Consider the following 115343-nt stretch of genomic DNA (forward strand, 5'->3'; position numbering starts at 1 on the left):
GAGCTGGGGTGAAGGCGGCGGTGAATTTGACCGACTCGCTGCTTTGCTAAAAGCGGGGACAAATGCTGTCCGCTCTGTCGATTCAAACATCAAAGTCATGCTTCATCTTGCACATGGAGGGGACAATGGTGCATCTCGCTGGTGGTTTGATGAAATCACCAAACGAGGCGTTTCGTTCGATACGATCGGTTTATCTTACTACCCGTATTGGGACGGGGGATTTAGCGGTCTTACTAACAACATGAATGATATTAGCGCCCGCTATAACAAAGATGTCATCGTGGTAGAAACCGCCTACGGCTTTACGACAGCAAATGGTGACAACCTCGATAACTCATTTAACCAAGATTCAGTCAATACGGCCGGTTATCCAGCATCACCACAAGGGCAGGCATCTTTTATACGAGATCTATCAGAAAAAATTTCACAAGTAAAAAACAATCGCGGGAAAGGGTTCTTTTATTGGGAGCCGCTTTGGATTCCAGCAAAAGGTGCTCCGTGGTCTAGTCAATACGGGCTCGCTTATATTCAAACAACCGGCACAGTCGGGAATGCTTGGGAAAATCAGGCCATGTTTGATTTCAACGGAAAAGCCCTGCCTTCTCTTGATGTATTTAAACAAATGACACCGTAATTAAACAGATAGGACGTGACAAAATGGGAAAGCGTTACCCACTCGTTCACCCAAATGTGAAAGGCTTTTTGCATGGTGGCGACTATAATCCTGATCAATGGCTTCATATGCCGGAGATCATTGACGAAGATTTTCGATTAATGAAGCTTGCACACTGTCAAACATTCTCTATCAACATTTTCGCTTGGAGCAAGCTCGAGCCAAAAGAAGGGGAATATGATTTTGCCTGGCTGGATGATATCATGGACCGCTTGGCAGCGCAGGGAGCTCACGCCATTCTCGCCACGCCAAGCGGAGCAAGACCTGCTTGGCTCTCGCAAACATATCCAGAAGTCTTACGCGTTGAAGCAAACCGCCAGCGCAACTTACACGGACTTCGCCATAATCATTGCTTCACCTCACCGGTTTATCGAGAAAAAACGAATACACTCAATCGTTTGCTTGCTGAACGCTACAAGGACCATCCAGCGCTGATCATGTGGCACATTTCAAATGAATACGGCGGTGAATGTCATTGTGATCTTTGCCAAGAAGCATTTAGAGACTATTTGAAAGACAAATACAACCATGACCTTGAAGCTTTGAATCAAGCATGGTGGACGGGATTTTGGAGCCACACCTTTACCGATTGGTCGCAAATCGAGTCACCTGCACCGCACGGGGAGCACATGATTCATGGCATGAACCTAGACTGGAAGCGTTTTGTCACAGCACAAACGATCAATTTTTATCAAAATGAAATTGAACCACTACGAGAATTAACACCTCATGTGCCAGTAACCACCAATTTTATGGGCGACTATCCGCATATGCGTCCATTTCTTGGACTGGATTATCATCAATTTGCAAAAGAAGTCGACGTGATCTCATGGGATAGCTATCCAGCATGGCATAGCGGCAGAGAATCCACTGCAGAATTAGCGTCAAACGTCGCCTTCGTTCACGATTTGTATCGTTCATTAAAGGGCGGTCAGCCGTTTCTTGTGATGGAAAGCACACCAAGCCTCGTGAACTGGCATGAAGTGAATAAGGTGAAGCATAAAGGAATGGCACACCTCTCTGCCATGCAGGCGATTGCCCACGGGTCCGACTCCGTCCTTTATTTCCAGTGGAGACAAGGCCGGGGCGCCTCTGAAAAATTCCACGGCGCTGTTGTGGATCATTCAGGACATGAACACACGCGTGTGTTTCAAGAAGTCGCTGATTTAGGAAAACAGCTGGAGCAGCTTCAACCGATTGCGGGTACATCCGTTCAACCAGAGGTGGCCATCATATATGATTGGGAAAACCATTGGGCAATTGATGATGCGCAAGGCTTAAATAATACCAACAAACGCTATGTAGAGGCTTGCCAAACTCACTATCGTAGTTTCTGGAAAAAGGGTATCCCTGTTGATATTGTCGGGATGGAAAAGGATTTCTCATCCTATCGAGTGCTTGTGGGGCCAATGCTCTACATGATCAAACCAGGCGTGGTAGAAAAGATCGAAGCATTTGTCAAAGAGGGTGGCATTTTTGTAGCAACGTACTGGAGCGGCATGGTTGATGAAAACGACCTCTGTTTCCTCGGTGGTTTCCCTGGCCCTCTCCGCCATGTACTTGGTGTTTGGGCAGAGGAAATCAACACATTGATGCCAGATGAACACGTCTTAATGACCACAGGAAATGGACGCACCTACCATGTCGGGCAATATTGCGAATCCATTCACCCAGAATCAGCCTCTGTGTTAGGGCATTTTGAGAATGGCTGCTATGAAGGGCAGCCCGCCCTTACTGTCCGTCCATTTGGCAAAGGGAAAGCATACTATATGGCTTCTGAAAATGAGCAAGCGTTTTATGATGATTTTTACGAAGATCTCATCACAGGAATAGGGATAAAGCCGATCCTCTCCTCTTCAATTCCAGAGGGAGTCAGTGTACAGAAACGAACAGATGGATCGCGGGACTTTGTGTTTATGATGAATTTTACAGATAGTAAAAAGGTAATTTTGTTAGAAGATCAAATCACTTATGAAGATGCATTCCACTCTTCAAATTTAACAGGAAAAATAATACTAGATGCCTATGAATATTTTATATTAAAAAGAAAAAAAGAATGTCTTTAAAGACATTCTTTTTTTCTTTTTATGCAAGAACCAACCTTAAATTCAGCTTAAATTCAGCTTATAAACACAATTCTAACTTGAAATAATATGGCAAAACATGATACATTATTTGTGAGAATTAGCAAAAAAACACTTTTGAATCAAGGAGCATTTATGGATAATAAACACAACTTTATTACTCTAATACATCATTTCGTCTTTTCTCCTAAGAACTTTCTCTTAATCAAATACTCTAGTGAAAAAAATTATCGTCATTCTTGGTTTGTTTTCCTGGCTGTGTTAAGTCTGTTTTTAGGGTTTTATTTAGCTATTTTCCCCACAATCTCTACATTAATTAATCATTCTTTTAAAACAAATGGGATTGATTATACTGCTGATATGAGCATACTCATTATGATGATTACACTAGCACTAGGGATTGTTCAATTTACAGCAATGGTTCTTGTAAGCTTCTTTATAATACATATCATTGGGATATTATTTGGTGGTGTTGCTACTGCTAAAGAGTTTTTCCCAAGTTTTATTTATTCTATCATACCGGTTGCTATCAAATTTATAATTCTCATTATCTTTTCTTTCTTTTTAGGTAGTGATTTTGCATTTTCAGTTATTTATCCAAATTCTCAAAAGCCAATTGATATTATATTGAATATTATCATCGACCCCTTTTTTTGGTGGTCTACCATTCTAGGGTGTATTGCAATTAAAGAAATACACAAAATTTCCTATATAAAAACTGTCATAATCGTTTGTATAACAATGTCTTTAGGTATTATTTCTCTTTTTTCAACTAGCTTATTTTTGTAAACTGAAAGGAGGTGAATTCAAATATGAAAAATAGCAATCTTTTTAAAATTGCGAGTGTTACAAGTATAGTTTCTCTTTTTGCCATCGCTACTTTCCTTATGGGTTCTTCAGAAGGTATTGCAAGTTTAGCTTCTATTGATTTCAATTCAGGTAATCAATTTGCATTAGATCTTGCAACAAACTTAGGAATTAGTCGCAAGACCGCTTATGCTGCTATAGGTGTTATCATGACTACTGGCGATGTCCTAACAATACTTAGTCTATTAGCTGTTGTTTTGGGTGGAACTGGCCTTGTCACTGCTGCTATGGTAGCTACTGCGAAAAAATTGGCTACAAAACACGGCAAAAAATACGCTGCAGAATGGTAAAATCCAAAGTGAAGAAATTGAGGAGTATAATTATACTCCTCCTTCTTTTCGTCTAGGAGGAATATAATGCTCAACAAAAAAGTTTTTATGGCAAACTTTAAACTTACATATAGACGTACTTTAAACCGTTTGATTTACTTTTTCCCATCAAGCGAAAATTTACTAAAATCAAATAGACTTATTTTTGTTTTTACACCCTTTTTTTTAGTCTACCTTTTTATTCTATATAAGGCTTCAACTACTCTTTTGCCTAATGTACCAGTCCATATCTTATCATTAGGTACAAATTTTATTATTCTTTTTTTTGTTTTGAATATTTTAAAATCATCAACTGATATTTTACATCGATATGTATACCCTGAAGATTTCCTTCTTTTACATACTCTAAAGACAGATCCCAAAAAAGTTCTATTATCGAGATTTTTCACAACAATTTTTCTAAATGTTTTATTCAAATTAACAATAATAGTATTCCCTATACTTTTTTTCATAAATTTTTATACAAGTAATAAATTATACCTTTTTTTATCATTTGTACCACTATTTATATTTATCTTTGGCCTTACATGCATTTACTCATTACTCACATATATCACTTATTCTAAATTTTTATACAAAATCTTGAATTCTAGGTTAATTAGTCTGTTATCTTTTATAGGAATTGCACTCTTATCTGCTCTTTCAACTACTTTTTTTGGTTGGATCGGACTTAACTACTTTTATGAAAAAGATCTTCTTGAAGCTATTGAAAATTTCATATCTGTATTTAGATTAGAGACGATATTAACAAACACATGGCTTCCTACTAACTGGTACCTACTTTCAACAAAAAGTGATATCTATTTATTTATCATATATTCTTTAGGTTTAATTGCACTAGGATTTCTTTTACTCTCTATTTCCTATCTAATAGTTTTGAAAGTGTTGCTTATAAAGGAAGCAACACCTAATAATCTTTTGCCGAGAATAAAACCAATCAAATTACCTTTTTTAAATTATTTAATAAATTTCTTTCCCCGGCAAAATATCGCAATTTTAAAAAAGGATCTTACTGCTCTATTAAGAGCTAATTTTACTATCAAGAGACGCTTAGTGCTATCTGTAAATATGATTGCAATAGAATTAGGTGTATTGGTAGGAATTAGTTTAAATCAAAAGTGGTTTGACTTCTCGGAACTTTTTGTTATTTATCCAATTTTATTTGCCGTAACTTACAACACTTCTTTATTAGGAGAAGGCTTGCTTGGGATAACTTCAGCAGATGCAGAGCGTGAAAATCTATATATTTATAAGAATTCAGGCGCTTCTATCTTCAAGTTGATTGCAGGAAAATCAATACTGCATTTATCTATAATTCTTATTATAATGAATTCATTATTTTTAGTTATATTATTATTATTCAACTTAGATACTATGACTCAAATTATTTTGTATATCATGATTAATTCAATTAGTCTTATTATAGGTTCTGGCCAAGTGATAGGTACTTTCCTCTATCCTCGTTTAGACTGGGAAAATTTAGAGGATATTGGTTCGTCTGTTAAAGCCTCATTTTTTGAACATACTATTCTTGGGGTACTACTAGCATTTTACCTTCAATTGTATGGGGTCTCAGGTGCTCTCGTTACTTTTGAAATTATTGATAGGAGTATATTCTTTTTACTTATTGTGACTGGAACATGTCTATTTTTCATTGGAATTTCTCTATTTTATTATTTTTGGATTAAAAGAATAGGAACGAAACATTGGGAGATGAAAACATGAAAATTGAGAATCTATCTTTCAAATATAAAGATAAACAAATTTTAAAATCTATAAATTTAAAAATAGAGCAAGGTAAGGTATATGGATTACTAGGACCGAATGGTGCTGGAAAATCAACACTTTTAAAATGTATTCTCGGGATTATGAAACCATACGAAGGTAATATTACTATCAAGGAGAAAACTATATATTCTGAGAGATCTTCCTATCTTAAGTATATAGGTTATGTTCCTGATTCTCCTTTTATCTATCATTATTTAACCCCTAGAGAGTACCTGGAATTTATTGCCGACTTACAAGACGTACCCTCTGAAATGAAGGATAATAGAATTGAAGTTTTGTTAGATCAATTTAACTTAAAACAAAATGAGAATGATATGATTTCTACATTTTCATTTGGTATGAAACATAAATTATCTGTTGCTGGAGCCATAATTCATGAACCTGAAGTTTTAATATTAGACGAACCATTAGGTGCGTTCGATCCTCCCACTACAAAGATGATGAAAAACTTTCTTAAACGTTATGCTGAACAAGGTAATACTGTGATCATGTCTACACACCTTGTTAATATCGCTCAACAACTATGTGATAGAGTTGGTATTTTAATTAACGGTGCTCTTGTTAAAGAATATGATCACCTTACAAACATTCAGCACTTTGAAGATTTAATTATAAAAGATATGGATACTTTACTAAAATGACAGGAATAATAATCAGAAATAAACGTATACTTTATATAGCAAGTATTTTATACATAGCAGGTATAGTTCTTGGGGTTATTTTTAACAATATTCTACCTAGTCTTAGTCCAGAAACTGTTGATGAAGTTACAGTTCTGGGATATTTCAAACATAACTTTGCTGCAAATTTATTTCTCATTTTCTCAATGTTTACATTTGGTATTTTGACATCTATCTTATTATTATTAAATGGATTTTTAGTAGGCTTATCCTCTTTACAAAGTATTACTGATCATGGTAACAATTTGTTATATATATTAACTGCTTTAATTCCTCATGGTATCTTTGAAATTCCTGCCATGATATTATCAGGTTCACTTGGTTTCAAATTGTTAGACTTTGTCTACTTAAAAATAAGAGGGCTACATTCCCCCAAGAAACATTTCTTTTCGGATATTTTATTTTTTACTATGGTGATATGTCTGTTGACATTACTTGCTGCTTTAACAGAAGCATTATTAACGCCCTTTTTACTAAAAAAAATTCAATAGGAGGTCCTTATGTTTATTAATAAAAAAAAGATAGATAAATTACTAGATGATCATTTAGAGGAAAACAAGGGTGATTCTAAAAACACAATTAATAGTTCTTTTATAATTGTATTTTATTTTTCAATACTCTTATCAATCTGTACTTTCTTTTTTGATTATAGATTTTTTTTAATCACTTTGTTTGGTCCAACCATTTTAGTGACTTTTATATCTCCTCCCCTACAATTTAATAAAGGAATTTATAGAGGTTGCTCTGCATTATATTTATTACTATTAATTATAGTGACATTTTTCTGGATCAAGTAAATTATCAACTGTTAATAAAAAACGTCCGAAACAGACGTTTTTTATTTTACCATTTTAAGTGGATTTTTTTCTAAATTTTTTGACATGTTGAACACCGCGCCACAATTGGATTCACCATCCTTTTTTACCATTGTATAGGTATGAAAGCGGTTGCCTAATACTCATATTTTTGATACTCTTTTTTTCAATGCAAATGTGGGATTGCATTGGTAAAAAAACAAACAAATGTAAACGGTTTATTGTAGGGGGAGGGGCTTATGTTAACGTTTGTTGGATTGTTGATTATTTTAACGATTGTTGTTTTGCTGATTTGGGGGAAAGCAAGTCCAATTGTCGCAATGGTCATGGTGCCTTTAATAGGGGCGCTCATCGCAGGATTTGGTATCAATGACATTCAAACTTTCTTTGAACAAGGGATTATCAAAGTTTTGCCAGTGGCGACCATGTTTATCTTCGCCATTTTATTTTTTGGCATTTTACAAGATACAGGGTTCTTTGAACCTGTAATTAAAGCGTTAATCAAGCTGACAAAAGGGAATGTTGTCACAGTTGCGATGGGAACTGCCTTGATTGGAGTCATCGCACACTTAGACGGAGCAGGCGCTACAACCTTTTTATTAACTGTACCTGCACTGCTTCCGCTTTATAAAAAATTACATATGAGTCCTTATTTATTGCTATTGTTAATCGGGACGAGTGCTGGATTAACCAATATGATTCCATGGGCTGGCCCCACAGGACGGGCAGCTAGTGTCCTAAATATGGACCCATCTGAACTGTGGGTACCGCTTATTCCCATTCAGCTGATCGGGGTCGTGCTCGTATTAGGAATGGCATTCATTTTAGGAAAAAGAGAAGAAAAACGAATTCGGGTGAAAATCGCGGCAAATGAAATAGCTGCTGTCCAATTAGAAGGCGCTGATTGGGATCGTGCCATTCAATCGATCAGCGAAACAGGCGATGCGTCTTTAAAGCGTTATCACTTAATGTGGGTCAATCTCATTCTATTTTTAGCTGTTGTTGTCCTTCTCGTGCTGAACGTGATTCCTGCTAGTTATATGTTTATGATTGGTCTTTCACTAGCACTTCTGATTAACTTTCCAAATGTGAATGTACAAATGGAGCGAATTAAGGCGCATGCCCCGAGTGCACTAATGATGGCAGCTGTAATTTTCTCCGCAGGTTCTTTTTTAGGAATTCTTGAAGGAACGGGCATGCTGAAGGCGATTGCAGTGGACAGTATTCACATTTTGCCAGCTTTCTTACTGCCATTTTTACATATCATTGTGGGGATATTTGGGGTTCCGCTTGATATGCTGACAAGTACGGATGCCTATTATTATGCACTTCTGCCGATTGTCGAATCGATTACATCAGAGGTTGGCGTGTCAGGGACATCTGCGGCATACGCCATGATGATTGGAAATATCATCGGCACCTTTGTCAGCCCTCTTGCACCTGCTGTATGGCTTGCCATCGGTCTTGCAGGGGTCGATATGGGGAAACATATCCGCTACTCCTTCTTTTGGATGTGGGGGTTCAGTATTGTTTTACTCATCATCGCCAAACTGATTGGCATCATATAAAAAGAAAGACATGCGCAAACCAGCGCATGTCTTTTTCTTTTGAATTATGAAGGATATTCACTCGTGTGAATATCTGTTTTCGGTTTTCTAATGAGTGACATCAATCCAACGATCAGCAACAAGATCATCGGAACGAAAGCAAGACCAACAGTTCCAATTAAAAGAGTCACAGCCGAAACCAAGAAAAGAATACCAGAAAGCACGGCACGGCGGTCTGTTTTCAAAACAATCACACCAACAAGGGCTAAGACAGCCGCAATTGCGGAAACAACCATAAACTGAACGCCAAAGGCATGAACCGATGCCTCAAGTGTTTCAACTGGCAAGGCGCTGCCTTCCTCTTTTAACACTTCATTCAATTCTTCATAAACTGCTGGGTCCACAGAAAGCATCAATGCCCCAAAACCAACACCAATTACGTTGAGGACAATACTGATTATCCCCATAATTTTTTCACCTTTACGCTTAATCATTGATAGAAACCTCCTAAAAAGTTAAATTAACCTGTTTTTACTTCTCGCTTTTGGAAGAGTATTAAAGCAACCGCCAAGAAGATGGCCCAATAAATGACTAGGACCGTTAGTGAGAAACCTAGGGACATGCCTTCGATATAAGTAGGTGTTTCTGCGAAATACTGTACAGGATCGTTGGCAAACAATAAGTATTTCGCCCAATCAAAGAAGAACATCAAAATGCTTGTGATGGATGCTCCGACAACATAGGCTAATACACTAATTGCTATGGAAATGGCCTCACTTCTAAACACCGTTGAGATGGCAAAAGAAAGTGTCCCTAATACAACAAACATAGCACAATGCGCCAAATAATAAGAGACCATATTTGCAAACTGAGACCGTTCAATGACTTCACCATTTTGATAAGCTAAATACACATAATCATTGTTTAGTCCAAAGAATATCGCACCTAAGATAAAGGATAAGATAAATAGGACAGCGATCAGGAAAAGTGAATATAGTTGAACGGTAAAGTATTTAGACAAAAGAACCTTCAACCTGGATGGCGGACGAATCAGTAATAATTTAATTGTACCATGCTTATATTCAGCCGAGACAATTGTGGCTGCAATAATAATCACAAATACACCGACCAGCTGAAGCAAATTAGCATTTGTTTTCACATAAGTCCATGCATTTTTACCGAATTGATCGGCTGGAGGTAAATCATGTTTGATTCGATACTCATTGATCGCTATATCGGTTTCAAGGGATCTCTTATAAAATCCTATATTATCCTCTTTCAATTCTTGCTTATTTGCTTTATTGATTTCTTGCAACTCAGTTTTCCAATCACCGGATGCTTGATCTCCGTCATTTGTTTTAAGTGCAAAAATCAACGTCGCAATCATACCTAAAACAAGAAGCCCAACCATAATCCAAGTACCCACACGATAACTGATTTTCATCCACTCGTTTTGAATGAGGCGAATCATACGTCTGCCTCCTTTTTACCTGTTAAGCTTAAGAACTTATCTTCTAAGGTTTGTTTTTCTATTTTGATTTCGTACAAATGAATAGAAGCCTCGCTCAAATGACGAATCAATTGTGGCATTTTCTCTTCTAGGATGGAGAAGAATAAGTACTGCTCCTCTTCTCTAACTGCGATGCCTTCCTCAAATGCTTCAATGAGCTTTTGAGCTTCTTCAAGCTCACTTGATGCTACTTTCATTCGATAATTGACCAAATCATCATGCTTCGTCTCTGCACGCTGATCCTCAATCGCAATCAGCTTTCCTTTTTGGATAATGGCGAAACGATCACACATCAATTCCATTTCTGACATGAGATGACTTGAAACAATGACAGCAAGCCCTTCTTCCTTTGCCAGCCTTCTCAAGTAATCTCGTATCATACGAATTCCCTCTGGATCTAGTCCATTGGTCGGCTCATCTAAGATTAGCAGTTTCGGTTTATGTATCAATGCCTGAGCAATCCCCAAACGCTGCTTCATTCCTAATGAAAACGTACGGACACGCTTATGTTTCACATGCTGCAAACTAACTAGTTCTAGTAGTTCATCAATTCGACCTTCATCCACTTTTCCATTCATTCTGGCAAAATGAACAAGGTTTTGTCTTGCCGTTAAATGATTATACATTTCTGGATTTTCAATAATTGCACCGACATCTTGGATGGCATGCTGATATGAGGTTTGAATACTATGACCATTAATCAGAATGTCACCGGATGTAATGGGAGAAAGACCGACCATCATGCGAATGGTTGTCGTTTTTCCTGCGCCATTCGGCCCTAAGAAGCCAAAGACTTCGCCCGCTTGGACAGAGAAACTCAAGTCTTGAACAATCTTTTTCCCGCGAATATGCCTAGATACATTTTGCAGTTCTAAAACGTTCGTCACGTTACCTCTCCTTCTTTGTCTAAGTATCATCTATCATCTATTTCCTGATAAACACCATGATCCGTCAAAAATAGAAGAACACTTCCATATGGTACAGCAATGCCCAAAAGTTGTGAAGGGGATTAGGCAAAATTTAGAGAATCATCTGCCTTTTTTAAGGTAGAGTTAAGAAAAGCGTGAATTTTTATAAGAAAAGAGGCTTGATTTTTTAAAAAAAGAATGATTTTCAATAGGTACATATGTATGAAATGATGTTTAAGATTATACCTTTCACCTATAAATATCGAAATAAAAAAGAGGCTGATGATCGACAGCCTCTTTTCATATATTATACTTTCTTCACAAACTCCGATTTTAACTTCATCGCGCCAAAGCTAGGAATTTTACAATCAATATTATGATCGCCTTCGACTAAACGAATCCCTTTGACCTTCGTTCCTATTTTTAAAACCGAAGAAGAGCCTTTGACTTTTAAATCTTTAATCACAGTGACCGTGTCACCATCACTTAATAGATTTCCATTCGCATCTTTGACAACAAGCTGTTCCTCTTCCGCTTGTTCTAGCGACCATTCATGCGCACATTCTGGACAAATAAGCATGCTGCCATCCTCGTATGTATAAGTTGAACTGCACGATGGACAATTCGGTAGATTAGACATTTGTGTTTCCTCCAACTTTCTTTTTCATTTAGAACCATTTTACCACATTTCTATAGAAAGGAATGTGATAGAAAAGGAAACATTTTTCATCATTTACTTATCTCTTCCAAATGTCATGACAGCCGCAATATTCCTTGCTGTTCTCTCTACATGCACACTAGCATCATGCATGGCTTCAGCCAGAGTCGTGACGCCAGGGACAATACTAAAAAGTGCATCAATGCCATGATCATGTACGACTGCACTGTCTTTTGAGAGGGACCCAGCGATGCCAATGACAGGGAGTCCATATTGTTTCGCAGCTTTGGCTACACCGATTGGCGTTTTGCCGTAAATGGTTTGCTGATCAATCCGCCCTTCCCCTGTAATGACTAGGTCAGCGTCCTTTAGTACCTCAGCAAAATGTACGGCTTTCAGTACAATATCGATTCCCTTTTGCAGATCAGCCTGTAAAAAGCCTAATAAACTCGCGCCCAGTCCTCCTGCCGCTCCTGCACCTGCCGCATCACCAAAGGAGACATGAAGATGCTGCTTAGCCACTTGTGCAAAATGAGATAAATTCTTGTCCAACAGTTGAACCATTTCTGCATCTGCTCCCTTTTGAGGACCGAACACAGCAGACGCTCCTCTTTCACCCGTTAAAGGATTATCCACATCACACGCCACTTCCAGACGGACTGATCGCAATCTTGGATCCAGTCGAGATAGATCAATAGAAGCTAATTGATTCAGTGATCCACCGCCCGGCGTGAGGTCTTGGCCTGCTTTATCGAGAAAAGAAGCACCTAAACTTTGCATCATGCCAACGCCACCATCATTTGTTGCGCTTCCGCCAAGCCCAATGATTAAATGCTTCGCACCTTTATCCAGCGCTGCAAGCATTAATTCTCCTGTCCCTCTAGACGTCGTGAATAAGGGGTTCCGTTTTTCTGGCGGGACAAGATGTAATCCTGATGCTGCTGCCATCTCTATGACAGCTGTCTGCCCATCTCCCAACATACCAAAAAAGGCATCCACAGGTTTGCCAAGCGGGCCTGTGACCACTTGCTGGACAATGGTTCCGCCTGTCGCATCCACTAACGATTGAACTGTGCCTTCTCCTCCATCTGCCATTGGGATTTTCATATATTCTGCATCTGGCAAAATAGAGCGAAATCCTCGTTCAATGGCACATGCTGTCTCATAAGCAGATAAACTTTCTTTAAATGAATCTGGTGCGATCACAATTTTCATCCAAAAACCCCTCGTTTCTCATTAAGTCCTCAGCCGAACAGCTGGAAAATACCAAAGATAATGGTCGATACAACGGTTAATGTCAAACCAATTAACGATTCAAAGGGCATTAATTTCAACCGTTCTTTTATATCCATTTGAACACTTCCAGCCGTTGCATGGAAAAAGCTTCCGTGTGGCATATGGTCTAGCACAGTTGCGCCAGCGTGAATCATAGCTGCGCCTGAAAGGGCAGATACACCAAGACCAATAAGAGTTCCGCTAAATACACCACTTGCAACTGCCGTCCCTGCAGTTGTCGAAGCTGTGGCTGCCGACATAAAAATTCCAGACGTTGGTGCAAGCAAGTAAGGAGGTAATCCCGAAGCGTCAAGCGCCTGAATAAATACCTCTTTCATGGAAGAATTCGATACAATTCCAGCTAATGTACCTGTACCTAGTAACATGATCGCTACACCTGACATTTTATGCAGCCCTGACATCGCATAATCATTGAGAAACTTCCCTTTTTTCATGAAAAGAGCGCCAATAATTCCTCCTATTGGTAAGGCAATCATTGGATCAATATTTATTTGAAACAACGGCCTCAAGGCTAACAAGAGAATGGTCACAAGCGGGCCTACAAGCGCTTGTAGAAAACCAGGTACTTGAACCTCGCCTTGGTCAGCTCCCTCTTCCAAAACAGGTGTCCCTTTATTCGCAAGCTTTTTGGCTAAAACATACGTGACGGCTATCCCGAAAATAGCCGGTATGACACCTGCCGCCATCAGGGAAGTAAGCGGGACACCAAAAGCATCAGAGGCTGCAATGGCATTCGGATTCGGTGACATGATATTCCCAGCCTTCCCTCCTCCAATCATCGCAAGTAAAATACCCGTTTTAGAAAGTTTTGCACGCTTGGCAATGGCAAGTGCGATTGGTGCTACTGTAATGACTGCTACATCTACAAAAACACCCACCGTTGTTAAAATCATTGTTGCAAGTGCGAGTGCTAAAAGTGCCCTTGCCTCTCCAAGCTTTTTCACGATGGCCTCCGCAATAGATAACGCAGCACCCGACTCAATTAAAACACCTGCCAGTACACCTGCCGCCATGATTCGGAGAACAGCCGGAATCATGTCCTTTGCGCCTTCCATCATGACGTTCACGGTCTGCACAACATCTACACCGCCAACCAAACCGCCAATAAATGCGCCTGCCAGCATGCCATAAGCAGGTGATACTTTTCTTAAAATAAGAACAATAGCGATCACAAGCGCAGTCAATGCGCCCAATGTACTTACTGTCACATCTCCACCCATACTCCATCCCTCCTGATTGTCTTTTCTTAATTGTAAGCGTTTACCCATTGGGATCGAGTTGTGAATCCAGATGAACTTCTTTTATTTATTTCTTCATCCAGTTGTGCAAATGCACAATTAAGACAGTTGATTGTCCAATTGTGCTATGTACAGCTCCATCAACTGTTTCACATGACGAGGATCTTTTCCGGTCAATGCCTGGATTTTATCTAAACGATATCGCAGTGTATTACGGTGAATAAATAGACGATCAACGATTCTTTGTAAATCCCCGCCCTCTTCAATGTAAACCTTTAACGTTTGAACGAGTTCCGTTTCTTGTATCAGCGGATGATAAAAATCACTCCACCGTTTGCCCTCTTTGGCGGCTCTCGCTTTTATAAGCAAGCTTTCAAGCTGATAAGATTCAAAAACATATATACTTTCCTCTGGATGGAGCACCTTTCCTAACCGCAGGGCTTCTCTCGCATGCTGAAAGGACAACGGTAATTGACTCATGTCCTCAGCGACAGTTCCTACACCCACTAGCACTTGTCCATCAACTGCACCTGCCATTGTTTGTTGCAGCTGTTCGATCACATGCTTGAATTGATGGTCACATATCGGCTGTCTTAACAGGATCAATTCATGACGGAAGGTCATGCCTAGTAAATCATCCGCATTCTTATCGTATTGAATGGCATGCATCATTTTATGTACAGTGTCCTCAGACGATGGAATCGGCTGAAAAACAATAGCCATTCGCCGCTTGTCTAAATCCATTCCAAGCCAGTCAGCACGGTGCTTCAGCTGATGATCACCCATGTCAGATTCGGAGATGAGCTGATTCACAATTTCACTCTCTATTCGCTGCCGCCACTGGAAGCGTTCAAGTAGAAAAGACTGCTCTAATACGAGCTCAGCTGCCATTTTCACCAGCTCGGCATGATGACGAATGCCCTCTGGTTCACCCGTAATCCCAATGACACCAACAACTTGTTCCCGAAAGCAAATAGGCAGATTGATTCCAGGTCTCACGCCTTTTAAGCGGCGGGATGTCTCCTGATCAATCTCCACACTATCTCCGCTTGACAGCACTAGACGTGCTCCATCATGTTTTTGTCCAATCCTTTTTCGTTCACCAGACCCAATAATGACACCATCTGCATTCATGACATTGATGTTTTGATGTAAAATATGCATCGTACGTTCAACCATCTCTTGCGCCAATTCACTGGTTAAAAATTGCATTCAGCATCTCTCCTGAAGGGGTTTTCATTCAATGTATCATAGTGTCATTGCACAATAAATGCAAAGCTTCAAAAAACAGCCGTTGACAAAGATACGCCAAAAAGTGTTTAATCAAATCAAGGGACCGACCGACAGTCTAGTCAAAAGAAAGGATGGCTTTATGAGAACCGTTAAACATCCTGAGGAACGCAAAAATGACATCTTAAATGCAGCAGAGAAGCTTTTTTCAACCAAAGGCTATCAGCAAACCACGATTATTGATATCCTCAAAGCCGTTGGCATTGCAAAAGGCACATTCTATTATTACTTTACTTCCAAAGAAGAAGTGATGGATGCAATCATTGATCGGATCATAAAGGCAGATATCATCGAGGCAAAGCGTATTGCCGCTGATCCAGATATCTCAGTGGTTGATAAATTATTTCGCATCATCATGGCACAATCTCCTAAACAGGGCAGCCATAAAGAAGGCATGATCGAACAATTTCATCAGCCTGCTAATGCAGAGATGCATCAAAAAAGCTTGATCAAAGCCATTACAGAGCTATCACCCGTTTTAGCAGAAGTCATTCAGCAAGGGGTAGAAGAAGGGATATTTCAAACGGATTACCCGCAAGAAACTGTCGAATTTCTCCTCGCTTCTGCACAGGTTATCTTTGATGAGGGACTTTTCCAATGGACCACAGCGGAAAGCATACAACGAGCTCTAGCATTTATCGCAATCCTTGAAGCCTCATTACATGCAGAAAAGGGGAGTTTCTCCTTCCTTCTCCAACGTTTAACTGGAGAACCGGAAGACAATAATCAGTGATTGGTCACTTCAATACCAATCCTGCATACATTATAGACTGACGGTCGGTCTAAAAGGAGAGTGATTTTCATGTCGTTATCAGCCAAAAATGGTTCCACCCACTTTATCTACCTCGTGCTCGGGCAAATTATTTCCGTTTTCGGGTCTTCCTTGATTCGTTTTGTTCTATCTTTACACGTCTTGGATATGACACATCGTGTTGATTTATATGCTCTGCTTTTCGCTTTATCCAATATCCCGCTCCTCCTTTCGCCATTAGCTGGAGCAATTGCTGACCGGTTTAACAGAAGAAATTTGATGATTTTATTTGATGTTCTTACTGGCATTATGATTCTGTCTTTTTATTTCTGGTTATTTTCAGGTCATGATTCACTTTATATGATTGGAGCCGTCATGATTCTCCTTGGTGTCATGAGTACGTTTTATGCTCCTGCTGTGATGTCCAGTATTCCTCAGCTAGTGAAAGAAGAAAAATTAGAACAAGCGAATGGCATCGTGAATGGCGTACAGGCCCTTTCAGGTGTTGTCGCTCCTATCATTGGCGGCGTTTTATACGGACTCATTGGGAGCCAGGTCATCATAGGCGTTAGCAGCATTGTATTTTTTCTATCAGCATGCATGCTTTTACGGTTAAATATCTCTTTCTCACCTAGCCCACTCGCAGAACCGATGACCAAAGTACTCTTGAAAGATATGAAACAAGGCTTTTCCTATATCGGAAGCCAGTCATTTTTAAAAAGAGCCATGCTGCTTGCAGCGCTACTAAATTTCATCCTCACACCATTTTTTATCGTTGGAGGTCCCATTATTTTAAGGGTCACAATGAAAAGCAGTGACATCATGTATGGAATAGGAATGGGTATCATTGAGTTTGCCGTCATCGCAGGCGCCCTGCTAGTTGGTCTTGTAGCGAAACATTGGCGGATTCCTACTTTGTATCGCTGGCTGCTCGTCATCGCAGTCATTTTGCTGCCTGTTGCTTTTTCAACATCCAAGATGGCTCTTCAATTTGGTACATTTCCAGCCTATTTTCTCTTTTTAGCAGGGTGTCTCCCAATTGCCATGCTGCTCACCATGATTTCGATCGTTGTCATCTCACATGTGCAAAAGAAAACACCCAATGCTCAATTAGGAAAAGTCATGGCCAATCTAACAATGGTCTCTCAATGTGCTGCACCGCTCGGTCAAATGATGTATGGGTTCTTGTTCAACACTTTTTCCGCTAGCATGTATGTGACCGTGTTAATCGTGAGTGCCTTGATGTTTGCACTTGCCTTCCTTACAAAAAATATGCTTCGACATGAAGGAGAATCAGCCTCATGAGATTGACGTTTATCAAGAAAGACCTAACCCGCCACCGTCTCATTTCAATCGGCTTAACCCTTTGCATCATGATGACATCATTTTTAGCAACAAGCGCTGCGCAAATGACGGCCCAGCTGAATGGTTCCATTTCTGATCTACTCCAATCAGCCAAAGCACCAGACTTTGTCCAAATGCACGATGGCAGCTTAGATGAAAAAGCGGTCGATATATTTTCAAGTAAACAGTCGATGGTGAAGGCACATCAAATTGTTCCAATGATTCCGATCGAACACGTCAGCATCAAGTTCGGGCAGGAGCCTGCTCAAGCGGGTGTGATGGATCATTTATTTGTAAAGCAAAATCGCTATTTTGATTTCCTTTTAAACGAACGAAATGAAAAGCTCACTGTCAATAAAGGAGAAGTAGCAGTCCCTATTTATTTTCAACAAAAATACCATTTAAAGATTGGCGAAAGGTTACTCATTTCAAAAGGCTCTCATCAATTCTCTTTTCAAATCAAAACGTTCTTACGAGATGCCCAAATGAATCCAAGTCTTGTCAGTTCAAAGAGGTTTCTTCTGCATGATGCGGACTGGGTAGCACTGAATCAAGTGTTTCAAAAAAAGGAGTACTTAATTGAATTTTTATTGCATGATGCTAGTCAAGCAGATGCTTTTCAATCACTCTATCAATCATCTGAGCTGCCACAACAGGGGCCTGCTGTCACATTACCCCTGCTTCGCATGCTGAATGCCCTAACAGATGGTATGGTGATCGCCATTCTCCTTCTTGTTTGCTTTCTGCTCATTAGCATTTCCCTCCTCTCTCTTCGTCTCGCTATGACCGCCGCTATAGAAGAGGATGAACGTGAAATTGGAATCTTAAAAGTACTAGGAATCCCTTTATCAAAAATCAAACAATTATACGTTGGGAAGTATGCTGTGCTTGCCTGTATAGGGTGTATAGCAGGATATTTGATGACACTCATGTTTGGTGATTTGTTTACAGCCAATATTCAGCAATATATGGGGAATCGCTTCTCTTTTATTCATCAGGTGATTCCGCTTTTGGTGTCAATTTTGACGGCAATGATCGTCATCTCATTCAGCTATACTGTCCTAAGGAGATTTGGTCAAATATCAGCCGCTCAAGCTATTCAAGGCGGCATAAGCTCACCAAGCCGTAAAAAACAAATTCCTATGTACCTCCAGAAAAACAGATTCCTCCCAGTCAATTTTTGGTTTGGATTGAAAGATCTGTTCTCGCGAATAAAGATGTATTCAACAATTACCTGTATTATTGCGCTTTGTACATTTTTAATGTTAATGCCGATTCAGTTATGGTACACATTACAATCACCCGATTTCGTCACATATCTTGGCTCAGGAAAAAGTGACCTTCGAATTGATATTCGGCAGGGAAATCATTTAGAGAAAAGTACAAATAAAATAGCGTCTATGATTAGCGAAGACCAAGACATTCAAACATCTGCCGTCTATGAAACAACTTCTCTACAAGCCAAAACAATGGAGAATACATTAGAAACGCTCTATTTAGAAACAGGTGATCTATCAGCATTCCCTCTCACCTATTTACAAGGACGGGAACCGTTGAAGGAGGAAGAGATTGCTTTATCGGTGTTGAGTGCTGACTCACTTCAGAAAAAGATAGGCGAAAAAGTCACTCTCGCCACAAATGGACAGCAAGTTCAAAAAATGGTTACCGGCATTTATCAAGACGTCACCAACGGAGGGAAAACAGCTAAAGCATTATCTCAGCCTTTTCCTCATTCATCCCTTTGGAAAACCATTCAAATACAATTAAAACAAGGAATAGATATGGCAGAGAAAAAAGCAGCACTTGAAACAAATATGTCTCCTGCAAAAGTGACAGATATGAAAGAATATGTGCATCAAACAATAGGAAGCACCGCATCTCTAGTAAAAGTGATTGCATTATTTTCAACCATCGCAGCTTTTGGAACAGCCAGCCTAATGTTAATGATGTTTCTGCACATGTTAAGAGCGAAAGATTTAAATCGTACTCACTTGTTAAGGACGATTGGTTTTTCTCAAAAAGATTTAACCTATCAATACTTAACAAGTTTTATCGTCGTTCTCTCTATCGGCGCCTTCATTGGAGCAATCGCTGTTCATACTATTGGTCCGGCGTTGATGAGTGCAGGCGGAGCATCATTAGGAGCATCCAGCCTTCAGTGGTTAGCCCCGAAATGGGTTTGGATCGTGTATCCTCTCCTGATGTTTATGGTGAATTTAACTGTCATCTCGTGGTTATTGAAGTCCTTTTTTTCTAGTAAAATCAGTCGTCATACTCTTTCATAAGGAGATGTTTCACATGGAACAATTAATTGAAGCGAAGCAATTGTCTTTACAAATTGATTCATTAAAAGGACAAAAACAGACCATTCTTAGAAATATTCACTTAACCATTAAACGTGGAGAATTTGTCACCATTATGGGACCTTCAGGGTGCGGTAAAACCTCTTTGCTTTATCAACTTAGCGGTATAGAGACATCCTCCAGAGGGGAAATCAAATATAACGGTCAACTGCTATCAGAAATGACAGACAAACAGTTAGCAGCTTTGCGCTTATCAGAGATGGGATTCGTCTTTCAACACAGCCACTTACTAAAAAACCTCAATCTATTTGATAACATCATTGCTGCAGCTTACTTAGCGAAGAAAATGCCGAGAAAAGAAATCAATGAACGAGCGAAATATTTAATGGAGAAACTTGATATTGATCATTTAGCTGATAGATATTTATCAGAAGTATCAGGAGGACAGCTCCAAAGAGCCTCTATCTGTCGAGCTCTTATGAATGAACCAAACATTCTTTTTGCCGATGAGCCCACAGGTGCTCTTAATTCAAGCACCACAAAGGAAGTCATGGATATTTTTTCACAAATCAATTCTGAAGGAACAACTCTGCTTCTCGTCACCCATGATCCAAAAGTGGCCCTTTGCTCTGAAAGAATTTTGTTTATGAATGACGGTGAAATTTCAGCCCATTTAAATTTAGGAAAATACGATCGCTTTACCGCTGAGAAACGAGAGGCCTTGTTAAACAAGTGGTTACAAAACTTAGGGTTTTAATTGGTGTCAAACAGGCAGAAAGCTGCCTGTTTTATTTTTTCTTACACTCAAAGGAGTAATCCATAGTCAAACCATTTGTTTCTAGTATGATTTTGCCGTCTTCTTGTTGACAAGATTCTGTCAGCAACTCAATTTCTTTGCTATAAAAGTATCTCTTTGAGATATAAAGAGTGACTAAAACAAGTAAAAGCGTCGTCATCACAATTGTCATTTGCCAGTTTAACATTTGAAATCTTTTTTTCATTTCAACATCCTTTCTGAAAGGTCAACACTTGTCTCGGATATTCGCCTTTCTCAGTAACTACCAGTTTCTTTTCCAAAATCATCTAGCAACATCATAACTGATTTTCCCTTCTAGATCGACCTTTCATTATTCTTCTCTCATAGCTAAAAAAGCTTTATTTCATATATTCGGATGGTATTTTCGACCATAAACTTAAAACTAATAGTATCTATCACGTTTTTAGACTTCCAAAAAAAGATTTTACTCATTTGAATAAACAATCAATCATCAATACAATAACGTACATCTCATGACATAAGGTCCTTTTTATTACCTCCTGTCAATCACCTCCCAGAAACGATTATATTTTACCAAAAATTGTGATATCGTTTTTTATTGAAACAGGCGAAAGGATGTTAAAGAGGTGAAATTTCCATGAAAATCATTTCAGCTGAACAGGTGGGGAACCGTTTAAATGATTGGCGAATTGCCATTCGTAAGCATGATGTGCACAATGCAAAGACAATCTACACAGAATTAAAGGAATTACTTCAAGAGATGGAAGAGAATCAGGAGGTCTTGACCTACTATTCATTGCTAGAAGGCAAGTTTAAGCTCATGTTATATGAACGAAGAGGTAAAAAACTGAATGAACCGACAGTGCTAGAATACCCTTCTAAAACAAACGACTTGATTGAATATTATTTTTACCTATATAAAGCCCTTTACGCTTCATATAACAGAGACTATGCATCAGCCATCGGACTGTTTAAAATTGCTGAGAAAAAACTACAAAACATTCCTGATGAAATAGAAGTAGCAGAATTCCATACGAAGGTCGCAAACCTATATATGATGCTTCGCCAAAGCCTGATTTCACTTCATTATATTCAGAATGCCATCGATATTTTCAAAGGTCATGATGGCTATGAAAGAAGACTGGCAGCAGCTTTTGTGATCGCAGCCACCAACTTCATGGATATTGGCGATTTCAAAAGAGCTGAGAATTACTACACAAAAGCATTACACATCTCAAATCAATTAAACGATCATTTTTTAGCATCACAGCTTTATCACAATATCAGTATTCTATATGCCGAAGTTGGAGAATCAAAAAAATGTATTGATGCCCTAGAAAAGGCTCTTAGTGATGATGACTACCTTTCATCTTGTTATTTCGAACACTCCATGTTTATGTTACTAAAAGAGCTACTCTCCATTGATGAAAAGTCGCAAGCTCTCTATTATTTTGAATTGGTCAAACAAAAACAAGAAATAGACAGAAACCCCATCTATACAGCAAAAATGAATTTTCTCTATCACCTATATTTCACTGAAGACATATCCAAAAAAGCTCAAACCTGTTTCGATGACATCAGTATTCTGAAAGAATTAAAGGATGTTGAAGGTGCCCGTGAATTAAGTGCACTAGCTGCCAAACACTTTGAAGAGCTAGGTTCAATTCACCAAGCATACCTCTTTTTGAAGGATGCCTATCAATTAGAACACACTACACTTAATTGGAGGAATTATGATGAAAAAAGTGAGTTTACTCATTTTCGCTTTAGCCATCGTTGTTTTCGGACAAACGGTGTCTTACAATTCGTTAAATGATACAAATCTTGGCCCAACAGAACGACCTATCGGAACATAAACCGATACAATACAAATAACCACTTGCCTCATTACAAGGCAAGTGGTCCACATTTATTTTAGTTCTTGATAAGAAATGAGGCGGTGAATATGTACCGCCAGATACGTAAGTTCGTCATTTGGAATAACAATACTATGCACCTGTTTAATATAATCTTTGATTTTGAAAGCTACATCCATCGCTTGAGGATACAAGTGTGCAATTTGTTCAAACAACTCATTTTCTTGATCTGATAATAATTTATTTGCGTAAAATCTTTCAACAAAGAATTTCACATGTGTAATAAATCGGCTGTAATGAATATTCTCTTGATCCATTTTCATATTCAACGTATAGCGGACGAGATTCACAATACTTCCAATCATCTTGGCATACTTCATGCCATCTTTAGAATCGGACTCTTCACCTAACGCATTAATTAAATGGAAGGCGATATTGGCCGCTTCTTCCTTTGGTAATTGTATGCCCAATGTATTGTTGACTAACTCAAGCGCATAATTACCTACTTCAAATTCTTCGGTATAGTAGTTTTTGATTTCCCAGTATACTCGATTTGTAATATTAATATTCTTCTTGTGCCGTTCTACTGCAAAATTCAAGTGGTCCATCAAGGTAAAATAGACACCAGAATTCAGACTTGAGTTTAAGCGTTTTTCAGCATATTGAACAATATGCTGAGTTAAATCGATAAACTCTTGTGGCATTGAATCTAATAGTTGGAGAAATTCCTTCGCTCTCATGTTATCGACAGACATAAACACTTGATCTGCCTTCTTTTCTTCAATCATTTGACCTGGTTTTTGTCCATAACCAATCCCCCGGCCGAATAGAACCATCTCCTGTTGGTTCTGATCTTCAGCCAGAACCACACTCGAGTTTAAAACTTTTTTGATTTTAAACATCGTCATCACCTGTTTTCATGATTGTGGTTTTTCAATCAAGCGATTCACCATTTGTTTCAATGACCTTTTTGTACCAATAAAATGAGTCCTTACGAGAACGTTTTAATGTACCGTTTCCATCGTCATCTTGATCTACATGAATGAACCCGTATCGTTTTGACATCTGTGATGTACCTGCACTAATAATATCAATTGAGCCCCAGCTCGTATATCCGAAGAGGTCAACGCCTTCTTCCACCGCTTCTCTCATTTGGCGGAAATGCTCTTTGAAATAGTTAATACGATAATCATCGTGAATTGATCCATCACTTTCAACAACATCTTTTGCACCCATGCCGTTTTCTACAATGATCAGTGGTTTTTGATAACGATCATATAATTCTATTAAAGAAATTTTCAGACCAACCGGATCAATTTGCCATCCCCAATCAGTAGATGGAAGGTAAGGATTTTTGACCCCACGGATGGTATTTCCATCCGTTTTTTCTAATCCTTCATCAGCTGATTCAGTTAAAGACATATAGTAGCTGAACGAGATAAAATCTACTGTATTTTCTTTTAAAATAGAAAGATCATCTGATTCCATTTGGATATGAATGTTTTTTCTCTCAAGCATGCGCTTGATAAGCGGCGGGTATTCACCAAATACCTGAACATCTGCATAGAAATAGTTTTCTAAGTTTTGTTTCAATGCCCGCTCCACATCATTCGGATGACAAGTGTGCGGATACGTTGTTAATTTTGTCAGCATACACCCTACTTGACTGCCTGGTATGATGCGATGACAATCTGCTGTTACGAGTGCAGAGGCAATGAATTGATGATGGAGTGCTTGATAAACCGTCTCTTCCTCTTTCCCTTCTGGGCAGCGATCAGGAATAATTCCTGCTGTAATAAAAGAGTGGCGGTGAATACTATCTATTTCATTAAAGGTAAGCCAATATTTCACATCATGTTTATAGCGTTCAAAACATACATTGGCAAACTTAACAAAGAGATCAACGACTTTTCTTTCAACCCAGCCATTATATTTCACGCTCAGTGCTAACGGCATTTCATAATGTGACAGCGTCACAATCGGTTCTATGTTGTGTTTTTTCATTTCTGCAAATAAACGATCGTAAAATTGGAGTCCTTTTTCATTTGGTTCGTTCTCTTCTCCAGTTGGGAAGATACGGCTCCATGCAATAGAAATGCGAAGAGTTTTAAAACCCATTTCAGCAAATAGAGCCAAATCCTCTTTATAGTGATGATAGAAATCAACACCTCTGCGTTTTGGATACTTTTTATCATCTGGGTCTTTCATCGCTCGATCTATATTTTCAGAAGTAACAGCTAGATGCCCTTCATAATCTTCTACACTCAAATTAGACCGGTACATCGCAATATCAGCAACAGATGGGCCCTTTCCATCTACATTCCAAGCGCCTTCTGCTTGGTTGGCGGCAATGGCGCCGCCCCATAAAAATCCTTTTGGAAAACCTTTTATTGTCGTCATATGTTTAGCCTCCTAATTGGGTGATAACCATCAATGTATCTTGGCGATTGACCTCTTGTAATGGCTGTACCTTAATATCATATTGATCTGTATTCGTGATGACAGCAAGCGTAACTGGATCGTATCCTGCTTCCATGATTTTTTCTACATCAAATTCAATGAGTAAATCCCCTGCTTGTACACGATCTCCTGCCTGCACTTTTGGATAAAAATACTGTCCTTCCAACTGTACAGTATCAATGCCAATGTGGAATAATACTTCCACCCCTTTGTCCGTTTTCATACCAAGTGCATGGTTTGTTTCGAACAGCAAGGTGACCTCACCATCTACTGGTGCATATAACGCTCCTTCTGAAGGAACAATGGCAATTCCGTCTCCCATGACCTTTGAAGAGAAAATATCATCTTTTACTTCAGATAGTGAGATCATTTGACCAATCACAGGGCTTTTGAAAGTTTCCCCTGCTCCAATTTGTTCAGCAAATGCTTCTTGATCATTTGTCTTTTCTTCTACTTTTTTATCCTTACCTAATACAAAAGCAGCGATAAAAGCAACAACGAAGGAAATGACAGCTCCAATGACAGCAAACATTAGATTTCGTGGAAGCTCATCTGATATAAACATCGACATACTTGCTAATCCCGGACCAACAAGTACAAAGGCCTGTATACCAACTAATCCAATGAAGATCCCGCCAACAAACGAACCAATCATGACACTTCCAAGTACGCGTTTATTTTGAAGTGTCACACCATACAAAGCAGGCTCTGTGATGCCAAAAAATGCTGAAATTCCTGCCGAAATGGCTGTTGATCTGAGTACCTTGTCTTTCGTGCGTAGTGCCACTGCGAAACATGCTCCACTTTCCGCAATATTATGCGCAAGTGATGCTGGTAAATAAAGCGCTTCTTTCCCGAGGTTCCCCATCGTTGTCACTGCATAAGGGACCATTGCTTTGTGCATGCCTGATGCAACCATAAACGGGAGTACCGCTGCTAAAATTGCGACAGCTACCCAGCCTACTGTATTAAACATCGCAAGAATAACGGATGAAAACCCTTGTCCTGCTGTAAAACCAAGTGGTCCTAATAACAGTAACGTAACTGGTACAGTAATGACTAATGACATCATTGGGACAAAGAAAATCCGAATTGGTTTTGGTGAAAATCGTGTGAAGAATTTTTCCATTTGAGCGTAAAGCAATACAGAAAGGATTGCTGGAAACACTTGATACGCATAAGCTATATTTTTTACGTCGAATGACATTAATTGCGCACCTTCAGTAAGCATGGCTGTCATGTTCGGAAGAAGGAGTGCACCGACTGCTGATAATGCGACCAGTGGGTTTACCTTTAGTTTATTTGCCGTTGTGACAGCGACTAGTAATGGCAGGAAGTATAGTGGTGCGTCACCCACCATATTCAGTATTTGATAGGTTTGGCCTTTTGCATCCACCCAGCCTAATAAAGAGAAAAGGAGAAGAAATGATTTTAAAATTCCTCCGCCTGCGATAGCCGGAACAAGCGGCTGGAAGACACCCACAATGAAATCTAATAGAACTGTGCCTGCTTTTCTTTTTTCTTTTGGCTGATTGGATGGCATGCTTTGCCCAGACGAGCTGCCGCCCATTAAATTTGTTACCTGTTGATACACTTCAATCACGTCATTCCCAATGACCACTTGGCATTGTCCTGACATTCTGACAGCTATGACACCTGGTGTTTTTTCTAATGCTGGTACATCTGCTTTTTTCTGATCAATTAGTGTGAAGCGAAGTCTTGTTGAGCAGTGTTCAAGGTGCGCAATGTTTTCTTTACCACCTACATGCTGTAAAACATCTTTGGCGACTTGTGTGTAATCCATTTTTTCTCCTCCTTTTCTCATACATGAGACCTATATTTCGGCAATAAAAAAAGGACCTAAAACGACAAATTAAAGAAATTCATCGTTTTTAGATCCTGCCTGCATGACCAGTCACATGTCTAATTTATTTATATTGGATTTGTTTTTAGTATATATTGATTATATGAAAGCGTCAACATTTATTTTTCTGAAATTTATTAAGGTCTATATACCTAAAATACTTTTCTTTATTTACTTAAAGCAACTCTTTTGTTCTTTCTATCATCAATCAACAAAATGTTTCTCCATAAAAAACCAGATAAGTTGATTCACTCATCTGGTTTAAGCTGCCTATTTTCTCTTTTCTTCTGCTTTCTTTTTAAATGCTTTCGCTTGTTTTTCATATTCCTTTTTCGTGACAGCTTTTAACTCTACCGAATCGCCTGTCATGATATATGGTTTAGGGAGTTTTTTATATTCCTGACGCGTGAAAGCTCTTAACTCTATTGTACCGTTGGTCTTTTTAATTGGCAGTTTGATTGATTTTGCATCTCGATCAGTCGAACCTATAAGTACACCTTGTTCAATTATAGGATCATAGCTCATGTCTAAAAATCCTCCACCATCCGTAAAGCCTCCGACTTCTAATTTCATTTCTTTATATGGCTTACAACCATCTTCAGAAACAGTTGTTATTAGAAAAGAGCCGAGCCATCCATTCTCAATATGCATGCTTTCCACTTGTAAAAATAGTTGTTTGTCCTCTGCCGTATATAGAAAACCATATACCTTCGCTACTTTATCCCTGAAGTGTCTCATATTGTCATAAAATCTAGTTTCTGATGTATCAACTAGATGTTGATGTCGATCTTGAATTTTTTTGTGATACGAATCTAGCTTTTTTCGATTGGTTGCTTTATATATCCTGCTTTTCTTATCACCTTGTTTTTTTACAGATAGGTCTTTCCCAGACATTTGAACTTCGTATATGATTGTTTCTTTGCCTTGTTTGACTCGAAATTCATAACCGTTTTCCTTTGAACTCCCGGACACTACATATTGTTTTTTATATATTTTGGGGTCCCACCATATTTCTTCTATATACTTTTCATTCAAATGCCCCGTTACTTTGCCTTTATTCTCAGATATCTCAAACCAGCTCATTCTATCCTTCGTTTTATACGCAAATGCATAGGCATGATTCAATGAATTCTTTTGTGCGATTGCTTGATATGCTGTCCAGCCGCCTCCACCTAAGATGAGTACTGCCAGGATAGACACGACCCACATTTTCAGTTTACTCATACGTACCTCCACTCAAATATGTTTTGAAAAACCTTCATGATCCCTATTTATTCTGATCGCCCTGAAATCCCATTCACAACATTCATCTGTTCCAACACGATCTACTTTTGCCATTCTTTCGCCTGCTTTTTGAATGCTTCTGTTTGTTCTTGATATTCCTCTTTCGTGACCGCTTTAAATTCTATTGTCCCGCCTGCCATTTTAAAAGGAAATTTAATGTATGTTGCGTCTCGGTCAGTTTCACCTAAAATAAAACCCTTTTCAATTGCAGGATAAGTACTCAAATCAAACATCATCCCATCTGAAACTCCACCAGCTGTATGTTTCGTTTCTTTATAAGGTTCACCACCATCTCCTGGGGCCTTTCTCATTAGAAAAGAACCTGCCCATTCAGACTGCATATACATTCGTTTTACTTTTAGAAATAGTTGGTACGAACCATCCTCTGCCGTATACAGATAACCATAAGCGCCTGTTACTTTCTTAATGAAGTTTCGTACATAATCATGAAATCTATTTTCCGTGTCATCCATCAGTTTCTCATATCGAGTATGAATGTCCTGTTGAACAGCACGTAGGTTTATTTGATCAACTGCTTTGTATGTGATGCTGTGCTTTTCACCTTGTTTTTTCACAGAAAGATCCTTTTCGGCAAGGTGAACTTCATATGTGACCGTTTCTTTCCCTTGCTTCACATAAAATTCGTAACCGTTTTCAATTGATTTCCCAGTTAATTGATATTTGTTGATAAATAGATTGGGGTCATAATGCCTTTTCGGATTTTCCTCTAAAATGGTTTCATTCAGATGACCTGTTACTTTTCCGTTTCTTTCCGTTACCTTGAACCAGTTCACACGATCATGAGTCTTATATGCAAAGGCGTAGGGATGATTCAAACCACTCTTTTTTGCGATTGCTTGATAGGCTATCCAACCGCCTCCACCAATCAGTAGTACCGCCAGAATAGTCATGATCCAGATTTTTGATTTACTCATATGTCCCCTCCAAACTATGATCGTTCACTCTATATGAAGGATTCATCTTATTGATTAACCAATCAGTGATCTCTTCACCTCCTTTCTAGCATTTATTTTTTTCTCATACCTCTTGTATCTGCAGTTATACATCGTTTATTATATATCTAAATGATATATCTTTTAGATAGGTGTGTTAATCAATGAAAAAATACAATGATACGACGTATGCGATTTTGGGGATTTTAACGACAGATTGTAAGTCTGGGTATGAAGTGAAGCAATTAATTGATAGGAGCTTGCATCACTTTTGGAAAATTAGTTATGGACAAATTTATCCAGCTTTAAAGTTAATAGTCGAGGAAGGGCTTGCGAAGGTTTCACCCGCTTCTACAACTGGGCGCTCAGACAAGCGGGAGTATCATCTGACTGAAAAAGGGCTGGACACGTTGAGGCAATGGCTGGCGCAGCCGCTCGATCAAGTACCATCAGAACGAAATGAAGTGTTATTAAAGTTATTCTTTGGTCAATATCTTTCGTTTGAGAAAAAATTGGTGCTTTTACAAGATTATGAGAGGCAGCTCCGTATCCGTTATGAGACATATGTTGCGATTGAACAAAACATTCAAGAGCTGTATCCAGATGAAGCTGATGCGAAGTATTGGCTATATACATTAGATTACGGAAAGAAAGTGGCGCAGGCTGGAATTGATTGGTGCGTGGAGACCTGTGAATCGATGAAGAAAGAAGGATGAACAAGTGAAAAAAAATATACGTGCTGGCAGGTATACAACAGACAATTCTGAACCGATTGTTGTGTTCATTATCGGAATGAGAATCAATAAACGCTGGGCTGTCCATCAATGGCTGCCAGTATTTAAGGCGATGCCGGGGATGATCAAAGAACTTTATACACATCAAGAAGAACTTGGTTTTCTCGGGACAGAAAATTACTTCGGTTTACGCACCACCACCATGATCCAATATTGGAAATCAACAGAGGATCTCCTTGCCTACGCCAAGATGGAGAAGCATTTGGCTGCTTGGAAAGGATTTAACCAAAGAGCACGAAATAATGACGCGGTCGGAATTTATCATGAAACGTATCAAATTCAAGCCGGCTCATATGAATCTATCTACGTGAACATGCCTTCATATGGATTGAGCCAAGCTAAAGCACCCATCCTAATTGGAAAAGGGAAAGGAAAAGAAACCGCAAAAGAACGCCTTTCTACAACAAATTCCTAGAGCTGATTCTCTAGGAATTTCTTTTTGCAACCATCACAAAATGTTTTAATATACGGGCAGTTAATCCCCAAATGGTGTAACGATCGTAATCATAAAACCACTCCTCAATCGAACGACTCCCCCAGCTGTATTTTTCACCATTCATGATTTTTTCATAAGGAAAGTCCTCTCCTGGTGTTGGCTGCACCGATACATGGTGTAAGTATGGTTCGTATTGGATGAGCCATGATAGAGGCACAGTAAAGGTCTCCTCTACTTCTTCTTGATTAAAGGAATGTTTGACCTGCTGTTCATCAATGATTCCGACAAATGGATATACCACAAAGGATGGAGAGGCAATATAAGGACTGAGCTGTCCTAACACCTTGACGGATTCGGGCGGAATCCCTAGTTCTTCATATGTTTCCCGCAGTGCGGCTTCTTGTGCGGTTTCGCCGCCGTCGAGTTTGCCTCCTGGGAAGCTAATATCGCCAGGCTGTTTTCTCATCGTCAGTGATCGCACTTCAAATAAAACATGCCATTCCCCGTTTACTTGCACCAAAGGGACAAGGACTGCCGCTTTGAACGCTGTCTCTTCTCCGATAAATAGCGGCTGTGATTGATGTAAGTCACTTTTTAATTGATCAATGAACATGGGCATCACCTATTTTCCGTTTCTCTTTTCTTTAGCGTATCATTGATTTCCTTTTGAATAAAGGCGATCTTTCTGACAATTATTTTTATCATTTTGACAACTATACTTGTCAAAATGAATATAATACTTTACAATCAAGATAACATTTTGATCAGAGTTGAGGTGACAGAATGAAAAATCGGCTAAAAGAGCTGCGGGCACGTGATGGTTTAAACCAAACGGAGCTTGCGAAACGGGCAAAGGTTTCCCGCCAGACGATCAGCTTAATGGAACGAGATGAATTAATGCCGTCTCTCTTACTTGCTATGAGGCTTTCACGTATTTTTCAAGAACCCATTGAACAAATTTTTCTATTCGAGGAGGATGAACTCACATGAAAACTGTATACAAAATGCTCTTAGGTGCTCTCCTTGGTTTTCTCGGTGCTTACTGTTTACTGGCAGCCGAATTTGAGCTGACACTTCTGCAAGCTGCATTTGAAGCGACTCTTGTCATCACTGGCTTGACAGTTCTATTCATCATTTATTGTTTTTCAGGCATTTCGCGCATGAAGAAAAGAGTCTCTCTTTCAGTATCTGGTGATGAGGAGGATGAACTCGAGGTAAAACAGTACCGAACCTTTACTGATGTAACGTTAGCTAATACGGTGAGTACCATTTTATCGATTATTGCAATTGGTATTTCCATCGTAACCGAGCAACCACTCTGGCTGATTCTCGCAAATGCTGCCTTATTTTTGATCACCGTCATTCTTTCTTATGCATCGATCTCTGTCCTAAAGCTCGTCTATCCTAATCGTCATCTACCTAGTCCATCCGATAAAGATTATGGCAAAAAACTGCTCGCCATTTCTGATGAAGGCGAAAAGCATGTGATGCTCGATGGGCTTTTTCACACTTTTCAAATGATGAATATTTTATTGACCGGTGCCATGTTTATTTTGATTGTCTATTCTCTTGGCGCCAATCACTCTCAGCTCTTCTCCATCATCGTCATTGGACTTGTTCTGATCATTCTTAATGCATACTATATGTTGAAGATTCGAAATCGTTAAATAAGCAAAAGCACAGCCCTTTAAAAAGGCTGTGCTTTTTTCGTTCATTATGCTGAACGTCGTTTCTGTCGTGCATAAATCAAAAATAGGAACCCAAACCATACGGGTGTCAATAACAGGGCTGGACGTGTAGCATCAGCGAAAAGCATGATGACAAGAATGGCAGCAAAGAGCACAAGAACCGCTATATTCACAAAAGGTGTAAATGGCGCTTTAAAGGTAGACGCCTTATGCAGTTCAGGACGTGTCTTCTTATATTTCAAATGACATATTAAAATAATACTCCATACCCAAATGAAACAAATGGCACTAATCGTAGTCACAATACCGAAGGCTTGTTCAGGAATTAGCTTGCTTAAAAGAGCCCCTACTGACACCACAATTGTCGACACAAACAGGGCATTACTTGGAACAGCATGTTTATTTAGACGACCAAAGGATGCCGGTCCTTGTTTTTGATGACTGAGATTATACAAAATTCGGCTCGTTGAGAACATACCGCTATTACAAGCAGACGCCGCAGATGTCAGGACGACAAAGTTGATGAGTCCCGCCGCTACTGGTATCCCAATGAGCCCAAAGGTTTTCACAAAAGGACTTTCTGATGCACTGAGTTCTGTCCATGAGTTGATGCATAGTAATACAAAAATCGCACCTACATAGAAAAATAGAATTCTTAATGGAATTTTATTAATCGCAGACGGGATATTTTTTTGCGGATTCGCTGTTTCTGCTGCTGACACACCGACAAGTTCCACGCCCACATACGCAAAAATCACCATCTGGAATGACAATAAGAAGCCTGTCACACCATTTGGAAATAACCCTCCGTGTGACCACAGATTCGTTACCGTCACGGGCCCTGCATCTGTTTGGAAACCAATGATTAACAGGACAATTCCAACGCCAATCAACAGTAATATCGTAATCACTTTAATCAGTGCAAACCAAAATTCCATTTCTCCAAAAAGCTTCACCGTTAATAAATTAAATCCTAGCAAAATCAATAAACAAATAATAGCAGGAATCCACTGCGGAATATCAAACCAGTACTGCACATACACCCCGACCGCAATAACATCCGCCATCGCTGTCATAATCCAGCAAAACCAATACGTCCATCCTGTCACAAAGGAAGCCCATGGTCCAAGATAATCCTCTGCTATATCCGTTAAAGACTGATAGCCCGCCTTAGATAAGAGCAATTCTCCAAGTGCCCTCATGACAAAAAAGATGGCCATTCCGACAATTAAGTACGCAAAAATGATCGATGGTCCTGCCAATTGAATGGCTTTTCCAGACCCTAAAAACAGCCCAGTTCCAATCGTTCCGCCAATGGCAATTAATTGAACATGACGGTTTGATAAATCTCGCTTTAACTCTTGTTGTGCCAATTTCAACACCCTCCTACGACACGATCCTATACTGAAATAATGAACTATCAAAAAGTCCATAAAAAAAGAGATTGGATGCGCTCCAATCTCACGGTCATAAAAGAATAGCAAAATAGAGAAAAGCAATACACAGTATGACCCATGCATCACAAATACAATATTTCGTACTCTTCTGTCCTTTTGCCTGAGATTGTGAACCCTTCGGCGCCGCACATACATGCGGTCTCTCCAGAAGCTGCTCCTGCCATAGTGTGACCCACAGCAATCATAGCCTTCGATATTTACTTTAAATGTTGCTATTTCTGAATAATTTTATATTTTACGCCTCTAAAAGAAAGCTGTCAATGGTAATCTTTCAAGATGTTGTTTCCTCCTTATCTGAAGCTGATATGACATCACTTCATCAACACCCCTTGATTAAGGTATAATGAAACAAAGAATGTTCGGCTCGTTTGGTGGAGACATCCATCTTGATGATGAACCATAGTTAGGCAATCCAATGAAGTTGGTGAAGACAAATGAAAAAAATGAACAAACAGCGTGTGACATTACAAGAAGTCGCTCGGCATGCCGGTGTATCGACTTCAACGGCCTCACTCGTTGTTCGCAACAACCCTAGGATCTCTGAAGCCACCCGGAAAAAAGTGCTGCAATCCATGGAGGATTTGGGATACGTGTACGATCGCGTCGCTGCCAACATGCGGTCGAAAAGTTCAAATATTGTAGGTGTGATCGTCACGGATATTTCAAACACCTTCATTTCTGAATTTTTAATCGGTGTGCAAACCACCCTTGAGTCACTTGGCTATACCGTTTTACTTGGGACAACCTTTGATAGTGTGGATAAGCAGGAGCGGCTCATCTCCACAATGGTAGAGCACCGAGTGGGTGGAATCATCTTAAATCCAGCATCGAAAAGTTCGACACGAACGGTGAAACAGTTAAACAACATTCGCACACCAAAAGTATTGGCAAACCGTGAATTAGCAGATGTCCATTGTGATTATGTCGGCGTTGATTATGAACAAGGCACATGGATGGCGGTCCGTCATCTTCTTCAAAAAGGGCATCGCCGCATCGCCTTCTTAGGTGGAATCAAATCCTCCTCGACTTGGATTGAACGGATGAAAGGGTTCAAAAGAGCCCATGATGATGAGGACCTGACGATGGATGAATCTCTTATTATCGATATGGTGCCTACCCGTGAAGGCGGGAAAGAAGCCCTTGCCCAAGTGATTGACCTTCCCGAACCACCTACTGCTATTTTTTGCTTCAGTGATTTAGTGGCGTTTGGGGTGATTCAAGAATTGGCAGCGCGTGACATCAAGCCTGGAGAAGACATTGATGTAGTTGGGTTCGATAACATCCCTGAAGCGGAGATGTATCACCCGCCGCTCACCACAGTCTCATCATTTCCACGATCCATTGGAGTCAAAGCAGCCAACCTTTTGTATCATAAAATGAACGAGCAGGATGAAGAACTGCAGCGATTGATATTAAAGCCTCAACTTCATATTCGAGAAACCTCGACATGATCATGAAAAGGAGAATTGCAAAGCGATTCTCCTTTTTTTATTGAGCAAGTCAACTATTTCTTTATTACATTTTTCTTTTTTTAAATCGCAAAGTCATAAACTTGACACATTTTATACACAGGAGTATATTTATCTCGTTGCTTCTTTTAGTATATCGTTATACCTTTTGTGAACATATCGTTATTTATGATATCAACTACAGTTAAAGATGGATCTTTTGATTCTGATCAAATCGAGGAAGTCCATCAACTTATGATAACTGTTATTATTTTTAATTATTTAGTAGAACGATGTACTTATTTGAAGAACAGATGAATATTCATTATTTTTTCATCAATCACACAAGGGGTGTTGTGATGGACTTAATATTATTTACGTTTAAGGAAATAACAAAGGGTAACAAGAATTTGGCCCGAACAGGGTTTCAAATATAGGAGTGGGAACATGAAAAATCCATACATTAAATCATCACTTGGCATGTACTTAAACTATTTCATGCTAGGCATGATCAATATTATTGTGGCATCAAACATGGAAAGCTTATCTGAACGCTACCATGTAGATATTCCAAAAATCAGCTTGCTTGTATCAGCAATCGGGATCGGTAAATTAATTGCTCTCTTTTTCTCTGGCCGGCTGGCAGACAGCTGGGGGCGAAAACCTGTCATTATTACAGGTAACTTTCTCTACTTATTATTCTTAATTGGAATTCCAACAACGACCAATTATACATTGGCTTTCATTTTCGCCATTTCCGCAGGGATTGCAAACTCATTGCTTGATTCAGGAACATATCCTGCTTTGACAGAATCATTTCCTAAAAAAGCAAGTTCAGCTTCTGTATTAGTGAAGGCGTCTGTATCAATTGGTGCGACTGTTCTTCCATTTATCTTGGCATTCCTTATTGCACATGACATCTTCTGGGGCTGGGCATTCTTTGGTCTAGGACTTCTTTATTTACTTGTAGGCATTTACTTGATCTTTATGCCGTTCCCAAATCATAAGCAAACGGCTTCTCAAAACGATCTTCCCGTTCAAGAGCAAATGAAGGAAGAACCGAAAATGTTTGGTGAAGGTTTAGCTGTTGTACTTATGGGATTCACGTCTACTGCATTATTTGTCGTATGGCAAACTTGGCTTCCACAGCTCGGGTTGAAATTGATTGGGCTTGGCTCAGGACAAGCGACACAGCTTCTTTCTTATTTTAGTATTGGTGCACTCGTATCTGTTCTATTGCTTTCAATCGTATTAGATAAATTCATTTCACCGATTATGGTCGCCATTATTTACCCAATCGGGGCATTCCTTGCCATGCTTTCACTATTTCAAATTGAAACGTACGGCATTGTCATTGTTAGTACCTTTTTCTTAGGATTATTTACAGCCGGCATTTTCCAGTTGGCGATGAGTATTATGATGAAATTATTCCCTACAAACAAAGCAACGGCTTCATCATATGTCAACATTGCGGCAAGCTCAGCGTTTATCCTTGTTCCGCTGATTACAAGCGGACTCGTCAGCACGTACGATATTAAAATGACTTTATTTTTCGATATGATCATTGCGGTCATCAGCGTATTGTTAGCAGTCTTTGTTTTACGACGCATGAAAAAATTGTTTAGATAATTAAAGGAGATGTCAATCATGACAAACATACACGAACGTAATATTGATGGAAAAACAAAATTAGTCGGTCTTCTTGCAACACCAATCGGGCACAGCCTGTCACCACGGATGCACAACCTTGGCTATACACTAACAGGAATCAACTATGCTTACCTTGCTTTTGAGGTAGGAAATGATGAACTAGAAGCAGCAGTAAACGGGATGAAAGCAATGGGTGCAGCTGGATTTAACGTATCCATGCCGAACAAAATGAAAGTACTCGATTACTTAGATGAACTAGATGATTCTGCAAAATATACTCGCGCAAGCAACACAGTTGTGAACAAAGATGGCAAGCTGGTTGGTTACAACACAGATGGTCTTGGTTACGTAAGAAACTTAATTGAACACGGCGTTGAATTAGCTGGACAAAAGGTTACACTCGTTGGATCTGGCGGCGCTGCAACACCGATCGCCATTCAGCTTGCACAATCAGGTATTCGTGAAATTAGTATTTTTGCTCGTAATGATCAATACTTTGTTCAAGCAGAGGAAAATGTAAATTACATCAACAACGAAATGAAATCATTCGGTGTCAAAGCGAATATCTTCCCACTTGAAGACAAAGACGCTTTCCGTCGTGAAGTAGCTGAAAGTGCGATCTTAGCAAACGGGACAAGCCTTGGCATGAAACCATTAGATGAGCTCAGCATTATTGACGATACCCTTGATGTATTACGCAAAGACTTAATCGTGACAGATGTCGTCTACAACCCGCAAAAAACAAAACTTCTTGCTCAAGCACAAGAAGCTGGTGCCAAAACGATTAACGGTCTTGGCATGATGCTATGGCAAGGTGCCCTTGCGTACAAACTCTTTACTGGCGAGGATATGCCTGTTGAACAAGTGAAACAAATTCTGTTTGAAAATGACCGTTTCTAAACGAAACACAGAAAAAAGACGACCTCCGCTTTGGAAGTCGTCTTTTTTTATTCGTGTATCATCACACGGCGATATCGATAAAGGATATACACCGCGCCGATGATCGCCACAACAGCCACACCCGCATCAAATATAAAGATTTGCAAAATGGTCGAGTGGGTTTCGATCAAACCAGTGACGACTGGAATCACAATGGCGGACACTCCGCCTGCTGTTGAGATAATTCCTGTCATCGTCCCTTTGTTTTTCCAGAAGAACTCAGCCATTACGGTTAACGTCAGCTGAAAGACACCCGCTGTTGAAAAGCCCAATACAAATGCATTGACGGTCCCGATGACTGGAGACTTTACGACCAATAGCACACAGATAGAGGCTAATGTAATAATCGGATAGAGTAGCAGCACGGTGACCGGACGAACAATGCGGCGCAAAAGAAATGCGAGTAATAAGACAGACAGCAAACCGCCCATGCTATAGTAACTAAGCAGCTTCACAGCACTGCCAGAAGCCATTCCCAATATTTCCTCACCGTACGTAGGCAGCCAAATTTGCGGCAAGGCGTACAGACCATTTGATGTAAAACTGATCACAATCAGTGCGACCCCTTCTCTCCAAAACGTAGGCTCTGATGAGAAGCGCGGAAGTCCATCATGCTCCGTCACCTGAACTTGCTCCACCTTGCGATGATTTGGAAATGGCAATGTCCACAGCATCATCACATTCACTAAATAGATAAAAGCAGGTACAAAAAACGCAAATCCATAAAACAGATCATGCTCTGCTAAAAAGAAAATAGCGAGCGGCAGAATGGTCGCCCCAATCGAAATAAACGCCTTCACCATCACATTTGCAGATCCCGAGTTTTGAGGAAAAGCTTCCATTAAAGCCGGATACGTCCCTGCATCCATCGCCGAATTCGCCACCCCTGCCAAAATCGCAAACGCAAACGCGATTTGATAATTCGGAGACAATGGGATTCCGATGAGGAACACCGCCATCAGCACCCCGGAAACCAAAATGACCGGCTTTCGTCCAAAACGATCTGACAGTACGCCCGATAGACCATACGTGAGCACCCTGCCAATACCGAGTGCAGATATCATATAACTTATCCCCGCACTATTTGTATCTAATTGTTTGATCAAAAATGGCATATTAGAAGCCAAAATAATATTGACCATACCTAATAAAAAATAATTGATATAAAGACTAGAAGCCGTTCTCAAATACGGATTCCTCATGCTGACACACCCCTCAACACATTGCAATGAAGTGACAAATAATGGTTACGCTTACAAGATTCATGCGTGAGGAGAAACAGCTTTGCAACCTTCACGTACTTGAAACAACTCATCATTTCATACAGCTTACATGCCCTTCATTTATCAAGCATCTCTTCAAATTTTCACTAGCTCTTATTTTATATGAATGTGAAAGGTAATGATAGTGAATTGCTTAAATTTGAGGGAAATGGTGATAGAAAAAATCCCTCTAAACTCACATCCCCCAAAGACTAAACTCATAAAAATATTCTTGACGCTCTATGCATCATCCAAAATGAAAATCCTCGGCTATTAATATGAAATCACCGTATCAACTTGAGCATTTGGTGTACTCAAGAAGTTTCGTTAAATGATGAAACACTTCATCTACATTCATCTAGAGCAATTCAATTTCATGATCTCAGAAAAACAGCAATCTCCCTTGTTTAGGAGTCGCTATCACCCTTAAGGCCATTTCCGTTAACAGTTGTGTAGGCTTTTCTATATGCTCTAGTTAGTTGTCTCCATGTATTTGACTTTTATGTTCTCTTGATTGCAGGAAAGTAAATCCCTTCTGACAAAACAAATGATTTTCTTTGATCTCTAAAAAAGGGGGAAATGAAACAACCAGTCACCGAAAGAGTTTCGACAACTGGCTGTTTCATACGGTGTTTTGCTCCCAGTCTCACAAAACGGGAGGGCAAGTCCCAAATGTGGGGATTGTTTAAAATATTACGGATTATTCTCTTTTAGAGATACTATGAATGGCTTTGTATTCGCTCCTGTATTTTCTGGGTATGATCTTGATTTAAAATCATTGCCAATTCGGCCTCATCTAGAACAGATCCCCATCTAAAGATAATTTCACCATTCAAACCATACTTCAAAAAAAGCGCTTGATAATCTACTTCATGACTATTCTGATCCAATCCTGTGAAAAACAAATCTTTTATAGGTTCCTCTGTGAGCATAGAATCTCTTCTACTGGCAATCATGAAACTAGATTGATACTGATCCATTATTCGCAATGCCTTATCTAAATCAGATTGAGGTACTTTGGCCATACTGACATAAAATTGATTTTCTTGTTCATCTAAAAGTAATTCTGGCCCCTTTTCAAAACCTGAAGTATTTATTTTCGAATCAATTGATTTCCATACTTTTTGGAATCTCTCTATTCGCGAATGTACATCATTTACTTTCTTACTTAGAAAGATATAAAAATGGTAATTAGTTAATTGCCCGCTAAAAATTTCGACTAATTCATTTTGACAATAACTTTGAAAAGCCTCTATTCCACCATCATTTAAAAAGTGATATCCGTTTATACTATATACACTTAACTGTTTACATTCATTTATTTTCTGATCTAACCACTTATAGTAGTTTGTCACACCTTGTTCGAATTCAAGTTTTATTTTCATTAGTCACCTTTTAATCAGTAATTAAAATTGCTCGAATTGGACAACTGCTTTTTCTTTTTGTAAAAACTCATCAAAAAGAGATACTAATCTATTTATATTCTCTTCTTTTGAATACAGTAACGGATTATAACCATCTGAAGGAGGCATATAATGAATAAATGGTTCCATATCCTCAGGGTAACCAAAATCAGCGTATACTTCACACAATTCATCCAATAACTCTTCAGCTGACTTCTTATTTTTTTCTTTTAAGTGAGACGTTATACCATATCTCCATTTCCTTTTTTCAATGTCCCATTGGCTAGATTCTTCTTCTACCAAATCATTGTATAATTCTACTAATATCATTTGGAGTTTTCTATAATCCTCATCTGGATCGCCAGCACCCCAAGCTAATTCTAGGATTAAAGAATTTTCACATTCAGTATGATTAGATAAGTATTCCACTGCATACTTGCTTATTTCTTTGTATGAGATCAAATCTAGCCTAATTCCTACATATATAGTTTTCCAATCATAGTGAATATTATATGTTTTTAAGACCTCTATAGAAAATTTCATTTCTCTTCATTCCTATCTCTTAGGATTTTGATTAGGCAATCCTGTAATTTCACCTTCTGGAATAAACCTTCTATGAGTAACTCCCTTATTTGGATCGACAATCCACTCAAAAATACCATTTTGATCTTTAACCGAAAACACTCTTTCAATTATTCGCAAATCTTTATTATAAACATCCTTATAGCTATAGTATTTCATACCACCCTCTATTTGATACAGCTTAACCTTTGTTTTATCACCACCGACCAAATCAAACTCTTTAGCCAATGGTGTGTAATTGTCAATTATATCATTGAAACCATGTTGACCATCTGGCTTTTTCAACGCACTCCCGACCCTTTTACTATCTATTACCGGATGTTCAATTTTATCTCCTTTAATCCCCATCTTCCCATGAAATCCTTTCGCCCCAAACGGCAAAAGCATCCCCAAAGCCGCATTCATACTCGCTTCCTGCTGTTCTTTCGAGACTTTATTTCCAAACATATCTCGACCCGTAATCGCTTCGCTGAAGCCGTTTGTTGCGGTGAGGCCATATAAGCCTTTTTGTGATGTTTTCAACGCATCGAAAGACTTCTGTGATGTCTTGTAAATGTCGACCGCTCTTACTGCGGCTGAGGTGGCTTGAGTCGTTTTATAAACGGCTTTACCGCCTTTGAAAATACGTCCTGCCCAGCCGACAATCGGGATGTAGCCTGCTGCTGCCATGCCGCCTGCGGCGACTCGCTGGCCTGCGGTGAGTTCTTCACCTGTGATCGGATCGACACCTGTTGCGGCACGTTTTGCATCGTTCACGCCTGTCAGCTCATTAACGATATTCCCACCGTAATCAAGGGCTTTTTCATACCAAGGACGGTTGGCGAGTGCTTCTTGTTCCTTTGCGATCTTGCGGGCTTCTTCTTGATCTTTTTTGATTTTTAGATATTCAGAAGTTTGCTTCTCAATATCGCTTTTTGCCTTGTAGATTTCGCTATTTTGATACGCTTTCTTGTCAAAATTCATAGGCGAAATGGATTTTCCGTCATTTGTGGCATTGATCATTTCTGCGTACAATGCCATTGTAGCCTTCTCCTCAGTCTCTGACAAAGCATATTCATCTTTTAGATTTTGATCAAGTTCTATTAAATCTTTAACCGTTTTCTTCCGTTCATCTTCCGCATCTGCAATCTTTTCGTCAAAGGTTTTACTATCAAATACCTCCAGAGAAATGAGGTCATCAATATCTTGAAAAATCGTTTTGAGTGCCTTTTTTTGATCCTTCACGATGCTTTTGGCATTCTTGATTCCCATATGTACAGCGTTGTCTAAAAAGTGTTCTTCTACAAAGGTGTCGCCGCCAAAATTTGTATCATCAAGCGTTCCAGAAACACCTTCATGAAAGGCTTTTTGTTTATCAATGAAGCTAATAAACATGTCCACATTTCCGGCGAGTTCTTTGTAGAAGCTTTTAATGTTATCGGCACCTTTTCCAGTGAAGTCGTCACCGAGGTTGGCAACACCTTGTAATGCCTTTTTTAAATCTATCATTTGTTCGCGGAGTTCCTGATAGTGTTTTGCCCTTGTATCCATGGCACTTGTTAGTGCTTTTGCATCAAGTATCTTGCCCAGATTAAGCCACTCCCTCCATTATTGATCATAAAGTCTATTTTACCGTGACCTCCAAAACGGAAAAATAGGCTAAATGACATAAAAAATGGAATGAACTCTCTATTCAATTTACCCTCTCATTTGGATAAACGAGTTTATCAATTGTAGGGATATAGAAAAGGCCAGACAGTTCATTATACTCTGTCTAGCCACATGTTCACGTTACTTATAGTCATTGATTGGTCCTTTATCCATCAAAACATCGATCTCATTTGAATATTTCATTTTTAACTTCGGTCTACGCTCAGAGTTTGGTTTACTGTAAAGCTCTAGTGGACGGATGATCACGCCATCATTTGTGTTTTGAAGAATACCTGGAACACAAGAATAAATTCGATCATTGTCATTTGCATGTTTCGCGTGAATCGTGACAGACGTTCCTTGATGATTATCGATACTCATAGACACTCTATATCTATAGAAAGAACCTGTTCCATTTGATTGAGCAGAGTAAACAACGGGTACCACCGCAAGGATATCATCATTTAACCTTAGTTTAATGACTTCTGTTTTCATTGATTCACGATCTCTACCGACATCTCCCATATGCTCAACAGCCCCGTTACCGTAACTTTTGAGCGCGGGAACACCTTTTGCGCCAAACATGGCCACATCTATTTGTTTTCCTGACTTCGTATAGACCAATGCGTAAATATCATAATCGGTGCCAGACTCCCAAGATACTGTAGCCGTAATCTCTGGTGTTTTTTCAATGATGATCGGTTTATGACCTTTGTCTAAACTAATTTTACCTTGAACTTTCTCTAAGCTAATAGGTGCAGCGGCTTTCTCTTTAGCGGCTGTTTTCATTGGAGCAGGCTCATTAATTTGTTTTTCAGAAACCATTTCAGGAGGTGTAGAAACATCCTGTTCATCAGGTTCAACCTCCACCCCATAAAGCTTGCATAGCCCTTCCAATCCAGAATCGAAGCCACGCCAGATGGATCGTGCTTTCGTTTCACTATTTCTTATGTATAACTCTACTACGACAATACCCTTTTCATTTGTAAAGCTTACTGGTGTTAGGTATAGCACCTCATCACCTGTTCGAATTTCTGCTTGCAGATTCTTCACATGAGAAAAGCCGATTCCTCGATCCTCTGTTAGTGTAATAGCCATCTTTGTGATTCCGACAGGCACTTTGCTCATATCAAAATTCAATTGATGTCTTTTCAACTGATCTGATATCTCTGCTGGTAAAAGTGTCGCAACACCCGTAGTACTCTCCGGCTGATTGTAAAAAATAATGCCATTATCTCCTTGAACTAGATTTGAATCTGTTAAGAGAAACGCCGTTAAAGAAATATCAATTGCAGATGAGACTTCATAACTGATGGATAATTGCCCCTTTGGAGAGTTTAGTACGGTATTGGCACCCATTTGCAGAGTTTGATTCATTTCAACAACTCCTATTCTTTATCTACCATTAATCGTTTTTATAGACCAATTATACCAAATAGTGCAATAGAACCTATTAATATCTTTCTCTCTTTTCATCTCTGCAATGATATGAGACAATGCCACCTAAAAACAAACTACTCTCGAAAGGAGAATCAATGTGTATAAAAAAATCATCCCAGCTGTTACAGTGATATTCGGTTTTTGGATTCTTCTTCAATTAGCATTTAGTATCAATGTCTTCCACAATCCAATGAATTATTTTATTGTGATCACTCTCTTTTTTCTTTGTATTCAGGCTACATTGAAGCATAGGAAATAAAAAAACCCGAACAAGCGAATCCCACGCTCATCCGGGCCAGTCATTTCTTTATTACACTTCTTCACCATTCGTTGCGATGACGTTTTGATACCAAGTAAACGAATCTTTTTTAAGACGATTCATTGAACCATTACCTTCGTTATCGCGGTCAACATAAATCATGCCGTAGCGTTTTTTCATTTCACCGGTTGTGAATGACACGATATCAATGATGCCCCAAGGTGTGTAGCCGATGAGGTCCACACCGTCATATTCAACCGCTTTTTTCAGTGCTTGAATATGAGAAGCGAGATATTGAATTCGCTCTGGGTCATGAATAGAGCCGTCTTCTTCCACTTGATCAATGGCACCAAAGCCATTTTCCACAATGAATAGCGGGATTTGATAGCGATCGTAAAAACGATTCAATGTATATCTTAAGCCTGTCGGATCAATGGACCAGCCCCAGTCGCTTGATTTGATATACGGATTTTCTACACCATGTGGCAGTGCTCCATTGACAATGTCTCCGTTGTGATCAGATACTGCATCGCTTTTGACCGTTGTTGACATGTAGTAGCTAAAGCCAAGGTAATCTACTTTTCCTTTTCTTAAACTTTCTTCATCGCCTTCTTCAAATGGAATGTGATAGCCTTCGCGTTCAAATTCTTTTAACGCGTAGCTTGGATAGTAGCCACGCACTTGGACATCTGGGAAGAAATAGCGCTGTCTCATATATTCTTCTGCCAGCATGACATCCTCTGGGTTTGAGGAATATGGATAAATTGGCACGTGGGACACCATCGCTCCAATTTGAAAGGACGGATTGATCTCTTTTCCTTTTGCCACTGCCCATGCACTTGCAAGCAATTCATGATGGCCCGCTTGATACATGACTTCTTTGGCATTTTCGCCTTCTTTGACAGATACCCCTGAATTTGTCCAAAGGAACAACGGGTTGTTGACGTCCATTTTGTTATTGATTTCATTAAATGTCATCCAGTACGTGACCTTGTTCTTGTAACGATTGAAGCATACTTCCGCGAATTTCGCGAAATATTCAGCGACTTTTCTGCTTCGGAATCCGCCGTATTCTCTTGCCAGATGAAGGGGCATTTCAAAGTGAGACAACGTAATGACAGGCTCGATTCCATGTTTAATCAGTTCATCAAACACATCATCATAAAACTGTAAGCCTGCTTCATTCGGCTCTTCTTCATCCCCTTTAGGGAAAATTCGGCTCCAGCCGATCGATGTTCGCAAGCATTTTAATCCCATTTCAGCAAACATGGCGATATCTTCTTTGTAACGATGGTAGAAATCAATGGCTTCATGGTTTGGATAAAAAGTTCCTTCTTCTATCGTTTCCGTGATCTGTCTTGGGACACCATGAGCACCTGCTGTCATCACATCTACAACACTCGGCCCTTTGCCAGCTGCATTCCATCCACCTTCGAATTGATGAGCGGCTAATGCCCCGCCCCATAAGAAATCTTTTGGTAAAGTCATTATCTATTCCTCCTATTTCACAATTGTCATCATCACGTCAGTTGGCTGACATGTCGAACGTTTCTCTACAATCACATCTTCGTATGCTTGGGTATTGGTAATGATAACAGGTGTGATTGTTTGTAATCCTTTGCTTTCAATTGCTTCCTGATCAAATGTCATCAACAAGTCACCCTTTTTCACCTTGTCGCCTTCTTTGATATTGAGTGTAAATGCCGATCCATCTAGAGAGACCGTATCAATTCCTACATGAACAAGTAACTCTACACCAAATTCAGAACGCAGACCAATCGCATGTTTTGTTGGTGCAAGCATGACGACACTGCCGTCAAACGGTGCAAACAGTTTGTTATCGGTCGGATGAATGGCAAAGCCTTTCCCCATCGCCCCAGAGCTAAATACGGCATCTGGCACTTTAGATAACGAAAGCATTTTTCCTGTAAGTGGAGCCGTGATCATTTCTTCATTGTTCATAGAAGTATTTGTCGTTTCCCCGTCTTGATCTTTAACAGGTGTTTCACCAGCTGACTGTTCTACCGTATCTTCTCCATATCCGAACATTTGAATAAGCACAACTGGTAAAATGAGCGCAATGGCCACACCAATCAAAATACCAATGATAGACGTTGGATAATCTGCACTGATTCCGTTCACAATGGTCAGCGGGCCAGGCAGTCCTGCATATGCAAAGTAATAAGGCGTAAAGAAGCTGGCCACAACGGCACCGACCGCTCCAGAAATACACCCGAAAATAAACGGCTTTTTAAAACGTAAGGTGACACCGTAAATCGCAGGCTCCGTAATACCGAAAAGTCCTGTGATTCCAGCTGAAACCCCAACTTTCCGTGTTTCCCGATTTCTTGCTTTTAAAATAACTCCCAGCACCGCACCGACTTGAGCGATAACAGCGATGGTTTGATATGCCTGAAAGGAGTCACGTCCATATTGTTCAAAGTTCGCAAGTACCATTGGCGTGATGCCCCAGTGAACACCGAAAATCACGAGTACTTGCCAGAAACCACCGATAATGGCACCTGCAAGAGCTGGTACATTTTCAGCTAAGACATTGTATCCGTTTGCAATTCCATTTGCACCTGCTGTCGAAAGAGGACCGATTAATAGAATGGTTAACGGAACCATGACGACCATACATAAAAATGGGACAAATAGCGGTTTGACGACCTCATGAATTCGTTTGTTTAAGAATTTTTCTACATAGGAAAGAATCCATACTAAGAAAAGCGATGGCAAGACGGATGATGTATAAACCGTTTCAGATAACGCAATCCCTAAAAAGGTCACACCTTCCCCTGATGCTACACGTCCGGCAATCTCTGTCCAAGAAGGACTGACAAGCGCTGCTGTACAAGCAACCGCGATATACATATTCGTTTTGAAATGCTTGGCTGCAGTTATCGCAATAAAAATGGGCAAGAACGTAAACGGTGCCCAAGAAATAAAGCTAAACACTTCATAAGTGCCTGTTTTCGAGAAGCTTGGAAATATCAAATTTATTAAGATAAGTGCACCTTGCAAAATACCAGCTGCGGCTAAAATATACACAAATGGCGCAAACACAGCGGACATGGTCGCAATAACCCGATTCAGTATCGTTCCTTTGTTTTCATTCGGCTGGTCATCATCCGACGTTTGGAGCTGAACCAGGTTGGAAAAATGCTCATATACCTCACCTACATGCTGACCAATCACAACCTGAAACTGACCACCGTTTTCCACCACTGTAATGACGCCAGGCATGGCGTTGACTGCTTCTTTTGCCTTTGGATTAGAACGCTTCAGCACCAAACGCAGCCTCGTGGCGCATCTTGCAGCACTCACCACATTTTCTTCTCCGCCAACTGCTTCTAAGATGTCTTCTGCAAGCTTTTGATAATCCCTCACTTTTGACATATAAACCCCCCCTTTATCACTACTAGTATATGTACATTATAATTATACCGGTACAATTTATCAATACATATATAATTTGAGTTTGCATATCAAAGAGAAATCGGGATGTGCTATAATACAAAGACAATAAATCGTGAAAACAAAGAGGAATGGCTATGTTAAAGTATCAACAAATTGCGAGCGATATTGAAAAATATATTGTCACACATGAGCTGCAGCAAGGAGACAAACTCCCTGTGCTTGAGACGCTCATGAATCAATTTGCTGTGAGCAAAAGTACAATTATCAAATCATTAGATTTACTCGAAAGAAAAGGGATTGTCTATCAGGTGAGGGGCAGCGGCATCTTTGTGAGAAGGCATAGACGCAAAGGCTATATTAGCCTATTATCCAACCAAGGGTTTAAAAAAGATTTAGAGGAATTTCAACTGACATCAGAAGTTCTCACGTTAGATACCGTCAAACCGCCAGAAGAAGCTGCGCTGAATTTAAACATTGAACTAGATGAGGATGTTTTCTACCTTAAACGCATTCGTTACATCAATGGACAAACTTTATGTTTAGAAGAGTCCTATTACCGGAAAACCATTATTCCTTACCTCAACACAGAAATTGCAGCCGATTCTGTATTTAAATTCATTAGTGAAGGCCTTGGTCTTAAAGTGGGCTTTTCTGACATGTACCTGCAAGTTGGCAAACTAAACGAAACTGAAGCGAAGCACCTCGGACTTAAGCAAAATGATCCTGCTCTTCGTGTCGAAACCGTCTTTCATCTCACAAACGGCCAGCCCTTCGACTTCTCGAAAATCACATATAACTACATGCAATCCCAATTTTTTATTCAGGCGAATAATTATTATGGGTGATGAAAGGAAAAAGCCCCTCATTTTGAGGAGCTTTTTTTAATGTTGGCATCATTTGTAGTAGTTATAGTCATTGAATGTTGCGATCATATCTTCTTGTGTCCCTTTTTTCCCACGATTCGTATTAAAATATAACGTTCCGTCATCGAAATCAACAGCTTCTATCTCAAAAAGAGTAAATGCACTGCTCGTTATTCGGAAAGATAGGTCATTTCTAGTAAACAACTCTTTTGAAAAATCTTTTGTTGTTGTTCCCTTTTGCTCTTTGATCATTTGGTTGATATTTAACGGATACGTGAGAATAACACTCACATTAGAAGCCCCTCCGTTGGTATCTGGCTTAGATAAAGGGACATATAATGTTCCTTGGTAAAAAGAAATTCCTTGAAGAATGTACTTCGAAACATCTACCACTGACTGATTGATCACTGCTTTTGTATAATTTAATGTAAATGTGGCCTCATACTCAAATTTTCCTGTTTGATCATTAAAATTTCCAATGAAGAAGCGATTGCCAGACCTCACAATAAATTTGTCTGCTCCAACAGAATACGTGATGCCGCTAATTGATAAATTCGTTCCTTGGTACTGAAGGACATAGGCTTTAGCCACTTTGTATGTACTTTTTTTCGTGTTCACTTGTAGCTTCACGATCTTTTTTACATACTTGACACCATCGGTCATAGGGGCTACATAAATACTAACTTGCTCATCTCCTTTTTGGGCTTTGACAGCTAAGTCATTGGCATGTCCTAAATCATAGCTAGTACTATTCGTATCAGAGTTTTTAAGAAGCTTCACTGTTCTGTTGCTTGACGAGCTGTTCATTTTAATAGAGTACAATTGTGTCAGCTGGGTTGAAGTATTTATTTTTGCAGCATAAATCATGTTATTGTTACGGTCGACACACATTCCTTGCATAGAGGTGTAGAATCCAGAGCCTGACATTCCAGTATACGTTGTATATGTGTTGAAATAACCGGATTGAGCTTGAACACTAGAAGACCACATACTGCAACAAAAGATAATAGCCGTTAGGACGACATATTTTATTTTTTTCAAGATTGGCACCATCCTATGATTAGAGTTATTTCAAAAATACGATCTGAACATAAAATCGTCACCCATAAAACGAATGACGATTGTTATAGAAATGAAGTGTTACAAATTATTGGGAAAATCTACTTCTCAGCCTTAAACGACTTTACCGTCTTACTACTCTCTGACATGCCTTTTCTTGTAACCGTGACGTATATCTTTCCGCCCTTAGCGCCTAGTTGTTTGATGGTCACCTTCACAACCTTACCTTTAGAAACCGTTGACTGACCAATTAATTTTCCTGATTGGTTATAGATTTTAACAAGATCCTGTTTCGCTAATTGACTAACGGTGATCACGTCATTTTTCTTCTTGTTGTTGACGATGTTAATTTGGTTGCCTTTTAATGCAGAGGTTGGCTCACCTTTAAAAGAAACAGCCTGTTTGCCACTTTCCAACATCTTGTCACTGCTTCGTGTAACAAATACTTTGCCGCTCTTAGCCCCAACTTGTTTGACGTACAATTTGATGGATGAACTGTTCGCCGGTTTTGATGTGGCAAGTAATTTACCGTTTGTTGAGTAGACTTTGATGACGTCTTTTTTCTTAATCTTACTCACTGTAGTGACGTCTTTTTTATTTTTAAGATTATTGATTTTGACCTGGTTGACTTTTAGAGCATCTGATTTTTCACCCTGATAGCGAATTGGTACTCGATTTCCCTCTTTTAGACCAGGCTCTTTCATGCTGATATAAAGCGTTCCACTTGTTTGACCCAATTGTTTCACGGAAATCGTCATGTTCGAGCTCGATGCAGTTTGCTGAGCAATCGCTGTTCCACCAGAAGCTTGTTTAAAGATTTTGATAACGGATTGTTTTTTGATTCCTTTTATCGTTACCGTATCGTTTTTCCCTTTATTGTTCGTCACCTTCACTTGAGATGCTGCAAGAGGAGATGTGACGATTTTTTTGACGGTTACGACTGGGAGGGAAACCTTCCTCTTCCCGCTTTGCAACGTGATCGTTACTTTAGAACCTTTTGTTAATTTTCCCGTTTTTAATTTAAAATTTTTCCCTGGGGTGATTGGAAATGGGCCATATTTCTTTTTTGTGGAACTTGTGCTGAGCTTGGACACGGCTTTTATTGTACTATTTGTAGAATCTGATTGTACTTCTACAACAGCATTAGACCCAAAGGTGCTGAAACCATTAATTGTATCACTCGAATCATCTATATCTTCTACATAAACTTTCTGTACATCTTCTTGAGATTGATCTGTTTCACTTGGGTTATCTGCCATGAAAGTCTTTACTGTAATTAAGTCACCACCGATTAATTTTGAAACAGTAACGTCATAGACACCATTAGAGTCTGTCTGACCTTCTCCAATGACTTGCCCCTCTCCATTTAATACCTTTATGATACTATCTGGAGTGGCGGTTCCACTCACTGATGTTGATAACTGCGTAAACGGGTTCAATGTTGGAGCTGTCGACTTAACATAAAAGAAATCCCTTATCAAAACGTTGTCATAAGCTGGTTCAATAATTTTTACCTTGTTTCGGTCTAAGGCCTTTAGGGTTGCTTTGTCTACATTAAACTCAAAATTACCCTCCTCATCTGCTATCATGGACTTAATAATGTCGTTTGTTTCATTGTTAGCAAAGATGATCTTTGCGTAAGGAATACCTGTCTGACCTTTTAATGATTTAGACCATTTTGTCGTAGGGCCAAGTGAAAATTTCTTAGGATTAATGATTTTTTTATATACGTCGATATTGTTGCCAGTTGTCATTTTGACTGTCAGGAATGTTCCAGCAGTTAATACAGGTGGCAGCTTTAAATGGATGGCATCATTGAATGTCCCTGACGCAATCACTTTACCATCTTGCATGACCTCAACTTTTGTGTTCTTCACTGTTTTCCCAGTTAATTCTTGAGAAGTATCATATATATCATCTAAAGAGCTAAAAGAGCCTTTGAATACATATACGTTATTTGATGCAAGTAAGGTACCGCTTTGATCATACGTATCTAAATTCAAAGTTTGACCAGCAGTCGCTTTACCAGAAAACAATTTAAAATTTCCTTTACTATCTGCTTTTGCGTAATCGTGATATCTAGATTTCCAGTCTCTAGGAAGACCCCAATCTCCGAATGCAACGATTGCGTTAGGAATTGTCTTACCTGTCAGATAATCATCACCATATTGATAACGATCAACTGTTGTTATTGTTCCACCCTCTGCGGCACTCACATTTTCTTGTATATGAAAACTCAACATCATCATACAAAGAATAGAAGCTACTACTTTCAGGACTATTTTCATAAATATATCCTCTCTTTTCCTATTAATGTGTTTATATACAAATATTATACATTTTAACCAATATAGGTACAAGGTTTAATGTTGAGCCTAAAGACTTATATAAAATCCATATTCATAGATATAGAGGGTGATGTCGATCGCTTTTTTATTTTGCATGAATCATACAAATTCATCACATCAAAAAGATTCATTTTACGAATGCATCCTACACACTTATGATGAACATAACAATATGTTTAGGAGGATTCGTCAGATGAAAGATATTAGGGTGTATCATGTCGATGCGTTTACAACTGAGAAATTTGGAGGTAATGCCGCTGGGGTGGTGTTGGATGGGGAATGGTTAACGGAGGATGAGATGCAGAATATCGCCAAGGAGTTGAACTTACCCGAGTCCGTTTTCTTGCTGCCGGCACATGATGAGAAAGCCGATTATCGAGTGAAATATTTCACTCCAACCGAAGAGGTCAATTTCTGCGGGCATGCGACGGTTGGGTTGACTTGGCTTTTAGCGACGGAGCTAGGGATGGCTAAAGAAAAATCAGGGGTGGTGTTAGAAACAAAGATCGGCCATGTTCCCGTTGTATGGCACGAAGAGAATGGCAAAGTTGTGGATGTCGAGATGACACAGGTCACGCCAAAGACGCGAGATTTTATCATCGATGTAGAAGAGCTTAGTGATATTCTCGGTATAAGCAGTGACAGGATTGATCCATCCTATCCTATAAAATTAGCAAACACCGGAAACTGGCATCTCCTGGTTCCGCTGAAACACCAGAATGACATTGATCAAGCAGCACCAAACTTAGCAGCTTTAGGAAAAATGAATAAAGAGCAGGATATCACAACGACTCATCTTTATACGTTTCAATCCACAAAAGACTGTGATCTTTATACAAGGGATTTTGCACCTGGCATTGGTATACCCGAAGATCCTGTAACGGGAGCAGCAAACGGGGCATTGGCCGGATATCTGTATTTGGAAGGGATCATTCCTCAGCAAGAAACCACTCATCTGCGCATTGCTCAAGGTGATGCAATCGGCAGACCAGGATTGCTTCGTATCACGGTCATTCCGAATGAAACAAAGCCGGTCATTAAAGTAGCAGGTGCAGCGGTTATTACCATTCGTGGGGTGATCACGCTATAAATTGATCAGCTTGAACAGAGACTCTCGTTCAAGCTGAATCTATTTAAAATGATCTTTGACTGCTTCAATCCATCTTTTAGTAGAGGGAGAGGCTGCGTTAAAAGATTTAAACGCCATATTGATTTCGCGATAAACACGGGTCTCAAGTGGAATTACGTTCGCATGAGGCACCTGAGGCGGCAAAATCAACTTCGGAATGATCGTGAGCCCAAGGCCTTCCTGAACCATAGAGATGAGCGTATTGTTGTCCCCAATCTCAAACAAAACATGGGGTTTTACGCCTCTTTCTTTTAATATTTTCTTAATGAGTTGATCACAGCCCGCTTTTGGCATAATAAATGGTTCATCTTGGAACGAAGCCACTTCCATCACCTTCTTTGTATGGAAACGATGACCCTCTTGCATGAGCACCACCAATTCATCTTGAAACAGTGGAACAGTTTCCAAATCTCTAGATGGCTGTGTTAAAAACCCAAGATCAACTGTGCCAGATGCGATCCACTCTTCAATCTCTTCATAGCCGCCTTCGTATAATTCCAATTGGATATTGGGATAACTTTTCGTAAAACGATGAATGAGCTGCGGAAGCATTTTTGAAGAAAAACTAGAGAACGTGCCGATCTTAATGCTCCCTACTTCCATCCCTTGAATCAACGCCGCCTCCTGCTCAAGCAATGACGCATGATGAATGATTTGGCGAATATGGGGCATCACCCGCTCACCTGCATCAGTCAGCGACAGCCCGTTTCGATTCCGATGAAGCAGCACAATCCCAAGCTCTGACTCAAGCTTCGCCATATTATGACTCACCCCAGACTGCGTCAGCCCAAGCTTCTCACCAGCTTTTGTAAAGCTACCGCATTCGACGACTGTTTGAAATACTTTGTATGGGAATGTCATTCGTTTGCTCACCTCGTATTTTCATATTGTAATTTGAAAAATAGATCAAAATGTCTGATTCATCTCGAAATTCAATTTTCACCTATAACCACTGAGATATTTTGCTAAATTTATGATACGATAATAGGCAAAAAGACTACAGGGGCTTGCTAAATGAGTGAACTTTTTATTGAAAAACGCGATTTTATGACAGATCAAATTCAATCTTTACGAACCACCGTATTTCATAATCAACCTATTGTCTATATTCTTTATGATGAAAAGAAGAGACCATCTGCTTATATAGGTCAGTCAGTCCAAGCTAGCAGGCGTTTGAAAGATCATTTGAATGACAAGAATAAGAATAAACTAACCAAAAAAATTCTGATCGGACATGAACGCTTTCATCAATCTGCCTCTTATAATATTGAGACAAATCTCATAAACTACTTTATTGCGGAAAATCGTTTTCAATTAAAAAATGTTAGCCAGACGCGATCCAGGGAGATGCACCATTATTATCAGAAAGACTTTTACAATGAATATGTCTTTAATGAGATATGGACGCAACTTCAAAAAGAGGAGATCGTTACTCATTCAATTGATGCATTAAAAAATAGAGATATTTATAAACTGTCTCCCTATAAAGAATTATCACCTCAACAAGTAGAAATTAAAAATGAAATCTTATTTTTTTGTAAAAAGCATATCAAACAGTCCGGTCACCATGTGATTTCGATAGAGGGTGATGCAGGAACTGGGAAAAGTGTTTTACTAAGTTCTCTCTTTAATACGATCCAAGACTTATCAAACGATATGGAATCTATCTTAAACAAAAAGAACAATTATTTACTTGTGAATCATGCTGAAATGCTTAAAACATATCAAAATATCGCAAAAAGTCTGCCAAATCTGAAGAAGAAACAAATTATGAGACCAACCTCGTTTATCAATCAGATGACAAAGTCAGGTGATATGGCTGACATCGTGTTAATTGATGAAGCCCACCTTTTATTAACAAAAGATGATAAGTACAATAACTTCCATTATCAAAACCAACTAGAGGAGATTATCAAACGAAGTAAAATCACCATTGTCATTTTTGATCCAAAACAGGTACTCAAAATTAAGAGCTACTGGAATGAAAAATTACTCGAGGAAATAACAAACAGATACCATGCCAAGACTGTGAAACTTACAGAACAGATGCGTATGCATGCCGATACTGATACGTTGAAATGGATTGACCAGTTTGTCTCAAAACGATTATTAACTCTGCCTAAAAAACAAGAATCTTTCGAACTCAAAATTTTTGAGAATCCTAATCAATTTAAAACGGCCATTCAAGAAAAAGATAATGAAGTAGGTTTGTCCCGCATTGTATCTACCTTTGACTTTTTACATAAAAAAGATGGAGCTGCCTATATTGTAGATGAAGACGGTATCAATATGCCATGGAATTTTACAAATGATAAATGGACATGGGCTGAACATGCAGATTCAGTTAGAGAAGTGGGCTCAATTTATACAGTTCAAGGATTTGATTTAAATTATGTCGGCGTCATACTTGGCCCTTCTATCAGCTACGATGAAGAAAAGGATGAACTTCTCATTGACACGTCAAATTATAAAGATACAGGTGCATTCACATCCAGAAGTGACATGTCAGAAGAGGAAATCAAACAGGCAAAAGAAAAGATTATACTAAACTCAATTAACGTTCTGATGAAGAGAGGCATTCACGGGCTTTATATTTATGCAACAGATGAAAAATTGAGGAGAAAACTACAAGAATTAAAAGGGGGAGGCATATATGACCGAGATCAAAGATTTAATACATTCGATTAATCAATTTCGAGATGATCGAAACTGGAGAAAATATCATAATCCAAAAGACTTGGCCATATCAATTTCGATAGAGGCAGCTGAGCTGCTTGAAGACTTCCAATGGAAAAATAATGAGGAAGCTCTTGAGGCAAACGAAGTTAATATTCAAGAGGAAATAGCAGATATCTTAATATATTCACTAATGCTTTGCTCAGACCTTAATCTAAATGTGAAAGAAATAATTAAAGACAAGTTAATAAAAAATGGACAGAAATATCCCATTGTGAAGTAAAGAAACCTGATTTGTTTTAATTATAATGAAGAAGAGGCTCATAACACTCTTCTTCATTTCGGCCTTTATTTTAAATTTATAATTTAATTCATCGTTGTCGTCGACGAAGACCTAGACGCCGCTTCATCCGCTTTCACACAATCAATCGCAACAACCAATGCAATCATCACAGGCTCCATCTCTTCTTTCAAAATATCCACCTTGTAACTATCCCCCCAAGTAAACCATTCCTTCTTTACCTGACCGATCACTTCGCCGCTTTGCAGCACTTGGAAATTCATATCCCACCAGTTCCCTTGTACTTCGATACCAGCGGCATCAATTGAATATTTTGCTTTGAAGAATGTAAACTCTTTTTTGATCGTCAATACCTCTTGTCCATTGACTTCTACTAAAAACTTCGGTAAAAAGCTGAACATTTTCTTCGTAATTAAAGCGATGACTTCTCGTTCTGTATTCAAAATGGTAAACGTCTTTGGCACCTTCATAAAGCTGCCTTCGACCACATATACATCATTCTCCTGTTGGTCCTTTACCGTAAACCTGCCGCTCAGACTAAATACCTTTTGCTTCATATATAGCTGCTTCATAAGTACCTCCGATTCAGTTCAAAAATTTATCCGTTCTTACCTTACCCCTGATTATACCAAATAATAGAATGTGCAAAAAACCACCTGATAGCAGGTGGTTTTCGATTACTGATCCATTTTCAGAGATTCTTTTTCATATGTTTGAAAAGCATCTTCCATTCCCATGATGACCTCTTTCATTTTGACATAACCACTTGTGTAAGGAATAGAATCTCTAATCTCTTCCCACATAAAATGATAGAACTTCAGGTCATCTGTCTCACACATCACAAAATCTGTGTAATCCTTACCTGGAAGAGCTTCAGCATCAAAAAAGCGCACCGTCACATGTTCCTCATATTTCTGCATCAACTCTTGCAGCGAAGCCGCATGGGTTCTGCGCTCCTCTCGTGGTAATGCAAGCCAAGATGGATAGAACTCTAATAAAACAACCATCATATATTTCATCATCAAGCCCCTCGATTCTTCTATGATGTGATGATTGTACGCCAGATCTAGAGAATGTGCATTAACATAGGTTAATGTTCAGCAGGATGCAGCAGCCTGCTCAGCGAAACTGGAGAAATACCGATATATGAGGCAATATGATATTGAGCGATACGCTGATGTAACCCAGGATATTTCAATAAAAACGCCTGATATCGCTCAATGGCTGGCAAATATAGCAGTTCCCTCTCACGCTCTTCCTTTCTCGTATACAGCCTTTCAACACTCACCCGAACAAACCGCTCCCACATATGACTTCTGTCCATCAACATTTGAAGTAGATCATACGGAATTTCAATCACGATAGAATCCTCCATCGCTTCAATCGAATAAGGAGAAGGCTGCCCGTTGATCATACTTGCATAAGAAGTAGCAAAATCATCTTCCAACGTAAAAGCCACGTTGTACTCCCTGCCATCCGGTAACAAATAGAAGAGACGGAAGAGACCTGTTATGCAGAAATAGGCATGCTTCACTGGATCGCCAGCCTTGATTATGCATGTACCCGCTTTTAATTGTTTAATCGTTGTTCCATCTTTAAAGGCTTGCCAATGATTTTGTTCAATTGGATATTTCGATATTTTGGTTTTGAACATGTCGTATGGGTTAGTTATTTTGTCCATCTGTAAGTTACCTCTCTAGTAATGAAAGACTTGATAAAAAATTGTATCAGGAAACACTCAAGTTATAATGGAAATATAAGCGATGATGAGAGGAGAAACAATGAAAAAAATCACTTTTTTTGACTGGACCGTCCATTTACAAGCGGACTTAACAGCGATTACAGATCATTATGAAAAGAAAATGGTCATTTTAGAGCCATCCATTGAACTAAATAGCATCATCTGGATGGATGACAACAACGAGCTACAAATCAAACCTACTTGGGATTGTGTCATTTCAATTGATCCAACCAATAAATCACTGACAATCCGGCAAACAAAAGAAGTATTCGGAGATGTGTACGAATGAAAATAGGAGGAACTATGAAGAAAACCGCTTTTTATGATTGGACGATTCACTATCCTGACCATTTAACAGCAGTCAAAGATGATACAGAAAAGAAAATGGTTTTTCTAGAACAAACGGTTGAATTTAAAGGAATGATCCGTATTGATGAAAATGATGAACTGCAAATAAAGCCGACATGGGATTGTGTCATTATTGTAAATGCAAAACAGATGTCTGTCACAGTTCGTGATGCAGAAGACTGTGTAGGTTTACCATAAACATTAAAAAGAAAAGTCTCATTTGACACACGCAAACGAGACTTTTCTCAAATGCTATTTCTTTGGAAAAACCGTCGTAAAAGTCGTTCCTTCTTTTTCATTGCTTTCTACTTCAATAGAAGCATTGTGATACGACAGGACTTCTTGCACAATGGATAATCCAAGACCCATTCCCTCTTTATTTCGTGCCTGATCTACCCGGTAAAAACGTTCAAATATTTTTTCTAATGTGTGCGGTTCTATGCCAATCCCCGTATCTCTAATTGTCACGACCGCTTCCGATTCATTTTCATTACAATGAATACTGATTTCCCCAAACTCTTTGTTGTACTTAATGGCATTGCCAATTAAATTCTCCCAAACATTGATCAGCAAGGTCCGATCCGCATATACCGAAACAGGCTGTAGATCCAACTTAATTTCTAGACCTTTCTCTTCTATTCGCCATAGCATCGAATGGACCACCTGATGAAGCTGCTCATCTACTCTGACGATTTGTTTATTCGTTGGATATGTCCCTTGATCAATAGAGGTTAAAATGAGAAGTTGTTTCGTTAAGTTAGATAATCGCTTTGCTTCTGTTTGAATAATGTGGTTGTATTTTTTCCCTTCGCTTGATGAAATCTCCTCATTTAGTAATTCAGAATACCCTCGTATATTTAATAGTGGTGACTGAAAATCGTGCGAGACGTTATTCACAAATTTCTTCCTTGCTTGATCGGTATTCTCTAATTTCTGCTGCATCATCCGAAAACGATCAGCAAGCTGACCAATTTCATCTTTTCGATTGATCATTAATGGATACTGAAAATTATGGTTTGCCATCTCTTGCGTCGCACTCGTCAATTCTGAAAGAGATTGGGTGACCTTTCGAGACATAAATAAAATGCCAATGATACTGCTCACAAAAACGGCGAAGATAAATCCAAAAATAATCAAATGAAACTCTGTAAAGAAACTGATATTATTCGGGCGTAAAAATAAGCCCCATTCTTCCCCGTCAATTTCTATTTTCGTCCCCACTGTATTTTGTATATCATTTGCGAAATGACTCATGATTAAGTATGAATTTTTAAAGGATTTGATCCCATTGTACGCTTTTCCGCCTTCAAATAAGGCGTGCATTTGGTCATTCCATTTTTTCGTTTTAAATGGTTCGCCAAACATCTTCATCTCCCCATCTTCTTTAACCAAAGCGATTTGGTACCCTAGATCGCTCATGGTTTGCAAAAAATCAGAAGAGGCCCGCAAGGTAATTTCATGTTCTTTGATTTGTTTAGATAACTGCTCGGCAATGGCTAAATATCGATCATTCATTTGCTCTTTGACAACATGATTGTAAATCAAGTTAGAACAAATAAATCCAATGAAGATACTAATCAAAACAATCAAACACGTATATAGCATAAAACGTTGTTGTAGTTTCATTCTTTTACCTCAAGTTGATAGCCGAAACCACGTATTGTGACAATTTCAATCGTCGCTTCCGCCCTTTTTAAACGTTCTCGTATGCGGTTAATATGCGTGTTTAATGTGAATTCGGGTTGATCTAACGTATCCCCCCAAATGTCATCAATTAAATCCCAGCGGCTTACATTGCGGTTTGCCCGCTGCAGCAGATAATACAGAATTTCTAATTCACGCATGGGCCAGATATATTGCTGATTCGCAATCGTTAATTCCCAACGGTTCGTATCAATTTGAACATTTCCCGCAGTCGTTAAAGCTTCTATGGATTTACGATATCGTCGTAAAATTGCATTTACACGGAATAGCAGTTCTTTCGTTTCAAATGGTTTGACGATATAATCATCAATCCCTTGTTCAAATCCTTGCTGCTTATCTTCAATCTGCCCTTTCGCTGTCAACATAATGACCGGCAGTTCATATTGTTTCGTCACAATGTTCGCCAGCTGAAAGCCATCCATCCCAGGCATCATCACATCAATAATCATGAGATCAAATGACTGATGTTGCAAAAAAGCAAGCGCTGCCTCAGCATTGCTTGCTTTTGTCACTTGGTACCCCGCCTGCTCTAAATGGATGGACACTAATTGCAAAATGGCTTCATCATCATCCACAACCAATACATGCAATTATCCTTCCTCCTTTATTTCCTTAGCTTTGTCTTTTTCAAAGAATAATATGAGTGCCGGCAGCAACATTCCTCGCACGAAAAATGTATCGATGATAATCCCAATAGCGACAATAAATCCAAAGATAAATAAATCCGTAATCGGCATGGTCATTAATGCGGCAAATGTTGCAGCAAGAATGATCCCCGCTGAAGAAATCACCCCGCCTGTATTTCGTATCGCTACTTCTAATGCAGCTTTGACGTGTAACGTTTGGCGTTCTTCTAAGAAACGGCTCACAAGGATGATGTTATAATCAATTCCTAATGCCACGAGAAAGATAAAGGCATACACAGGGGCGCGAGTTGAAATCGCATCATATCCAAATAACACATCGACTAAGAAAATACCTAAGCCTAATGCAGACACAAATGAGATTAAAATCGTCGCCATCATATAAATCGACATTTTCATGGAACGTGTCAAAACGAGTAACAAGATCAGAATGAGTAATGTTTCCAGTAATACGATCTTTTTAATATCGGATTGATTCACTTGTTGCTCATCCACTAATTTAGCTGTTGTGCCAGCAAAAGATAACTGAACCTTTTGACCATCTGATAATCGATAGGTGGCTTGATTTGTACGGAAATCTCCTAAAAATTCAATAGCCTCTATACTGTATGGATTCACTTTTAATGATATCGTCATTTTGCCGTGCTCTCCATCTTTGGTTACCCCCGAAGGACGAGCCGATCCTATCTCTTCATTTTCTGAGAATTGGGCGGAGATTTCTTGTAAATGTTCCTGAGTTAGCTTTTGACCAGTCACAAGTACTGTTGTCTGGGCTAGATCACCTTTATTAAATTTTTCCTCGACGATTTCAAATGCGACACGAGAAGGTAAATCCTTCGGGAAATTTTTCACCGAGTTAAATTCATAATGTAAATTGAAAATATTCGCACCTGTCACAAGTAAAAATAGTAAGACCGCACCACCAATTAATCCTGGTTTTCGAACCACGAATTTGGCAAGAGGTCCCCATATGCCATGTTTTGCTTCTTTTGCTCCACCATATGTCGGTACTTTCGGCCAAAATGCTTTGCGGCCAAATAATGCAAACAAGGCTGGAATCAGTGTGACAGAAGCCATCATAATGACCACCATCGCAGCACCAAAGATTGGCGCAAAGTTTTGATAATCACGGAAATCCGCCACAAATAAAATGATCATAGCCGCAAATACTGTACCGCCTGCAAATAAGACCGGTTTGGCTGTTGAACGCATCGCCACTTTCATCGCTTCAAATTGATTTTCATGATGTTGTAACTCCTCACGATAACGCGAGAAAACAAACAATGAATAATCAATCACAGCAGCAAATAACAAAATGCTCATAATCGAGGTGGTTGAGTTATTGATTTCAAGTCCACCCACGCCAAGTAAAGCCACAACTTGATTCACCACTTGATAGACAATGACCGTTGCGAACAATGGAATGATCGCTAATAGCGGAGAACGGTAAATGACGATCAATAAAACCAAAATGATTGCAACAGTAGCTAATAGCAGTTTCAAGTCGGCAGATTCAAACAGCTTCACCGTATCCCCCGCTATACCTGCTGGACCCGTAATATAAAAATCAGCATCTAGCCCTTTCGCTATGTTTGTACCGACATCCGTTGTCTCATCATTAATCTTTGCATAATCAGCATTGCCTAATCCCGCTTTCAAATTCATTGGCACAATCATGGTCGTTTCATCTTCTGATAAAAAAGCGGATAACGCTTGAGGAGGCAATGCGGACACATCGACAATTTCTTCAATTCCCTCAATCTTTGCCTCTTTGATTCCTTGAATGATCGTTTTTACATCTTGAATAACCAGCTTTCCATTAGGGTTATGGAACACATATAATCCCGGAGTCCCTTTATCATTTGGGAAATACTGATCTAACTTCTTTTGTGTCACGATGGACTGAGCATCACTAGGTAAAGATTGAAAATTGCTCACTTTATGATCGCCCAATTTAGGCCCAGCACTCAACCCGATCATGAAAACAAGCCAAATGATAACAGTCAGCCAAGCCCCTTTTTTTGTAGACATTTTATCAATAAATGATCTGAATACTTTCATTGATGGTTCTCCTCCTTTTCTCACCGGTTCGAGTATATCGCCTGTATATAAACTTGATATAAACTCTGGGAAAAGGACGAGCCGTGAAAATAAAAAAAGCAGAGGTTTATCCCTCTGCTAATCCTTCATAACCATTTACAAAATAAGCGATTGTCTCTAACTCATCTTCTTTTAGTTCTCTGTTCACATGTGTTTGATATTCACTCTTGATTCTCTCCTGATCTCCCCCATAAAGATCAGTGTATTTCGCCATCATTCGAAGCTTGTCTGTTTCCTGACGAAACTCCTCTTTTGTCCACGGCCTTTGGTGCGATGGAATATACGTCTCCGCATCAAAAGCATCTAACTCATCTAAAAGACGCAAGATTTCTTTTACCGTATAATGTACTTTTTCAGCATACATTTTCGGATAAATGCAATCACCAAGAAACAGGATTTTTTCCTCTTTCACATACACGATCACTGAATCTGCAGCATGATCGCCCCCAACATGCTGCACAACACAAGTGACCCCGCCAAGATCAATCTCCATCCGACGATCAAACGTGACATCCGGTAAAGCCACCTGAATGTCTCGATGATTCTTATATTCTTCTTTTATCGCCTTCGCACAAAACTCAATCTCCGTTCCTTCCCTCACCCGCTCATCAATCGCCTCATCTGACCAAGAAAACGGAAGAAGCTTCTCCATTTCCTTTCTGGTTTTTGCAGAAGCAATTGAAACCGCATGAGGCAGCGCCGGTAGACCAAAAATATGATCCCAATGCCAATGCGTGAGGACCACCATATCGGGCGTGGCGTTCTCGTGTTTTAAAGTTTTTTGGATAAAATAGTTCGCATGATCTTCTGAATTACCGGCATCGATCATTAATGTTTTGTTATTGCCTTCGACCATGCCTAGGATGGGGCGGTCAGTGAGTGATACTGGTGTGATGAAGGAGAAGGTTTTGCCTATTTTTTTGATTGTGTGCATGGTGTGCCTGCTTTCTAATATTCAGATTTTATTTTCGTAGTGCGAAGGTAAACCGAATCCTATTTCTTTAATAAGTATTTGGCTAACTTTCGATCTTCTTTATCCTTTGTCTTCACGGCAATATGTTCAATCAATTCCCTTGTGGCCGCTTTCTGCGCATACGAAGGAGGCCATTCCTTTAATACACTTAAAGCATGATACTGTAAATTTCCATCATTTGATCTAAGTGCAGCTTGAATCAATGGTAATCCTACACCGTCGTGTTCATATAAATCTTGCACAATATATTGTAGACAAGCCACTTCATCATCTGAGAGGTTTGATAACGATAAATGTGTTTCTGCAAATGTACAAAGCTCTCTAATATGCTGGTGATGATTTGTGTCCATCACAGCAAAGTATATTTCACTATTTGTCGGATCTTTCTCAAGTAAAGCAAATAGATGCTCAATCACATCTAAACGATAAAAGAGAGCGATTTCAAGTGCTTGGGAGCTAAAACCCTGTTGTAACGAATCGGTTGCAAGCTTTGGCCATCTACTGTCATTGATAAACGGTTGAACAGCTTCCTGGATAGCCTTATAATCGTCCTGTTTCCATGAAGCATTCAATCGGTCTTCCCAAATCTCTTGTTCATCATTTAAAAACTCATTTATTTTCAATATTGAATAAAAGTCCTCAATTGTTTGGCAGTGCTTATGAGCATGGTGAATAAATCGGCAGAGAACTGAGCTTGCATTTGAATACTCATCGATTCCGTAGATAGAAACCTCATCTTCTAATAACGCTTGAATGATGAGACTCGCTCCATCGTATATTTCTTTGGAAATTTCATCTTCTGATAAAGCTGTTTCCAGATCACCATTAAGAGCACAAGTATAAGCTAAGTATTCATTCATGATTGTATTTTCGCAGCCCTTTGTTAGTAGCCATCGTTTTATTTCTGGTGTCGAGGCTTCCAATTGCTCAACAGCCGAAATCTTTCCCCATCCATCGACGGACTTTGCAAGACGCCAAACATGTTCGTTTCCTTGAATTGTGCCATTCTTCAATGCAAACACGACATAAGAAGTAAATTCTTCATGCATACCTATTGTGAATAAAAGCTCTTTGTATTTTTCACAGTTTGTACATCCCAGTATCATGACTGCAAATTTGACGACCTCCCGATGTGCCGCATGTTCAAGAAGCCATAACGCTTCTTGCTGTACACGGGATTCATCCCATTGTGTTTGCTGAAATCGTTCAATTAGTTCACTGTTGCGACTCGCCATATTGTTAGAAATGATTTTTTCATATGTTTTTTTTCTCGTTTCGTTTGTAGGATGATTGAGTTGTTTTTCAAAAAGCTTCAATAGTTTCTTCACATAAAAAGGAGCAGGTCGTTCATCTACATAATAATCAGATAAACCGGGAGCCAATCGTGGTTCATTTTCGTCAAATAAATAATCTTCATCGGGTAAACGGTCGTCTACTATTTTATGATGTGATTGAATTTGTTGTTGAATAAAGGGAACGATTTTCTCTTTATGATCCCATGGGAGAAAGTCTATCTTCATTGATTCATCTAAAACCGTTTCATGATCTACCTTCACCATACAACGAAATCGTACATACCCACCAAGTTTAACGGACACTTTGTGTTGCGTACCATCTTGAAGCTCCAATATCCCTGACAATTTTGAATAAGGGATCATATGAGTCAATAAACTTTTTCGTTGTTTTTTATCAACTGTCACACCATCAATGATTAGTTGCTCTTCTTTTATTTGGTTTGTAATTTCTATAGAATGCCCTTTATATTCAATTTTCCATGTTTTATTTATTTCTTTTTCTACATCTTTTATTACGTTACGTATTTCATGTTTAAAGTCAGCTTTGAAACCCATGAAAGTCTCCTTTAAGAACGCAATATGTCCTTATATATGTTCATTGTCAAATACTGAAATAATAATTCAATATTAATTACTTAAATAAAGCTTCACTTTTATTTTATAACTCCCAGAATCATTACTAATTAACTCCTTCATACATATTTTTTAACAAATTTAACAAAATCCACATTAACTATTTCGATCTTATTTAATAAATCACTATGTTTATTTTTATTCTGAAATAAATATGCAACCGCTACTAATGTATCACGAAATGTAAAGTTACTATTATTTAATAAATAGTTTAAAATCAACTTTATTTTCGATCCGTTTATGACATTTTTTCTTTCTAAATGCCGACAAATTAATACATATAAGACGGTAAATTGAGATGGATTGAATTGAATATATCTCCAGTTTTCAACTAAATTCTTTAACTCTTTATCACTTAACACTTTCCATTTACCAGAGAAAATAATATTATTTAATATTTTTCTATTATCTTCGCCTTCAATTGATATGTATTCATCTAATATTTCCTTGTACCTTTTCAAATCTATACCGCTCTCTTCTTCTAATCTACATAATTTATTAACTAATTGAATTAAGTTACCATTATTAATTATTTCTTTAGTTCTTTTATCTATAATTTTTTCACTAGTGAAGGATACCATTTCTTCACCATAGTCAAAGCCAATTACTTCAACTGTATTTTTATATTCTTCTGGACTTAAGAATTTTGTTTTCGAGGAATTTAACACTAACTCTTCATTCCATAGTAAATAGCTTATTTCATTAAGCAAGTTATTATTTCTTTTATAGTCCATCTCACCATCTAAATAAATAAAATACATATCATCAACAAATCTAATTAGATTTATGTTTTCTCTTGAAGCTATTTTCTCTATTTTTGAATCAAAGTCTTGCAAATATACTTGAGATAATATTGATGAACCTATTGAATAATGAAATTGTGGTAAACAATCAAATCCACAAAAATTAAGAAAATAACTCAAATCATCAATAATCTTATTTTCTCCTAGTAACGTTTTTAATTTATTTATCAACGATTTTAATTTAATCGAGTTAAAAAAATCCTGTAAATCTATTTTTAACACGGGAAAATCAAAGTATCTCTCTCTCTCTTTTTGAAAACTGCTATAACTTTTATTAAATCTAGCATTTTGTTTGACATCCGAATGATTAGAACTTATGTCTAAAAATCCTGAATAAAATATCTTCATTCGTTCTTTTGAGAAATCTAATTTAGTATCTTCATCTAAAAACAATTTGGCTATTCTAAAAACAATATAAGTATAATAGGTATAGTATATTGGACTTATCAAATACATATTTCTAGGTGTAAAATAATCGTTCTTATAAATAAAATCTCTTGCTTTAAAAGGGTAATTATTTTCACAAAAATCTTTAACATCTCTTTCTAATTCAATTTTAATAGCCGAGAAACTATGTTTATCAAAGTAATTGGTAATAGCAATAGTTTGTGGATTATATTTTTTAGATTCGGACATTGATAATATATACTTATATGTAAGCTCAATTAGTTCCATCATATCACTCACTTTAGAAAATAAATATAAATAGTAACTATAGGAAATAAGAGTATGGCCATATTAACATGTAATAAAATGTTGTCTACTGTAAAATCTTTTATTTTCTTTTTCTTAAATTCTTTATCTTCTATTATTTTATTAAATCTATGTTTTGCATCATCAACAGAATCATGATTTTCGTTATTCTTAAGTATTGACTGATACTCAAACATAATAATATCAAATCTCTCTATTAATGACTTGTCATCACTATTACTATTATTCTTTTCTAAAAACAACTTTTTTAACTTTAAAATTAAGTCTTCTATATCTAATTGATGATAGTGTGTTTTTAAAGCCCTCTCATTATAATTCAACTCATTTACATAGTATTGTAATAGGATTACGTAAATCGAGAAAACTCCAGCAATTAAGCTAAAACCACTATTTGAAAAACTAGGTTCTACTTCCTTTCCTCCAAGAGACAATAACACAAATATTACCGCTTCAATGTTTAACCAGAAAAAAATTATTTTCCATTTGTCACTATACTTCTTTAAACGTTTACTCATTTCTATTCTATTATTTCTAGTTCTATTTAAAGTATTAATTTTTGTTTCTATCTCTGATATTATAGTTATATTTTTGTACTCCTTCTTCACAATTCCGCTCCTTTCTTAATATAAAATACTATATATATTAATACTAACGATTTGATTTTACTTATGATAAGGCTCTCCGTAATGCACCTAAGTGAGGTTTTATCTAAAAGCAGCTCCTAACACGAATGATAGTCACTGCTCAACACTTTATATTATAAAACTCTCGCCCTTTAATACATTTTTAAAAGGCTCTTGAGCATTTTTTTAAAGTCTAAAAAAAATATTTTACTTTTTTGGGTCTAAACTACCTATATATTTAACGAATTTTTTTACAAATTTAGCGCTCTTAATAGAATAGTTCCAGAGATGTCATCTTTTAAGATTTCTCTTGAAGAACTTATTGCTCTATCAGGGCTAAACAAATGAAGCTCTATACGATTATATCTATTCTTATTTTTCTTCATTATAAAATCCACTAAGTAGGGAGTAATATCTAAAGGAAATTGTATAATCTGATGCCATTCTTCATTAATCAAAGCCTTAATTTCGAGTATCAATTTATTATGATTTTCTAGTACTACAGGTCCAACGGTTACTAGATTTGTACCTTTATAAAGAGTTAATAATTCTTTTGGAGCCTCTGCAAATAAAGATAATGTACTTAATCCTGTAGGATACTTTTTTAAATACACACCCTTACTTATCTCTATTTCTCCAGCTTTATTTTGTAAATAATCTTGTAATATATCTTCAATCATTGTAAATACTGATGAAAATGCCGCTACATTAACTCCCTTAAATTCTTCATTTTCAATATGTTTAATAAAATTGCTTTTACTTAATGCAATATTTTGTCCATCTTTAGCTACTTTGGATAAGTCCTCTTCTTGTTCTTCATACTTCATAATTTTAAAATCTAAAATACCTATATCACTAGACTCTTTATTTATTTTAAGTGCATATAAATTAGGAATTAGTAGATGTTTTTTTGTAATTTTATCGAATTCTTTTACCATATATAGTCTTCTTCCATTAATATCTTCTCTAAATAAATCCTTATCGAAATAATAATGTTCGATACTAATATATGGTGTGTCTTTACGGTGCTCTGGTACTGGTAACAACATAGAATACACATTGTTCCCATGATATAATACTTCAGCATCTCCAAATTCACTATTAATATCATCAGCATCTCTATCAAAAATAAATATTTTACAATATTCATTCTCCAATAAAGCATGATAATCACGAATTTTTTTTAATTTATCGTTACCCATCTGAGTTTTTTTATCAGGTTCAAAAAATTCAATATCTAAGCTTTCAAACATGTCATTTCCATTTAACTTTTTTAAAGCATATTTTAAATGTCTCCAGTCTGTTTGTCCTTCTGTAATAATTATATTTTTACTAGGATTAGTTAGTTCATCTAATCTAACGTTTAAGATAGGAAGATATTTTTTTATAAATACCTCTATAATTCCATCGGAGGAGGCTATTATAAAAAGAATTTCATCTTCTTCAGGGGAACATTCAGTTTGAACAATTCCGCTTTTGTTTAAATACAGCCTATCCTCATCCTCATTCCCATATAAAAATATATCATCATCTAAGAGCATAAGATCCTTCAGCTTAAATTTAAAATAGGCACAATTACTCGAGTTTTTAGAAGTATGTGATACCATCTTTATATAAATCCAATTATCTTCAAATTTCTTTAGTATTTTAAAACCCAAATTCAAATCTATAATTTTCAAACGAATATCATGTTCCATATTCATCCCCCTTATAATAAGAACTCTATTACATCAGATTATATATATATTTCTTCAAAAACCTCATTCACTTATGATAAGGCTCCCCCCGCACAATCCGAAACGCCCGATAAACCTGCTCCACCAACACCAGCCTCATCAACTGATGCGGGAACGTCATCCTCGAAAACGACAGTTTCTCATTCGCACGCTGCATCACAGCATCGCTTAACCCAAGGGATCCGCCTATGACAAAACACACCTTACTTTTTCCGTATGTTGCCAGCTTATCTATTGTATCGGCTAATTCTTCGGAACTTTTCATTTTTCCTTCGATGGCGAGGGCGATGACGTGGGCGTCTGGGTTGATTTTGCTTAGGATGCGTTCGCCTTCTTTGTCTTTGATGATTTTCATGTCTTGCTCGCTGAGATTCTCGGGTGCTTTTTCGTCTGCGAGCTCAATGATCTCGATTTTTGCGTATGCCTGTAATCGTTTTGTGTATTCGGCTATGCCTTGCTTTAAATATTTCTCTTTTAGTTTTCCTACTGTGATAATTGATATATTCACAGGTCATCCCCACCTTAAGAACAAGTTATTCATATAAGTTATCAACAATTGTGGATAAAATTTGTGTATTTTGTGTCCGATCATTCGTTCCCCACTATATATATTGCAGGTTCATCGCACAATTCACAGGTTGTGGATAAGCTGTGTGTATGTTCGATTTTTCTGAATTCTGGCGGTGTTTCGTGATCATCTATGTACATGTCTAGTACGGTTTCTATATGTTCTGCACAAGCATAAAGTGATTTGTTCATAAGTTTCTAATTCCTCCAATATGTTGTTTGGTTATTCACATTAGTTTCGCTCATTGTTCAATATAACCGATTTATTCACATGTTAATAGTCTTTTACCATTTTCCACACCTTTTATCCACAAACCAAATAAAAAAGCCTCCACTCCTGTGAAGGCTTCCTTCTATCAAAACGGATTGTAAAATCTCGTTCCTCTAACAAATGTAATCACTAGCGACACAATCAGTACCGCTCCAACAAAGATTAACGCCGCATAATCTGCTTTTTGAAAGTCTTTCGCCGTAAACCATGTGCGCTTTTTATGCTTTCCAAACCCGCGCAGTTCCATCGCATTGCTGATCGTTTCAATCCGCTCTAGGCTGGAGAAAATCAGCGGCATCACAATCGACAGCGCATTTTTAATCCGTTTTCCCAGTTTTTCATTCTTCGATAAATCAATGCCTCTTGCTTGCTGAGAAATGGCAATCGTTCGAAAATCACGCTGAATATCTGGGATGTAGCGCAGAGCAATCGCTACCGCATACGAAATCCGGTAGCTGACCCCGATTCGGCTGAGCGATGAGGCGAATTCACTTGGATTTGTTGTCACGATAAACAAAAGCGCTGCTGGCATCACGGTCACGTATTTCAGTGTAATGTTCAATTGATAGAAAAGCTGTTCAAGTGTGACATTATACCAGCCTGCAATGTGAAACAGCTCGTGCTTCGCTCCATAGATGGCGACACCTTGCTGAGGCGCAAAGACGTAAATGGCGATGTTATTGATGACAAGGAAAATCGCCAAGACAATCACTACGAAAGAGATATCACGAAATCGTACGTTTGATAGCTGAAAGAACACGATACTGGCAACTAGCATAAACACTAATACGCCTGTATCATATGTGAGCATCGCTGCGGATGACCAGAGGATAAAGCAAATGAGTTTGGTTGCCCCTGTCAGCCGGTGAATTGGCGACGGGCGATCGATATAAGACAGCATGTCTACAGCCATGTCATTCGTTCCTTTCTGTCAACCTCAATGAAGCGATCCACGAGTTCATTTGGATTTGGCCAGTCTGCTTTTAGCGCCAGTTCATACAGCGACGTTTCTTTTAAGCTCGCCTTTTGGACTAGCAACTGATCTGTCAGCACTTTGGCTGGTGTATCATCTGCGATTTTTTCTCCATCTGAAATGACGATGGTTCTTGTCGTGTATTCGAGCATGAGATGCATATCATGGGTGATCATCAAAATCGTGACGCCCTGCTGATTTAATTGCTCTAAAAACGTCATCATCTCTGTGTAATGTCTAAAATCTTGACCGGCCGTTGGCTCATCTAAAATGATGATTTCTGGCTCTAACACAAGAATGGATGCAATGGTGACGCGTTTTTTCTGTCCAAAACTAAGTGCTGAGATCGGCCAATTTCGAAATGGATACAGCCCGCATACTTTTAAGACTCGCTCCACTCGTTCCTTGATGTCGTCTTCCTTCACACCTCTTAAAACGAGACCGAGTGCGACTTCATCAAAAATCATTTGTTTCGAAATCATTTGATTTGGGTTTTGCATGACGACACCGATTCGTTCGGAGCGCTGTTTGATGGTGTCTCCTGTGATGTCATCGCCATTTAAAAGGATTGTCCCTTTTGTTGGCTTTTCAAATGCGCAGAGCACCTTGGATAGTGTCGTCTTGCCTGCGCCATTGGCACCGGCGATGCTGATCATTTCTCCTTTTTTGACGGTAAAAGAGATGTTGCTCAGCGTGTTTGGTCTTGTCGGATAATCAAAGCTCAGCTCACGCACTTCTAGTAAATCCGGCGCTGCATTCTGCTCGACTGATGGCTCAGATGCTTCCATCCATTGCTCGATTTTCTCTTTTGCCTCGTCATTTAAGGTGAGATGCTGTAAATTAGCGATCAGATCTCCTGCTGCAATCGGAATGCCTGCATATTTCATCGCTCTCACATATAAAGGCTCACGTAAATACGCCGCTTCTAATACATTCGAGGCGAGCAATTCATCTGGTGTCATATCCGCTGCAATCGTGCCGTCATTGACAACGATGATGCGGTCGACATGGCGGAAGAGGACGTCTTCCAATCGATGTTCCACCATCACGACCGTTTTTTTCGTTTCTTTTTGCAGACGGTCAATGAGATCGATCACTTCTTTACCTGTTGCGGGATCAAGGCTTGCCAGTGGTTCATCAAACAGCAAAATGTCGACATCGTTGACAAGTACGCCTGCGATAGCGACACGTTGTTTTTGACCGCCTGACAGCTCATGCACGGATGATGCCAGTTTGCCGTCTACCTCTGTTAATTTTGCCGCTTTCTCGACACGTGTTTTCATTTCTTCGCGTATGACTTGATCATTTTCTAGTGTAAACGCGATATCTTCTCCTACAGTCAGCCCGATAAATTGTCCATCAGGGTCTTGCAGTACCGTTCCGACGAGCTGTGAAAGAGAGAAAATGTTCTCTTTCTTTGCATTTTTCCCGCCGATGTGAAGACTTCCTTCCATAGAACCTTTATAAGACGCAGGAACTAGCCCATTGATACAATGGGCTAGTGTGCTTTTTCCCGATCCAGACGGGCCTGCGATGAGGACTTTTTCTCCTTCATAGATGGTCAGGTTGATATCTTTCAATGTTGGTTCTGCCTGACTGCGATACTTGAATCCGAAATGTTCGAATTGAATCATCGGTTTCTTCATTTATGTGTTCCACCTTGCTTCATGATGTTTCTTTCGATAGACTGCCGCTTTTGCTTCTTGTTTTCGCATAAGCCGCAATGATGATGGTGCCTAGTACACCGACTGTGATGATGTTTGAGATTCCTGCTACGATGCCTTGAACAAACACTTTATTTGCAGGTTCTGCATAGATCACAATGTCGAGTACCGGCGCAATGACAAACCAGCCTAATGCTTGTGCGCCGGCTTGGACGGCGTTGAAGAGCGTGATTTTTTTCCAGCCAAAGTCGCCCTCTTCTACTTTTAAACGGTTCGAAATGAGGCCGATCAATAAACCAACAACACCCGAAACGATAATCCAGCTCCACCAAGGTCCAAATGTGGTGGCATCTTTAATGAGATGACCAATAAATCCAATCAATGCGCCTGCAATAGGACCAAATAGCACGGCCATTAACGCAAGGAACGCGTACGATGTTTCAATTTGTGTATTCGGAATCCCAGTTGGAATGGAGACGAAGCGTCCTAAAATGACAAAGACGGCTGCGCCAATTCCGATGGCAACGACAGTTTTCGTTGAAAGTTGTTTACCTGCCATGATGTTTCCTCCTCTTATTCATATATAATGCGCGGAGCTTTGCGAATCGAAAGGCGCCAGCCTGTGCCTGTACCGATGTTATAAGCCTTTGCAAATGACCCTTGATTGATCGCCACGCCTAAATGATCGAGTGAATTGACATATACGAGTGGTTCGCCTACCTTTAAATCGGCAAAAGATCGTCCATAGGTCATGATATTTTTATACACATTTTTTGGCCCGTTGGCAATGGTAACTTCTATTGCATCCCCATAATTGATTGAAAGCTGTTCAAATAACGTATGATGAATGTTTGTCCATAGGTTTCCGAACCGCACATCTAAAATATCAATCGTCCCTGTGATCACTTCTTCTTCCGCATAAGCTTGTACGACTGGAAGGTGAATAATGTCCTCTATATTCGCCTTTGGCCCGACCTCTTCAAAAGAAATCACACCTGAAGCAATTCTCGCGCCTGTATAGGCGTAAATGTCTCTACCATGGAATGTATGTGATTTTCCTGACTTCGGCAGACGGTTGATGGTTTCATCTAAATACCGAGCCTCCACGATGCCAATATCCTGTGCGACATGCGTAAGTGTCCCATTATCAGGTGTGATGATGTAGTGTGAGCTTGTTGTTTTGACGACAAGGCTCTTTCGCTCTGATCCAACGCCTGGATCAACAACGGAGACAAATACCGTTTCTTCCGGCCAATATGTAACCGTCTGAAGCAAGCGATAAGAAGCTTCCCAAATGTCATATTGGGGAATGTTGTGAGTTAAATCAAAAATGCGGATGCCGCTGCTCACTGTATTGGCTACGCCGTACATTGCGCTGACCGCTCCATCATCAATACCGAAATCTGATTGCAAAACCAATGCATGTTCACTCATGTTAATCTCCCTTTCATTTGAAAAAATGGTTGTGGTGTTTCACGTGGAACATTTGAACATTTGTATGAAAAAAAGTGGACAATAAAAAATACCCCATCCTTATCTATGAATCATAAGGACGAGGTATTTGTCTCGTGGTACCACCTTTATTTACTGTTTGCTCGCGCTAAACAGCCTCTACAAGTACAAAGCTCCAATTTGGCTCATATACTGTGGTTTTGATAACGAGTACCAACTCTCGTCGTCACCTACTAATATCATGGATATGTTCAGCACGAGGCTCAGAGACCATTTTTCGAATCATTATTTTTGCTTCTTTTCAGCTGCCGAAGCTCTCTGTGGAAAAATTGATGATTGTACTTTCTCTCGTCATTGCCTGTTTAACTATCTTGAATTAAAGCTATCATACATGATGTTTTTTGATAAATCAAGATATTTTTCTGAACATTTTTAAAAATGAGTTAACTGTTCTGGAAGAGTCTTCTTTTTTATAAAATTTAAGCAAATGTTAAAGAGCGAGATATGGTGTCTTTCTTTTCTAGCGGTATAATAAAGATGAAGGGAGGTACAGTGTGTGTGGACCATCTGTATGAATGAATTTAAGCAGCTCTTCAAAAGCACAAAATCCATCTTAACTATTGTTATTATTTTCATTTTATCTACTTTTGTATCAAGTCTTCCATTTATAGCTGCTTATCAAGGGAAGTGGGAACAGGCAAAGGACCCTTATTCCATTGGGAATGAACTAGTGATTTCGTTATTTGGTTTCTTCCTTATTTTTTTATTATCTCATGATATTTTGAGCCGCGAAATTCATTTGAAAACCATTCGTTTTCTCGTCAGCAAAACGACCCGTTTAAACATTGTCATCGGGAAATATCTTGGGCTGATGCTGTTTTGGCTCAGTTGCATTATGACCACATATATATTAAATATGGTGATTTCACATCGTTTTCTGTTCTCTGATGCCTTAAAAATATTAACGTTTATCAGTGTCGGCATCTCCTGTGCTTTGTTTTTGTCCATGCTCTTTCCAACACCACAGAAATCGATGTTTGTTGGCATGTTGTTTTCCTTTCTATTTCCAATCATGAGCATGATGTCTGTTCTTTCTTCAGAACGGTTGATTCACTGGTTCCAATACGTGACGCCTTATTATTATGCGCGCTGGAGTGAACCGCTGACCTATGTGCTGATGAATGCCGCATTGACTGTTGTCTTACTCGTTGGAACTGCACTACTGTTTCAGAGGAGGGATGTCTAAGTGCTTCACACAAAAGGACTGACAAAAAAATATCGGACAAAAGTCGCAATAGATCATATTGATCTTGATATCCATCAAGGGGATATCTTCGGCCTCATTGGACCGAAGGGTGCTGGTAAGACAACCTTCTTTAATATCATTACAGGGATCTCCCGCCCCACCTCTGGCACGTTTATCATGATGAACATGACGTCGTTAAAAAAAGTACGTCATCATATCGGTGTTCTGCCTGAATATACAGATTTATATGAAGGGCTGACTGCTATTGAGCATATTGCCTATTTATCGAAAATTACGGGTACTCGCCAGAAAACGAGCTATTATGAAGAATTACTCGAATTTGTTGGCTTACATCGTTATCATCAAGAGAAAGTCGGTGCCTTTACACCTGGGATGAAGAAACGGCTCGGAATGGCTCAGGCCATCGCTCATCGGCCTGACTTTATTTTACTTGATGAGCCTTTTGCGGATATTGATGCAGATTCTATCTTACATATCCAGCGGGTGATTGAATCGTTAAAATTCGAAGGAAAAACCGTCTTTTTAACAGCAGACGAGCCAAGGTTCACCCAGCCTATTTGTACCAAAACAGCTTTCATATCTGAAGGGAAAATCGTGTCCTCAAGTACTCATCCTCAAGAGAAAACCATCACGTCCTCAACCATTCGTGCCACCTTCAAGCATGCATGGATTGATGATGAGGTGAAGCCTGTTCTCACGCAGTACTTACAAAGTGTGGGAACAGACCTTGTGATCAGAGATGACGAGACCTCATTGTTGATTCGTTCAGAAGCTCAAGTCCCAGCCATCATCCGTGCGTTTGTGAAATGCAAAGTCGACCTATACCGAGTCACGGCGCAAGATGCCATGATGTCCACATAAAAAAGTACCGTACGCTCACTGCACGGTACTTCTCTTTTTTTATAAAGGCTTGCTCATGTAAATCCCAGTCTCAGCAAATCCCGTTTTCTCATAAAGTGAGCGGGCGATTTGATTATGGGCAAAGACATGCAGCGATAGTTTCTTCACACCTAATGACTTTGCCTGCTCTTCTAATGCCGTCATGGCCTGTTTTGCCAATCCTTTTCCTCGATACGCTTCAAACAAAATAAAATTATAAATAAAGCCTTCATGCTGGGGATGATCTTGATCATAGCAAAGCCATACCCATCCAATGGCTTCTTCTCCATGTAAGATGTTCCACAACTCATGATCTTCTGTCTGAAGTCCTTCAGGAAGCAGCCGGTCAAATTGTTCCTCTGCGTTCTTTTGCGCTTCTTCCTGATTCCATGTCCCTGCGTGTACCTTTTCTTCTGCGTACCGCTTAATGGCCTTCTCTATCAAGACGTCATAATCTGTTTGCGACATTGGTAGTAATGTGACCAATCGTATCTCCCCCTTTTCTTTATCATATGCCGGGCATGTAAAAAAAACCAGTCCCTTATAGGAACTGGCTAGCCACCGAACTGATCGGTTTGGGAGAGTTTGATCTCGACTGATTTTTTCTTTCCGCTTCGGTAAAATTGCACCTTTACCTTGTCGCCTACTTTCTTTTGATAAAGATATTTACGCAGATCGACGATATTTTGTACTTCCTTGCCGTCAAACGACGTCACGACATCCAGCTCTTTTAACCCTGCTTTCCCTGCTGGAGACAAAGGCTCGACACTCATCACGACGACTCCGGTTGTGACCTTTGATGGCAGTTTTAACGTTTCCTGCCAATGATAGCTCGCAATATCTGCTAGTGATTTCATCCCAACACCAAGGTACGGACGCTTCACCTCTCCATAGCGCTCTAAATCCTCTATGACAGGGATCACCAGATTCGCAGGAATAGACAGCCCAATCCCTTCCACCTCTGACTCAGCAATCTTCATTGAATTGATGCCGATCACTTTGCCGTCCATATTGATCAAGGCTCCGCCGCTGTTCCCAGGATTAATGGCGGCATCCGTTTGCAAAACTTCCGCATTCCAATCCGTCTGTCCATCCCCATTAGAATCAACAGGGATCGCACGCTCCGTTCCAGAAATCACACCTTGTGTGACGGAGCCAGCAAATTCAAGGCCTAATGGATTTCCAATGGCGATGACAGGCTCACCTGGTTTGACATGGTCTGAATTGCCGAAGGCGGCGGTTTTCTTGATCTTATCACTTTTGACCGTGAGTACCGCTAAATCCATAAGCTGATCACTGCCGACAAGATTTGCCCCGATCCTTGTCCCGTCCTGAAGGCTCACTTCAAGCTGGTTTGCGCCTTTGATGACATGATGGTTGGTCACGATATAAAAGGTGTCACCCTTTTTTTTATAAATCACACCTGACCCGCTGCCTGCTTCACCGCCTTCTTCCCAAAAGCTCGACTTTTGAATGTTAATGACGCCGACAACCGTATCCGACATACTCGATACCACTTTTGTGACCGCATCATTCACGTTCACATTGACGGTCTTTAAAGGGCCATCTGATGCCTGCTGATCTCCAGCTGACTGCCAGCCAAAGGGGCTGCCGCTTTGTCCAGACACATAGGGGAAAAAGAATCCCATTAAAAAAGCTCCTACCAATACACCGATCAGACCAGATAGGAAATATCCTTTTCTGCTTCGTCTCGGCTTCCACTCTACATCGCGATAATCCACTATGTTTCCTTCCTTTCAGTGAATAGATGATGTATATAGTGTTGGTAAGAAGCTCTTATCTTAATCATATGATTGTAAAAATCATACGGCGCAAAGCGGGGTTGCTTTTTTCGGATCCGTATCATATAAATCAAAGCCGTCCCCTACAACAAAGCCCTTCATTTCAAGCGTCTGCTGGACCGCCATACGGGCTAAGTCCTTCATGTTGTTGTCTTGACTCAAGTGGGCCAAATAAATGCGTGAGGTGGCGTCTCCAATCACGTCTGTCATAGCAAGAGCTGCATCTTCATTGGATACGTGTCCGACATCGCTCAAAATTCTGCGTTTAATACTCCATGGGTAGCGCCCCATTTGCAGCATGCCGACATCATGGTTGCTCTCAAATACGAACGTATTGGCTGATTTAATAATCCCTTTCATCCGGTCACTCACATAGCCTGTATCCGTCATAAGGGCAAGTTTACGCCCGCCATAATGGAATACGTAAAACATGGGCTCTGCCGCATCATGTGATACGCCAAATGATTCAACATCGAGTCCGCCGAATGATTGAACCGTCTCCATATCAAAGTGGAATTTCTGCTCCGTATCCACTTTCCCAATATGTGACTCCATCGCCTTCCATGTTTTTGCATTTGCATAGACAGGAAGCTTGTACTTTCTTGCCATCACACCGAGTCCTTTAATATGATCTGAGTGCTCGTGTGTGACAAAAATTCCGTCCAAGTCTTCCGGCTTGCGATCGATTTGACCAAGCAGCTCCACCATCTGTTTGCCGCTTAAGCCTGCATCTACTAAAAAAGCATGCTCATCTGTTTCTAAATAAAAAGCGTTCCCCGTACTTCCGCTCGCTAGTACACTGAACTGCAAGCTCATGTTCTCTCACTCCAATGAAGATTTGTCTTCTTTCTCTATATGATCAAGTGTTGAGCCATCAATGGCATTGATCAAATATTCTTCTTCTGTCTTTTTCTTTGAACCAGCTGCCACGCCTTCAATCTCTACTCGCCATACAGGAACCATTACTTGAGTGCTTGCACCTGGGTATTGCGTGTAGTAGCCAAGCTCCACTTTTTTCACTGTCGTGTTTTGGCTCAGCATATTTTGTGTATATAAGTCCTTCACCGTTTCAAGCGCTGGGACAAGGGTTTCTTTTCTCACTTCATTAATCGATGTCACCATCGACTGCCGATACGAGACGACCTCGTTTTGATCGTTCACATCCAATGTGATCTTCCCAATGGTTTCGGTGTCATCAAGACCTTCTTGGAAGATGTATTTTCCTTTATACGTTTGGAAAAAGACGATTTCACCTGTTTCTTCATCGATGCTCCAGAGCTTATAATTCTTGCCATCCAGTAAACGCTGGCTCACAAGATTGGTCGCTGCTGTTTTCATATCTTTTTTCGGCAATGCGACTGGTTTATTGAAGGTCATTTCAAGCAGGGTGACAGGATCATCTTTCTCGGTTTTCGGGAATGTGCTTTTCGTCTTTTGATCAGCTAATCCGTCGACATCCTTTTTCGTATATTGCTTTTTCTCAGCTGTAATGCGGTATCCAATCTTCGCTTCATCTGATAGATTGCCATATTTGATTCCGTCTGCCTTCATTTCTTCCAGCGTATCTGTTTTTTCGATAATCGCAAAATGATCGGTTGATCGCTTTTCAAAGTATTGAAAACCTAGAAAGATATCGAGAACGAGAAAGGCTAGGATAAAGATCGTTTTGGTCTTATTCCACTCCATGATTCTCGCTCCCCTCTGTCAGCAAATCATTCGATAAAATGACGGTTTTTCCGTTATATTTCATACACCATACCGGCTCTAGCCAGACAAACATCGCTTGATCCTGATCTGATGCCGTCGATGTCGCTTGATAGGCAGGGAAAATCTGTTCAATTTTCTCTAAATCATCATACTTCGTCTGCTTGATGATCAAGTTTTTCAGCTCTGTCCCATTCATCAGTTTGACCTGTTCACTCTGACTCGCTTTGTTGCCGAGAATGTAGTTTGGACGCTTATAACTCAAGATGTCATCATTCGCCCATTGTACTTCAAGTGATGTCATACCAAATGGATGTTTTGTGCTGTTGACGATCGGCAGTCCATCCATAAACATATTAAAGGACAGTTGCTGGTTGCTGTTAATGCCGAAGTATTGATAATTATCGGTAAAACTTCCGGTATCATTGAAATACTTCACGCTTCGCTTGATCAAATCCCCCGTTTGGAATACGGTACTAGAATTGATATTACGATGCTGATATTGGATGCGGTGGTCTTTTTGATTTGCTTCAAGACGACTCGTTCCATCTGTATATACCGTCCGGTTTAAATTAGACTCCTCCCCAACTAGACTTGGGTCTGTAAACAAAGCGTCCTTGAATTTGCTTGTCTTAATCGTTTCGATAAAGAACATTTTCGCTTCAAGCTGCTTTTGCTTCTGCGGCAGAAGGAAATCTCGTTTTGAATTTGTAGAGAAAGTATATAGATCATAGCGCGGCATCTCGTTTTGAGCGGCTGCAATACTATCCATCAAATTACGATAGTTGGCTGATTCAATCGTTAGCTCAAGCACCGATTCCTTGCTGTATGAAACCAAATAGACTTTCTTATTGGCCTTATCCGGCTGAGCGAACGGCACAATCATCCGGTCAAACGAGTTGTATTCAATGGATTTATTCGGCCATTTAAACAGCGCTTGGAAAATATCAATCGGAATCGGATCATTGAACACAAGATCCAATGTTTTGCCTTGCCCCTCGCGTCCATAGAAGAAATTCTTAAATTTCTGCTCGGAATATTGGTCCGACACATCAGCAATCTCTTTGACATCCCACAGGCTCACATCATTCCAAAAGTTTTGGAAGAGTTCCTTTTGATCCACTTTGAAATGCTCTCCATTGGAATGGATGAACATCTCACGCGGCTTCACGACATCAATGAGACTCCGAGGCTCGTCGCTTGAAATCTTCTTCGTTTCCACGACCTGTGTGCCGGCATCCGCCTGATCCTGCATGACGGGCTGGAACATCCAAATATTCCACGTAAACACAAGACTGATCGCAATTAGGATTGTCAATATAATGGTTTTAAAGGTCTCACGCTTCATCCCAATCATCCTCTTGTTCTTCATTGTACGGAAGGGTAAAGGTTACCGTTGTTCCTTTTCCTTCAATGCTGTCAGCCCAAATATCTCCGCCATGAGCCTGAACCATTTCTTTTGCAATCGCAAGACCTAGGCCGGTTCCGCCAAGCTTTCTTGTTCTTGCCTTATCCACTCGATAAAAACGTTCAAAGATTTTATCCATATCCTTCTTCGGAATACCGATTCCTTCATCTTTGACACTGAATAACACAAGACCTTGCTCCTCATCCAAATCGACAGTGAACGTAATGTGTCCACCCTCTGGCGAGTATTTCATAGCATTGGAAATGATATTATCGAGCACCTGAGTGATTTTATCTTGATCAATTTCCACATATATTTCACGCTGCGGCAAGTTGCGGATGAAATCGACATGCTGCTCCTTCGTCATTTCAAAACGATCAATGACGAGCGAGATAAACCTGATAAAATTCGTCCACTCACGATTGAATTGATAATCCTTGCTGTCGAACTTAGACAGCTGGAGCAGGTCATTCACAAGTCTAATCATGCGCTCTGTTTCGTTTTGCGTGACACTGAGGAACCTTGGTGCAAGCTCTTTATCACCAATCGCACCTTCAGCGAGTGCCTCAAGATAGCTTCGCATCGTCGTAAGCGGTGTGCGCAGCTCATGCGATACGTTCGCCACGAATTCACGACGTTCCGCATCAATTTTTTCCTGCTCAGTTACGTCATAAATGACCGCGATCAAACCATCAATCTTTCCATGCTCTTTCTGAATCACTGAGAAATTGACACGCAAAACAGACAACTGATCTTCGCGTTCAATTTCTAGTAGCATGGAGTCTTGATTTTCGACTAAATCTTCAAATGTATGAGTTTCTTCTAAGCCAAGCAAGGATGTGATCGGCATCTCTAGAGCTGTTTCACGTGAAACATTCAAAAGCTCTAGTGCCGGGCTGTTTAATAGAATAATGGCCCCGTTTTGATTCGTGGCAATGACGCCATCGGTCATATAGGCGATAACAGAAGAAAGCTTTTTCCTCTCACCCTCTGTCATCAGCTGCGCTTCCTCCAGCTCTCTCGTCAGATGGTTAAATGTCGTCGCTAGCTGACCAATCTCATCATGTCCATACTTTCGGACCTTTCTGGAAAAGTTCCCTTTGGCGAGCTCGATCGCTTGCTTTCTCATATCCGAAATTGGGTGTGTAATGGTTCTGAATATGAATATACCAAGTAGAGCGGTCGTCCCAAGTGCGATGAGTGTACCCGTCGCCAAAATGGTGTTGATCGTTCGCATTTGGTTAAAAACACTTTCCATGGATGAGACCACATAAATGACACCAACAGTTTCTTGGTTCTCATTTTTCACGGCTGTCGCTGATATGCGGACTCGTTTATTCGATTCTGGGTCATAGAATTTTTTCTCGTAGTCTTTGCCAACCGCGAAAATACGGCTAATGATTTGATCTGTGATTTTCTTCCCGGCAATCTCTTGACTGCCATTATTCACAGAGGCAATGACCTCTCTGCTTTCGTCAATATAGCTGACTTCAGAAATTTCATTAGACTCATCTTTGTTGTTAAAATCGTTTAATATCTTTTGAGCATCCTCTTTTAATTCTGCCTTGCTTTTCGATGAATCTTGTTCTAGGTAATACGATAACGAGTAGATTCGCTGATTCAAGGAATTATCATAGGAATTAATTAAGGACTGCTCTAGCTGCTTCACAAAGTACACGCCAATGATCTGCATGGCGACAATGATCAGCAGCACATAAATCAAGGTCAATTTAAAGTGAATCGAGCGAAAAAAACCTACTTTACTCATAAGAATCTTAGTCCTGCTCTGGGTTTCTTAAATAGTAGCCGACGCCTCGTCTTGTTACGATCCAGCTCGGGTGGCTAGGGTTGTCTTCAATTTTTTCACGAAGACGGCGGACTGTCACGTCTACTGTACGGACATCTCCGAAGTAATCGTAGCCCCAAACCGTTTGCAGTAAGTGCTCACGTGTCATGACTTGTCCAATATGTTTCGCTAAGTAATGAAGCAATTCGAACTCACGATGCGTTAACTCAATCGTTTCGTCACGCTTAGACACGACATACGCATCTGGGTAGATCACAAGTGAACCAATCTCGATATCATTTGATTCAGATTCTTCCTCTGATTGCGGAGCAGCCGTCTGTCTTCTTAAATTTGCTTTTACACGTGCAAGCAGCTCGCGTGTACTGAATGGCTTTGTGACATAATCGTCCGCGCCAAGCTCAAGACCAATGACTTTATCGATTTCAGAGTCTTTTGCTGTCAGCATGATAATCGGCATATCATATTTCTTTCTCACTTCACGGCATACTTCAACGCCATCTTTATTCGGCAGCATAATGTCGAGCAAAATAATGTCTGGCTTAATTTCTTCTACCATTTCAAGGGCTTCATTTCCGTCATACGCACAATGAACCTCGTAGCCCTCTTTTCTTAAGTTAAATTCCAATATATCCGCAATCGGCTTTTCATCATCTACGACAAGAATCTTTTTTTCCATTGTGATTTCCTCCTGCATTTTTAGCATCTATGTCATTCCATTTTGCATGTCTCATTACGCCTTCTTCATTTACGAAAAAAAGGCTCACTGTCTATTATAACGTTTTACGAGGCAAAGATAAAAATAATAACGGCTTTCTTTGCTAGTAAACGTTGGATAGAAGAACTTCACCCAAAAGATTTGATGACTTTTTCCTTTTTTATTGAAACTTTTCCAGTCACCAAACGTCTATATACATGTAACGTCTTCTTCTTATGGAGCCGGGCCCTACCTAGGTCCGGCTTCTCCCTTTTTATGCCTTCTTTTCATAATAAAAACGCACCTGCGATTGCAGATGCGTTTGGAAGTGGCTCGGGACGGAATCGAACCGCCGACACACGGATTTTCAGTCCGTTGCTCTACCAACTGAGCTACCGAGCCATCATCAAAAGATGAATATGTATAAATGGCGGTCCGGACGGGACTCGAACCCGCGACCTCCTGCGTGACAGGCAGGCATTCTAACCAACTGAACTACCGGACCTCAGTAACTTGCCCGAAAAAGCAATCGTGGTGCTCCTTCAAGCAAGTGAGGAAAAATTAGCTTAACGCTAAAGTAAATCAATGACCCGTACGGGATTCGAACCCGTGTTACCGCCGTGAAAGGGCGGTGTCTTAACCGCTTGACCAACGGGCCAAAACATGGTGAGCCATGAAGGACTCGAACCTTCGACCCTCTGATTAAAAGTCAGATGCTCTACCAACTGAGCTAATGGCTCTCGGTTTGTGAAAAGTGAATCTGAAGAAGCTGTATTGCGTCAAACCAATCGCTTTAAAAGCTGGAAAATCGCATCTTAACAAGTTTCAGAGACCTTTGCAACAACGAGATTTATAATATCATAGAGTAATTACATATGGCAATACGTTTTTCGACATTTTTTTAAAAAAAGTGTCGGATTTGATATCTTCTGTTACATCGCCTAAATCCGAAAGCGCCTTCATTTAATTAATGGCTACTGCCCAATCCAGCACACAGAAACGTTTGATTCAGACCAATATTGGTTATACAAGAAACAAACAGCATGGTGATTGAAAAAGGAGGAAGCATAGGATGAGTTCATTTAAATTAGGAGATAAAATGCCCGATTTTTCACTGCCAACAGTGCAGGGCGATCACATTGAGTTTTACAAACATTTAGAGGAGCATCAAAGCTGGCACCTCATCGTTTTCTTTAGAGGATCATGGTGCCCAGTATGTGTCGAGGAATTAAAAGAGCTGGAAAAACAGCAATCCTATTTTCAAGACAAGGATATTCACTTAATGACGATCTCAACGGATAATCCTGAAGACTTGAAAGAATTTGCAGACAAAGAGGGACTTTCTTTCCCCATCATGTCTGACCAAGACCTCACATCATTGAAAGCCTATGAAGTCTTCTATCACGGGGAAGATGCCCCATACGAAGACCACGGGGTGCACGGAGAACCTGCCTATTTCTTATTAAATGAAAAAGGCCAAGTCCTCTATCAGCAAAGACAAACAAGTCCATTTGGCAGACCGCATGCCAACGAACTGCGCAAAATCATTCAATACATTCGTAAAAATTTAAAAGGCCAATATAAAAGCCTAAAATAAAAAAGAAGCTCTCATCAGAGGGCTTCTTTTTTATGAATGTTTTTTGTTGTATAGCCAATCTGCGGTGAAAAACACAAGAAGACCTGTCATTAAAATCACAAAAGTCACAGGTGTACTCTCACCTTGAAAAAAAGCGTAAGACGCATGTCCTCCTAATGCTAGAAGATAAAAAACAAACGCCGATCCTGCTGCTTTTTGTGCATTGGCTTGTTCTCTTTTCGTCGTTTTTTTGAAAAACATTGTATCTATTCCCCTTTAAGATGCTTTCTTCATTGTCACACGGCGAAGTGCCCGTGATCGGATATACTCCATTGGCCCAATTCGCCAGACGTGTAAGCAAAGGGCTGAAATCGCGATTTGCAGAAGTGAAATCAACAGCCATGCCAAGACAATAAGGGGCGCATTGATTTGACCGCCAAGACCCAATCCCCAGCTGTAAAAAAGGATCGAGCAGATGACATTTTGCAGGATATAGCAGCTAAGCGCCATTTTCCCTACATATTCAAACCAAGTCCACATGAACCATGACTCCGTGCGTGCTAGAAGCTTCGCCACGACAGCAATATAGAAAATAGAGAGGAATGGTGAAAACACATAGCGCACCACGAATTCTACTATTTCATTTGGTACGAAGACGAGCGCATTCAGCGGCAGTCCAATCCACAAACCCATTCGGAACAATGTTTTCCGCAGAGATTGCCCACGCTCATTTGCATAAAATACACCGGCTCTCATCATCCGCACACCTAATAAAAACAAAAAGGTATTCATTGGGATAATAAAGATTGCTTCTTCTCGATACATCAAAAAGTGCTGTAATCGGTCTTGAACTTGAGATATCCATGTCTCCGGCAGTTGTTCTTCGTACGCTGGTTCACTGCTCTCGTTATAGGATTCATTTTCCAATTCAGAGAAAGAAAATACAACGAGAAAAGCCGTTACCAACAAATGAATGACACCCGAGACAATCATGCCTTTTTTGATGCGCCGACTTCCTCCACGGACAATAAACGCCACAAGCAAACCCGTGACGGCGTAACTCATGAGCACATCATATTCCATCACAAGCGCAAAATGGACAAAGCCTTCAATCAATAAGAATAAAAGAATCCATAAATATGTACCCGGCCAAGTCATATTTTTTCTTTTCGCCTGCTGGTATTTCAGCTCTAACCCTACACCAAACATGATCGTGAGCAGCGATAGCATTTTGCCATAAACGAACATAGAGACAAGACTTTCAAGAAAACTACCATTTTCATATTCATCCGCAATCTGATCTGTCGCAAAGGTATCCCCTGCGTATGCAAAAAACCAGACGTTTGTACCCAATGTACCTAATATCGCAAAACCTCGTAAAATATCTAATAATCGTATTCTTTCTTTCACTAGAACGCTCCTTCCCTTTTATACAATTATCATATTTTGGTAATGACAGGAAGAGCGTTCCGTAGAAATTAAGGAATATTTAAACAAAAAAGACACCAGTAAAATGTGTGATTTTACTGGTGTCTGATCAGTCTATAATGATGGACGGTACACGCTGCGGACAACGTTCGTTTGGGAACGGTCTGGTCCGACTGAGAAAATAGAAAGTGGAATACCTGTTAATTGTGAAATGCGCTCTAAGTAATGACGGGCATTTGCAGGCAGTTCACTTAAATTCTTCACGCCTGTAATATCCTCTGTCCAACCTGGCATTTCTTCGTAGACAGGTTCACATTTCGCTAATTCATTTAGACTTGCTGGGAATTCTTCAGTGATTTCTCCATTTAATTTATAAGCAACACAGATTTTCAATTTCTCAATCCCTGTCAGTACATCGATGGAGTTAAGAGATAAATCTGTAATTCCGCTCACACGGCGTGCATGACGTACAACAACACTGTCAAACCAGCCAACACGGCGCGGGCGGCCAGTTGTCGTACCGTATTCACGGCCAACTTCACGGATTTGATCACCAATTTCATCATGGAGTTCTGTCGGGAATGGGCCATCACCTACACGAGTTGTGTAAGCTTTTGATACGCCGACCACATGTTGAATTTTCGTAGGACCTACACCAGAACCAATCGTCACGCCTCCAGCCACTGGGTTAGATGACGTCACGAACGGATATGTCCCTTGATCGATATCAAGCATAACGCCTTGTGCCCCTTCAAAAAGAACACGGCGGCCTTCATCTAGAGCATCGTTCAATACAACAGATGTGTCCACGACATATTTTTTCACTTGCTGACCATATTCATAATATTCATCTAAAATATCTTCAATTTTGAAGCCTTCTGTGTCGTACATTTTCTCTAAAAGACGATTTTTCTCTTCTAGATTACGGGCAAGCTTCTCTTCAAATACTTCACGATCTAATAAATCTGCGATACGGATTCCGACGCGGGCAGCTTTGTCCATATAAGCTGGTCCGATTCCTTTTTTCGTCGTACCGATCTTGTTAGCCCCTTTCCGCTCTTCTTCTACCTCGTCCAATTTTAAGTGATAAGGCAGAATGACATGGGCTCTATTGCTGATTCTGAGGTTATCTGTACTCACATTCCGTTCGTGAAGATACGCAAGCTCAGTGACCAACGCTTTAGGATCAACCACCATTCCATTACCGATGACACAAGTTTTCTCTTTGTAAAAAATACCGGACGGAATGAGGTGTAGCTTGTAAGTCACTCCATCAAATTTGATTGTGTGACCTGCATTGTTTCCCCCTTGATAACGGGCAATCACCTCTGCATTTTCTGAAAGGAAATCGGTAATTTTCCCTTTCCCTTCGTCACCCCACTGCGTACCTACTACGACTACTGAAGACATATCGTGCACCTCCGTTAACCTTTCAAAACGTTATCTCTTTCAAACACATTTATTTTATCAATGCACAATGAAAAAGTCAACGTGAAATCCGAACATTAATATCTCGAAATCAAATTTTGTTCGTTTTACATGTGAGGAAAAGCGCTTTAATTGCTCATTCTACGCTTAAACAAGAAGATTTCGATCAAAATTACTGTTTTTCTCATTTCCGTTTGTTCAGTGATTTTCAATCAATTGAATCATCGAACTTGCCATAAAGTCGGGTGAATATGGTCTACCTTTTCTCAGCCACCACTCAGCTGTTCCAACATAAGCAGAAATGACAAATTGCTTCTGCATCTCGAGAGGAACGTGTTGTGGATCAGGTGGTGAACCTGTGACTTCTTCTAGCCCTAAAGTAAAGCTTTCTTCAAAAAAAGCACTGGCCGTCTGATGAATATTAAGCTCTCTTCCCCTTTTCAAGAGAATCTGATACTCCTCTTCATGTTCCTGCAAATGCTGATAAAAGCGGTAAATATACACATATGCTGCATGATCGCTCTTCCACTCACTTTCATGTACAGGAGCAAAAATAGCGGTTTTCATGACATCAAACATCTCATCCATGACCTGCTGAGCTAAGTCAAACTTATCCTCATAATGCTGATAGAAGGTGGTGCGGTGGATTCCTGCCTTGTTCGTCAAATCTTGTACAGAAATCTTCCCCCATTCCTTCTCCTTTAATAACTGAAATAATGCTTTTCTTAATTGTTGCTTTGATTCAGTTGCGCGCTTATCCCCTCTGTAGCAGTCCGCCACAAGCCGCTCTCCCCTTCCCATTTTCTTCAACAGATTTCGCTTTTCTGTTGGTTGAATCCTTTCTCCTGATGAATTACCTTTAAATCTAACACAGTGAAAAAAAGGAATCATCTGACAACCCATAAGGAGTGATGATCATGGAAACAACAACACCTAGTGCCGTTCAGAAAGCGTTATTAAGAGGGAAAAATAAGCAGGACCCGTATCACCCATTTGATTGGTACGCCAAAATGCGTCAAGAATCTCCTGTTCATTTTGATGAACACAGCCAAACATGGAGTGTCTTCACCTATGAAGAAGCAAAGCGCGTCACCATCGATAAAGATACCTTTTCTAGTCAACCTCCTCAAGACCACCGGAAACATTCACTGATGAAAACAATGGTCATGATGGACCCGCCAAAACATACACGAATTCGCTCCATTGTAAGCAAAGCCTTTACACCCCGGGTGATGAAATTGTGGGAACCACGCATTCAAGAGTTAATGGATGATCTCATTGCACAAATAGAAGGTAAGGAAGAGATTGATCTTGTTCAAGACATCTCCTATCCGCTTCCTGTGATTGTCATTGCAGAGCTCTTAGGTGTGCCAACAGAACATAAACAATCCTTTAAAGAATGGTCCGATATTCTCGTCAGCATGCCTAAAAGTGAAGAAGAAAGAGATGTCGTTGAATGGCAGAAAACACGGGATCAAGGCGAAGCGGACATGATGGCGTTTTTTGCTGACATCATTGAAGAGAAGCGGCAGAACCTTAGTGATGATTTGATTTCGCTTTTAATTCAAGCGGAGGAAAATGGAGACAAGCTGTCCGCAGACGAATTAATTCCTTTCTGCAATCTGCTCCTGTTAGCAGGCAACGAAACGACCACCAACCTGATCTCCAATATGATCTTTAGTTTGTTAGAAAATCCGGGGTCGTATGAAGCGCTCGCTCAATCACCTGACCTCATTCCTCGTGCTGTGGAGGAGGCTGTCCGTTTTCGTGCCCCTGCGCCTACCATCGTCCGGTATGTCACAGAAGACACCGAACTTGGAGGGAAAGTCTTGAAAAAGGGAGACAGTGTGATTGTCTTTCTTGCTTCTGCGAACCGGGATGAGCATCAATTTCCAAACGCACATGAGTACGATATACACCGGCATCCTAATCCTCATATTGGCTTCGGCCACGGCATTCATTTCTGCCTAGGCGCACCACTTGCTCGCCTGGAAGCCTGCACTGCCATCAAAGCCATACAGTCACGATATGCATCACTAGAGCTTCTCTCTTACGTCCCAATGACAAGCAGCGGTATGTATGGACTAAAAGCACTGAAGCTCCGTGTCACGCCTCGTTGCTAACAAAAAGGACTCCCACGAGATGGGAGTCTCAAATTATTGACAAAGGGCTAAAATGAACTTTATTTTAGCCCTTTGTCTTCTTTTTCAGCGTGATAGAAAACCTTTGCAGCCCTAGGAAGGACGAGTACTGGCGCGGAGCGAATTTATCATTCGTGAGCACCAGCACGCAGGACTGACACCGAATGCGAGGGTTTGTCTACACGCTGGGACTCCCACGAGATGGGAGTCTTTCTTAATCAGGTGTAATTCCTTCTGTATTCATGAGCACCACTCGATATCCATCTGGATCTTCAATCGTCACGCCTCCTCGATCCCAGTACGGGTTTGTAGAGGTGACATGCCGTCCGCCAGATGCGATCAGTCTCTTTTTCATCTGCTGAAATTCTTCTTCATCCGGAATATAGAATACAAGCAGTTGCTCTGGGTGGGGAACAGGCAAGCTTTCGTCTTCTTCATGTTTGGTGATTTCCAGATGAACATGCTGGTGAGGAAGCCCAAGCATGACCCCATCATACCCTTCATGCTGATCAAATGAGCCTATTCGTTTCAGCCCTAAACCTTCTTCATAAAAAGAAACAACCTCTTTCATGTTGACGGTCGGACGTGCGATGCGTAATTGAGCGGCTTCGAATTGTTGAAACTTCATCAGTCATCACTCCTTTTCTCTCCCTTTAGTATACGCTCTATTTTCTCCCACTCCTCCTCATTTCGACTGTTTTTCCGTCATTCTTTCGATGTAGATGGATCAAAAAAAGCCCAGCTTCTTGAGCTGGGCTTTAAGCACCGGGCGGAACACCCGCATCGTCAAATCTTCTTTCTAAGTTGACGAATTTGTTATATTCTTTTACGAACGCCAGTGATACCGTTCCAACTGGACCGTTACGCTGTTTCGCAATAATAATTTCAATAATGTTCTTATTCTCTGATTCTTTATCATAGTAATCATCACGATAAAGGAACGCCACAATATCGGCATCCTGCTCAATACTTCCTGATTCACGAATATCAGACATCATCGGACGTTTGTCCTGACGCTGCTCTACCCCACGAGAAAGCTGTGATAAGGCAATGACCGGCACTTCAAGTTCTCTTGCTAGTGACTTTAAAGCCCTAGAAATTTCAGATACCTCTTGCTGACGGTTATCGCTTGATCGTCCACTCCCTTGGATGAGCTGTAAGTAGTCAATCAGGATCATGCCAAGCCCGTTTTCTTGCTTCAAACGGCGGCATTTCGAGCGAATTTCACTGACTCTAATGCCAGGTGTATCATCAATGAAAATCCCACTGTTTGATAGCGAACCCATCGCCATTGTCAGCTTACCCCAGTCCTCTTCTGTGAGGTTACCGGTTCTTAGGTTTTGTGCATTGATATTTCCCTCGGCACAAAGCATACGCATGACCAGCTGCTCAGCGCCCATCTCTAAACTAAAGATGGCGACACTTTCATCTGTCTTGGTCGCAACGTTTTGTGCAATATTTAACGCGAAGGCTGTTTTCCCTACGGACGGACGAGCCGCTACAATAATCAGGTCATTTCGCTGGAAGCCAGCTGTCATCCGGTCAAGCTCTGAGAAACCCGTTGGAATCCCAGTGATATCACCTTTTCGATTATGAAGCTGTTCAATATTATCATATGTCTGAACAAGAACGTCTTTAATGTTTTGGAAAGCTCCTGAGTTTTTACGCTGAGCCACTTCCATAATGGTTTTTTCAGCATCACTCAATAGATCTTCTACTTCATCCTCACGCGTATATCCATCCTGTGCAATGGTTGTCGCTGTACGGATCAGACGTCTTAAAATGGATTTTTCTTCCACGATTTTCGCATAATATTCAATGTTTGCGGCAGTTGGGACAGAGTTCGCAATATCTGTTAAATACGAAATCCCGCCTACCTCTTCTAGTAAGTCTGTATTGGCAAGTTCTGATGTCACCGTGACAAGGTCAACCGGTTCCCCTCTATCACCAAGTACAAGCATCGCATTGTAAATCTTTTGATGCGACATTCTATAGAAATCCTCTGGAATTAATACCTCAGAAGCGAGCGTTAGCGCAGATGGTTCTAAAAAAACAGCACCTAATACGGCCTGCTCGGCTTCTATATTTTGCGGCGGCAGCCGGTCATCGAGAAGTTCCGTCATGCCAAGCACCGTCCTTTCATAAAAAAATACGCTACTCATCATTTTAACATTTTCACCAATAAAAAAGTGAAAAACATCAACTATAGTCAAAATTACCATGTGGTTGTTTCATTGAACAGCGAAACAACACACTTCAAATAGAAAAGACTCTGTAACATAAATTGTTATAGAGTCCTTTGTATCGCTAATGGAATTTGTAGCTGTTGTTCACACATGTGATCGATACTCCAACATGGCATGAACACGCACATGATCAAATATTGAAAATATCAGGTGCGTTTTTTAATTTATCGTTTTCTTAACTCCGTAATTCACCTTTTGTCCAATGTCATATAAAGACCCGTTTTCATACCCAATAGATAACACCAAATCAGGAATAGAATCATACCCGTTCTTCGCTAGATCAAAGAGCTGTGCACCATAATGTGATGCAGCAATGCGGGCATTTTCTGCTGTGTATGGGTTTTTCAGAAGTTCTTCTTTGTAGATATCGAAAATATTCGCTCCGGTGTCCGTTACAAATTGACCGTTTACAATGCTTAAATCTTTTAAATTGAAGCCTGTCACCGTTTTGATTTGATTGACAAGGTGGAACTTTGCAAGTGAATCCGGCGTGAATTGAGTCGAATCATCATTTCTACTTTTCATAATATGAAAAAATAGTTCTCTTGTATTGTTGCTTGTATTCAATATGTCTTCTATTTGTTTGACCAGCGACTCGTCAGTTGATCCACTCACCACTAATTTAAAATGATTCGGATCAATGGTAAAAGTTAAATTGGCGTTTTTAGGAATGTTCAAACCATTGGTAGAAAACAAAGCTTGCAGTTGTTCGTTTACCTTCTGACGATTTAATAGTTTCTTTTCTACACTTTCTTGGGTAGGATCGTACCGTTTTTCATTACGGAAAATAGCATCATTGAAGTCATATTGTCCACCTGTTCCAGAATTAGCCCATCCAATTTCCATTTTATAAGCAGCTTCTCTCTCCACTTTAGTTAGATCACTTCTGAAATAAGGAGAGTGTTGATTTCGATACTTATTAAATATATGCCCATGAGGATCTTTGAATCGTTTATTTTGTTCATTTATTTTTTCGTATTTTTCATCTAATATTTTCATTCGTCTATCAGATTCGGTCATCACTTCGTTTGTACTTTTAATAGCTGATTGACCTTTAGCGTCTATTTGGTTCAAATTGTTCGAAGAACTGGCTGTATATGACGTATTAATATTCATTTTGATTCTCCTTTTTTAAGAAAATAGTGATTATTAAATATATCGGCATTTTAGTTAAAATTTGTTAGTTTAATGTCTATATAGTAATCATTGCAATTAGGGTTAATATATGACAAATACTGTCTTTAAACGTTTATTATTACCAGCATTATTATTGGCGCTTGTTACTAGTTTTTTTGCACCTACTTCAGCGGAAGCAGCAATTACGGGGAATAACAGCCCTAACACTGCAAGTTCAATGGGATATTGGAAAAATAGTCGTTCAGACACGACAATCTTACCTGAAGGTGAAAATGAAGCGTATTATCAGTTTACGATCAATAAAGGTGAAAGAGTTTATGTCAGAAGTTCGTATAATAAGCAATATACTGGGATGAAAATCGAGGTTTATAATTCGAAAAATTCCGACGGGAGGTCTAGAGTCATTAATCCTGATTCAGTCACACCCTTTATTTTTGCAAATACTGGTGACGTGACTTCAACTTCAGAAACTTATTTTGTGAAAGTGACCCGTGGTACATATACAGGGAATATGTATTTTACTGTTTCCATTGAAGATCGTATTAAATCTGGAAATGGGACATTCAATTTTTCGGGGACGGCTACCAACTTGGGGAATTCATCTTTAAATTTTTTAGGAGTTGATTCTTCTGTCATTACAATGGATTTAACGAACAATTCTTCAATTCCTAAAAATGCAATCATTAAATCAATTACGACAACTAGCACTCAAACACCCAACCAAGGGAATGTCACACACAAACTGATGGCTAGTGATAGTAACATTTGGTATCAATCACTTTTCTCCTCTGCAACAAGTGGTTCTTATCGTATATCTCTGGATGATCAATTAAGAGTCGCTCAAAAATGGAGCTTTAAGTACAACGCAAAAGCTACGGCGAGATCTACTATGAGCAATGTCAAAGCCGATATCCGTTACGAATATGATGTCACAGATGGATTTTAAGTGAATGATGTTGACAGATATGTACACCAATTGATCAAAAAGTAAGGGCACATCCCTTACTTTTTTTATTGCCTCATTTTTGATGTTATATGTTATTTCGCCACTCTACAGTGCTTGTCATGATTGCTTCGCTTCATGATATTCCTCCACTGTAAACGTATTTTTCAGCTTGAGCTGATTTTCAAGCAGATTTAGCCTCAGTTTTCCTAATGGGGGTATCATTCTGCCTACATCCCCTGCAATCTTGTCTTCCATAGAAAATTTTCTATGAATTTAAGCATGATATTGAATAAGTTGTGAATTAAGAACACTAACTTTCCCCAAAATCCACCTCTTTTTTTCTAAAAATACAAGAAGGTCTATAGACTTATTTTGCTCAAAATTTTTTCAAGAAGAAAAACCTATATTTAATCATGATTCAAACAGAAGAAAATGGTAAATAATTTGAGATTGCCAAGGTTTTTTGGCATTTCTACTCTGTTTTAATGTCACAATCCGGCATTCTCTATTTCCAATCATTTGGTAGTTAGTTAGTCCTTTATTTTCTGAATATTTAGATCAAATTATCGATTATACCACTTTATGAACATTTGACTTCCTAATTGATAAACATTATCATTTGATTTGCTTGCGTGATAATTGAGAATCATTTTCATTTGAACTTTTATTACTACACTCATCCACTATCCGCAAGCCCGCTTTTATCATCATATGAGGTCAATTTGAGAAAGGAGATTTTTCACATATGACCAAACGCACTGAAGGAATGGGTACTGATGATTCACTTTTTGGAGAAAGCCGTCCTTTTTTTATATCTGGGACGGAGCAACTAGATATCACAACACACCCATACAGACTTTTTATATTTAAACCGAATACCACTCCTCCCGAAACTGGTTTTCCAGTCATGTACGTGCTTGATGGGAATTCACTTTTTGGCACAATGGTCGAAGCTATACGTTTACAGTCAAGAAGACCTGAAAAAACAGGTGTCGTACCTGCTATTATTGTTGGAATTGGCTATCAGACAGAAGCGCCCTATCATCCGCTTAGGCATTATGATCTCACTCTTACCGGCCCTGACGTTTCCATTGAGGGTAAAAGAAAGGACTTCTCCATCCATACATATGGCGGCGCCTCTGCTTTCTTTTCTTTTTTAGAAAAGACGGTTAAGCCATACATTGAGCAGCGCTTTCCGATTAATCAGAGTCGTCAAACACTATTTGGCCATTCTCTTGGCGGGCTTTTTGTATTACACACACTATTTGAGCACCCTGACGCTTATCAGACATATATTGCGGGCAGTCCTTCTATCCACTGGAACAAAGAATTATTTCTAGAAAAAGAACACCAATTTACCAACCGCATCCGTCAAGTGCCTATGGATGTAAGGCTACTTGTAGGTGTAGGTGAGTTAGAAAAACATCATCCATGTCAAATGAATGCTCATGCAAAGTCTCTAGCCAATCGTATGCTGCCTTTATCCTCGTATGGCTTGCATACGACCTATCACGAATTTCCTGAAGAAGGACATACGTCTGTTTTACCGGTGCTGATGAATGACGCTTTTCGTTTTGCATTTTATCATCAAGATCCTTTAACAACTACAGACTTGAAAGAAAGGTAGTGAACACATGAAACAGAGTGGTCTGTCTCATAAAATTGCCCTTATTACAGGCGCAGGACAAGGTATTGGACAAGCAGTCGCAAAGAGACTAGCCGATGAAGGTGCGATCATTGCAGCAGTTGACACAAATGAAGATCAGCTGCAAAGCACCGTGCAGAAGTTGAATGATAAAGGCATACGTGCCTTTGCCTATCCAGGTGACATTACCGATCAAGCATCTGTTCAGCACATTGTCGATCAAATTGAAAAGCAGCTTGGCCCCATTTATTTACTGGTCAATGTAGCAGGCATTCTTCGGATTAGTTCGATTGATCAGATTAGTACAGATGATTGGCACCAAACCTTCGCAGTCAATACACATGGTCTCTTTTACATATCCCAAGCTGTCTCCAAATACATGATGAAAAGATCAGAAGGGGTCATTGTGACTGTCAGTTCTAACGCAGGTGCCATTCCTAGAATGAATATGGCTGCCTATGCTGCTTCAAAAGCAGCAGCTACTTCTTTTACAAAAACGCTTGGATTAGAGCTGGCTACCTATGGCATTAGATGCAACGTCGTCTCGCCCGGCTCTACCGCAACACCTATGCAATGGGCTTTATGGTCTGATGAGCAAGGAGCAGATCAGGTGATTAAAGGTTCATTAGAGACGTATAAAACCGGTATTCCTTTACAAAAAATCGCTGACCCTCAACAGATTGCTGATGCAGTCATCTTCTTTGCATCTGAGCAATCCAGTCATATTACGATGCAGAATCTCACAATTGATGGTGGTGCAACACTCGGAATTTAGCATTTTATCAAAAAGGAGGCCTTTTCATGAAACATTCATTATTGTCGACAGAAGAAAAAGTACAGCTGATCCAAGACTATCAGCCAGGCGCATTTTTCCTTGCTTCTCCTAAACGAGCGTTACTTGCAGAGGGGATATTTCAGCATATTAAAACCAATCAACTCGATGAACTATCCACAAAGGTAGCCCATGTTTTTGAGACTGCCAAACAAGCTGGTATTCAAGCACCGATTGTTGTTGGTGCTGTTCCGTTTGATCCGGCGCAACCCGTTCGTTTAAATGTGCCAGTCCATGTACAGTTTAGTGATCCACTCGAATTTCATCAAGGTGATGAGGATTCAGAAGTGACATCACCATCCTATGAGGTGACACCTGTCCCTTCTCCTGAAGTCTACATGAATGGTGTGAACGAAGGGTTAGCTAAAATTGAAAAAGGAGAGCTTAGCAAAATCGTCATTTCTCGATCTCTCCATCTCAAATCAAATCAAGACATTCATACGAAAACAATACTCGAACGACTGGCTCGTCATAATACAACTGGTTATACGTTTGCTGCAAACGTAGCTGATCCGAAATCTTCCCAAAAGCGCACACTTCTTGGGGCAAGCCCTGAGCTGCTTCTTTCAAAAACTGGTTCATCTGTGATTTCCAATCCACTCGCTGGTTCTCGGCCACGCAGTTCAGACCCCGTAGAAGACCAGCGTCGTCACGATGAACTTCTTACTTCTGCAAAGGATTTACACGAGCATGCAGTGGTTGTCGATGCTGTCACTAAAGCGCTTGCTCCTTACTGTCATACGTTAGATGTACCTGCATCACCATCCGTCATACAGACAGAAACGATGTGGCATTTATCTACTGTGGTCAAAGGTGAATTAACAGATTCCAATGTGTCCTCCATTGATTTAGCGCTTAGCCTCCATCCAACACCCGCAGTATGCGGAACACCTACAGCAGATGCACGTGAAGCCATTCAAGCGATTGAACCCTTCGATCGAGGATTTTTCACAGGAATGGTCGGTTGGGCAGATGCAAATGGTGATGGAGATTGGATTGTCACCATTCGCTGTGCAGAAGCTGAAGGTCACTCCCTTCGCCTCTTTGCTGGTGCAGGAGTGGTCAAAGGATCAAAGGCAGAAGAAGAGCTAGCCGAAACATCTGCAAAATTCAACACGATGCTTCATGCGATGGGCATCCATCAGCTATAAAAATACATAGGAGATGACAAAAGACATGTTTGTTCAACCACCTACATGGCCAGAAGAATTTGCAAAACGCTACCGTGAAAACGGCTGTTGGCGTGGAGAAACCTTTAGCGGGATGCTTCGTGAACGCGCCGTATCGTTAGGGAATAAAACAGCGATTACATACGCTGATACACACATGAGCTATCAAGAACTTGATGAGCGCGTCAGCAGTCTTGCCGCCGGTTTTCATCAGCTTGGAATCCAAAAGGGAAGTCGAGTTGTCGTACAGCTTCCTAACATTCCTGCTTTTTTTGAAGTCGTTTTCGCTTTATTTCGTATCGGTGCTTTACCCGTCTTCTCACTGCCATCTCATAGAAGCAGTGAAATCACTTATTTTATTGAATTTGCCGAAGCAGACGCATATGTCATACCAGATATCGATGGCGGCTTTGATTATCGATCACTCGCACGTCAAGTGAAAGAAAAACTTCCCTCATTACCTCATGTCATTGTTGCAGGAGAAGCTGAGGAATTCCTAGACTTGGATGATTTGCGCAAGGACCCAGCGCTCGATCCACAAATACATGTAGAGGCAAGCGACATTGCGTTTCTTCAGTTATCTGGAGGAAGCACAGGCCTTTCTAAGCTCATACCTCGTACACATGATGACTATATTTATAGTCTTTGGAAAAGCAATGAGGTGTGCGAGCTCACACAACATAGTGTGTATCTAGCTACACTTCCAGTTGCACACAACTATCCATTAAGCTCGCCTGGTGTTCTTGGGACATTATACGCTGGTGGAAGAGTCGTTCTTGCACCTGGATCAAGCCCTGATGTCGTCTTTCCACTCATTGAAAAAGAACGGGCGACTATTACCGCTGTCGTTCCACCAATTGCATTGATTTGGCTCGAAGCCGCTCCTCATCGATCAGATGACTTATCGAGTCTTGAGGTCTTACAAGTCGGTGGTGCTAAATTAAGTGCTGAGGCAGCAAAACGAGTGATGCCTGCCCTTGGGTGTAAGTTACAGCAAGTTTTTGGCATGGCAGAAGGTCTGGTCAACTATACCAGATTGGATGATCCTGAACATGTCATTATCCATACACAAGGACGCCCGATGTCTGAATATGATGAGGTACTAGTGGTAGACGATGAGGACAAGCCCGTCCCGAATGAAGTGGCTGGACACCTTTTAACAAGAGGACCTTATACGATTCGCGGCTACTATAAAGCCGATGAACAAAACAAAAAAGCATTTACACCAGATGGCTTCTACAGAACAGGTGACATCGTGCGATTAACCAAAGAAGGAAATGTTGTTGTAGAAGGCAGAGACAAGGATCAAATCAATCGTGGTGGCGAAAAGGTTGCTGCTGAAGAAGTTGAAAACCATTTACTTGCGCATCCTGACATTCATGATGCCGCCATGGTGTCCATGCCAGATCCATTTCTTGGCGAACGCTCATGTGCCTTTGTTATTGCGAAAGGAAACAACAAACCAGCACCGCATGTCTTAAAGTTATTTCTAAGAGAACGTGGGCTCGCTGCCTATAAAATTCCTGACCGCATTGAATGGATTGATGCGTTCCCACAAACAGGTGTAGGCAAAATCAGTAAAAAAGCATTAAGAGAATTAGCTGCAATCCATACTGCCAACGTATAAAAAAGAGGAGTGAAAACCATGGCAATCCCTACTATTCCTGCGTATCCAATGCCAAGCATACATGATTTACCCGAAAATAAAGTGAACTGGATCCCTGATCCGAAACGTGCTGTCTTGCTGATACATGACATGCAGCAATATTTTTTAAATGCATTTCAACAAGATACTTCACCGATTACAGAGTTAGTGCAGCATATTGAACAATTACGTGATACATGCAAAGAACTCGGCATTCCAGTCGTCTATACAGCTCAACCTGGTGATCAAGACCCGAAGGATCGTGCCTTATTAACCGATTTTTGGGGACCTGGTCTTGGTGATGATGAAGCATTGACAAAAATCATTGATCAGCTTGCTCCATCTGAATCAGATACAATGCTGACAAAATGGCGTTATAGCGCATTCAAAAAATCCAACTTTTTAGATCTTCTTCACGAAGGCGGACGTGATCAACTGATCATTACTGGCGTATATGCACATATTGGATGTATGCTGACAGCCGCAGAAGCATTCATGTTCGATATTGAAACCTTTTTTGTCGCCGATGCCGTCGCTGACTTTTCACTTAAGCATCACAAAATGGCAATGACCTATGCAGCTGAACGCTGTGCAGTCACCACAACGACAAACCAAATCATCAGTCGTTTAACAGGACAAGAAGCAAACAGTGATGACCTATCCTTTGATGCCATCGTTCACCAAGTAGCTGAGTATCTTCAAATCAATCCAAATGAAATACCGCTTGACGAGAATCTCGTCTACCTTGGCCTTGATTCAATTAGAATGATGAGTCTAGCGGAAAAGTGGAGACAGCAAGGAGCAACAGTCAATTTCGTTGAGCTTGCAGCAAATCCAACGCTCATGTCTTGGCGGACTCTTCTTTTCCCAGAAAAACAGCCATCTATCCCAAATATCGATTACTTGTAAAGGAGGTTTAGGCCCTTGTCGATCCAGTCCGTCGATTCATTCCCACTAACCGGTGCCCAATCAGGCATTTGGTATGCGCAGCAGCTTGATCCATCTAACCCTATTTTCAATACAGCTGAGTATATAGAGATTAAAGGTCCTATTGATCCCATACACTTTGAAGCAGCCATTCGAAAGACTGTCTTAGAAGCAGATTCCTTGTATATGCAATTCGTTGAGGATACTGACGGTCCAAAGCAATGGATGACATCTAAGAAAGAAATCCCATTTCAATATGTCAATTTACAAAATGAAAAACAGCCGTTTGATGCGGCTAAAGCATGGATGAAAGCCGATCTTTCCACACCAGTCTCTTTAGAGAAAGATGTATTATTCCGTGAAGTGCTTTTTCAACTTGCTGACGATCGATTCATTTGGTATCAGCGCATTCATCATATTGCCATTGATGGATTCGCCTTTTCGCTCATTGCACGTCGTGTTGCTGAGGTCTATTCAGCCCTATCGCAAGGGACACCTGTGCCTCCTCAAACATTTGGAGCTTTACATGATGTAGTCCAAGAAGAGATCACTTATCAACAGTCCAATCGATTTGAAGATGATCGAGCATTTTGGAAAAATCGTTTTGCTGATCAACCGGAAATTGTCAGCCTTGCTGAGCTTGCCCCAAGAACGTCGGATCATTTTATCCGGAAAACGGCTAGATACGATGCCGAAAAGGTAAGCAAAATGAAAAAAAACGCCCAAGCCTTCGGTAGTACGTGGCATGAAATGATTCTTGCCGCATCCGCACTCTATATGCATCGTATGACGGGTGCACATGATATTGTTTTAGGATTACCTGTGATGATGCGCCTTGGATCGTGCGCCTTGCAAACACCTGGAATGGTCATGAACCTGGTACCGCTTCGTTTAACATGCAAACCAGAAATGACGCTCTCAGCACTTGTTCGTCAAGTATCTGATGAACTGAAAGCCATTCGTCCTCATCAACGATATCGTCATGAAGACATGCGGAGAGACTTTAAGCTCATCGGAAGAAATCAACGATTATTCGGTCCACAGATCAATATCATGCCATTTGATTATGATCTCAAGTTCGATCAGAGCATTGGTCGAGCACACAATCTCTCAGCAGGACCGGTAGATGATTTATCGATCAACATATACGACCGTGCGGATGGAAACGGATTTCAAATCGACTTTGATGCAAACCCTGCTGTTTACAAAGAGACAGCCGTTGACGCTCATCAACATCGTTTTCTTCAATTGCTGGAGGAAATAACCGGACTAGAGCAAGATCAGACAATCAGTCAATTCAACCTTCTTTTGTCTGAAGAAAAAGAGAACATTCTCAAGCACTGGAATGATACAAAACGAGAATTACCAAAAGAATCATTACGGGAACTATTTGAAAAACAAGTGAGCAAAACGCCGCAAGCAAAAGCATTACAGTTTGAAGGAATCATTTTGACCTATGAAGAGTTGAATCAGCGGGCAAATCAGTTAGCTCATTATTTGAAAAATCGTGGCATTGGACCAGAACAATTCGTCGCAATCGCTCTGCCTCGATCCATCGATATGGTCGTAAGTCTATTAGCCGTCGTCAAAACGGGAGCCGCATATCTGCCACTAGACCCTGATTATCCTAACGATCGTGTCGCCTATATGCTAGAAGATGCCAAACCGGCGTGCTTGCTCACAATCAATGAGACAGCAGGTGGTTTGGACTATCCTCACATCGTTCAACTGGATGATGCAATTGTTCATCAGGAGATAGCAGGCAGTCCGCATCTCAATCCTACCTGGAGCGAGGGCTCTCCACATCACCCCGCCTATATCCTCTACACGTCAGGATCGACAGGCAAACCAAAGGGTGTTGTTGTAACAAAGCGAAATGTAGTCAACTTTATATTGTCCATGCAAGATGCATTTTTATTAGATCAAGGAGACCAGCTTTTAGCGGTAACGACCATAGCCTTTGATATTTCCGGGCTAGAAATGTTCCTCCCACTTTTACATGGGGCTGCTATTTTATTGGCAAAAAAAGAAACGATACAAGAACCAGCAAAGCTTTCAAACATGATTCGTTCTCATCATGTCACAATCATGCAGGCAACACCAACGTTGTGGCATGCATTGGCAGATGAATACCCTGACGTGATCACAGGTATGCGTGTTCTTGTTGGAGGAGAAGCACTTCCTGCCTCCCTTTTGCACACACTGCAATCTCTTCAATGCGACATTACCAATTTGTACGGACCTACAGAAACGACGATCTGGTCTACGATGGAAAATGTCACAGCGCATCAAGAGAATAGCGGGCCGGCAATTGGTAAACCCATTTGGAATACGAGCATTTACATTTTAGATGAAGGACTAAACCCAGTCCCAGCAGGATCAATCGCTGAACTTTATATTGCAGGTGAAGGAGTATCAAGAGGATATCTTGGACGATACGACTTAACGGCAGAACGATTTGTCGCTGATCCGTTCGGCACAAAAGGCACGAGAATGTATCGCACTGGTGATTTAGCCAGATGGCGTGAAGATGGTTCGATTGATTATATAAGCCGTGCCGATCATCAAATTAAAATCCGCGGATTCCGTATTGAACTGGGTGAAATTGAAACCGTGATTATGCAGCATCAAGCTATAAAGCATACATCTGTGATCGTTCGTGAAGATCAACCTGGACAACAGTTGCTTTGTGCGTATGTTGTGCTGACAGACGACTCAGCTCTTCACCCTTCAGAGCTCAGGCAATTTGTGGCTGCATTACTTCCAGACTACATGGTGCCTTCTGCTGTTGTCGTTTTGCCGGAACTGCCACTTACACCAAACGGCAAAATCGATCGCAAAGCATTACCAGTGCCAAATATGTCTTTAGTTAGTTCCGATCGTACACCTAGAACACCCCAAGAAGACATGTTATGTAGTTTATTTGCAGAAACCCTTGGCGTATCTCAAATTGGCATAGATGATAGTTTCTTTGATTTAGGCGGACATTCTTTACTTGCCGCTCGTCTGCTTCGACGTATACGCGATACATTCGGTGCAGACCTAAGCATGAGCACCATTTTTGAATCACCCCGAGTCGCTGAGCTTGCACAGCACTTAGATAAAGCAAAGGACATTCGGCCGCCGCTTCAGGTAGAAAACAAGCCAGATGAGATTCCGTTATCCTTTGCTCAGAAACGGCTCTGGTTCCTTCATTGCCTTGAAGGTCCAAGTCCAACTTACAATATTCCACTTGTCATTCAGCTAACAGGTACACTAGATCAACAAGCTCTAACTGGTGCTTTGGCAGATATCACTGAAAAACATGAAACCCTTAGAACCATTTTTCCAAATAAGAATGGCATGCCAAGACAGGTTATTTTACACCCAAAAAGTGTTCAGCCTGAGCTCCATGTCACAGCTTCGAGTGATCAACAAATTGAGAATCAATTAAATGAATCCATTCGCTATAGCTTTCAGATTGAAGAAGAACCTGCACTGCGAGCAGAATTATTCACGCTTGATGCCAATCGGTCTGTCCTGCTTCTATTGCTGCATCATATCGCTGGTGACGGCTGGTCACTTGCACCGTTGACACGAGACTTAGCTGCTGCTTATGAAGCTCGTATTCAAGGGAAATCCACCCCATTGCCAGCGGAACCTGTTCAATATGCTGACTATGCTATTTGGCAGCAGAAACTGTTGGGCAGTGAAAAAGAGACGGATAGTCTATTTGCCAAGCAGCTCAGCTATTGGAAAGGTGCCTTACATGACCTGCCAGAAGAACTTGAGCTTCCCTATGACTTCCCACGTCCACAGGAAGGAAGCTTCAACGGTGCGACGATAGACTTTACGATCGAACCGGCTTTACATCAAAACCTTCTTGAGCTTGCGAAACAGCATCAAGTGAGTTTGTTCATGGTGCTTCAAGCATCCCTTGCAGCATTACTGACACGCCTTGGGGCGGGGACAGATATCCCAATCGGCAGTCCAATTGCTGGACGGAATGACGATGCTCTTGACGATATTGTCGGATTGTTTGTGAACACACTAGTATTACGTACAAATACAGCTGGTAATCCAACCTTCAGTGAGCTATTGAAGCGAGTGCGAAACGTTGACTTAGCAGCCTATGAGCATCAGGATCTGCCATTTGAACGGCTAGTGGAAATCCTAAATCCAACCCGCTCCAGATCACGGAATCCATTGTTCCAAGTGATGCTTGCCTTCCAAAATACACCGAAGGCGGAAATGAAGCTGACACAACTTGATTCGGATCTCTACGTAAAACCAGTGGGATCAGCTAAATTTGATCTGACCATCGAATTGACAGAACAAAGAACTGAAACTGGATCAGCAGCAGGATTAACAGGATTGTTTGAATTCAGCACAGATGTATTTAAACAAAGTACCGTTCGAGCAATCGCTGACAGAATGAAGCGCTTTTTAACAGAGATAGCTGAGCGCCCACATCTGCCGATTGGTCAAGTGAACATTTTATCAGATCAAGAACGACAAACATTTCTCCCTGACAAACAGACATTCGCTCAGTCAGACCAAGCACCTAATCTCCCAGCCTTATTTGAAAAAACGGTGCAACAATTCCCTGATCGAGTGGCTGTAACGGATGGCAAGAGGCAGCTGACCTATGGTGAGTTAAACAACAAAGCCAATCGTCTTGCTCATTTATTAATACAAAGAGGCGTTGGACCAGAACAGTTCGTTGCACTTGCCCTGCCTAGATCAATTGATATGCTCGTCAGTTTATTAGCTGTTCATAAAGCAGGCGCAGCCTATGTTCCTCTTGATCCTGACTATCCAGCAGACAGGCTGGCATACATGATACAAGATGCCAAACCAGTTTGCAGCATCACAACAAAAGCAGCTGCATTGCATCTCCCTGCTGACTGCGATTTGATTTTGTTAGACGAAAAAGAAACAATTGATCAATTGCTGACTACGCCAAATCACAATCCGGCTGATATAGACAGAATTGAGCCGCTATCTTCTCTGCATCCGGCCTATATTATTTATACGTCCGGCTCTACAGGGAAACCAAAAGGAGTGGTCATTCCACACCAAAATGTCATCCGTCTTCTGACATCTACTGAACATTGGTTCCATTTCGATGAAGAGGATGTTTGGACAATGTTCCATTCATATGCCTTTGACTTTTCAGTTTGGGAAATATGGGGACCCCTTTTATATGGCGGGCGACTTGTCATTGTTCCTCATACCATCTCTCGTTCTCCAGAAGAGATGATGCAGCTTCTAGTCGATGAAGGTGTGACTGTACTTAATCAAACACCTTCCGCCTTCTATCAGCTCATGCAGATAGACAAGGAACAACAAACACTTGGTCAAGCATTATCACTCCGCTATGTCATCTTTGGCGGTGAAGCATTAGAACTTAGCAGATTAGAAGATTGGTACAGCCGTCACTCAGACTGCAAGCCAAAATTAATTAACATGTATGGCATTACAGAAACCACCGTTCACGTTACGTACAATGTACTCAATCGAGACATGATCGCAAAGAAATCCAGCAGTTTAATAGGCGAACCAATTCCTGACTTACACGTGTACGTACTAGATGAATACCTACAACCTGTTCCCCCTGGGACGACAGGTGAAATGTATGTAGCTGGAGCTGGCCTTGCAAGAGGTTATCTAGGCAGACCTGACCTGACATCAGATCGATTCCCTGCCGATCCTTATGGAGCACCTGGCACAAGGATGTATCGTACAGGCGACCTTGCGCGCTGGACAGAAGAAGGGGATCTTGATTACATTGGCAGAGCTGATCATCAAATTAAAATACGCGGATTTCGCATTGAACTTGGAGAAATTGAAGCCGTTCTGGCACGCCACGATGCAGTTGCACAAGTTGCCGTCATGATGCGAGAGGATCAGCCTGGCGACAAACGCTTAGTCGCATATTTCGTCACAACTGAAGAAGACCGTTTCGATACTGAAACCCTTCGTCATTTTGCAGCAGCCAGTCTTCCTGATTACATGGTTCCCGCGGCATATGTACAAATTGACACCATGCCGCTTACAGCAAACGGGAAGCTTGATCAAAAATCACTGCCAGCACCTCAATTGCATATACAGCAAGCAGATGGCCGCGGCCCAAGAAACCCGAAAGAGGAAATCCTATGTCATCTCTTTGAAGAGGTGCTTGATTTACCTAAAATCAGCATAGACGATCGCTTTTTTGACATTGGCGGGCATTCCTTACTTGCGGTTCGTTTAATCAGCCGCATTCGTGATGCACTTGGTGTCAAACTAAGCATCGGAACGTTGTTTGAAGCACCAAATGTAGCAAGTTTGGCAGAGAAACTAGAAACAGGAAGCGATGAAAACGCACTAGAAATCCTGCTGCCACTGCGAACAAATGGAGAAAGATATCCTCTCTTCTGTGTTCACCCGGCAGGTGGTCTTAGCTGGTGCTATGCAGGTCTCTTGAATACATTAGAAAAAGACATCCCTATTTATGGATTACAGGCACGAGGAATCGCAAGAAAAGATGACTACCCGCACACACTAGATGATATGGCTGCGGATTACATCAAGCACATCCAAACGATTCAGCCAAAAGGCCCTTATCATCTACTTGGCTGGTCACTTGGCGGAAACGTTGTACAAGCAATGGCTACTCAACTCCAGCAGCAAGGTGAAGAAATCGCTCTCGTTGCGATGCTGGATGCCTATCCAAACCATTTCTTACCGATTAAAGAAGCACCTGATGAAGAAGAAGCACTAATCGCTCTTCTTGCACTCGGCGGTTATGATCCAGATACCTTAACAGGTGAACCGCTCACGATGAAGAGTGCTGTCGACATCTTGAAGAAAGATGGCAGTGCACTAGCAAGCTTAAGTGAGGATGCCATTAGAAATCTAAAAGAAACCTATGTCAACTCAGTGCGATTGCTCGGGGAATATCAGCCAAAAACTTATCAAGGGGACATATTATTCTTTAGATCTACCATTATCCCAGACTGGTTTACACCGATTGATCCCGAAGCATGGGCACCTTATATCAACGGAACCATTGAACAGCACGACATTCATTGCCGGCACAAAGACATGTGCCAGCCTAAACCCCTAGCAGAAATTGGTGTCATCTTAGACAACGCTCTGCACCGGGTCAAACAAAAGCACTAAGAATAAAGGAGAGATGACAAATGACAAATCCCTTTGATCGTGAAGACGGTGTATTTCTTGTGCTTGTCAATGAACAAGGACAACATTCACTTTGGCCATCATTTGCACCAATACCAGATGGATGGGAAAAGGTCTTTGGTGAAGACACTAGAAATGCCTGCATTGATTATATCCAGACACACTGGCAGGACTTACGGCCATTAAGCTTAACAAAAGAACCTGCGTTAGCACATGGAAAAACGGAATAAATCATCGCACCCTGATCTCCATCAGGGTGCTTTTTTGACAGAATAAACACACCATTTTCCAGCTCTTTCTGATACAATTCAATTGAGAATATTTATCAATTAATAAGAGATCAGGTGGTTTTATGGGAAACAATCATCAATTATGTACAAAGGTAAATGCTGAACAATGCATTTATCGATTAACATATACTGAAAAAATAAATAATGCAGATCTTCCACATACGGAGCAGCAGTTGTCAGATACATTCTGCCTCCTCTTTAGCATAAGCGGCAATGGTTTACTTACATTGAATGATCAAAGATGGCGATTGAAAAATCTGACACTCTATACGATGATGCCTGGGGAAACATTTATGTTGAAAACAGAGCCTTATCAAAAACACGAGCTCTATCTGTTTCGCTTTCAAATGTACGCGTCACAAGGTCAAAGCATAGAAGAAGTATCAACTGAACAAGCCCGATCTTTACTGAATGTATGGCAATTTATCGATATTAGCTCGATTGAACAAATTCATTCTTTACTGTCCGACATGACAGCAGAATGGCAAAAACCTGAATCCATTAGCTTTTTTAGAAGCCAAACCCTTTTTCAACAGCTCATCCTGCAGCTTTTCACACTGCATAAAGAAGACATTTGTGACACAACACACGCCCTTTTCAAAACAAAACAATATATCGATCAACATTCCGAAGAACCTCTCAGCCTTACAAGTCTATCTCATATGGCTGGTATCAGCGCCAATCATTACAGCGAGCTATTTAAAAAGCATTTTGATGTGAGTGTCACTGATTATATCACCAAGAAAAGACTGGCTAGAGCCAAACAGTTAATGGCGAAAGGTCATGCAAAGCTCAAAGACATTGCACAGGACATTGGCTATCAAGACCCCTATTACTTTAGCCGCATCTTTAAGAAAAAAACGGGTATCACTCCTTCTGCTTATATGAAAAGCCGTCAACGGAAAATGGCTGCCTATGGCCATTCCATACTCGGGCAGCTCACACCTATTCATATCATCCCATATGCTGCCCCTCTTCACCCTAAATGGACAGCACATGATTTTGAGCATTATGCAGAAGAAATTCCGATCCATCTGAGTGCACATCGTATCAACGAGCACGCTGAAGCCAATTTACAGCAATTGAAGGAAGCACAACCTGAGCTGATCATTGCCAATGATCATGTGACAGAGGCAGAAAAACAAGCGTTGAAAACCATCTGTCCTGTACACTTTGTTCCATTCACACAATTGGATTGGCGCACTCAATTCAGACAAACAGCTCTGTTCTTAAACGAAACGAGGGAAGCAGAAGAATGGCTGCTTCATTACGAAGAACTCGTTAATCAAGCGAAAAAGGAATGCGTTATTGATCATCCACCAAGAACCGTCCTGCCTCTTCGTATCTTTCAAGATCAGCTCTACTTATCTGTCAATCGCACCTTGTCAGAAGTAATTTTTCATGACATTGGCCTTCTGCCAGCTTTTCAGAATGATGGCCAGCTCATCGAAAAAAAAATCAGCATTCACTCTATACAGCAGTTAGACCCAGATGCCATCTTCCTTTTGTTGCATAAAGAACCAAAAACCCTTGCTTTTTATCAAAAGTTAAAGCAACAGGAGGCTTGGCAAAATCTCAAGGCTGTGACGCAACAAGCCGTCTATCCACTCGCTTCTGACCCTTGGCGTGAATACACAGCAGCCAGTCATCAACGAGTCATTCAGGACCTTTTATCTTTTTTTCCGTAAAAAGTCCATCACTAGACAGATCATTGTCTATGGATAAAAGGACGAATGACTACTACAATCTTTAATTGAGAACAATTATCAGTTAAAGGAGAAAACAAATGAAAAAATGGTTCGCATTGCTTATCCTTTGTATCATGACGATCATCGCAGCAGCCTGTGGTGCTGCAGAAAATAAACCGGCTTCCAACACAACCAAAAGCAAGTCAGCTGAAGCAGCAGAAACAAATATCAAATACTTAGATCAAACGTACAAACTGAAAACACCAGTGAAACGAATCGTCATTGCTGGAAGCCTAGAATCGATGGAAGATGCAAAACTACTTGGTATCGACCCTATTGGGGCTTCTACTGTAGGCGGCACTTTCCCTGAATTATTTAAAGACATTACAGCAAAAACAGAAGGCATTGGGGAAAAAACAGAACCAAACCTAGAAAAAATCTTAAAACTAAAACCAGACGTGATACTCGGATCAACCAAGTTCCCGCCTGCAACAATTAAAAAACTAGATAAAGTCCAAACGACGATCCCAGTATCACATGTCTCTTCCGACTGGGAAAGCAACCTTTTATTACTCGGTGAACTGACTGGAAAAAGTGAAGAAGCGAAAAGCATCATTTCTGATTATCAGAAAGATCTCAAACAAGCGAAAGAAACCCTGAAAGACAAAAGCAACAACAAAACAGCTGTCATTTTACGCATTAGACAGGGCGACCTGTACGTGTACCCTGAAGACGTATACTTCAACTCTACTTTATATGGGGACTTAGGGTTTACAGCACCAAGTGATATCAAAAAAGCCAAAGCACAAGCAATGATTTCATTGGAACGCCTAGGCGAACTCAATCCTGACTATATCTTTGTTCAGTTCTCCCAAGAGGAAAACTCATCGAATCCAAATGCATTGAAGGACTTAGAGGGAAATAAAATTTGGAACAGCCTAAAAGCTGTGAAAAATGGGCACATCAATGAAAATGTCGTTGATCCTATGCTTCAGGGAGGAACAGCACTAAGCAAAACAACTTTCCTTGATCAGGCTGTCAAATGGCTAGATCAAACCAACTAAAAAGATGCGCATCTTGACAAAGGGCTAAACATTTTAGCCCTTTGTTCTTCTTTTCAGCAGAGCTTGAAAACTTGAAGGAGAGAATACACATGAACGGAACGTTTCTATATGACGAATTGAACGGGCGGCAGCTTGATATTTACCTTCCACCGGACACCTCTATTGATGTTCCAGCTGTCTTTGTACAAGATGGCTCTTCTTTGTTTAGAACCCACCTGCTAGAGATCGAAAGCATGATTGAAGCCAAAACCATCTCGCCAATCATCATCGTCGGTATACAACCATTCAATCGACTTGACGAATATACACCATGGAAAGCATCATCACTGCGTTCTGGATTCCCTGACTTTAAAGGTGAGGCACAGACATATGTGTCATTTTTAGCAAATGACTTGCTTCCATATATCAAAAGAGAATACTCAGTCAAACAGACCGGTCATGAACATAGTCACATAGGTGCTTCATTAGGTGGGCTATTTGCAATTTATACTTTATTGATGTACCCTGCTCTTTTTAAAAAAATCGCATCTATCTCTGGATCATTTTGGTATCAAGATTTTCTACCATTTGCTAAACAACAAAGCATTCAGTCTGTGGACCACCTTGTCTATTTGTCTGTAGGCAGTGAAGAAGGGAAAGGCAAAACATCTGTCCAACAGCACATGCCTTTATTCAACAAACAACTCCATGATCTTTTATTACAGAAAGGGATGCAGGAACGAAAGCTTCACTTTCACATTGAACAAGGAGAGGGCCACCATCTGAAACAATTTCAAAAAAATTTCTTATCGGCCATCAAGTGGTTTTATAAAAGAAAACCTTAATTTTTTATCAGCAAGTCACAAAGTCGATATGGTATATTGGAACGTATAGATTGAAAGAGGAGGGATTTGCGCATGAGACCTTTACAAATCTCAGCCGATACCGCACAAAAGCTTGCTGCATCACTCAATGTACCGTTAGAGCAAATCATGCATATGCCGCAGCACATCTTATTAGCTAAATTAGCGGAGCTTGAACAGAAGAAAGATCGTTCTTAAAGAAATAAAGGAGTTTACATTCATGGAACAACAACTAGAAAAATCAACATTTCATCCTCGCAGTACAGGGCAAACCATTTTGCTGATTGCTGGGATTTTACTCATTGCCTTTAACCTGAGGCCAGCCATTACGTCTGTTGGTCCTGTGATCGGTGCCATTCGTTCTGATTTACAGCTTTCAAATGGACTGGCTGGTTTCCTCACGACATTACCACTGCTCTCATTCGCATTGCTATCTCCCATTGCACCTAAAATCGGAAAACGTCTTGGGAATGAACGAACACTTTGGCTTGGGCTTGCTGTCCTGCTCTTTGGGATTGTCATTCGTTCATTGGGCAGCATCACCTTTTTAATGATGGGAACAGCGCTAGTCGGCGTCGGGATTGCGATTTGTAATGTGCTTTTACCTGGACTTGTGAAACATAAATTCCCTGCACATGCTGGATTAATGACAAGCGTGTATACGACATCGATGTCCGTTTTTGCTGCACTTGCATCTGGTGTCAGCGTTCCGCTCAGTCATGCAATGCCTGGCGGCTGGAATACATCATTCCTTGTCTGGGCCGGACTTGCTCTTCTTGCAATGATGGTGTGGGCGCCGCAGCTTCTTCATCAGAACACAGCGGCTGTCAAAAGCATTTCACTCAAAGAACAGCCAATATGGCGTTCACGTGTCGCATGGCAGGTGACCTTTTTTATGGGCTTGCAATCATTCCTTTTCTACAGCAGCATCGCATGGTTTCCTGATATTTTGACATCACATGGCATGAACCTAGCGACAGCGGGATGGATGCTCTCTATTATGCAGTTCACTGGTCTGCCATCCACCTTCTTAACGCCCGTTTTTGCAGAAAAATTAAAAACGCAAAGACCGCTTGTCGTCGGCCTTGTCCTTGTATATTTACTCGGCATGATTGGTCTCCTTCTCGGAGGGTCGACGCCTATTCTTGTTATCTCTGTGCTATTAATCGGCGTCGGACAAGGGGCCAGTATCAGTCTTGCCCTCACATTTATCGGATTAAGAACAACCAATATGGAACAAGCAGCTGCCCTTTCTGGAATGGCGCAGTCACTCGGTTATTTATTAGCCGCTGTTGGTCCATTCATGATCGGTATCCTTTTTGATGTGACACATACATGGACGCCATCTATTATCATCTTTATCATCGTTCTATTTTTCATGTTTTTATCCGGTATGCGTGCTGGACGAAGCATCTATATTTCAGATCCATCATAAAAAAAGAACCCGTCTCACGAGGAGACGGGTTCTTTTCTGTTTATGCTTGTTCTGTGACGTGCACTTTTAATGTTGCTTGTACTTCTGGGTGAAGCTTCACCGGTACATTTGTGTATCCTAACGCACGGATGGCATCATTCAACTCAATTTTACGCTTATCGAGTTTGATTTGATGTTCTTTTTGCAATTTATCAGCGATCTGTTTGCTTGTAATCGAACCAAATAGACGACCGCCTTCACCTGATTTAGCAGTGAGTTCCACTGTCAGCGCCTCAAGTGTTTCTTTTAATTGTTTCGCTTGCTCAAGCTCTTGGATGGCATTCTTTTTCTCTTTGTTTTTCTGCCCTTCCAATGCACTTAGGTTCGTTGGAGTTGCTTCAACAGCTAACCCTTGTTTGATGAGAAAGTTGTGAGCGTATCCGTCAGCTACATTTTTGACTTCGCCTTTTTTCCCTTTGCCTTTTACGTCTTTTAGAAAGATGACTTTCATCTTTGAACCCCTCCTTCGAAATATTCGTCTATGGCAGCTTTTAACTTCTCTACCGCTTCTTCAATGGTTATACCATAAATCTGGGTCGCAGCGTTAGTTAAATGACCGCCGCCATCTAATGCTTCCATAATAATTTGAACGTTGATATCCCCTAACGATCTTGCACTAATACAGACCGTATCGTCATCTCGCCTTGCGACAGCAAATGATGCTTCAACCTCACTCATCGACAAGAGAGAATCAGCCGTCTGTGCGATCGTAATTTGATCATAATACTCAGATCTGTCAGACGGCAAGGAAGCAATCGCTACCTGATTTTGATACAGCTCTGTATGCTGAATGAGCTTTGCCCGTTTGATGTAATGATCGACTGTCTCTTTCAAAAACTTTTGCACAAGGACAGGATCTGCCCCTTTTGCACGAAGGTAGGATGCTGCATCGAACGTTCTTGACCCCGTTCTGAGGGAGAAACTCTTCGTATCCACGATAATCCCAGCAAGAAGTGCTGTGGCCTCAATCATGTTAATCCGCAATTTCTTCGGCTGATACTCTAACAGCTCTGTCACAAGTTCTGCTGTAGATGAAGCATACGGCTCCATATAGACAAGTAAAGGATCTCGGATAAATTCCTCACCACGTCTATGGTGGTCAATGACAACGACGTTTTCGATCTTATTTAGCAGTCGTTCTTCCATCACAAGGGACGGTTTATGTGTATCTACAACCACAAGCAATGTGTCATCCTTTGCAAGCTCCATCGCTTCCTCAGGCGTGATAAAACGGGACCAAAGTTCTTCATAATTCTTAATTTCACTAATTAAGCGTTGAACGCTATCCCCAATCTGGTTGGCATCAATGACGATGTAACCTTCTTTTCCATTCGCTTGAGCAACCTTTAAAATCCCAATCGAGGCACCGATAGAGTCCATGTCGGGGAACTTATGCCCCATGATCATAACATTACCGCTTTCAGATACAATTTCTTTTAAAGCATGTGAAATGACCCGTGCGCGTACTCGTGTCCGTTTTTCCATTGGATTGGTTTTTCCACCGTAGAATTTCACTTTCCCATTCGGCTGTTTAATCGCTACCTGATCCCCGCCTCGTCCGAGGGCAAGGTCAAGACTCGACTGCGCAAGTGCGCCAAGTTCTTTTAAAGAAGGAACAGACGCACCGATTCCAATACTAAGGGTAAGTGTGGCGCTATGTGCCCCTGTTTTCTCACGAACCTCGTCTAAAATGGAAAACTTCGATGCTTCAAGCTCTGCTAAGATGCTTTCGTTTAATACAGCCATAAATCGTTCAGATGAAATTCTTTTTAAGAAAATGCCGTATTCTTGTGCCCAATTGTTTAACAGCGATGTGACTTCACTATTAATCGCGCTGCGC

Annotated in this window: 104 protein-coding genes, 4 tRNA genes, 1 riboswitch and 1 other annotated feature (2 of these 110 running past the window's edge); of the genes, 45 read left to right on the top strand and 63 right to left on the bottom strand. The window is 40.2% G+C overall.

Annotation, left to right across the window (positions count from 1 at the left end):
• The 9 genes from NSQ52_RS18850 to NSQ52_RS18890 all read left to right on the top strand — a co-directional run.
• A protein-coding gene (locus NSQ52_RS18850; protein WP_058337131.1) for a glycosyl hydrolase 53 family protein crosses the window boundary here: on the top strand, positions 1–634 show its 3' portion. It extends 575 nt beyond the left edge of the window; 634 of the gene's 1209 nt are visible here — the last part of the coding sequence; its start codon lies off the left edge, out of view; the stop codon is at positions 632–634.
• 23 nt (positions 635–657) lie between these two features.
• A complete protein-coding gene (locus tag NSQ52_RS18855; protein WP_342473765.1) occupies positions 658–2739 on the top strand; it encodes a beta-galactosidase in 2082 nt (693 codons plus the stop codon).
• 153 nt (positions 2740–2892) lie between these two features.
• On the top strand, positions 2893–3546 hold the full coding sequence (locus NSQ52_RS18860) for a YIP1 family protein (protein WP_025208265.1): 654 nt from the start codon (positions 2893–2895) through the stop codon (positions 3544–3546).
• A 23-nt stretch (positions 3547–3569) separates the two neighbouring features.
• A complete protein-coding gene (locus NSQ52_RS18865) occupies positions 3570–3914 on the top strand; it encodes an uberolysin/carnocyclin family circular bacteriocin (protein ID WP_025208266.1) in 345 nt (114 codons plus the stop codon).
• Positions 3915–3980: 66 nt separating this feature from the next.
• A complete protein-coding gene (locus NSQ52_RS18870; protein WP_041508028.1) occupies positions 3981–5678 on the top strand; it encodes a hypothetical protein in 1698 nt (565 codons plus the stop codon).
• The gene (locus tag NSQ52_RS18875) at positions 5675–6382 is read left to right on the top strand and encodes an ABC transporter ATP-binding protein (RefSeq protein WP_041508029.1); all 708 of its coding nucleotides are present in this window, start codon (positions 5675–5677) and stop codon (positions 6380–6382) included. The genes NSQ52_RS18870 and NSQ52_RS18875 overlap by 4 nt, the downstream gene beginning before the upstream one ends.
• Positions 6379–6912, top strand: a complete 534-nt coding sequence (locus NSQ52_RS18880; RefSeq protein WP_025208269.1) for a stage II sporulation protein M — start codon at positions 6379–6381, stop codon at positions 6910–6912. The genes NSQ52_RS18875 and NSQ52_RS18880 overlap by 4 nt, the downstream gene beginning before the upstream one ends.
• Before the next feature lie 9 nt (positions 6913–6921).
• Complete coding sequence (locus tag NSQ52_RS18885; RefSeq protein WP_041508030.1) at positions 6922–7218, top strand: hypothetical protein; 297 nt, start codon at positions 6922–6924, stop codon at positions 7216–7218.
• A 257-nt stretch (positions 7219–7475) separates the two neighbouring features.
• Positions 7476–8804: a citrate:proton symporter gene (locus NSQ52_RS18890; RefSeq protein ID WP_024720446.1), complete on the top strand. Its 1329-nt coding sequence runs from the start codon at positions 7476–7478 to the stop codon at positions 8802–8804.
• A 44-nt stretch (positions 8805–8848) separates the two neighbouring features.
• On the opposite strand, the gene NSQ52_RS18895 is transcribed toward NSQ52_RS18890, so the two are convergent.
• From NSQ52_RS18895 to NSQ52_RS18925, 7 genes are all read right to left on the bottom strand, one after another.
• On the bottom strand, positions 8849–9277 hold the full coding sequence (locus tag NSQ52_RS18895; RefSeq protein ID WP_024720447.1) for a DUF4064 domain-containing protein: 429 nt from the start codon (positions 9275–9277) through the stop codon (positions 8849–8851).
• A gap of 26 nt (positions 9278–9303) precedes the next feature.
• The gene (locus NSQ52_RS18900; protein ID WP_135009501.1) at positions 9304–10254 is read right to left on the bottom strand and encodes an ABC transporter permease subunit; all 951 of its coding nucleotides are present in this window, start codon (positions 10252–10254) and stop codon (positions 9304–9306) included.
• A complete protein-coding gene (locus NSQ52_RS18905) occupies positions 10251–11210 on the bottom strand; it encodes an ABC transporter ATP-binding protein (protein ID WP_342473766.1) in 960 nt (319 codons plus the stop codon). Before NSQ52_RS18905 ends, NSQ52_RS18900 begins: the two co-directional genes overlap by 4 nt.
• Before the next feature lie 298 nt (positions 11211–11508).
• Positions 11509–11841 carry a zinc ribbon domain-containing protein YjdM gene (locus NSQ52_RS18910; RefSeq protein WP_052320572.1) on the bottom strand — a complete coding sequence of 111 codons (333 nt, stop codon included), beginning with the start codon at positions 11839–11841 and terminating at the stop codon, positions 11509–11511.
• A 93-nt stretch (positions 11842–11934) separates the two neighbouring features.
• Positions 11935–13074, bottom strand: a complete 1140-nt coding sequence (locus NSQ52_RS18915; RefSeq protein WP_342473767.1) for a glycerate kinase — start codon at positions 13072–13074, stop codon at positions 11935–11937.
• 29 nt (positions 13075–13103) lie between these two features.
• Positions 13104–14375 (bottom strand): GntP family permease, encoded by a 1272-nt coding sequence (locus NSQ52_RS18920; protein WP_041508035.1) that lies wholly within the window; start codon positions 14373–14375, stop codon positions 13104–13106.
• 117 nt (positions 14376–14492) lie between these two features.
• Entirely contained in the window at positions 14493–15605 is a 1113-nt protein-coding gene (locus NSQ52_RS18925; protein WP_342473768.1) for a sugar diacid recognition domain-containing protein, read from the bottom strand.
• 160 nt (positions 15606–15765) lie between these two features.
• Here NSQ52_RS18925 and NSQ52_RS18930 point away from each other — a divergent pair, with 160 nt between their 5' ends.
• The 4 genes from NSQ52_RS18930 to NSQ52_RS18945 all read left to right on the top strand — a co-directional run bounded on the left by NSQ52_RS18930 (position 15766) and on the right by NSQ52_RS18945 (position 20838).
• Complete coding sequence (locus tag NSQ52_RS18930; protein WP_008347371.1) at positions 15766–16416, top strand: TetR/AcrR family transcriptional regulator; 651 nt, start codon at positions 15766–15768, stop codon at positions 16414–16416.
• A gap of 69 nt (positions 16417–16485) precedes the next feature.
• Positions 16486–17739 (top strand): MFS transporter, encoded by a 1254-nt coding sequence (locus NSQ52_RS18935; RefSeq protein WP_144667415.1) that lies wholly within the window; start codon positions 16486–16488, stop codon positions 17737–17739.
• Positions 17736–20063, top strand: coding sequence for an ABC transporter permease (locus tag NSQ52_RS18940; protein ID WP_342473769.1), 2328 nt, complete (start codon positions 17736–17738; stop codon positions 20061–20063). The genes NSQ52_RS18935 and NSQ52_RS18940 overlap by 4 nt, the downstream gene beginning before the upstream one ends.
• A 13-nt stretch (positions 20064–20076) precedes the next feature.
• The gene (locus tag NSQ52_RS18945; RefSeq protein ID WP_342473770.1) at positions 20077–20838 is read left to right on the top strand and encodes an ABC transporter ATP-binding protein; all 762 of its coding nucleotides are present in this window, start codon (positions 20077–20079) and stop codon (positions 20836–20838) included.
• Between the two features lie 31 nt (positions 20839–20869).
• Here NSQ52_RS18945 and NSQ52_RS18950 read toward each other — a convergent pair whose 3' ends face one another.
• Positions 20870–21082 (bottom strand): hypothetical protein, encoded by a 213-nt coding sequence (locus tag NSQ52_RS18950; RefSeq protein WP_342473771.1) that lies wholly within the window; start codon positions 21080–21082, stop codon positions 20870–20872.
• 414 nt (positions 21083–21496) lie between these two features.
• Here NSQ52_RS18950 and NSQ52_RS18955 point away from each other — a divergent pair, with 414 nt between their 5' ends.
• Positions 21497–22675 carry an aspartate phosphatase gene (locus tag NSQ52_RS18955; protein ID WP_024720457.1) on the top strand — a complete coding sequence of 393 codons (1179 nt, stop codon included), beginning with the start codon at positions 21497–21499 and terminating at the stop codon, positions 22673–22675.
• 93 nt (positions 22676–22768) lie between these two features.
• Here the strand turns inward: NSQ52_RS18955 and NSQ52_RS18960 are convergent, their stop codons facing one another.
• The 5 genes from NSQ52_RS18960 to NSQ52_RS18980 all read right to left on the bottom strand — a co-directional run bounded on the left by NSQ52_RS18960 (position 22769) and on the right by NSQ52_RS18980 (position 29258).
• Entirely contained in the window at positions 22769–23617 is an 849-nt protein-coding gene (locus NSQ52_RS18960) for a PRD domain-containing protein (RefSeq protein ID WP_008347382.1), read from the bottom strand.
• Positions 23618–23648: 31 nt separating this feature from the next.
• Positions 23649–25115 (bottom strand): glycoside hydrolase family 1 protein, encoded by a 1467-nt coding sequence (locus NSQ52_RS18965; RefSeq protein ID WP_008347383.1) that lies wholly within the window; start codon positions 25113–25115, stop codon positions 23649–23651.
• 4 nt (positions 25116–25119) lie between these two features.
• Positions 25120–26979, bottom strand: a complete 1860-nt coding sequence (locus NSQ52_RS18970) for a beta-glucoside-specific PTS transporter subunit IIABC (RefSeq protein WP_212357181.1) — start codon at positions 26977–26979, stop codon at positions 25120–25122.
• A gap of 330 nt (positions 26980–27309) precedes the next feature.
• A complete protein-coding gene (locus NSQ52_RS18975) occupies positions 27310–28263 on the bottom strand; it encodes a hypothetical protein (RefSeq protein WP_144678998.1) in 954 nt (317 codons plus the stop codon).
• Positions 28264–28364: 101 nt separating this feature from the next.
• Positions 28365–29258 carry a hypothetical protein gene (locus NSQ52_RS18980; RefSeq protein ID WP_342473772.1) on the bottom strand — a complete coding sequence of 298 codons (894 nt, stop codon included), beginning with the start codon at positions 29256–29258 and terminating at the stop codon, positions 28365–28367.
• A gap of 182 nt (positions 29259–29440) precedes the next feature.
• On the opposite strand from NSQ52_RS18980, the gene NSQ52_RS18985 reads away from it, so the two are divergent.
• Positions 29441–29992, top strand: a complete 552-nt coding sequence (locus NSQ52_RS18985) for a PadR family transcriptional regulator (protein WP_008347390.1) — start codon at positions 29441–29443, stop codon at positions 29990–29992.
• A gap of 4 nt (positions 29993–29996) precedes the next feature.
• On the top strand, positions 29997–30485 hold the full coding sequence (locus NSQ52_RS18990; protein WP_008347392.1) for a DUF4188 domain-containing protein: 489 nt from the start codon (positions 29997–29999) through the stop codon (positions 30483–30485).
• Between the two features lie 10 nt (positions 30486–30495).
• Here NSQ52_RS18990 and NSQ52_RS18995 read toward each other — a convergent pair whose 3' ends face one another.
• Entirely contained in the window at positions 30496–31119 is a 624-nt protein-coding gene (locus tag NSQ52_RS18995) for a CoA pyrophosphatase (RefSeq protein ID WP_045033635.1), read from the bottom strand.
• A gap of 170 nt (positions 31120–31289) precedes the next feature.
• On the opposite strand from NSQ52_RS18995, the gene NSQ52_RS19000 reads away from it, so the two are divergent.
• The gene (locus tag NSQ52_RS19000) at positions 31290–31496 is read left to right on the top strand and encodes a helix-turn-helix transcriptional regulator (protein ID WP_025208285.1); all 207 of its coding nucleotides are present in this window, start codon (positions 31290–31292) and stop codon (positions 31494–31496) included.
• Positions 31493–32173: a DUF3169 family protein gene (locus NSQ52_RS19005; protein ID WP_144678997.1), complete on the top strand. Its 681-nt coding sequence runs from the start codon at positions 31493–31495 to the stop codon at positions 32171–32173. Before NSQ52_RS19000 ends, NSQ52_RS19005 begins: the two co-directional genes overlap by 4 nt.
• Before the next feature lie 47 nt (positions 32174–32220).
• On the opposite strand, the gene NSQ52_RS19010 is transcribed toward NSQ52_RS19005, so the two are convergent.
• Positions 32221–33567: an amino acid permease gene (locus tag NSQ52_RS19010; RefSeq protein ID WP_342473773.1), complete on the bottom strand. Its 1347-nt coding sequence runs from the start codon at positions 33565–33567 to the stop codon at positions 32221–32223.
• A 162-nt stretch (positions 33568–33729) separates the two neighbouring features.
• Positions 33730–33809, bottom strand: a riboswitch (glycine riboswitch).
• A 276-nt stretch (positions 33810–34085) separates the two neighbouring features.
• On the opposite strand from NSQ52_RS19010, the gene NSQ52_RS19015 reads away from it, so the two are divergent.
• The 3 genes from NSQ52_RS19015 to NSQ52_RS19025 all read left to right on the top strand — a co-directional run bounded on the left by NSQ52_RS19015 (position 34086) and on the right by NSQ52_RS19025 (position 37649).
• Entirely contained in the window at positions 34086–35102 is a 1017-nt protein-coding gene (locus NSQ52_RS19015) for a LacI family DNA-binding transcriptional regulator (RefSeq protein ID WP_024720466.1), read from the top strand.
• 444 nt (positions 35103–35546) lie between these two features.
• Complete coding sequence (locus NSQ52_RS19020) at positions 35547–36728, top strand: MFS transporter (protein WP_007497314.1); 1182 nt, start codon at positions 35547–35549, stop codon at positions 36726–36728.
• Between the two features lie 18 nt (positions 36729–36746).
• The gene (locus NSQ52_RS19025; RefSeq protein WP_008344408.1) at positions 36747–37649 is read left to right on the top strand and encodes a shikimate 5-dehydrogenase; all 903 of its coding nucleotides are present in this window, start codon (positions 36747–36749) and stop codon (positions 37647–37649) included.
• A 47-nt stretch (positions 37650–37696) separates the two neighbouring features.
• Here the strand turns inward: NSQ52_RS19025 and NSQ52_RS19030 are convergent, their stop codons facing one another.
• The 5 genes from NSQ52_RS19030 to NSQ52_RS19050 all read right to left on the bottom strand — a co-directional run bounded on the left by NSQ52_RS19030 (position 37697) and on the right by NSQ52_RS19050 (position 43941).
• Complete coding sequence (locus tag NSQ52_RS19030; RefSeq protein WP_024720468.1) at positions 37697–38890, bottom strand: MFS transporter; 1194 nt, start codon at positions 38888–38890, stop codon at positions 37697–37699.
• 779 nt (positions 38891–39669) lie between these two features.
• Positions 39670–40335: a hypothetical protein gene (locus NSQ52_RS19035; RefSeq protein ID WP_268372483.1), complete on the bottom strand. Its 666-nt coding sequence runs from the start codon at positions 40333–40335 to the stop codon at positions 39670–39672.
• Positions 40336–40356: 21 nt separating this feature from the next.
• Positions 40357–40896 (bottom strand): DUF2247 family protein, encoded by a 540-nt coding sequence (locus tag NSQ52_RS19040; RefSeq protein WP_342473774.1) that lies wholly within the window; start codon positions 40894–40896, stop codon positions 40357–40359.
• 12 nt (positions 40897–40908) lie between these two features.
• A complete protein-coding gene (locus tag NSQ52_RS19045; RefSeq protein ID WP_255201839.1) occupies positions 40909–42504 on the bottom strand; it encodes a T7SS effector LXG polymorphic toxin in 1596 nt (531 codons plus the stop codon).
• A 201-nt stretch (positions 42505–42705) separates the two neighbouring features.
• A complete protein-coding gene (locus tag NSQ52_RS19050) occupies positions 42706–43941 on the bottom strand; it encodes a TerD family protein (protein ID WP_342473775.1) in 1236 nt (411 codons plus the stop codon).
• A 160-nt stretch (positions 43942–44101) separates the two neighbouring features.
• Between NSQ52_RS19050 and NSQ52_RS19055 the strand changes: the two genes are divergently transcribed.
• Positions 44102–44263 carry a hypothetical protein gene (locus NSQ52_RS19055; RefSeq protein ID WP_008347425.1) on the top strand — a complete coding sequence of 54 codons (162 nt, stop codon included), beginning with the start codon at positions 44102–44104 and terminating at the stop codon, positions 44261–44263.
• A gap of 51 nt (positions 44264–44314) precedes the next feature.
• Here the strand turns inward: NSQ52_RS19055 and bglA are convergent, their stop codons facing one another.
• Together bglA and NSQ52_RS19065 are read right to left on the bottom strand one after the other, a co-directional pair.
• Positions 44315–45754 carry a 6-phospho-beta-glucosidase BglA gene (gene bglA, locus NSQ52_RS19060; protein ID WP_327878574.1) on the bottom strand — a complete coding sequence of 480 codons (1440 nt, stop codon included), beginning with the start codon at positions 45752–45754 and terminating at the stop codon, positions 44315–44317.
• Between the two features lie 9 nt (positions 45755–45763).
• Positions 45764–47662, bottom strand: coding sequence for a beta-glucoside-specific PTS transporter subunit IIABC (locus NSQ52_RS19065; protein ID WP_342473776.1), 1899 nt, complete (start codon positions 47660–47662; stop codon positions 45764–45766).
• A 155-nt stretch (positions 47663–47817) separates the two neighbouring features.
• Here NSQ52_RS19065 and NSQ52_RS19070 point away from each other — a divergent pair, with 155 nt between their 5' ends.
• Positions 47818–48528 carry a GntR family transcriptional regulator gene (locus tag NSQ52_RS19070; protein ID WP_017368418.1) on the top strand — a complete coding sequence of 237 codons (711 nt, stop codon included), beginning with the start codon at positions 47818–47820 and terminating at the stop codon, positions 48526–48528.
• A gap of 48 nt (positions 48529–48576) precedes the next feature.
• Here the strand turns inward: NSQ52_RS19070 and NSQ52_RS19075 are convergent, their stop codons facing one another.
• On the bottom strand, positions 48577–49587 hold the full coding sequence (locus tag NSQ52_RS19075) for a hypothetical protein (RefSeq protein WP_192876918.1): 1011 nt from the start codon (positions 49585–49587) through the stop codon (positions 48577–48579).
• A 119-nt stretch (positions 49588–49706) separates the two neighbouring features.
• Complete coding sequence (locus NSQ52_RS19080) at positions 49707–51893, bottom strand: Ig-like domain-containing protein (RefSeq protein ID WP_342473777.1); 2187 nt, start codon at positions 51891–51893, stop codon at positions 49707–49709.
• 253 nt (positions 51894–52146) lie between these two features.
• Here NSQ52_RS19080 and NSQ52_RS19085 point away from each other — a divergent pair, with 253 nt between their 5' ends.
• Positions 52147–53043 carry a PhzF family phenazine biosynthesis protein gene (locus NSQ52_RS19085; protein WP_342473778.1) on the top strand — a complete coding sequence of 299 codons (897 nt, stop codon included), beginning with the start codon at positions 52147–52149 and terminating at the stop codon, positions 53041–53043.
• A 39-nt stretch (positions 53044–53082) separates the two neighbouring features.
• On the opposite strand, the gene NSQ52_RS19090 is transcribed toward NSQ52_RS19085, so the two are convergent.
• Positions 53083–53943, bottom strand: a complete 861-nt coding sequence (locus tag NSQ52_RS19090; RefSeq protein WP_178929695.1) for a LysR family transcriptional regulator — start codon at positions 53941–53943, stop codon at positions 53083–53085.
• Positions 53944–54096: 153 nt separating this feature from the next.
• Here NSQ52_RS19090 and NSQ52_RS19095 point away from each other — a divergent pair, with 153 nt between their 5' ends.
• Both NSQ52_RS19095 and NSQ52_RS19100 read left to right on the top strand, forming a co-directional pair.
• Complete coding sequence (locus NSQ52_RS19095) at positions 54097–55770, top strand: DUF2075 domain-containing protein (protein WP_342473779.1); 1674 nt, start codon at positions 54097–54099, stop codon at positions 55768–55770.
• Positions 55736–56041 carry a nucleotide pyrophosphohydrolase gene (locus NSQ52_RS19100; RefSeq protein ID WP_163116122.1) on the top strand — a complete coding sequence of 102 codons (306 nt, stop codon included), beginning with the start codon at positions 55736–55738 and terminating at the stop codon, positions 56039–56041. The genes NSQ52_RS19095 and NSQ52_RS19100 overlap by 35 nt, the downstream gene beginning before the upstream one ends.
• Before the next feature lie 83 nt (positions 56042–56124).
• On the opposite strand, the gene NSQ52_RS19105 is transcribed toward NSQ52_RS19100, so the two are convergent.
• The 3 genes from NSQ52_RS19105 to NSQ52_RS19115 form a co-directional block, all read right to left on the bottom strand.
• Complete coding sequence (locus NSQ52_RS19105) at positions 56125–56631, bottom strand: LURP-one-related family protein (protein WP_144680281.1); 507 nt, start codon at positions 56629–56631, stop codon at positions 56125–56127.
• Positions 56632–56736: 105 nt separating this feature from the next.
• Complete coding sequence (locus tag NSQ52_RS19110) at positions 56737–57078, bottom strand: darcynin family protein (protein ID WP_039165381.1); 342 nt, start codon at positions 57076–57078, stop codon at positions 56737–56739.
• A 71-nt stretch (positions 57079–57149) separates the two neighbouring features.
• The gene (locus NSQ52_RS19115) at positions 57150–57740 is read right to left on the bottom strand and encodes a Crp/Fnr family transcriptional regulator (RefSeq protein WP_338705897.1); all 591 of its coding nucleotides are present in this window, start codon (positions 57738–57740) and stop codon (positions 57150–57152) included.
• Between the two features lie 100 nt (positions 57741–57840).
• Between NSQ52_RS19115 and NSQ52_RS19120 the strand changes: the two genes are divergently transcribed.
• Together NSQ52_RS19120 and NSQ52_RS19125 are read left to right on the top strand one after the other, a co-directional pair.
• Complete coding sequence (locus NSQ52_RS19120) at positions 57841–58089, top strand: hypothetical protein (protein WP_058336403.1); 249 nt, start codon at positions 57841–57843, stop codon at positions 58087–58089.
• A gap of 14 nt (positions 58090–58103) precedes the next feature.
• Positions 58104–58346: a hypothetical protein gene (locus tag NSQ52_RS19125; protein ID WP_342473780.1), complete on the top strand. Its 243-nt coding sequence runs from the start codon at positions 58104–58106 to the stop codon at positions 58344–58346.
• Positions 58347–58400: 54 nt separating this feature from the next.
• Here NSQ52_RS19125 and NSQ52_RS19130 read toward each other — a convergent pair whose 3' ends face one another.
• From NSQ52_RS19130 to NSQ52_RS19195, 14 genes are all read right to left on the bottom strand, one after another.
• Complete coding sequence (locus tag NSQ52_RS19130; protein ID WP_342467710.1) at positions 58401–59774, bottom strand: ATP-binding protein; 1374 nt, start codon at positions 59772–59774, stop codon at positions 58401–58403.
• Positions 59771–60442, bottom strand: coding sequence for a response regulator transcription factor (locus NSQ52_RS19135; protein ID WP_024718480.1), 672 nt, complete (start codon positions 60440–60442; stop codon positions 59771–59773). The genes NSQ52_RS19130 and NSQ52_RS19135 overlap by 4 nt, the downstream gene beginning before the upstream one ends.
• Positions 60443–62557: an MMPL family transporter gene (locus NSQ52_RS19140; protein WP_342473781.1), complete on the bottom strand. Its 2115-nt coding sequence runs from the start codon at positions 62555–62557 to the stop codon at positions 60443–60445.
• A gap of 106 nt (positions 62558–62663) precedes the next feature.
• Positions 62664–63530, bottom strand: coding sequence for an MBL fold metallo-hydrolase (locus NSQ52_RS19145; protein ID WP_144680293.1), 867 nt, complete (start codon positions 63528–63530; stop codon positions 62664–62666).
• 59 nt (positions 63531–63589) lie between these two features.
• Complete coding sequence (locus tag NSQ52_RS19150; protein WP_144680294.1) at positions 63590–65419, bottom strand: hypothetical protein; 1830 nt, start codon at positions 65417–65419, stop codon at positions 63590–63592.
• Positions 65420–65556: 137 nt separating this feature from the next.
• Positions 65557–66975 carry an RNA-directed DNA polymerase gene (locus NSQ52_RS19155; protein WP_235672228.1) on the bottom strand — a complete coding sequence of 473 codons (1419 nt, stop codon included), beginning with the start codon at positions 66973–66975 and terminating at the stop codon, positions 65557–65559.
• Positions 66976–66983: 8 nt separating this feature from the next.
• Positions 66984–67619, bottom strand: coding sequence for an SLATT domain-containing protein (locus NSQ52_RS19160; RefSeq protein WP_050826797.1), 636 nt, complete (start codon positions 67617–67619; stop codon positions 66984–66986).
• Between the two features lie 269 nt (positions 67620–67888).
• Positions 67889–69334 (bottom strand): hypothetical protein, encoded by a 1446-nt coding sequence (locus tag NSQ52_RS19165; RefSeq protein ID WP_144680300.1) that lies wholly within the window; start codon positions 69332–69334, stop codon positions 67889–67891.
• A gap of 67 nt (positions 69335–69401) precedes the next feature.
• Positions 69402–69881 carry a 23S rRNA (pseudouridine(1915)-N(3))-methyltransferase RlmH gene (gene rlmH, locus NSQ52_RS19170; protein WP_024718474.1) on the bottom strand — a complete coding sequence of 160 codons (480 nt, stop codon included), beginning with the start codon at positions 69879–69881 and terminating at the stop codon, positions 69402–69404.
• A gap of 80 nt (positions 69882–69961) precedes the next feature.
• Positions 69962–70132 (bottom strand): CxxH/CxxC protein, encoded by a 171-nt coding sequence (locus NSQ52_RS19175; protein ID WP_008360116.1) that lies wholly within the window; start codon positions 70130–70132, stop codon positions 69962–69964.
• 164 nt (positions 70133–70296) lie between these two features.
• Positions 70297–71124 carry an energy-coupling factor transporter transmembrane component T gene (locus NSQ52_RS19180; RefSeq protein ID WP_024718473.1) on the bottom strand — a complete coding sequence of 276 codons (828 nt, stop codon included), beginning with the start codon at positions 71122–71124 and terminating at the stop codon, positions 70297–70299.
• Complete coding sequence (locus NSQ52_RS19185; protein ID WP_342473782.1) at positions 71115–72830, bottom strand: ABC transporter ATP-binding protein; 1716 nt, start codon at positions 72828–72830, stop codon at positions 71115–71117. The genes NSQ52_RS19180 and NSQ52_RS19185 overlap by 10 nt, the downstream gene beginning before the upstream one ends.
• A gap of 19 nt (positions 72831–72849) precedes the next feature.
• Positions 72850–73407: an ECF-type riboflavin transporter substrate-binding protein gene (locus NSQ52_RS19190; protein WP_024718471.1), complete on the bottom strand. Its 558-nt coding sequence runs from the start codon at positions 73405–73407 to the stop codon at positions 72850–72852.
• Positions 73408–73421: 14 nt separating this feature from the next.
• Positions 73422–74282 (bottom strand): S-adenosyl-l-methionine hydroxide adenosyltransferase family protein, encoded by an 861-nt coding sequence (locus tag NSQ52_RS19195; RefSeq protein WP_007497378.1) that lies wholly within the window; start codon positions 74280–74282, stop codon positions 73422–73424.
• Positions 74283–74393: 111 nt separating this feature from the next.
• Positions 74394–74664 (bottom strand) — a binding site (T-box leader).
• Between the two features lie 192 nt (positions 74665–74856).
• Here NSQ52_RS19195 and NSQ52_RS19200 point away from each other — a divergent pair.
• Together NSQ52_RS19200 and NSQ52_RS19205 are read left to right on the top strand one after the other, a co-directional pair.
• On the top strand, positions 74857–75546 hold the full coding sequence (locus tag NSQ52_RS19200) for an ABC transporter permease subunit (protein WP_008347476.1): 690 nt from the start codon (positions 74857–74859) through the stop codon (positions 75544–75546).
• Complete coding sequence (locus NSQ52_RS19205) at positions 75547–76428, top strand: ABC transporter ATP-binding protein (protein WP_017359972.1); 882 nt, start codon at positions 75547–75549, stop codon at positions 76426–76428.
• A 39-nt stretch (positions 76429–76467) separates the two neighbouring features.
• Here NSQ52_RS19205 and NSQ52_RS19210 read toward each other — a convergent pair whose 3' ends face one another.
• From NSQ52_RS19210 to NSQ52_RS19260, 11 genes are all read right to left on the bottom strand, one after another.
• On the bottom strand, positions 76468–76932 hold the full coding sequence (locus NSQ52_RS19210) for a GNAT family N-acetyltransferase (protein WP_342473783.1): 465 nt from the start codon (positions 76930–76932) through the stop codon (positions 76468–76470).
• Positions 76933–77000: 68 nt separating this feature from the next.
• A complete protein-coding gene (locus tag NSQ52_RS19215) occupies positions 77001–78188 on the bottom strand; it encodes a S1C family serine protease (protein WP_035704177.1) in 1188 nt (395 codons plus the stop codon).
• An 81-nt stretch (positions 78189–78269) separates the two neighbouring features.
• The gene (locus tag NSQ52_RS19220; RefSeq protein ID WP_007497388.1) at positions 78270–79064 is read right to left on the bottom strand and encodes an MBL fold metallo-hydrolase; all 795 of its coding nucleotides are present in this window, start codon (positions 79062–79064) and stop codon (positions 78270–78272) included.
• A gap of 6 nt (positions 79065–79070) precedes the next feature.
• The gene (gene yycI / locus NSQ52_RS19225) at positions 79071–79934 is read right to left on the bottom strand and encodes a two-component system regulatory protein YycI (protein WP_017368442.1); all 864 of its coding nucleotides are present in this window, start codon (positions 79932–79934) and stop codon (positions 79071–79073) included.
• Entirely contained in the window at positions 79921–81300 is a 1380-nt protein-coding gene (yycH, locus tag NSQ52_RS19230; protein ID WP_024718466.1) for a two-component system activity regulator YycH, read from the bottom strand. Before yycH ends, yycI begins: the two co-directional genes overlap by 14 nt.
• The gene (gene walK / locus NSQ52_RS19235) at positions 81290–83128 is read right to left on the bottom strand and encodes a cell wall metabolism sensor histidine kinase WalK (protein WP_007497390.1); all 1839 of its coding nucleotides are present in this window, start codon (positions 83126–83128) and stop codon (positions 81290–81292) included. The genes yycH and walK overlap by 11 nt, the downstream gene beginning before the upstream one ends.
• A gap of 7 nt (positions 83129–83135) precedes the next feature.
• Positions 83136–83843 (bottom strand): response regulator YycF, encoded by a 708-nt coding sequence (yycF, locus tag NSQ52_RS19240; protein WP_017359978.1) that lies wholly within the window; start codon positions 83841–83843, stop codon positions 83136–83138.
• Positions 83844–84190: 347 nt separating this feature from the next.
• A tRNA-Phe gene (locus NSQ52_RS19245) sits at positions 84191–84263 on the bottom strand.
• 26 nt (positions 84264–84289) lie between these two features.
• A tRNA-Asp gene (locus tag NSQ52_RS19250) sits at positions 84290–84366 on the bottom strand.
• Positions 84367–84447: 81 nt separating this feature from the next.
• Positions 84448–84519, bottom strand: a tRNA-Glu gene (locus tag NSQ52_RS19255).
• A 6-nt stretch (positions 84520–84525) separates the two neighbouring features.
• A tRNA-Lys gene (locus tag NSQ52_RS19260) sits at positions 84526–84601 on the bottom strand.
• 332 nt (positions 84602–84933) lie between these two features.
• Here NSQ52_RS19260 and NSQ52_RS19265 point away from each other — a divergent pair.
• Positions 84934–85458, top strand: a complete 525-nt coding sequence (locus NSQ52_RS19265; RefSeq protein ID WP_007497396.1) for a peroxiredoxin family protein — start codon at positions 84934–84936, stop codon at positions 85456–85458.
• 30 nt (positions 85459–85488) lie between these two features.
• Here the strand turns inward: NSQ52_RS19265 and NSQ52_RS19270 are convergent, their stop codons facing one another.
• From NSQ52_RS19270 to NSQ52_RS19285, 4 genes are all read right to left on the bottom strand, one after another.
• Positions 85489–85698, bottom strand: coding sequence for a hypothetical protein (locus NSQ52_RS19270; RefSeq protein WP_024718463.1), 210 nt, complete (start codon positions 85696–85698; stop codon positions 85489–85491).
• A gap of 15 nt (positions 85699–85713) precedes the next feature.
• Positions 85714–86847, bottom strand: coding sequence for a DUF418 domain-containing protein (locus NSQ52_RS19275; RefSeq protein ID WP_342473784.1), 1134 nt, complete (start codon positions 86845–86847; stop codon positions 85714–85716).
• 132 nt (positions 86848–86979) lie between these two features.
• Positions 86980–88275, bottom strand: a complete 1296-nt coding sequence (locus tag NSQ52_RS19280; RefSeq protein WP_007497400.1) for an adenylosuccinate synthase — start codon at positions 88273–88275, stop codon at positions 86980–86982.
• Between the two features lie 216 nt (positions 88276–88491).
• Entirely contained in the window at positions 88492–89073 is a 582-nt protein-coding gene (locus tag NSQ52_RS19285; RefSeq protein ID WP_282746253.1) for a TetR/AcrR family transcriptional regulator, read from the bottom strand.
• A 137-nt stretch (positions 89074–89210) separates the two neighbouring features.
• Between NSQ52_RS19285 and NSQ52_RS19290 the strand changes: the two genes are divergently transcribed.
• Complete coding sequence (locus NSQ52_RS19290) at positions 89211–90416, top strand: cytochrome P450 (protein WP_144668251.1); 1206 nt, start codon at positions 89211–89213, stop codon at positions 90414–90416.
• Positions 90417–90648: 232 nt separating this feature from the next.
• Here NSQ52_RS19290 and NSQ52_RS19295 read toward each other — a convergent pair whose 3' ends face one another.
• The 3 genes from NSQ52_RS19295 to NSQ52_RS19305 form a co-directional block, all read right to left on the bottom strand.
• Complete coding sequence (locus NSQ52_RS19295; RefSeq protein WP_024718459.1) at positions 90649–91062, bottom strand: VOC family protein; 414 nt, start codon at positions 91060–91062, stop codon at positions 90649–90651.
• Between the two features lie 130 nt (positions 91063–91192).
• On the bottom strand, positions 91193–92557 hold the full coding sequence (gene dnaB, locus NSQ52_RS19300; RefSeq protein WP_003214779.1) for a replicative DNA helicase: 1365 nt from the start codon (positions 92555–92557) through the stop codon (positions 91193–91195).
• A 282-nt stretch (positions 92558–92839) separates the two neighbouring features.
• Positions 92840–93796, bottom strand: a complete 957-nt coding sequence (locus NSQ52_RS19305) for a DUF4885 family protein (protein ID WP_342473785.1) — start codon at positions 93794–93796, stop codon at positions 92840–92842.
• A 109-nt stretch (positions 93797–93905) separates the two neighbouring features.
• Between NSQ52_RS19305 and NSQ52_RS19310 the strand changes: the two genes are divergently transcribed.
• Positions 93906–94763: a hypothetical protein gene (locus tag NSQ52_RS19310; protein ID WP_061420792.1), complete on the top strand. Its 858-nt coding sequence runs from the start codon at positions 93906–93908 to the stop codon at positions 94761–94763.
• A gap of 117 nt (positions 94764–94880) precedes the next feature.
• Here the strand turns inward: NSQ52_RS19310 and NSQ52_RS19315 are convergent, their stop codons facing one another.
• On the bottom strand, positions 94881–95018 hold the full coding sequence (locus tag NSQ52_RS19315; RefSeq protein ID WP_156409654.1) for a hypothetical protein: 138 nt from the start codon (positions 95016–95018) through the stop codon (positions 94881–94883).
• 490 nt (positions 95019–95508) lie between these two features.
• On the opposite strand from NSQ52_RS19315, the gene NSQ52_RS19320 reads away from it, so the two are divergent.
• From NSQ52_RS19320 to NSQ52_RS19375, 12 genes are all read left to right on the top strand, one after another.
• Entirely contained in the window at positions 95509–96390 is an 882-nt protein-coding gene (locus NSQ52_RS19320) for an alpha/beta hydrolase-fold protein (RefSeq protein WP_342473786.1), read from the top strand.
• 7 nt (positions 96391–96397) lie between these two features.
• Entirely contained in the window at positions 96398–97183 is a 786-nt protein-coding gene (locus NSQ52_RS19325) for a 2,3-dihydro-2,3-dihydroxybenzoate dehydrogenase (RefSeq protein WP_024718455.1), read from the top strand.
• A 26-nt stretch (positions 97184–97209) separates the two neighbouring features.
• Positions 97210–98391: an isochorismate synthase DhbC gene (dhbC, locus tag NSQ52_RS19330; RefSeq protein WP_058336421.1), complete on the top strand. Its 1182-nt coding sequence runs from the start codon at positions 97210–97212 to the stop codon at positions 98389–98391.
• A 25-nt stretch (positions 98392–98416) separates the two neighbouring features.
• Positions 98417–100036: a (2,3-dihydroxybenzoyl)adenylate synthase gene (locus tag NSQ52_RS19335; RefSeq protein ID WP_096882128.1), complete on the top strand. Its 1620-nt coding sequence runs from the start codon at positions 98417–98419 to the stop codon at positions 100034–100036.
• 18 nt (positions 100037–100054) lie between these two features.
• Positions 100055–100963, top strand: coding sequence for an isochorismatase family protein (locus tag NSQ52_RS19340; RefSeq protein ID WP_039169005.1), 909 nt, complete (start codon positions 100055–100057; stop codon positions 100961–100963).
• 15 nt (positions 100964–100978) lie between these two features.
• On the top strand, positions 100979–108127 hold the full coding sequence (locus NSQ52_RS19345) for an amino acid adenylation domain-containing protein (RefSeq protein WP_342473787.1): 7149 nt from the start codon (positions 100979–100981) through the stop codon (positions 108125–108127).
• A gap of 20 nt (positions 108128–108147) precedes the next feature.
• Positions 108148–108375, top strand: coding sequence for an MbtH family protein (locus NSQ52_RS19350; RefSeq protein WP_024718451.1), 228 nt, complete (start codon positions 108148–108150; stop codon positions 108373–108375).
• 122 nt (positions 108376–108497) lie between these two features.
• The gene (locus NSQ52_RS19355; protein WP_338705907.1) at positions 108498–110123 is read left to right on the top strand and encodes a helix-turn-helix domain-containing protein; all 1626 of its coding nucleotides are present in this window, start codon (positions 108498–108500) and stop codon (positions 110121–110123) included.
• 98 nt (positions 110124–110221) lie between these two features.
• Positions 110222–111187: an iron-hydroxamate ABC transporter substrate-binding protein gene (locus NSQ52_RS19360; RefSeq protein ID WP_035704087.1), complete on the top strand. Its 966-nt coding sequence runs from the start codon at positions 110222–110224 to the stop codon at positions 111185–111187.
• A gap of 89 nt (positions 111188–111276) precedes the next feature.
• Entirely contained in the window at positions 111277–112011 is a 735-nt protein-coding gene (locus NSQ52_RS19365; protein WP_342473788.1) for an alpha/beta hydrolase-fold protein, read from the top strand.
• Positions 112012–112083: 72 nt separating this feature from the next.
• On the top strand, positions 112084–112227 hold the full coding sequence (locus NSQ52_RS19370) for a YycC family protein (RefSeq protein WP_008347524.1): 144 nt from the start codon (positions 112084–112086) through the stop codon (positions 112225–112227).
• Between the two features lie 22 nt (positions 112228–112249).
• A complete protein-coding gene (locus tag NSQ52_RS19375) occupies positions 112250–113464 on the top strand; it encodes an MFS transporter (protein ID WP_045034911.1) in 1215 nt (404 codons plus the stop codon).
• Between the two features lie 40 nt (positions 113465–113504).
• Here NSQ52_RS19375 and rplI read toward each other — a convergent pair whose 3' ends face one another.
• The gene (rplI, locus tag NSQ52_RS19380) at positions 113505–113954 is read right to left on the bottom strand and encodes a 50S ribosomal protein L9 (protein ID WP_007497423.1); all 450 of its coding nucleotides are present in this window, start codon (positions 113952–113954) and stop codon (positions 113505–113507) included.
• A protein-coding gene (locus NSQ52_RS19385; RefSeq protein WP_017359884.1) for a DHH family phosphoesterase crosses the window boundary here: on the bottom strand, positions 113951–115343 show its 3' portion. It continues 587 nt past the right edge of the window; the window shows 1393 of its 1980 coding nt (coding positions 588–1980); the start codon falls outside the window, past its right edge — the gene reads right to left on this strand; the stop codon is at positions 113951–113953. Before NSQ52_RS19385 ends, rplI begins: the two co-directional genes overlap by 4 nt.

This window comes from Bacillus sp. FSL W8-1141, from assembly GCF_038593205.1.
In the GTDB taxonomy this organism is placed as follows: domain Bacteria; phylum Bacillota; class Bacilli; order Bacillales; family Bacillaceae; genus Bacillus; species Bacillus altitudinis.

Bases quoted from the DNA above. Each gene is read 5' to 3' on its own strand.
- NSQ52_RS18855 (WP_342473765.1), top strand. From the start codon at position 658: ATGGGAAAGCGTTACCCACTCGTTCACCCAAATGTGAAAGGCTTTTTG.
- NSQ52_RS18860 (WP_025208265.1), top strand. From the start codon at position 2,893: ATGGATAATAAACACAACTTTATTACTCTAATACATCATTTCGTCTTT.
- NSQ52_RS18865 (WP_025208266.1), top strand. From the start codon at position 3,570: ATGAAAAATAGCAATCTTTTTAAAATTGCGAGTGTTACAAGTATAGTT.
- NSQ52_RS18870 (WP_041508028.1), top strand. From the start codon at position 3,981: ATGCTCAACAAAAAAGTTTTTATGGCAAACTTTAAACTTACATATAGA.
- NSQ52_RS18875 (WP_041508029.1), top strand. From the start codon at position 5,675: ATGAAAATTGAGAATCTATCTTTCAAATATAAAGATAAACAAATTTTA.
- NSQ52_RS18880 (WP_025208269.1), top strand. From the start codon at position 6,379: ATGACAGGAATAATAATCAGAAATAAACGTATACTTTATATAGCAAGT.
- NSQ52_RS18885 (WP_041508030.1), top strand. From the start codon at position 6,922: ATGTTTATTAATAAAAAAAAGATAGATAAATTACTAGATGATCATTTA.
- NSQ52_RS18890 (WP_024720446.1), top strand. From the start codon at position 7,476: ATGTTAACGTTTGTTGGATTGTTGATTATTTTAACGATTGTTGTTTTG.
- NSQ52_RS18895 (WP_024720447.1), bottom strand. From the start codon at position 9,277: ATGATTAAGCGTAAAGGTGAAAAAATTATGGGGATAATCAGTATTGTC.
- NSQ52_RS18900 (WP_135009501.1), bottom strand. From the start codon at position 10,254: ATGATTCGCCTCATTCAAAACGAGTGGATGAAAATCAGTTATCGTGTG.
- NSQ52_RS18905 (WP_342473766.1), bottom strand. From the start codon at position 11,210: ATGATACTTAGACAAAGAAGGAGAGGTAACGTGACGAACGTTTTAGAA.
- NSQ52_RS18910 (WP_052320572.1), bottom strand. From the start codon at position 11,841: ATGTCTAATCTACCGAATTGTCCATCGTGCAGTTCAACTTATACATAC.
- NSQ52_RS18915 (WP_342473767.1), bottom strand. From the start codon at position 13,074: ATGAAAATTGTGATCGCACCAGATTCATTTAAAGAAAGTTTATCTGCT.
- NSQ52_RS18920 (WP_041508035.1), bottom strand. From the start codon at position 14,375: ATGGGTGGAGATGTGACAGTAAGTACATTGGGCGCATTGACTGCGCTT.
- NSQ52_RS18925 (WP_342473768.1), bottom strand. From the start codon at position 15,605: ATGCAATTTTTAACCAGTGAATTGGCGCAAGAGATGGTTGAACGTACG.
- NSQ52_RS18930 (WP_008347371.1), top strand. From the start codon at position 15,766: ATGAGAACCGTTAAACATCCTGAGGAACGCAAAAATGACATCTTAAAT.
- NSQ52_RS18935 (WP_144667415.1), top strand. From the start codon at position 16,486: ATGTCGTTATCAGCCAAAAATGGTTCCACCCACTTTATCTACCTCGTG.
- NSQ52_RS18940 (WP_342473769.1), top strand. From the start codon at position 17,736: ATGAGATTGACGTTTATCAAGAAAGACCTAACCCGCCACCGTCTCATT.
- NSQ52_RS18945 (WP_342473770.1), top strand. From the start codon at position 20,077: ATGGAACAATTAATTGAAGCGAAGCAATTGTCTTTACAAATTGATTCA.
- NSQ52_RS18950 (WP_342473771.1), bottom strand. From the start codon at position 21,082: ATGAAAAAAAGATTTCAAATGTTAAACTGGCAAATGACAATTGTGATG.
- NSQ52_RS18955 (WP_024720457.1), top strand. From the start codon at position 21,497: ATGAAAATCATTTCAGCTGAACAGGTGGGGAACCGTTTAAATGATTGG.
- NSQ52_RS18960 (WP_008347382.1), bottom strand. From the start codon at position 23,617: ATGTTTAAAATCAAAAAAGTTTTAAACTCGAGTGTGGTTCTGGCTGAA.
- NSQ52_RS18965 (WP_008347383.1), bottom strand. From the start codon at position 25,115: ATGACGACAATAAAAGGTTTTCCAAAAGGATTTTTATGGGGCGGCGCC.
- NSQ52_RS18970 (WP_212357181.1), bottom strand. From the start codon at position 26,979: ATGGATTACACACAAGTCGCCAAAGATGTTTTACAGCATGTAGGTGGT.
- NSQ52_RS18975 (WP_144678998.1), bottom strand. From the start codon at position 28,263: ATGAGTAAACTGAAAATGTGGGTCGTGTCTATCCTGGCAGTACTCATC.
- NSQ52_RS18980 (WP_342473772.1), bottom strand. From the start codon at position 29,258: ATGAGTAAATCAAAAATCTGGATCATGACTATTCTGGCGGTACTACTG.
- NSQ52_RS18985 (WP_008347390.1), top strand. From the start codon at position 29,441: ATGAAAAAATACAATGATACGACGTATGCGATTTTGGGGATTTTAACG.
- NSQ52_RS18995 (WP_045033635.1), bottom strand. From the start codon at position 31,119: ATGTTCATTGATCAATTAAAAAGTGACTTACATCAATCACAGCCGCTA.
- NSQ52_RS19000 (WP_025208285.1), top strand. From the start codon at position 31,290: ATGAAAAATCGGCTAAAAGAGCTGCGGGCACGTGATGGTTTAAACCAA.
- NSQ52_RS19005 (WP_144678997.1), top strand. From the start codon at position 31,493: ATGAAAACTGTATACAAAATGCTCTTAGGTGCTCTCCTTGGTTTTCTC.
- NSQ52_RS19015 (WP_024720466.1), top strand. From the start codon at position 34,086: ATGAAAAAAATGAACAAACAGCGTGTGACATTACAAGAAGTCGCTCGG.
- NSQ52_RS19020 (WP_007497314.1), top strand. From the start codon at position 35,547: ATGAAAAATCCATACATTAAATCATCACTTGGCATGTACTTAAACTAT.
- NSQ52_RS19025 (WP_008344408.1), top strand. From the start codon at position 36,747: ATGACAAACATACACGAACGTAATATTGATGGAAAAACAAAATTAGTC.
- NSQ52_RS19030 (WP_024720468.1), bottom strand. From the start codon at position 38,890: ATGAGGAATCCGTATTTGAGAACGGCTTCTAGTCTTTATATCAATTAT.
- NSQ52_RS19035 (WP_268372483.1), bottom strand. From the start codon at position 40,335: ATGAAAATAAAACTTGAATTCGAACAAGGTGTGACAAACTACTATAAG.
- NSQ52_RS19040 (WP_342473774.1), bottom strand. From the start codon at position 40,896: ATGAAATTTTCTATAGAGGTCTTAAAAACATATAATATTCACTATGAT.
- NSQ52_RS19050 (WP_342473775.1), bottom strand. From the start codon at position 43,941: ATGAATCAAACTCTGCAAATGGGTGCCAATACCGTACTAAACTCTCCA.
- NSQ52_RS19065 (WP_342473776.1), bottom strand. From the start codon at position 47,662: ATGTCAAAAGTGAGGGATTATCAAAAGCTTGCAGAAGACATCTTAGAA.
- NSQ52_RS19070 (WP_017368418.1), top strand. From the start codon at position 47,818: ATGTTAAAGTATCAACAAATTGCGAGCGATATTGAAAAATATATTGTC.
- NSQ52_RS19080 (WP_342473777.1), bottom strand. From the start codon at position 51,893: ATGAAAATAGTCCTGAAAGTAGTAGCTTCTATTCTTTGTATGATGATG.
- NSQ52_RS19085 (WP_342473778.1), top strand. From the start codon at position 52,147: ATGAAAGATATTAGGGTGTATCATGTCGATGCGTTTACAACTGAGAAA.
- NSQ52_RS19090 (WP_178929695.1), bottom strand. From the start codon at position 53,943: ATGACATTCCCATACAAAGTATTTCAAACAGTCGTCGAATGCGGTAGC.
- NSQ52_RS19095 (WP_342473779.1), top strand. From the start codon at position 54,097: ATGAGTGAACTTTTTATTGAAAAACGCGATTTTATGACAGATCAAATT.
- NSQ52_RS19100 (WP_163116122.1), top strand. From the start codon at position 55,736: ATGACCGAGATCAAAGATTTAATACATTCGATTAATCAATTTCGAGAT.
- NSQ52_RS19105 (WP_144680281.1), bottom strand. From the start codon at position 56,631: ATGAAGCAGCTATATATGAAGCAAAAGGTATTTAGTCTGAGCGGCAGG.
- NSQ52_RS19110 (WP_039165381.1), bottom strand. From the start codon at position 57,078: ATGAAATATATGATGGTTGTTTTATTAGAGTTCTATCCATCTTGGCTT.
- NSQ52_RS19115 (WP_338705897.1), bottom strand. From the start codon at position 57,740: ATGGACAAAATAACTAACCCATACGACATGTTCAAAACCAAAATATCG.
- NSQ52_RS19120 (WP_058336403.1), top strand. From the start codon at position 57,841: ATGAAAAAAATCACTTTTTTTGACTGGACCGTCCATTTACAAGCGGAC.
- NSQ52_RS19125 (WP_342473780.1), top strand. From the start codon at position 58,104: ATGAAGAAAACCGCTTTTTATGATTGGACGATTCACTATCCTGACCAT.
- NSQ52_RS19130 (WP_342467710.1), bottom strand. From the start codon at position 59,774: ATGAAACTACAACAACGTTTTATGCTATATACGTGTTTGATTGTTTTG.
- NSQ52_RS19140 (WP_342473781.1), bottom strand. From the start codon at position 62,557: ATGAAAGTATTCAGATCATTTATTGATAAAATGTCTACAAAAAAAGGG.
- NSQ52_RS19145 (WP_144680293.1), bottom strand. From the start codon at position 63,530: ATGCACACAATCAAAAAAATAGGCAAAACCTTCTCCTTCATCACACCA.
- NSQ52_RS19150 (WP_144680294.1), bottom strand. From the start codon at position 65,419: ATGGGTTTCAAAGCTGACTTTAAACATGAAATACGTAACGTAATAAAA.
- NSQ52_RS19155 (WP_235672228.1), bottom strand. From the start codon at position 66,975: ATGGAACTAATTGAGCTTACATATAAGTATATATTATCAATGTCCGAA.
- NSQ52_RS19165 (WP_144680300.1), bottom strand. From the start codon at position 69,334: ATGGAACATGATATTCGTTTGAAAATTATAGATTTGAATTTGGGTTTT.
- NSQ52_RS19175 (WP_008360116.1), bottom strand. From the start codon at position 70,132: ATGAACAAATCACTTTATGCTTGTGCAGAACATATAGAAACCGTACTA.
- NSQ52_RS19180 (WP_024718473.1), bottom strand. From the start codon at position 71,124: ATGGCTGTAGACATGCTGTCTTATATCGATCGCCCGTCGCCAATTCAC.
- NSQ52_RS19185 (WP_342473782.1), bottom strand. From the start codon at position 72,830: ATGAAGAAACCGATGATTCAATTCGAACATTTCGGATTCAAGTATCGC.
- NSQ52_RS19190 (WP_024718471.1), bottom strand. From the start codon at position 73,407: ATGGCAGGTAAACAACTTTCAACGAAAACTGTCGTTGCCATCGGAATT.
- NSQ52_RS19195 (WP_007497378.1), bottom strand. From the start codon at position 74,282: ATGAGTGAACATGCATTGGTTTTGCAATCAGATTTCGGTATTGATGAT.
- NSQ52_RS19220 (WP_007497388.1), bottom strand. From the start codon at position 79,064: ATGAGCTTGCAGTTCAGTGTACTAGCGAGCGGAAGTACGGGGAACGCT.
- yycI (WP_017368442.1), bottom strand. From the start codon at position 79,934: ATGGAGTGGAATAAGACCAAAACGATCTTTATCCTAGCCTTTCTCGTT.
- yycH (WP_024718466.1), bottom strand. From the start codon at position 81,300: ATGAAGCGTGAGACCTTTAAAACCATTATATTGACAATCCTAATTGCG.
- walK (WP_007497390.1), bottom strand. From the start codon at position 83,128: ATGAGTAAAGTAGGTTTTTTTCGCTCGATTCACTTTAAATTGACCTTG.
- yycF (WP_017359978.1), bottom strand. From the start codon at position 83,843: ATGGAAAAAAAGATTCTTGTCGTAGATGATGAAAAGCCGATTGCGGAT.
- NSQ52_RS19265 (WP_007497396.1), top strand. From the start codon at position 84,934: ATGAGTTCATTTAAATTAGGAGATAAAATGCCCGATTTTTCACTGCCA.
- NSQ52_RS19270 (WP_024718463.1), bottom strand. From the start codon at position 85,698: ATGTTTTTCAAAAAAACGACGAAAAGAGAACAAGCCAATGCACAAAAA.
- NSQ52_RS19280 (WP_007497400.1), bottom strand. From the start codon at position 88,275: ATGTCTTCAGTAGTCGTAGTAGGTACGCAGTGGGGTGACGAAGGGAAA.
- NSQ52_RS19290 (WP_144668251.1), top strand. From the start codon at position 89,211: ATGGAAACAACAACACCTAGTGCCGTTCAGAAAGCGTTATTAAGAGGG.
- NSQ52_RS19295 (WP_024718459.1), bottom strand. From the start codon at position 91,062: ATGAAGTTTCAACAATTCGAAGCCGCTCAATTACGCATCGCACGTCCG.
- dnaB (WP_003214779.1), bottom strand. From the start codon at position 92,557: ATGACGGAACTTCTCGATGACCGGCTGCCGCCGCAAAATATAGAAGCC.
- NSQ52_RS19305 (WP_342473785.1), bottom strand. From the start codon at position 93,796: ATGAATATTAATACGTCATATACAGCCAGTTCTTCGAACAATTTGAAC.
- NSQ52_RS19310 (WP_061420792.1), top strand. From the start codon at position 93,906: ATGACAAATACTGTCTTTAAACGTTTATTATTACCAGCATTATTATTG.
- NSQ52_RS19315 (WP_156409654.1), bottom strand. From the start codon at position 95,018: ATGGAAGACAAGATTGCAGGGGATGTAGGCAGAATGATACCCCCATTA.
- NSQ52_RS19320 (WP_342473786.1), top strand. From the start codon at position 95,509: ATGACCAAACGCACTGAAGGAATGGGTACTGATGATTCACTTTTTGGA.
- NSQ52_RS19325 (WP_024718455.1), top strand. From the start codon at position 96,398: ATGAAACAGAGTGGTCTGTCTCATAAAATTGCCCTTATTACAGGCGCA.
- dhbC (WP_058336421.1), top strand. From the start codon at position 97,210: ATGAAACATTCATTATTGTCGACAGAAGAAAAAGTACAGCTGATCCAA.
- NSQ52_RS19335 (WP_096882128.1), top strand. From the start codon at position 98,417: ATGTTTGTTCAACCACCTACATGGCCAGAAGAATTTGCAAAACGCTAC.
- NSQ52_RS19340 (WP_039169005.1), top strand. From the start codon at position 100,055: ATGGCAATCCCTACTATTCCTGCGTATCCAATGCCAAGCATACATGAT.
- NSQ52_RS19350 (WP_024718451.1), top strand. From the start codon at position 108,148: ATGACAAATCCCTTTGATCGTGAAGACGGTGTATTTCTTGTGCTTGTC.
- NSQ52_RS19355 (WP_338705907.1), top strand. From the start codon at position 108,498: ATGGGAAACAATCATCAATTATGTACAAAGGTAAATGCTGAACAATGC.
- NSQ52_RS19360 (WP_035704087.1), top strand. From the start codon at position 110,222: ATGAAAAAATGGTTCGCATTGCTTATCCTTTGTATCATGACGATCATC.
- NSQ52_RS19365 (WP_342473788.1), top strand. From the start codon at position 111,277: ATGAACGGAACGTTTCTATATGACGAATTGAACGGGCGGCAGCTTGAT.
- NSQ52_RS19370 (WP_008347524.1), top strand. From the start codon at position 112,084: ATGAGACCTTTACAAATCTCAGCCGATACCGCACAAAAGCTTGCTGCA.
- NSQ52_RS19375 (WP_045034911.1), top strand. From the start codon at position 112,250: ATGGAACAACAACTAGAAAAATCAACATTTCATCCTCGCAGTACAGGG.
- rplI (WP_007497423.1), bottom strand. From the start codon at position 113,954: ATGAAAGTCATCTTTCTAAAAGACGTAAAAGGCAAAGGGAAAAAAGGC.